This is a genomic window from Nocardia sp. NPDC004151, from assembly GCF_042874235.1.
Lineage (GTDB): Bacteria > Actinomycetota > Actinomycetes > Mycobacteriales > Mycobacteriaceae > Nocardia.
In genome coordinates, this window is sequence record NZ_JBIAMR010000001.1 from 461,374 (window position 1) to 575,267 (window position 113,894).

Sequence of the window (113,894 nt, forward strand, 5' to 3'; positions counted from 1 at the left end):
GGCCGGACTGGTCCGGGCCCTCGGGCACACCGAGGCCACCCTGGTCGGGCACGCCGAGGGCGGGCTGGTGTGCTGGGCCACCGCGGTCCTGCACCCACGGGTGGTGCGGTCCATCGCCCTGATCAGCTCCCCGCACCCGGTGGCGCTGAAGCGGGCCGTGCTGCGCGACGACGCGCAACGCTCGTCCTGGCTGCCCGGCTTCCTGCGCTACCAGCTGCCGCGCCTGCCCGAGCACCGGCTCACCCGCGACGACGGCATCGAGATCGAACTGCTGCTGCGCGACCGGGTCAGCGAACGGTTCTCGGCCACCGAGGAATTCGCCGACACCGCCCGCCGCATGCGCACCGCCATCCGGATCCCCGGCGCCGCGCATTGCGGGCTGGAATACCAGCGCTGGGCCTTCCGCAGCCAATGGCGGCCCGACGGACGGCGATTCATGGCCGCCATGAGCGAGCCCGTACGGGTGCCGACACTGGCGATGTACGGCGACCGCGACCCCTACATCCTGCCGAGCACCATCCACCGGGGACCGCAGCTGTCGCCGGAGCGGCGGCTGGTCGAGATTCCCGGCGCGGGTCACTATGCGCACCAGGAGAATCCGGAACCGGTGACCGCGGAGATCGCGAAAATGCTGGCCTGACCGGCCCGCCCACCGAAGCGGCCCCCAGCGAATCCTGTCGCCGGGGGCCGCTTTCGGTCTCGATCAGCTCAGCACGCAGCTGCCGGTGCCGACGGCCGTCGTCTGGCTCGACGCCGTATCCAGTTCCGGCTTCACCTCGTCGAGGGTCAGCACGTACCCGGTGTCGTCGTCGGTGACGGCCGCGCCGAACACCACGCCCAGGATCCGGCCGTCGGTGTCCACCAGCGGACCGCCCGAGTTACCGGCCCGGACCTGACCACGGATGGTGTACACCTCGCGCTTGACATCGGCGTCGCGGTAGATGTTGGGGCCCTTGAGGTTCAGCGTCTCGCGCACCCGGGCCGCGCTGGCCGTGTAGCGCCCGCCGCCCGGGTAGCCGAGCACGATGGAGCTCTCGCCCGTGCCGGCGTCCTTCGGGGCCAGCGCCAATGGCTGGGCATTGAGGCCCGGCACCGCGAGGATCGCGACGTCCTTCTGCGAATCGAAGAGCACCACGGTCGCCGGGAGCGGGCCGCGCGCGGTGTCCACGCTGACGCTGTTGGTGCCCGCCACCACGTGGGCGTTGGTCATGACCCGCTCGGGGGCCACCACGAAGCCCGAACCCTCCAGCTGCCGTTGGCAACTGGGCGCGATGCCGCGGATGCGCAGCACGCTGCCCTGCAACTGCTGGGCGATGGGCAGCTGCAGCACGCTGGCGTCGGGCGGCTCCACCGCGGTGATCGGGACATGCCCGAACGGGCCGATGACGTCGGGCAGCCCGGAGGTGTTGAGCAGGTTGGAGAAGTCGGTCGGCACCCGGCGCAGCCAGTCCGGCGCGACGTGGTCGACATTGCGCAGCACCTGGGAGTTGGTGACCGCGGCCGCGATGCCCGGCTGCGAGGAGTTGGTCAGCGGCAGCGCCAGCAGCCACGCGGTGGCCAGCACCGCCACCGCCTGCAGGCCCGCGCCCACCACGCTGTCCACGCTGCGGGTGAACGGATCCCGCATGCCGCCGCGCGCGGCCCGCCCGATCACCATGCCCGCGACCTCGCCGATGATCACCAGCGCCACGATGAGCAGCACGCCCACCAGCACCCGCGTCCGCCCCTCGCTGAGGTGCTTCAGAATGTGCGGCGCGATCAGGATTCCGGCCACCGCGCCCAGGATGACGCCCAGGAAGGCGAGCGCCGAGGCGACCGCGCCCTGCCGCCACCCGGAGGTGGCCGCGAGCAACGCCAGAATGATGATGCCGAGGTCGAGCCAGCCAGAGGCGCTCATAATGTCATCCCTACCGCGGCCAGCGAGGCCTGCAGATCACGTACATCGTGATGGTCCCATTCGTGTTCCCACCCGGATACCGCCAGCAGTCCGGCGAGCACGCCGGCGGTGAACCCCCACACCAGCATTCCGTCCACGGTGAACGCCGGGCCCATATAGCCCAGCGGATGCCGCACCACGAAACGATTGGCCGGGTCGATGAGCTCCCTCACCGGCACCCGCGCCACACGGGCCGCCTCGGTCTCGCTCACCACGCCTACCGCGCCGGGCGTGCGCCAATAGGCGACCACCGGCGTCACATCGAACCGCGACGGCGGCACGAAGATCTTGGGCAGCACCGCGAGCGGCTCCACGCTCGCCGGATCCAGGCCGGTCTCCTCGTTGGCCTCGCGCAGGGCGGTGCTGATCGGGCCGTCGTCCTGCGGCTCCACCCCGCCGCCGGGGAACGCCACCTGGCCGCTGTGCTGTCGCAGGGTGGCGGCACGCTGGGTGAGCAGTACGTCGGCGTCGGCCGGAAGCCCGCCCGGCGCATCGGGATCCGCCTCCGGGGAACCGCCGAACAGCACCAGCACGGCCGCGTCCCGGGGCCGGGTCGCGGCCGCGGCGAACCGCCGCATGGCACTGCGGCGCAGGACCGGGTTCACGCCGGTGGGGTCGGCCGGATCGTGCTCGGCCACCCCGCGCAGCCAGGCCGGAATCCCATTGCTGGACGCCTCGAGTCTCATCACCACACCCTCACCGAAAACCACCGCGGACCGGCCGCGCTCACGCCCGGACTCCCAATTCGGCCGCGACGGTATCGGAAATGTCCTCGACGCTGCGGAACGGGCGCACCACGACTTTGGCAACGGTGCCGTCCGCGCGCAACAGCACCGAGATCGGCAGCACGGCGGGCGCGCCGACCGCGGCGCGGACCTTGGAGTTCGGATCCACCACACCCGGCAGGTGGATGCCCAGCCCGCTCAGCCGCGACAGCGCCTTGCCGGTGCCGGGATCGCTGTGCACGGTCAGCACCGTGAGAGCGGTCCCCGCCTGCTGCGAGAACTGTTGCAGCAGCGGCAGTTCCTCCGCGCACGGGCCGCACCAGTAGGCCCACAGGTTGATCAGCGCGGGCTTGCCCGCCAGCGCCGTGACCAGGTCCACGGGCTTGCCGTCGGCCAGGCAGTCCAGGGTGATGCCGCGCAGCGGGGTGTCACCGACGGCCGCGCCGGTGGGCTGTGGGCAGGAAGCCAGCGCGGCCGCGGCCCGATCGGCCTCGGCGACCGCCGGTTCGGCGGGGGCGGTGGTCGACCCGGTGGCGGTGCTCTTGCCATCGGTGCGGGTGAGCTGCGGCCACAGCGCGACGACGGCCGCCACGGCGACGATCACCGCCACCAGGACCCAGCGCCACCAGGTGTTGCCCCGCGTCGCCTCGGCGCTCACAGGCCGACCAGTTCGAGAAGGTGCTCGGTCTCCGGGCCCTTCACGAGTTTGGCGGCCTCGCCCGGATCGGTCGGGCCGGTCCCGAAGGAGGGGCAGTCGTTGGCCAGCAGGCAGGCGCCGCACGCGGGCTTGCGGGCATGGCAGACGCGGCGGCCGTGGAAGATCACCCGGTGCGAGAGCATGGTCCAGTCGCGGCGCTCGATCAGCGCGCCGACGGCGTGCTCTACCTTGACCGGATCCTCCTCGGCGGTCCAGCCCCAGCGCCGCACCAGCCGCCCGAAGTGGGTGTCGACGGTGATGCCGGGGACCCCGAAGGCATTGCCGAGGACGACATTCGCGGTCTTGCGCCCGATCCCCGGCAGGGTGACCAGTTCGTCCAGGGTGCTCGGCAGTTCCCCGTCGAATCGCTCGACCAGTTCTTGCCCGAGCCCGATCAGCGAATTGGCCTTGTTCCGATAGAAGCCGGTGGGCCGGATGTACTCCTCCAGCTCGGCGCGATTGGCCTCGGCGTAATCGCGTGCGCTGCGGTACTTCACGAACAATGCCGGTGTGGTCTGGTTCACCCGCACATCGGTGCACTGCGCGGAAAGAATTGTGGCGACCGCCAATTCGAGCGGCGTAGTGAAATCAAGCTCACAGTGCGCGTCGGGGAACTCCCGTGTCATTTCCCGATACATCCGCCGCGCGCGCCTGACCAGGCCGGTCCGAGTCTCTTTGTCGCGCTTGCGCGCTTTGGCCGGGCGCGTGAACGATGGCGCATCCGCGACACCGACCGCGGCCTCGGCAGGAACCGCGGCAGCGTCCGATTTCGCTGTCGCGAGGCCCGAATTATCCGGGTCTGCCCCGCTCAGGGCCGCGTTGGATTCAGTGACACGCACGCGTCCACCTTACGGAACCAGCACTACGTCACAACCGGCCAGCGGACCTGCCGTGTTCCATCTGAGACCTTTGGCGTGTTTACTGCTGCCTATGCAAGGACTCGCTGTGGTGCTGTTTCCGATAGCGCTGATGCTGTTCGCGTTGGTGATGGAACGGGTCGAGAATCGACTGCGCAAGTTGCTCGAACCCGACCCGGAGGTTCAGCAGTACCTCGATCGAGCCACGAATGCCGAGGTCAGCGATCTGACCAAGTTGGGATTGCCGGCCGCCGCCGCGCGGCCCCGACGGGCCCGGCCCGCGGCCAAGGGAATGGACGTCGCACAGGCCAGCTGACCCGGGCGGGTCGGCGGTCGAGTGGTCCGGTGGCTTCGAGCCCCGGACCACTTTTTACGATCTTCATGACGCCGGTCTCACGGCGTGTCGTAGATTCGTGTGAAGCGTGTCGCACGTTGCGTTGTGTGTCGCGTACTGGGCTCCGCGTATCCGAGTATCAGCTCGGCGCGTGGTGTCTATCACTACCCGGCGGTAATGCAAAGTAGACTGCACTGTCGGCCGAGTCGTTTCGGTCCAGGACAGAGCCATTTCCCATAAGGAGCACATTCGTGGACGAGGCCCTCGCCAGAGCAGGCATCTTCCAAGGCGTCGAGCCCACCGCGGTGGCCGCTCTCGCCAAACAACTACAGCCCGTTGATTTTCCGCGCGGCCACGTCATCTTCAACGAGGGTGAGCCCGGCGACCGGCTGTACATCATCACCTCGGGCAAGGTGAAGATCGGCCGCCGCTCCCCCGACGGCCGGGAGAACCTGCTGACGATCATGGGCCCGTCCGACATGTTCGGCGAGCTCTCGATCTTCGACCCGGGCCCGCGCACCTCGACGGCCACCACCGTCACCGAGGTCAGAGCCGTCACCATGGACCGGGACGCGCTCAAGGCGTGGATCGACCAGCGTCCGGAGATCGCCGAGCAGCTGCTGCGGGTGCTCGCCCGCCGCCTGCGGCGCACCAACAACAACCTGGCCGACCTGATCTTCACCGACGTGCCGGGTCGTGTCGCCAAGGCGCTGCTGCAGCTCGCCCAGCGCTTCGGCACCCAGGAAGCGGGCGCCCTGCGCGTGACCCACGACCTGACCCAGGAAGAGATCGCCCAGCTGGTCGGCGCCTCCCGCGAAACCGTGAACAAGGCCCTGGCCGACTTCGCGCACCGCGGCTGGCTGCGGCTCGAGGGCAAGAGCGTGCTGATCTCCGACTCGGAGCGGCTGGCGCGCCGCGCTCGCTGACGCGAGACGGACAAACGAATACGCCGAAAGGATCGGGCATCACCTCCGTAGCGGTGCCCGATCCTTTCGCGTTTCCGTGCGCCCAGCCCTGCGACCCGTGCGCCCAGCCGTGCGACCTGTGTGCCTAGCCCTGCGAACGCAGGTAGGCCAGCTGGGCTTTCACCGAACTGTGCGCCGCGGGCCAGAGCCGCTTGTCGACATCGGCGTAGACCTCGGCGACGATCTGCAGGGCTTTGACATTGGGGCCCAGCTTCTCCAGCGCCGCACGCACCTGGTTGAGGCGCTCCTCGCGGTGCGCGATGTAGTAGCGAATGACCGGTTCGGCATCCGGGTGGTCCGGGCCGTGCGCCGGGAGCAGGGTGCGGCCGGGGGCCACCGACACCAGGCAATTCAGCGAATCCAGATACGCGGCCAGCGCGCCGTCGGAGGATTCGAGGACCGTGGTCCCACTCCCCAGGACGGTGTCACCGGTGAGCAGGACCCGCTCGCCGTCCGGGCCGTCGACCAGAAAACTCAGCGAATCCCCGGTGTGACCGGGGGTGGCGAGCACGGTGATGCGCACCCCGGCCGCCTCGATGACCTCCCCGTCGGCCAGGACCGTGCCCGAGCCGCGCAGGAATTCGGAGCCCTTGGCGCGCACCGGGGTTCCGGTGGCCTTCACCAGGTGGTCGATGCCGCCGGTGTGATCCGCGTGCTCGTGGGTGATCAGCGTCAGCGCGATCTCACCGCCGGTCGCGCGGACCAGCGCCTCGGTGTGCTTGCGATCCTTCGGACCCGGGTCCACCACAACGTATTCCGTGGCGCCGGGGGCGCGGAGCAGCCAGGTGTTGGTGCCCTGCAACGTCATTCCGCTGGGGTTGTCGGCCAGGACGACGGCGGCGGACGGAGTCACTTGCCGCAGTTGTTCGTACGCGGGGTGGGTGAGCGTCATACTGTTCCGTCCTAATGCACCGCGCGTGATGCGTCCAGTGTTGGACGCATCACGCTTTCTACTGTGCCCCAAAGGATTTCAGTGGGGGTTATCGCACTTCGGCGATGAGCTCCACCTCGACCGGGGTGTCGAGCGGCAGCTCGTTGACGCCGACCGCCGAGCGGGCGTGCACCCCGGCCTCGCCGAGGACCGCGCCCAGCAGCTCGGACGCGCCGTTGATGACCAGCGGCTGGCTGTTGAAACCGGCTGCCGAGGCCACGAACCCGACCACCTTGACGATGCGCACGACATTGTCGAGGCCGACCAGGTCGTGCACCACCGCGAGCGCGTTGAGCGCGGCCAGCTTGGCCAGCTCCGCGCCCTGCTCGATGGTGATCTCGGCACCGAGCTTGCCGGTCAGCGGCAGTTCGCCGTTGACGAACGGCAGCTGGCCGGAGGTGTAGACGTAATTGCCGGTCCGGACACCCGGCACGTACACCGCGACCGGCTTCGGCGCGACCGGCAGTTCGAGCCCGAGCTCCTTCAGGTTCTCGGCCCAGGTCATCAGCTCTTCGCCCGCTTCAGGTAGGCGACGTGCTGTTCACCGGTCGGTCCGGGCAGCACGGTGACGAGTTCCCAGCCGTCGGAACCCCACTGGTCGAGGATGGCCTTGGTGGCATGGGTCAACAGGGGCACCGTCGCGTACTCCCACACGGTCACTTCACTCATGGGCTGAGAGTAGCCCCGGCGGGGTTCCCGCAGTGCCGCACCCCATCTGCCTCCGTGTCGCCCCGGATGTTCACGGCCCTCGTAACCTCGGCCTCACCCTCCTCCGCTCGTCCGCTTCGCTCCCCGCTCCGAGGCGGAGGTCTATGAAGACGCGGTCCAGGCCGAGGCGGTCCGGGAACCAGAAGTGGTGTATCAGACAGTTTGTCGTGCCTGTGGGCAGGAACTCGGAACGGGTTATAGGCTCGCGAGCGTGGGAGTACCGATAGCAGTGCCCGTTTCGGTTGAGCCGGGGGTCGAAGCAGGTTGGCCGGAGCGGGCAGACAAGGCCCGCCTGCATTACGTATCCGGGAAGGGGGGCACCGGGAAGTCGACAGTCGCCGCGGCGCTCGCGCTGGCACTGGCCGCCGGGGGGCGCCGGGTGCTGCTGGTCGAGGTCGAGGGCAGACAGTCCATCGCGCAGCTGTTCGATCTGCCGCCCTTGCCGCCCACCGAGACTCGCATCGCCACCGCGGACGGCGGCGGCGAGGTGATGGCGCTGGCCCTCGACGTCGAGCACGCCTTCCTGGAATACCTCGACATGTTCTACAACCTCGGCTTCGCCGGCCGGGCCATGCGCCGGGTCGGGGCCATCGAGTTCGTCACCACCATCGCGCCGGGCCTGCGGGACGTCATCCTCACCGGCAAGATCAAGGAATGCGCGGTGCGGGCCGACAAGTCCGGCAAGCCCGCCTACGACGAGATCGTCATCGACGCGCCCCCGACCGGCCGGATCGCCAGCTTCCTGGACGTCACCCAGGCCATGGCCGACATCGCCGGCGGCGGACCGATCGCCGCGCAGGCCGAGGGCGTGTCCAAGCTGCTGCACTCCGAGCAGACCATGATCCACCTGGTCACGCTGCTGGAGGCGCTGCCGGTGCAGGAGACCGCCGACGCCGTCGCCGAACTCACCGCCAACGACCTGAACATCGGCACGGTCATCGTGAACCGGGCCGGCGAGGGCTACCTGCCGCGCACCGTGCGCGAACGCGCCGCCCTCGGCGAGGTCGACGTCGACGCCCTGAAGGCCGGGCTCGCCGAGGCCGGAGTCACCTTGTCCGAGGCCGATTTCCAGGGCCTGGTCGCCGAGACCGTCGAGCACTCCGCGCGCCTGGCCGCCCAGGACGAGAGCGCCGCCGAGCTGTCCCAGCTCGACATCTCGCGGCTGTACCTGCCGTCGCTCACCGACGGCATGGATCTGGGCGGGCTCTACGAGCTCGCCGAAGTCTTGAGCGCGCAGGGGGTTCGCTAGTCATGGTCGTTCCGGCAGGCACTGTGCCCCTGGATGTCTCGAAGATCATCGCCGACCCGTCGGCACGGATCGTGGTGTGCTGCGGTTCCGGCGGCGTCGGCAAGACCACCACGGCCGCGGCCATCGCGCTGCGCGCGGCCGAGACCGGCCGCAAGGTCGTGGTGCTGACCATCGACCCGGCCCGCCGCCTGGCCCAGTCACTGGGCGTCAGCGATCTGGGCAATGTGCCGCAGAAGGTCGAGCTCGGGCCCGAGGCCAAGGGCGAACTGTTCGCCATGATGCTGAACATGCGCCGCACCTTCGACGACATGGTGCTCGAGCACACCACCCCGGACAAGGCCGAGCAGATCTTCGCCAATCCGATCTATCAGACCGTCGCGTCCTCCTTCGGTGGCACGCAGGAGTACATGGCGATGGAGAAGCTGGGCCAGCTCGCGGCCAAGCGGGAGTGGGACCTGATCGTGGTCGACACCCCGCCCTCGCGGAACGCCCTGGACTTCCTGGACGCGCCGAAGCGGCTGGGCAACTTCCTCAACGGCAAGATGATCCGGGTCATCATGGCCCCGGGCCGCGGCGTCGGGAAGTTCGTCGCGGGCGCGATGAGCCTGGCGCTGCGCGGGGTCTCGACCATCGTCGGGGGCCAGCTTCTCAAAGACGCCAGTGTCTTCTTGCAGTCACTGGAATCCATGTTCGGCGGCTTCCAGGATCGGGCCGACCGCACCTACGCGATGCTGTCCCGCCCGGGCACCCACTTCCTGGTGGTGGCCGCGGCCGAACCGGACGCGCTGCGCGAGGCCAGCTTCTTCGTGGACCGGCTCTCGACCGACAAGATGCCGATGGCCGGACTGGTGCTCAACCGCACCCACCCGGTCCTGAGCTCGCTGTCCGGCGAGCAGGCGCAGGTCGCGGCGGATCGCCTGGTCCCGGAGCCCGAGAACAGCGCGACGCCGGAACCCGAGGCGGAGACGCCGGAGGCGCTCGCGGCCGCGGTGCTGCGCATCCACGCCCATCGGGCCGCCACCGCCAAGCGGGAACAGCATCTGCTGCACCGGTTCACGGGCGCCCACCCGAGCGTGCCCATCGTGGCCGTCACCGCGCTGCCCTTCGAGGTGGCCGATCTGGAGGCGCTGCGCGCCGTCGGTGACCAGCTCGTCGAGGCCGGCGCCAAGCCCGCCTGACGCGGACCCGCCGAGCCCTCGGCTCGATTCCGGATTTCGACCCTTTGGTTTGAAATGCCCGATCCGACCCCGGACACGGATCGAGCCCGCTCCCGCGGGCTCGATCCGTTCTGCTTATAGGGGGGATCTAGGTAAGGGATACTCGCTTACATCGCTACCTTCTGTGATCGCTGGACGCGGAAGAAGTCCGCCCAGCTCGTCACCTCCGGGTGCTGCTTCAGCAGCGCACGGCGCTGCCGCTCGGTCATACCGCCCCACACACCGAACTCGACTCGGTTGTCGAGGGCGTCAGCGCCGCACTCCATCAGCACCGGGCAGTGCCGGCAGATGGTTGCGGCCTTGCGCTGTGCCGCGCCACGCACGAACAGCTGGTCGGGATCCACTTCCTTGCATCGGGCCTGGGAAACCCAGGCGATTCTCGCTTCGGCCTGCTCCACGTCCAATCGAGCGATCGGGGTAGTCATGTGCATTTGGTGTGCCCCTTTGCAGTCCGAACACCGGGTCACGGCGCTCCAGAATCGCGAGTGCAGCGCGCAGTTACCCAACCCCACTGCGTTCTGCACCACATTCCACTTTGAGTGTTAGCTCTATCACACTGGGTTCTCAATCTAGATAGTCGTGTATCGGCTGCGCAAGACCGTCCCGAGATTTTCTGGTACGTCCGTCCACGCATTCGTTGCCAAGAACCGGTCAGTCCGTACCTTTGAGGACGAAAGGACACCCGTGGCGGGCGAACACCGAGTGTCCGGAAGGCCAATTAGGCTAGGGCCCGTGCCGATCACACGAACGCTCTGGAGACTGGCAGGCGCGTGCGTCTTGGCCGCCGTGCTGCTGGCCGGATTGCTGTTCCCGTTGGCCGGTGGCTTCGGGTTCATCTCCAACCGGGCAGCCGACGCCGTCGACAACGTCTCCGCCGAACTGGTCGAGGGCAGCGTGCCCGCGGTCTCGACCATGGTGGACACCAATGGGACGCCTTTCGCCTGGCTGTACGAGCAGCGCCGCTTCGAGGTCCCCAGCGACAAGATCTCCAACAACATGAAGCTGGCGCTGGTCTCGGTCGAGGACAAGCGCTTCGCCGATCACCACGGTGTGGACTGGCAGGGCACCTTCCGGGCCTTCCTGACCAACACCTCCGGCGGCCAGGTCTCCCAGGGTGGTTCCACCCTCGACCAGCAGTACGTGAAGAACTACCTGCTGCTGGTGGTGGCCAAGACCGACGCCGAGCGCCGGGCAGCCACCGAGACCACCCCCGCCCGCAAGATCCGTGAGATCCGCATGGCGCTGACGCTGGACAAGCGGCTCACCAAGGACGAGATCCTCACCCGGTATCTCAACCTGGTGCCCTTCGGCAACGGCTCCTACGGCATCCAGGACGCCGCGCAGACGTACTTCGGCGTGGACGCCAAGGACCTGACCATGACGCAGTCGGCCATGCTGGCCGGCATGGTGCAGTCCAGCTCCAAGCTGAACCCGTACACCAACCCCACGGGCGTGCTGGAGCGCCGCAACACCGTGCTCGACACCTTGATCCAGAACGTGCCCAGCCGGGCGGAGGAGTTCCGTAAGGCCAAGGACACGGGACTGGGCGTGCTGCCCGAGCCCAAGGGCCTCTCGCGCGGCTGCATCGCGGCCAACGACCGCGGCTTCTTCTGCGATTACGCGATGCAGTACCTGACCAACGCCGGCATCAGCCGCGATCAGCTGGAAAAGGGCGGCTACCTGATCAAGACCACCCTGGACCCGGCCGTGCAGGACCAGGTGCGGGACTCGCTGGCCGCCAACACCAACCCGAACCTCGACGACATCGCCGAGGTCATGAACATCATCGCGCCCGGCCAGGATTCGCATCCGCTGCTGGCCATGGGCTCGAGCCGGGTCTACGGCCTGGACGCCAACGCGCACCAGACCGTGCAGCCGCAGCCGTACTCGATGGTCGGCGACGGCGCGGGCTCGATCTTCAAGATCTTCACCACGGCCGCGGCCATGGAGAAGGGCCTGGGCATCAACGCCACCCTCGATGTTCCGGCGTTCTTCTCCGCCAAGGGCATGGGTAACTCCGGCACGCCCGGCTGTCCGCCCGAGACGTACTGCGTGAAGAACGCGGGCGCCTACAAGGGTTCGATGTCGGTGACCGAGGCGCTGGCCACCTCGCCGAACACGGCCTTCGTCAAGCTGATCCAGGCCGTCGGCGTGGCCCCGACCGTGGACATGGCCGTCCGGCTCGGCATGCGCTCGTACACCCTGCCCGGCACCTCCGGCCACGGGAACCAGAGCCTCTCGGACATGATCAAGGACCAGAACCTGGGCTCGTTCACCCTGGGACCGGTCGCGATCAACCCGGTGGAGCTGTCGAATGTGGCCGCCACCCTGGCCTCCGGCGGCAAGTGGTGCCCGCCCACCCCGATCCGCGAGGTGATCGACCGCAGCGGCAAGCAGGTACCGCTGACCCAGCAGGCGTGTGAGCAGGTGGTCGACCCGGGTCTGGCCAATACCCTCGCGGTGGCGCTGGGCCAGGACGTGGTGAGCGGCACCGGTGCCGGTTCCGCGCATTCCGTCGGCTGGAACATTCCGACCTCGGCGAAGACCGGCACCACCGAGAGTCACCGGTCCTCGGCCTTCCTGGCCTTCACCAACGGTTTCGCCGGCGCCTCCTACGTCTACGGCGACAGCCCGACGCCCGGTGAGATCTGCTCGTTCCCGCTGCGCAGCTGCGGCAGCGGAAACCTGTACGGCGGTAATGAGCCGGCCCGCACCTACCTGGGCGCGATGAAGAACGTGCTCGACCGGTTCCCGCCGGCCGTGCTGCCGCCGGTCGACGACAAGTACGTGCGCGGATCGAACAACTCGCAGATCCCGGACGTGATCGGCATGCAGCAGGCCGAGGCCAACGCGGCGCTGGTCGGCGCGGGCTTCCAGGTGTCGGTGGTGACCCAGCCGGGCGCGGGCAAGGGCACGGTCATGAACGTGTCGCCCAACGGGTCGGCGATTCCCGGCTCGGTGATCACCATGTACGTCAGCGACGGCAGTCAGCTGCCGGTCACGGCGCCGCCGAACGCGCCGCCGTCGGTGCCGGGGTTGCCGGGCATCACGATCCCGGCGCTGCCGCCGATCCCGATCCCGATTCCCATCCCGCGCTAGCCGCGAACGAAAGGCCCGGAGCGAGTCATTCGCTCCGGGCCTTTCGTATTAATAGCGGCACCGCATGAACCGCCGTCCGGACCGTCTCAGAGGCGGGCCTTCACGGCGGCGGAGATCCGGGTGCCGTCGGCGCGCCCGGCGGCCAGCGCGGTCGCGGCCTTCATGACCTGACCCATCTGCCGCATGCCCGGCCGCTCGCCCAGCTGCTCGGCGACCTGCGCGATGGCGGTGTCGGCGATATCGCCGACCTCGGCCTCGGTGAGCTGGGTGGGCAGGTACTCGTCGATGATCGATTCCTCGGCGCGCTCATTGGCGGCGAGCTCGCCACGCCCGGCCTGCTCGTAGACCACGGCGGCCTCGTTGCGCTTCTTCGCCTCCTTCTGCAGGACGGCGATGATCTCGGGGTCGGAAAGCTCACGCGCCTCGGGTCCGGCGACCTCGGCGTTCTGGATCGCCGACAGCAGCATCCGCAGGGTGCCGAGGCGCAGCGCGTCCTTGCTCTTCATCGCGGCGGTCATATCCGTGCGCAGCGTGGTTTTGAGTTCCGACATGAGCGACACGGTACGAGGGACTTCTATCGTGGTCCAGCTCATTTGACTCGATGTTTCTCCGCCGGGTCGCCTATTCTGGGCAAATGCCCGTCTTCTCGACCACCGCCCTCAGCCGTGCCGCCCTGGGAGCCGCCGGGGCCGCGGTCGCCGGAATCGGATACGCGACGCTCATCGAGCGCAACGCCTTCACCCTGCGGGAGGCGACGCTGCCCGTGCTGGAACCGGGCAAGCCGTCGCTGCGGGTGCTGCACATCAGCGACCTGCACATGATGCCCGGCCAGCAGCTGAAACAGGCGTGGCTACGTGAGCTGGATCGGCTGGAGCCGGACCTGGTGGTGAACACCGGGGACAACCTCTCGCACATGAAGTCGGTGCCCGCCGTGGTGCAGTCGCTGGGCGGATTGCTCGCGCGCCCCGGCATTTTCGTGTTCGGCTCGAACGACTACTTCGCGCCGGTGCCGAAGAACCCGCTCAAGTACTTCAAGAAGGACCACAAGCGCGTCTACGGCGAGCCGCTGCCCTGGCAGGACATGCGGGCCGCGTTCACCGAGCGCGGCTGGCTGGACCTGACCCACGTGCGCCGCGATATCGAGGTCGCGGGCGTGAAGATCTCCACCGCGGGCGTGGACGACCCGCACCTGAAGCGGGATCGCTACGAGACCGTCGCGGGCGCGCCGAATCCGCTGGCGGACTTGAGCATCGGGCTCACCCACTCGCCGGAGCCGCGGGTGCTGGACCGGTTCGCGGCCGACGGCTACGACCTGGTGATGGCGGGCCACACCCACGGCGGGCAGCTGTGCGTGCCCGGTTTCGGCGCGCTGGTGACCAACTGCGGGATCGACCGGGCCCGGGTGAAGGGCGCGTCGCGCTGGGGCGCCCACACGCGGCTGCACGTGTCGGCCGGTCTGGGCACCTCGCCGTGGGCTCCGTACCGGTTCTGCTGCCGTCCGGAGGCGACGCTGCTGACGCTGGTCGGCGCGCCGCCGAAGAAGCCGGTGGCCGAGTCGGGGCGCGGCCGGGCCGCGTCCTCGGAGGCCGTCGCACGCTGATCGTCCCGCGGCGATATTGCCCCGGGCTCCCGCCGCGATATACAGCGCGGTATGTAGTCGTTCAGTAGGGGGCCATCGTGACCAGTGGAGACAACCACCGCAACGAGGCCGGCGGTTCGGAGCCCAATCCGGACTGGTGGCAGGGCACGCCGCCCGCGCAGGAGCAGGGTTGGCAGCCGGATTATCCGGCGCCGCAGCAGAATCAACCGCCGGGTCAGCCGTGGCCGCAGCCCGGGTATCAGCCGACCACGCCGATGCCCGGGCAGTACGTTCCGCCGCCGCAGTATCCGCCGACGCAGGCGTTCACCCGGCCGCCGGAATTCGGTCAGCAGCCGGGTTACGGGCGACAGCCGGCGTATCCCCCGCCTCCGGGCGCCGGCAGGGGCCGCGGCTGGCTGTTCGGCGGTCTCGCCGCGTTGCTGGTGGCGATCGTCGCGGTGGTGGGGATCGTCGCGCTGGTGAACAAGGGCTCGAATTCGCCGTCGGCCCAGTCGAATACGACGCCGTCGCTGATCAGCGCGCTCACCTCGACCACCGCCAAGCCGTCGCCCTCGGGCAAGCCGACGCCCGGCAAGACCACGGCGCCGAAGGCGACCGGTACGCCGGGCGCGGTGATTCCCGGCTATCAGGTCGTGACGATCCCGAACAACGGTGCGGCCTATGACATTCCGCAGGGCTGGAAGCTGGACCACACCGGTCAGGACTCGTTCAGCAAGGGCTCGGACTCCGTGCCGGTGGCCGGGCTGGCGCAGGACGGCGTCGACTACTGCCCGGAGAACGTGCGCACCAACGTCTTCCTGACCCAGTCCGACGAAACCGATCCGGGCAAGGCCGCCACCGACATCGGGACCCGCCTGGGCCGCATCGGCTGGTCCACCTCCACCGGCACCACGCCGGGCGCGCCGGAGTCGTTCCAGTCCTCGGACGGACAGTTGCAGGGCGTCTACCTGGAGACCAAGGGGACAGCCATCCCGTCGACCGCCGGTTGCGCGTCGACCTACTCGATCTACACCTTCGCGTTTCCCGGTGACAGCGGCGCTTTCGTGTTCACGATCGCGGCCGATACCGGTGTGGCGCAGGCGGTGGACGCGACCTTGGCGAAGAAGATCCTCGCCAGCATCCGCCCGATCCAGTAGGCGGCACGACTCGTCGGACAGGGGGTCGCGGTGCGCGGAGAACGCGACGACCAGGGCGACGATCCGGATCGAACGACGTCCAGCGGTGATTGGTGGCAGGGCCCGGTCCACGACCGCCCCGCCGACCCGCCGCGGCCGCCGTATCGCCCGACTCCGAATCCCCCTGTCCCCGAACCGAACCCGCACTCCTCCGGCGCGGGCTCCCAGCTTTCCGAATCGAATCCGTACGCCCCCGGACCGAGCTCCCGAGCGTCCGGGCCGAACCGGCACCTTTCCGGGCCGAGACCCCAGGTGTCCGGGAGAAGTCCGCACGCCTCCGGACCGAATCCCCAAGCGTCCGGCCGCAACCCGTACGCGTCCGGACCCAATCCCTACGCCTCGGGCCCGAATCCGGTGCCCCCGGGCGCGAATTCGTACGGCACCGGCCCTGCCGCCGTCGCCCTCGGCTCGCCTCTTCCCGGCACCTATCCACCCCCGCGCGGTGATCGTGGCCGCCTGTGGCTGCTGGCGGCCATCGGCGCGGTCGTGGTGGCGATCGTCGCCATCGCCGCGATCGTGTTCGTCCTGCGCGATTCCGGCTCCACCCCCCGCTCCCGCCACTCCGCCGTCGTCGGCCGCACCGACCACCACCGCTCCGCGCAGCTCCACGACCGCCCCGGCCTCCACCCTGACCCCACGCATCCCCGGCTACCATGTGGTGGTCCCCAAGGACCTGAAGGCCGCCTGGGACGTCCCCCGAGAGGTGAGCGCCGGTTCCGCCAGCGGCTCCCTGGTCCTCGTCATAGTCGCCGACACCGGCGTGGACCGCTCCGTCTCCCCCGATCCGGCCCGCGGAATCTTCGCAACCTTCCGCCTCCTTTAGCCCCCTGACCAGCCGATTTAACACCTGGACAACGGGTGCGCTAAGCTACTGCAGGTTCACTTCACGGGGTGTGGCGCAGCTTGGTAGCGCGCTTCGTTCGGGACGAAGAGGTCGCAGGTTCAAATCCTGTCACCCCGACTGTGTGGTTGAGACACAGCAGAAGGCCCTGACCAGTTTCGACTGGTCAGGGCCTTCCTCGTATCCAAGGCTATTCACGATCCTGACTATCGGTGCCCGTCCGCAGTCCGTCCGCAGTCTGCGAGTTCGCCGCCCGCGCGGCCCTGTCGAGAGCGTCCGCGACGGCCTCGAGATCGTCCGGAAATAGGTCGGCGTAGGTGTCGAGCGTCATGGCTGCCGACTTGTGCCCGAGCATGATCTGTACGGCTTTCGGGTTCGCACCGGCACTGATCGCCAGCGAGGCAGCGGTGTGCCGTAGGTCGTGCGGCGTGACCGTCGGGAAGTCCGGCGTGATCGTTTCACCTCCCTTCGCGATCTCCTCGGCGCGAGCCTTCCTGGCTGCCTTCTTCTGCCGTGTAACGGCCGGGGCGAAGACGCGCGGCCGATAGGTGGACACCCGCAGCACCTCCCCCTCTGTCGAGGTGAAGACCAGGGCATCACGATCCTTGCCCCGCATGAGCGCCGCCAGCTCATCGGCCAGAAGCTTCGGGAAGGGGACCGAGCGGCGCTGATAGGTCTTGGTGTCCGACCACACCAGGCGGCCCTCAACCTCGGCGACCGCCTCCACGATGTTGACCCGGCGCCGGAGCATGTCGAAGCTGCCGACTTTGAGCGCCGCCATTTCACCCCACCGCAGGCCGGTGTAGGCGAGAAGTCTTATCGCCGTGCTGTTTTCGGTGACCTCTCGCGCCAGCTGCGCCACCTGCCGATGTGTGAGGTAGCCGCGTCGCTTCTGCCGACGCTTTGGCAGCTTCACCTTGGCGCAGGGATTCCGCGAAATCTGGCGTTCCTCGACCGCGGTCTCGCAGATGCCCCGCAGGATGCCCACGGCGGTCTCGATGGTTGGCACCCCTATCTTCGCGGTCACCATGTCCGCGACCCACTCCCGCACAGCCGGAGACCGCACGTCTCGCACCGCAGTAGTACTCCAGCGCGGCCGGACGTGCGCCTGCCAGGTGTATCGCCTGGAGGAGCCCGTCGTCTCCTTCAGGTGGGCCTGAGCCTTCAGCCAGCGCGGCCCGAGCTTGCCGATGAACTCGCGGCCGGCCGAAGGCGCGACGTGGGTTCCGATGACCAACGAGCTGGTCACTTCATCGAGCCAGGCATTGGCATCGGCCTTGCGGGCGAAGGCTTTCGAATGCTCTTGGCTCTCATCATCGACATAGCGGGCGCGCCACCGTTTGCCCGTGCCGTGAGAGGCAGAGGGCACCCGTTCTCGCTTCTGGGTGCTGTCTGCCTCGGTCACGGTGACGGTCTTGTACCAGCGGTCCTCTACGCCCGCTCGGCGGTTCCGTCGTCCGGTCATGGCGGTGGCTACGCAGCCCCGCCACGTTTGGTGGCGGCTTCCTGCTCGGCGATCCAGGCACGGATGACGCTCTCCCTCCAGACGCGGCGGTTGCCGAGCTTGAAGTTCTCCGGGCCGCTGCCAGCCCATGCCCAGTACCGCCAAGTGGCAGCGGGGATGCCGGTGAGTGCTTCGCAGTCTTTTGCCTGGAGGTAGCGGTCGTCGTTCATGAGATGTCCTCGGGGAGAGTCGGTCTGGGGTGCCGGGTAGCGCGTGGTGCGCAGGCTGTCGCGTGGTGCGCACGGCTTGTCGCGCGCGGTGCGCTGGCTGTCGCGGTGCGCACCATCGGTGCGCTGCGTGTCGCGTTGGGTGTCGCGGTGCTGTCGCATCAGTGCGCACCGCCTGTCGCGCGGTGTCGCAGGGAGTGGACGACCGCGCCGCCGGAGCTTTTGGGCGCCTGGTTTTTCGCGATCAGCGCTTGCAGGTCCACAACGGAGAAGTCCAGGTCGGGGCCGTAGGGAAGGACCTGTCGCGCGAGGGCGACAGCCGCGTCGGGGCGCAGGTAGCCGCCGCACACGTACAGGACTTCTATGCACTGATCGCGGTGCGCTTGGTCGGTCACCAGGCGCAGGCGGTGGGAGAAGTCTTCCGGTTTCAGATACCGGCTGGTATCGACCTTGACCGCTGCGCACTTCCAGTCCGGGCGCATCAATCGCCCGTCGTAGGCGTACGCGCCAGGAGCGGCTGTTTCGTGTCGCATGATGCGTTCGGACATCCACGCGTGCGACGCTGTCGCGTCCAATGCGACACGGGTTTGAGCAACCGCGCGGTAATGCGATGCCCACATCGGTGAGGGCCGCCAGTCGGTGGCGCGCCAGCCCAGCGCCCACGTGACCGCGGCTGGTTTCGGGACGACCCATTTGGGTCCGGGCTCGACCTCGATCAGCGGATGGATCATTCCGGCGTCGAGGAGGCGGGCGGCCAGGTCGTAGGTTTGGGTACGGCCCATGTCGAGGAACTGGCCCAGGACATCGAGTTGCATGCCGCGCATCTCGGCCAGGCCGATCACGGCGCGGACCTCGCGGTGGGTGAGGGTTTCGGTGTTGATCATGAGGCGTCCTTAGTGGAGCGAATTTTGGTGCGGCGCTTGCGTTTGGCCGCGCGGTCGATGAGGAAGTCGTGCCAGGCATCGTCGAAGTCGCGTGCATCGAAGACGATGTCGATGGCCGCGGCATCGGGCGGGAGCCGGTCGAGCGCGGCGTAGACGCCGTCCTTGACGCCGGCGGAGCGGCACAGATACAGCAGGCCGACAACTTTCTCCGGGCCCGCGTCACCGGCGGCGCGTACCGCGCCCCGCAGCGCGGTATCCATGTCCTTGGCGGACTTTCGGGTCAACTCGACTTCCAGCGCCCACCAGCCGCGCACGCCGTTCAGCGTGGCCAGGAAGCGCCCGTCGTGGATGTGGGTGACTCCGCCGCGGGGGTTGCGGCCGGTGCTGAATTCCCTGTACTTGGACTTGGATTCGGCGGCCGCGACATCAGCGCGATGCCACAGAACCCGCTCGGAGATCCACCCCTCCAGATCGTCGCCGACCAGCATGATCCGGGCCTGAGCGACCGCGCGATGATGCTCGGCTTGTTTGGGAGAGGGCCGAAACTCCCGCACCCCGAACCCGAGGATGCGGGAGTCGGTGCCGCGGGTCAGCATCACCCACTTCTCCCCAGCCCGGATCTTCTCCAGCTCGCGGACGAGCTTCTCCTCCCGGAGCTGTTTGACCAGCGCGTAGGTGTGGTTGCGGTCCAGGTCCAGGAACCAACCCAACATGTCGAGTTGCATGCCGCCCTGTTCGGCCAGCGCCGTCAGTGCCGCCGACTTGCGCAGAGTCGATCGTGGAGATCGATTGTCCCGCAACAGATCCTGCACGGTGGTGCGAGCCAGGCCCACCCGTCGGCCGATCTCGCGGTGGGAGTGGCCCGCCGCGTGCAGGGCCGCGACCTCACCGAGGACGGCGTCGACCTGCCGGGCGGTCAGACCCAACGCGTCGGCGATCTCCCGGTAGCCGCGCCCATCCGAACGCAGGCCCAGCACGATCGCGTCATCCGGCAGCTCCTGGGCGTGATGGTTCTTGCCGTTGCCCGCCATCAGGCACCACCCCGGCGCGCTGGGGCAGGTGATTCATTTGAATCACGTGAGCCAGTTGACTCAGGTGGTTCATTTTGGACCACCTGCGGCACCCGGCCAAGGCGACTCTTGCCGTGGTTCACCGGGATCGCCTCCGATCCACACTCTGGCGAACCGGCTGGTCACCGTGGAGATCGCGTTCCTTGATCGGGGCGGAATCTCCGATCCAGGACATCAAGGACCGCACCCGCGCATCGATCACGGCCGTCACTTCTCGCTGATCCCGTACCGGGGTGACCGCGGCCGCCGAGTCAGGTGTCGAAAATTCACCACCTGCCTGCAGCGGTGCCGCCCGCAGCTGCTCACGATCGATCGGTCGGGGCCGTGGGGCGGCGGGCCCGAACAAGGTCTCGACGTTGTAGCCGGGCAGCATCGCTTCCAGGACCCGGCAGTGATCCGGGTAGGGGTGGGTTTTGATCTCGCCGCCGAGCCACCGGTAGAACTGCGCCTTGAGCGGGCCGGTGCCGACGAGCTTCTCATCGATCTGGGCGGCGGCCTTGTCGTATTCGCGCAGGAACGTGCCGTGGGTCTGCCAATGCCGTTGCCGCAGTTGTGCTTTCAGCTCATTGTCCGGCCGCAGGTGGCGGGTACGTGGCGTACCGCTCATCGCGACCGCCTCCGATCCCGACGCGAGTTGCCGGCCGACCGGACCCCTCCTCGTTGTGGTCGGAGTTCCGACCGTCCCGCCGACCCCGACTGGGCGAACTGGGGCGAACCGCGGTGGATGTATCGGGGATGGCTGTTCTTAACGATCTCGCGACCGGTCTCATCAGCGACGACATATTCGTCACCACCGAGGCCGGTGCCAGCCCATCGACTTACACTGGACATGCTTCAGGGACCTTTCGTCCTGGAAGTAGGTGAATTGCTGAAGCGGCTGGAACCGCTTTGGTGCTGACTCCCCGGTAGCTCGAACTGCCGGGGAGTTCTTTGTGCCGCAACGCCTCTCAACGCCACTCAACTAGTCAATCACAGATCAATCAGTTATGTGCACGAATGGTGGATCGAGTCACTCAGGAGTCACCTCCTATCATTGACACATGAGCGAGTCGGCCAGCCCGCGGAAGTACCAGGCGATTGCAGACGATCTTCGCGACAAGATCGTTGCTGGCACCTACGCCGTCGGGAGCCAGCTGCCGACAAAAGCCGAGCTGATGACTCAGTACGACGTTGCCCTCAACACTGTGGACCGAGCCCTCGATGTTCTTCGAGACCTCGGCCTGATCGAGTCGCAGCAAGGTGTCGGAACCTTCGTGCGCACCGCGAATGCGGGTCAAAAAGCGGACCTCACAGCCCGGGTCGCGCACCTCGAGGCCCAGGTTTCCGAGCTGTACGAGCTGATCAAGGGGATGGCAGCGAAAGGTCCCCGGCAGCAATAGATTCGCCGCCCCAACCGACCCAATCGGTTTCCAACTCATACATCTAGGAAAACGCCGCCACGGCTACGCGCGCACCATGTGAAAGACCATGTGCGACAGCACCATCCAGTGCATTGTGCGCGGCCACAGCACTGTCAAACAGTCTCGATCAGTTTCAGCTGTCGCCAGAGCCGCGGGCGTATCATCAGCCGAGGATCTGAGATTCGGTTGGAAGAGGGTGGGCCGAATGACCGAACGGAACTCCGCTCTGGCGGAGCTGATCACAGAAGCGAGAATCTCCTGGGCCGGGCTCGCGAAGCGTATCAACGACCTGGGCGCCGACGAGGGCCAAGCCCTACGGTACGACTACACCGCAATCCATCGCTGGGTGAACAAGGGGCAGAAACCTCGCGGGATCACGCCTACGCTGATCTGTCGAGTGCTCTCCGAGCAACTCAGTCGGCGCGTCCGCCCGGCTGATATCGGGATGGAAGGATTCGAGTCCGTGGCATCGCGTGGCCTTCAATATCCCCATGACCCGGAGTCCTCGGTCGAGACGATCCGCGACCTGGGCACCGCCTACACGAGCGGACAGTTCAGCGCCCCTTTTATCCTCGCCGCCCTGGCAGCCCCGAGCCGTGACTGGCTGCTGGCCACCTTCGAGGAGATCAGCACCGACCGCGGCCCCCGCGCGATCGGCATGAACCAAGTCGCTGGCATCCGCAACATGTTCAGCCTCTTCCAGGAGATGGACGTCATGCGCGGCGGCGGCCACGCCCGCACGGCCCTGATCAGCTACATGAACTCCACCGTGATCCCGCTGATTCGGCGCGACCACGAGCCCGACGTTCAGAAAGCCTTGTACGACGCCGCCGCCGAGCAGGCGTACCTCATCGGCTGGATGGCCTATGACGATGGAGAGCACGGCCTCGCTCAGCGGTATCTGATTCAGGCGCTCCGCCTTTCGCAGGCCGCCGAGAACCCGGTACTCGGCGCGCACGTGCTCGCAGGCATGGCAGACCAGGCCAACCTCCTGGGTTACTCGTATGAGGCCGTCGCGCTTGCCCGAGCTGGACTGCACGGGATTGGCCCGGAGGCTTCGCCCGCTTGCTATGCCGACCTCGGCATCTTGGAGGCCCGCGCCTTGGCCAAGCTCGGCGACTCCGCCGCGGCCAGCAGGGCGATCGGTAGGGCCGAGAGGATCTTCGAGGGCGTCGACCATGATGCAGAGCCCGAGTGGGCCCGCTTCATTGACCGCGCCTACTTCTTCGGCGAAGCGGCCAATGTCTTCAGAGATCTGAACCAACCCAACGAGATCGATCGCTTCGCCGGGCTCTCGATCGAGGAATGTCTCGGGCAGCGTCGCGCACGACGAGGCGGCCTCAGTCAGGCCGCAGTGGCGGCCGCCCATATTCAACGAAACGAGATCGAAGCAGCTGCGGAACGTGCCCGGATCGTGGTCCGTCTGACCACCACCGTGAACTCCTCCCGATGCCTTGAGGCCGTGACGGATCTCCAGCGAAAGCTGAAGCCCTTCGCGACCGTTCCGCAGGTTCAACAGTTCAACCAGGATGCGAGCAACATGCTCGGTCTCGTAGCCTGAGCATCGGCAACAGCCGCCGGCGAGTTCCACCAGGAGCTCCGACCGGCGGCCTTTCCCCTGCCCAAACCGCCGGAAGAGTGCCGGGACAGTGCCGGGACAAAGCCGGGATAGTGCCGGGACCAAACCATCCGGGATGAATCCGGCTGATCGCTCCCGTCCATGCCCTCTGATCTGCGCCTTCGGCGCAGGGCTCTTGTCTCTCGTGCTCCTGATTACCTCCCGCTTCGCTGAAGGTAATCAGGAGCACGAGAGACAAGAGCCAGGTTTGGGTTCAGAGGGCATGGACGGGAGCGATTGGGTAAGTGAGAGTTTCAAGAGGGGGACCACAAGGCGAGGCGGTTGGGTGCGAATGTTGCGTTGGCATATCGGGTGCGTTGGGAGAAGACCACAAGGGGAAGGGTTTCGAGCGAGCATCACGATGCAGTGTGCGGCGCGAACCGAAGAGGACCACAACGAAGGGATCACCTCGTACGAGGGAACACCGATCCCCTCCTATGCGGGGAGCAGGTTCACCTCTTACGCGGTGACCCGAAGAGTTGACCTACCCGCATAAGAGGGGAGTCGAGGTCGCCTCTTATGCGGGTAGGGCTGGGGGCCCGGATGTCCGGCGTGCGAGAGCTTGAACGGAGGCCCTCTTGACGTATCAGCGTCCAGTTTTCTGGACACTCAAGAGGGGGGACCGCACAGGAAGAACCTCCTCGCCGTGACCATCGAAGGCATCCTGTAATGCCGAGATGAGTGTGGTGGGCCTTTCCATGCATTCGTCCGCGCTCTGTGGCAGCTTCCGGCCAGAATCCTTGCAGTAGTGCACGATTAGGCCCATGCCCGACCAGTCCATCCAGGCCGTCCTCAAGGACGGGCTGATCAATCACGGCCGCATCATCGAAACAACCTACTCGACACTGGAAGCGGACCCGCTGCTCGCGGAGTTGGCCACGCTGATCGAGGACGCCGACGAGGCCGACGTGCGGGAGGCGGTGCTGTGGGCGCTGAACTCTCCCGAGTGTGCGTACGTCGGCCAAGCACTGCAGTACTTCGGGCACGCATTCCGGTGGGAGTGGCTGCGAACCGAGATCCAGCAGCGTTTCGACGAGGCGACATCCAGGGACGACCTGCGCGCGATGCGCCACTGGGAACAGATTCTCGAAGCCTTCGAAGACGATTGGGAAGACCTCGACCTGTATCCCTCCCTCGAAGCCCGCGCCACAGCTCATCTCGTGTTGGTGCCCAGAGAAAACGCTCGGTTCTTCACTGGCGCAACACCGGTACTGGTGGTTGGCGGAGCACCCATACACGAGACACTGCCTGTGCTCACCATGTCGGACGGTGTGACCTCGCGATGCGACGGATGGACCCTGCGGCCATGGATGACCGTGTGCGTGGTGAACGGACCGGGCGATCTCGGCTGTGCGATTCAAACTGCGATCGACCCCCAAGGTATAGACGATGAGGGCGTGCTCGAGGCGTTGACGTGGTATGACGACGTCAATCGCGCCGGTGGTGCCGTCGTCATATCGCTGCCGGATCTGCCCGCATCGTTTGACTGGGACTGGATCTACTCAGCAGGATTCGCGCGGGGCGGCACGATTCGAAGTGCTATCCGAGCGTAGAAGAGCCCAGCGAACCGCACCGCAAACGTCCTGTCTTGCCGCATACCGCGCTGACCGAACCGGCCAGCGCGGGAGCGCCGGCGGCCGGAACCTGGTGCGGTGCAGAACGTCCGCCGTCCGCGACTGCTGAACATCGTGCGTCGATAGGTCAGGCAGCCGCTTGCCTTCTGATTGCCGGTTCCGGTCGTCACGGGCCCGGAAACTCGAATCCCCTCGCGACAGAACTACCCTGCCCAAGCCGCAGCGACTGTCTGGTAACGCGAATGAAGTGCTCTCGAGCGCGGTGTTGCTCGTCCCGAGCGGCGATCCATGCGTCATCGTCGGTTGGTGGCTGCTGGCGGTCGAAGGTGGCGTGCATGACACCGTAGTCGGCAAGGTGGAGTGCCTCAGCAGCCGACACGACACTCCTCGGTGCTATGAGACGAAGCCGAGTAAGCACGACCGCTTGGGCGTCGTACGCGTCGTTCGTTCGCGTTCGCATCTCCGTGAACATGCTGGCGTCGTGGCCCTCGACGCGAGCAATTCGTGCGTACGCGCCGCCGCTACCGAAGCTGGCATCCAAGTAGCCCACGTAGGCATCAATCAGAGACTCGCGCAGCCACTTTCGGTTCTCGCGACGACCCGAGATATACAGGGTAATACCTGCCAACACAGCCGCAATCGATGCCGCAACCGCGCTGATTACCGAAGGTACAACGGACATGCGAACCTCCGACAAGCAGGGATGGCCCCCTACAGGTTCGCACGTTCATGCCGCATACCGCTCGCTCGAACTGGCCAAGCTGGTAGCCGGAAGTTGAACGGCCCGTGACTATCTCGGCCGCGTGCGCGCACATGTAGACTCGCCGACGGCCATGGAGTAGATCAGCGGTAGATCACCGACACGACACGTGGGAGGGCGCGGGTTCGAATCCCGCCTCCATGGCCCCGGAACTCCCAACGCGCTGTCCTGCCGCATACCGCGCTGTTCGGAGCGGCCACGGTCCGCAGCGCGTCCGCAGCAACAGCAAGCGCCGCCCCCTTGGATCAACCTCACCAACACTGAAAATTACTGGTAGAGACGGAGTCACAACACCGTCGACAGTCGCCAACATCGGACAAACCGGACCGTTTGGTGGTTCGGGACGAAGAGGTCGCAGGTTCAAATCCTGTCACCCCGACTGTGTGGTTGAGACACAACTCGGCCCCCGGCTCTTTCGAGAGCCGGGGGTTTTGTGTTTTCCGGGGTTGATCAGCGGCGGAGGTGGCGGCTGAGGTCGCCGGTCAAGTGCATGGTGACGTGGCGCTCCGCGAATCTCCATTGTCCGTCGCGCAGGTGGAAACGGTCGCGGTAGCGGCCCGTGGCGATGGCCTGGAGGGGCAGGTCCGGGAGGGCTTGGAAGACCGTGAAGTAGGCGCGCGAGGTCGCCGTATCCGCGGGGTCGCCGAATTCGATGGCGATGTTGGTTGTGACGTGGTGCGTGCGCGGGGTGCCGTCGTCGTAGCGGATCACCATGCGCTGGAACATCCGCTCCACGTCCGCGCTGCCTCGGATCGAGCCACCGCCGCCGATGAACTCACCCTCCGCGAACAAGGCGCCGACTCCGGCGAAATCTCCGGCATCGACCAGTTCTGCGTACTGCGCGATCAGGTTTGTCACGGCGGTCGTGTCAGCGGCTGTGCTCATGGGTCCGGACGATACGCGTTCGAGGGCCTACGCCGGGCGAGGTGACGTGTCGGCGTGCTGCGCTAGGCTGCGCCAGTCCCCTTGACACAGGGGGATTTTCGACAAATGGGGAGTGCGGAAATGAATATGGCGATGCTTGCCCGGCCGCGGCTCGGCTTTGTCGCGGCAGCGGGTGCGGTGGCGGTGGCCACGATTGCTGCGACGGCGGCGCCCGCGGCCGCCGAGGGGGTGACCATCTCGGCGTCGACGGCCTATTGCGTCGGATCGACCTACACGTTGACGCTGCCGGCCGCCGATGCCACGGTCCTGATCGGCAATGTCCCCTGGCAGAACGCTTTCGCGTTCCAGACGCGGGCGACCGGCGATGCGACGTTCAATATCGTCGCGACGGCTCCGTATGTGGCGGGCAAGGATGTCGTGGCGACGTGGACGCCGACCGCTCCGGGAGAGTTCATGACCAGCGCGTGGCCGTACAGCACCGATCGGGGGCTCTCCAATTTCGGCGAGAACGGCCCGACCGTGACTGTTGTCCAGACCGCTCCTGCTGGAACGACCTGCGCGCCGCCGACCGCCGGAAATGGCGGAACGGGCAGCGCCAGTTCGATTCCGGTGATCGGTGGACTGCTGAGCAGCCTGTCGGCGCAGAAGTAGCGTGACCGCGACGCGGCCCCGGCTCCCTCACGGAGCCGGGGGCCGTGCGTCATCCGGCGACGGGGCGAAGCCGGGTGGTGCCCAGACGATTCGCGTGGGTGGCGAGCAAGGTGTCGAGGGCCGCGGTGGTGGCGGGATCGGCGGGGGTGAGGATCGTGAGGGTGTGGTCGGGGTCGTTGGGGCTGGTGAGGCTGTCATAGGCGACGGTGAGGTCGCCGGCTTCGGGGTGGCGGATGCGTTTGGTGCCGTGGCTGCGGTCCTGGACGGTGTGGTCGTCCCACCAGTCGGCGAATTCGGGACTGTCCGTGCGTAATTCGTCGATGAGGGTGCGCAGGCCGGGGTCGGCGGGATGGCGGGCCTGGTTGCGGCGGAGGATGCCGACGGTTTCGCGGGCGATGCGGGCCCAGTCGAGTTGACCGGCGCGGATGCCGGGGTCGAGGAGGGTCAGGCGGGCGGTGTTGGTGCCGGAGTCGAATCCGGGGCCGAAGAGGGCCACGGCGGCGGTGTTGCGGGCGAGGACGTCCAGGCGGAAGTCGGTCAGGTAGGCGGGGAGGGCGGGCATGCCGTCGAGGATCGCCAGTAGCGAGGCGGGCGGGGCGGCGATGGGGGCGCGGGGCGGGGGTGTGGCGCCGCGGGCGATGAGGTGGAGGTGGGCGCGTTCGGTGTCGGTGAGGTGCAGCGCCTCGGAGAGGGCGTCGAGGACCGCGGCGCCGGGGGTGCCGACGCGGCCCTGTTCGAGGCGGATGTACCAGTCGATGCTGACGGCGGCGAGCTGCGCCACTTCCTGCCTGCGCAGGCCGGGGGTGCGGCGTTGGCCGACGGCCGGGAGGCCCGCTTGCTCGGGTGTCAGTCGCTCACGCATGGCGCGTAGGAAAGCGCCGAGCTCCTGGCCGGATGTCGTCGTGTCCACGCTCGCTCCTTCATTCGTGCGTGTCCAGCGTAGGAGCGGCCGGGTGGTACGCGGAATACCAGGGTGCGGAGGCTCTCCCCGGGGGTTGCGGATTTCGGGATGCTCGTCCTGTCATTCGAATCCGAGGAGAACCGCCATGACTCGCATCGCACGCATTGTTTCCGCGACCTTCGCCGTGGCGGCCCTGCTGTCCGCCGCCGCCTGCGGCGACAGCGGGGATTCGACGCCCACTCCCGCCGCGAATCCGGCTGCGTCCGTTCAGGTTCGGCCCGTGGTCCCGGCCTCGGCCGCCCAGTTCACGGTCACCACCCCGGACGCCACCGGCGATCACGCCTTCCCCGCCGACTTCTACGCGGGTGCGTTCGGGTGCACCGCCGCCAATCACGCACCGCGGCTGCGGTGGTCGGGGGCTCCGGCGGGGGCGAAGAGCTTCGCGGTCACCATGTTCGATCCGGATGCCCCGACCGGCGCCGGCTTCTGGCATTGGGTGAACTGGGATATCCCCGCCACCGCCACCGATTTCACGGCGGGTGCGGCCGGTGTCGCCGGAACCAACGACGCGGGCGCGGCGGGCTACCTGGGTCCGTGCCCGCCCAACGGGGACCGCCCGCACAACTATCAGATCTCGGTGCTGGCACTGGACACGCCGAGCCTGGGGCTGGCCGCGACCACGACCCCCACGGTGGTGTCGTTCTCGATGGGATCGCACATCGTCGGCGTCGCGCACCTGACGCTGACCGCGCAGCGTCCCTGACCCGGAACAGCGTCACAGGGTCCCGGCCAGGTGGCCGGGACCCTGTGACGTGGAACCCTTTTCCGCGCGAAGGCGGTCAGCCCAGGTGCAGGCGGCGCATCAGGCGCAGGGTGACCAGGGTGGACTTGAGCTGCTTCTCGTAGGGCATGGAGGAGCGGGAGGCCATGATCTGCTTCTTCTGCACGCCGACATTGATGGTGTCGGTGTACTTCAGCAGCCCGGCCGCGCCGTGGCGAGTGCCGACGCCGGACTGCTTGACGCCGCCCGACGGCGTGCCCTTGGCGGCATAGCTGGTAATGAAGCCGTCGTTGATGTTGATCGAGCCGGATTCGATGCGCTCGGCGAGTTTCGTTGCGCGGTCGAAGTTTCCGGTCCAGATGGCGGCGTTCAACCCGTAGGGGGTGTCGTTCGCGAGGGCCACGGCCTCGTCGTCGGTCTTGTACTTGTAGATGCTGACGACCGGTCCGAAGGTTTCCATGGTGGCCAGCGCCATGTCCTTGGTGACATCGGTGAGGACGGTCGGCTCGAAGAAGGCCGGCCCGAGGTCCGGACGCGGGTTGCCACCGGTGACGATGGTCGCGCCCTTCTCCCGCGCCTCGTCGACGTGCGCCGCGACCCGCTTCATGTGGTCGACGGAGACCAGCGACCCCATCTCGGGTGCGAAGTCGTAGGACGCGCCCATCTTCCCGGCGAGTTCGTCCGCGGCCGCGGTGAACCGGCGGAGGAACTCGTCGTAGATGCGTTCCTGCACGTAGATGCGCTCGATGTGCATGCAGATCTGGCCGGCGTTGCCGAAGGCCGCGAACAGGATCGACGGGATGGCCTCGTCGAAGTTGACGTCATCGAGCACGATCATCGGGTTCTTGCCGCCGAGCTCGAGGCTGCACCCGATCAGGTTTCGCCCCGACTGCTCGCCGATGGTGCGGCCGGTGGCGGTGGAGCCGGTGAACATGACGAACTCGACATTGTCGATCAGGGTCGGCCCGACATCGGGGCCGACGCCGCAGACCACCTGGATGAGCCCGCGCGGCAGGCCCGCCTTGTGGAGCAGTTCGATGCCGTACAGGGTGCACAGCGCGGTCTTGTTGTCCGGCTTCATGATCACGCCGTTGCCCGCGATCAACGCCGGGGTGGAGTCGGACATGGAGATGGCGAACGGGAAGTTCCACGGCGCGATGACCGCGACGACGCCCTTCGGCCGGTGCTCCTCGGTGGAGGAGGTGATGACCGGCATGGGCCCGGAGCGCTTCTTGGGCTTGAGCGTCTTCTCGGCGGTCTTGAGATACTGCGCGATCACCAGCGGGGTGTCGCACACTTCCTCGATGGCCATGCGCCGGGCCTTGCCGCAGCCGATCTGGATCAGGTCGGCGAGCGTCTCGATCTCGGTGAGCAGCAGCTCGTGCGCGCGCTCGAAGACCGCGAGCCGGTCCTTGAGCGGGCGGGCGGCCCATTCCTTCTGCGCGGCGCGAGCCATTTCGGCCGCGGCCACCACATCCTCGGGGGAGGATTGGGGCAGGTAGCCGACGACGTCGCCGGTGTAGACCTCGGTCATCTCGAAGGGCTCGCGGGCCTCGCCGGCCTTGCCCGCGGTCACCATCGCGGTCAGCCGGTTGATGAGGGATTCCGTGACGCGCGGCGGAAGCTTCGCCTTACTCGTTGTGCTCATGGGACTCTCTCCACTACTTGCCGCCCGTGACGGCGGTCACCATGGTTCAAACTAGAACACGTTATTGTTTAGGACAACGGCGCGGGGTACTTTCGTGCCGGAATCTTGGTTCGTCCATATCGAAAGAAGGGTCGGCGATGACCGCAGCGACTGCTGAAACCCCCGCCAACACCGAGCCGCACGCGCTGGTCGAGAAGCGTGGCGCGACGCTCATCGTCACCATGAACCGCCCGAAGTCCAAGAACGCGCTGACCGGCGAGATGCTGGCCATCATGACCGAGGCGTGGGACACGGTCGACAACGATCCGGAGATCCGCTCCTGCATCCTCACCGGTGCCGGCGGCGCGTTCTGCGCGGGCGCGGATCTGAAGAACATGAACAAGAACAAGCCCGAGGACGGCATGAAGGAGGGTTCGGCCTTCGACCCGTCCCGCATGCCGGGTCTGCTCAAGGGCCGCCGTCTGACCAAGCCGCTGATCGCCGCGGTCGAGGGCGCGGCCATCGCGGGCGGCACCGAGATCCTGCAGGGCACCGACATCCGCATCGCCGGTGAGAGCGCCAAGTTCGGTGTGTCCGAGGCGAAGTGGAGCCTGTTCCCGATGGGCGGCTCGGCGGTGCGCCTGCCGCGCCAGATCCCGTACACCGTGGCCGCGGAGCTGCTGCTGACCGGCCGCCACATCACCGCCGCGGAGGCGCTGAACTTCGGTCTGATCGGCCACGTGGTGCCGGACGGCACCGCGCTGGACAAGGCCCTCGAGATCGCCGAGCTGATCAACAACAACGGCCCGCTGGCCGTGCAGGCGATCCTGAAGGTCATCCGCGACACCGAGGGCCTGCACGAGGAAGAGGCGTTCAAGATCGACGCCAAGGTCGGCCTGCCGGTCTTCCGCAGCAATGACGCCAAGGAAGGCCCGCGCGCGTTCGCCGAGAAGCGTAAGCCGAACTTCCAGGGCAACTGAGGAATTCGAGGTGGTGACGGAACCTCTCCCGTCACCACCTCGAACCATCAGCGGGCGGCCACTTCCTCGGCCAGGAATCCGCCGGACTGGTGCCGCCACAGTTGCGCGTAGGTGCCTTCTCCGCGCAGCAGTTCCTCGTGGCTGCCCTGTTCGACGATCCGCCCGCGATCGAGCACGATGAGCCGGTCCATCCCGGCCACGGTGCTCAACCGGTGCGCGACCACCAGCGCCGTACGCCCTTCCATCAACTCCCAGAGCGCCTGTTGCACCAGGATCTCGCTCTCGGAGTCGAGGGCGCTGGTGGCCTCGTCCAGCAGCAGGATCGGGGCGTCGCGCAGGATGGCCCGCGCGAGCGCGACCCGCTGGCGTTGTCCGCCGGACAGTTTCACGCCGCGCTCGCCGATGAGCGTCTCCATGCCGTCGGGCAGCCCGTCCGCGAACTCGGTGACGTGGGCGGCCTTGGCGGCGCGCCGCACCTCCTCGTCGGTGGCCTCGGGCCGGGCGAAGCGGATGTTGTCGCTCAGCGATCGGTGGAACATGGCCGGGTCCTGCGGCACGTAGGACAGCAGACTGCGCAGATCGTTCTGGCGCAGTCGTGAGATGTCCTGTCCGCCGATGCGGATCACGCCGCCGTCGATGTCCATCATGCGCAGCAGCAACTGGGTGAGCGTGCTCTTGCCGCCGCCGGACCGGCCGACCAGGCCGATGCGCGCGCCGCCGGGCACGTGCAGATCCAGGCCGCGGAACAGCGGCTGCGCCCCCGCGTGCGCGAAGTTCACCTTCTCGAACCGGATGTCGGATCCCTTGGGCCGCAAGGGTTCCGGTTCGGCGATGTCGAGCACGGTCGGCGATTCCAGCAGCAGCTCGGTGAACTGCGCGGCCTCGGTGGTGGTGCTCTCCAGCCGCCGGTAGATCTGGTTGAACCGGAACATGATCCCGGTGGCGTTCCAGTAGTAGGTGAAGGCCACCATGATCACCTCGACCGACGCGTGCCCGCCGCCCATGCCGAGGGCGATGAGCAGCCCGGCCACGTTCACGATCACCATCAGCGGGGTGATGGCGGTGTCGATGTAGAGATTGTTGTAATCCCACGACAGCAACGACTTTCGCCGTTGCACCGCGACCCGCCGCCGGTGTTCGGCGATCTCCTCGGGTTCGGCCGCGAAGGCCCGCACCGCCTGCATGTTCGACAGGGTGTCGGAGACGTGCCCGGACACCAGGGCGATGGCCGCCTCGCGGTCGTCGACCAGATGCTGGCGGCGCCGGATGAGCGGGGTGACGACCACGCCGCTGACGGCGATGAGGCCGAGCAGCACGATGACCAGCATCGGGTCGTAGCGCCACAGCACCACCGACGCGAAGGTCAGCGGCACGAAGGCGGCGACGATCTCGAAGGCGAAGGTGTCGGCGAAGTCCTCGAACCGGGTGGCGAAACTCAGCGCGCGCTTGGTCAGCGAGCCCGCGAAGTTGTTGTGGAAGAACGCGGAGTCCTTGGCGAGGAGTTCGTCCATCGCGGTGTTGTAGAGGTTCTCGATCCCGTTGGCGTCCAGGCGGTTCAGGAAGTGGATGCCGACGCGCCAGCACACCTCGGAGATGAACAGCAGCGCGCCGAACCCCACCACATAGGGTGCGAGCGCGCCGATGGACGAGTCACCGGTGGCGGCGACCTTGCCGACGACGATCGCGACCAGCAGCGGCGCGATGTAGAGCTGGCAGATATTGCCGAGGGCGGGCCCCAGCATGGCCGTGATCGTGATGGCTTTGCGCCGGGCCATTTCCTGGCCGTAATAGCGCAGAACCAGCCGTACCGCGGACGTGCGCGTACTCATTCATCCCCCTCTCGGCTAGTGCTTGCAGAGAGCCCAGAGTGCCCGGAGGGGAGTGATAGCGCTACTGAATTATTGCTGGATGGTTGCGGGATACGGGTGCTGGGCGGCCGCAGAGCCCGGCCGCCCAGCACCGGAGCGGATGCCGATCGGAGCACGTGCCGGCATCCACGTTCGGGGGTGCTACTCGATCGGACGGATCGTGCGCCGGATGATGGCGCGCGCTACGCCGGGCAGGAATCGCCGCATGTAGTAGGCGGGCCGAGCCTCTCCGGGGAATACGTAGAGCGGCGTCTTCGATGCGGCCAACGCCTTTTCCAGGGTGTCGACGACGAATTCCGGGGTGACGGGGACCGCGTTGCCGAGCACGCTGGCGTTCTCCTCGCGGACCACGTCCAGGAACGGGGTCTCGACGCCGGGCGGGCACAGGACGAGCAGGCGCACGCCGGTGCCGTGCAGTTCATAGGAGAGGCTGTCGGCGAAGCCGATGACGGCGTGCTTGGACGCGGTGTATCCGGCCATGCCGGGTGAGGGCAGCCAGCCGACGAGTGAGGCGAACAGCACCACGGTCCCCGCGCCCGCGTCGCGCATGGCGGGCACGACCGCCTGCACCAGGTTGACGGTCCCGATGTAGTTGACGTCCATCATCTTCCGGATCAGGGCCACGTCGTGGTCCAGCACCGAGGCGTGCACATGGCCGATGCCGGCCGCGTGCACCAGCCGGTCGATGGTCCCCAGTTCCGAGCGCACCTTGTCGACGACGGCCCGGACCTGCGCGGCATCGGAGACGTCGCATTCGTAGGTGTGGGTGTTGGGTGAGCGGGCGGCGGTGACGGCCAGCCCGTCGGCGTTCACGTCGACGGCGGCCACCTGCCAGCCCGCGGCGGCGAGGCGTTGCGCGACGACGCGGCCCTGGCCGCTGGCCGCTCCGGTGACCAGTGCAGTGCGGGTCATCGGACCTCCTGGGTCTGCAAGACCGTGGCGGCGTCCTCGAAAGTCATGCGGAGCGCGCCGATCCGGCTGGAGAACAGTGCGCGCCCGGGCAGCCCGAGGGCGCGCAGTTGATCGGAGACGGGGTGGTCTCCGAGGTGGATGCGGGCGCCGCCCGGCCGTCCCCGGACCTGGCCGGGGTTCATGATCCAGGGTGTGCGGCGCAGGATTCCGTTGCGCGAGGTGTAGGCGTCGATGGAGGCCCCGCCCGCGCCGGCGGGCATCGGGACACCGTCGGCGACTCGCAGCGCGAGCACGAACTGCCCGTCGACGCGGACCTCGCACCGGTGCCCGCGCCCGTCGGGCGTGATGTCGATGTCGGCCATGAGCTTGGGGAATCCCCAGATCGACTGTCCCGCTTCGCAGGTGAAGCTCTGGTTCACCGGCAGCCAGTGGATGTAGGCCCCGGTGCTGTCCTTGCGCCCGGGCTGTTTCGCCATGATCGAGAACGCGAATTCGTGGTACGGCCCGAGGTCGCCGTCGACGTAGCGCACGAAGGCCAGCGAGAGCACGGCCTTGCCGAGCACGGTGAGCGGCTCCAGCCCGGTGCCGGTGAGCAGTTCGGCGGCGGCGCGGGCGTCGACGAGGAACAGCGCCGAACTCGCGTCCGCGTGCCGGATCCGCACCGGCATGCTGACCCGCTCCCCGAGCACGGTGTGGGCATCTACCATGTTCGAATTAGAACAGGTTTCACCTAGGCGCGCCGGTTGTTTCACGCAGTTCGTCCGCTCACCGGTCACCTACTTTCATGGTCTGGCGCCCGCTCGGCGACATATGCCTTCGCCCACCGGTAGTCGGGCTTCCCGCTCGGGGTCCGGGCGACGGTCGCGGCCACCCAAATCCGCCGCGCCAGTTTGTATCCGGCGAGGCGATCGCGCACATGAGCCTCCAGGGCGGCGAGGTCGATGTCGCCGTCCGCCGGGGAGACCACGGCCGCGACCAGCTGTCCCCAGCGCTCGTGCGGGACCCCCACCACCACCGCGTCGTAGACCGCCGGATGGGCCTTGAGGGTGGCCTCGACCTCCTCGGGGAAGACCTTCTCCCCGCCGGTGTTGATGACCATGTTGCCGCGCCCGATCAACGTGACCGACCCGTCGGATTCGACGCGCGCGCGATCGTCGGTGATCACCATTCGCACGCCGTCCACGACGCGAAACAGCTTGCCGGTCTTGACCGGATCCTTGTAGTACCCGATCGGCACATTGCCGGTCTTGGCCACCCATCCCTCCCCGCCGGGTGCGACGGGCCGCCCGTCATCGTCGACCACCAGCGCGCCTCGGCCGGTGCTCACTCGCGGCGCGCGGGCCGGGTCGTCGTCCTTCTGCGCGAATCCGATTCCGCCGAAACCGGTTTCGGACGAACCGATGGACTCGGTGACCAGGGTGCTCGGGAACAGTTCCAGCAGTGCGTTCTTCACCGGCTGGGTCAGTTGCGCCGCCCCTGACCCGATGGAGATGAGCGAGGAGGCGTCCACGGGCGCGGCCCGATACGAGTCGACCAGCGGCCGGGCGATGGCGTCGCCGGTGACGACCAGGACGTGCGGCCGTTCGCGCGCCACCACCCGCCACACCTCGTCGGGATCGAAGCGCGGCTGGAACAGCACCGCGTTGCCCGACCACAGCGCGGTGAAGGCGGGCATCATGGCGGCGGCGTGGATGAGCGGCGGCAGCACGAACCAGGTCATGGGGAACTCGTTCTGCGCGGCCACCCGGGACTGCTGGTATTCGTCGGCGACGGGTTCACCGGTGTAGAAGTCGATGCCGCCGCCGAGCACCCGCCACATGTCCTCCTGGCGCCAGATGACGCCCTTGGGCAGACCGGTGGTGCCGCCGGTGTACATGATGAAGTGGTCGTCGGCGCTGCGCGGCCCGAAATCCCGGATGCCGGAGGCCGATTCGAGCGCCTCCTCGTAGGGCAGCGAACGGCTCGGCAGTCCCGCTCCCCCCTGGTCGTCCTCCACGACCAGGGTGTGCCGCAGCTTCGGCAGCTGATCGCGGATCTCCTCGATGAGCGGCGCGTAGCAGCGGTGGTGCACCGCCATCTCGAGGTCGGCGTTGTCGTAGACGTAGCGCAGTTCCTCGGCCCGGTACCGGTAGTTGATATTGACCGGCACCGCGCGAATCTTGTAGCAGCCCAGCAGGGTTTCGAGGCTCTCGATGCTGTTGTGCATGTGGAACCCGATGTGGGTGCCGGGCCCGGCCCCGGCCGCCGCCAGGTGGTGGGCGAGCCGGTTGGCGCGGGCGTCGAGCTGGGCGAAGGTGAGCCGCCGTGTCCCCTCGATCACGGCGGTCCGGTCCGGCACGGCGTCGGCCGAGTGTTCGTAGAGGTCGGCGAAGTTGCACGCCATGGCCGTTTCTCCTGGTGTGTTCCGGCTACAGGACGGTGAGCGGCAGCGGTGTGCCCCGGTCGGTGAAGGTGAAGGCCGCCCCGGAGCTGAACCGGGTGATGGCGACCTCGTCGGCCTCCCGGAACGGCAGGTCGGCGCAACCGATTTCGAGGGTGAGCCCGCAGTCGGCGGCCTCGCGGACCCGGGCGTGGAAACGCGGGTTCACCCCGCGCACCAGGGCGTCGAGCGGCTGAAGATGGCCGGGGTCGAGCAGGGCGGGCCAGGCGCCGTCGTCGACCGCGCCGCAGCCGCGGCCGATGCGCAGTTCGACCAGCTGCTCCCCACCGGCGGTCTCGGCCGTCACGCCGACGTCGACATAGGCGGCCGGGTTCAGCGCCGGGTGCAGGCGCAGCACCTTGGCCAACGCCGCCATATCGTCGCCGAGCCCGAGCGCGATGCGGATGCGTTCGGCGGTGAGGCCCGCGATGCCGGTGAACTGTTTGCGCAGGATGTCCAGCGCCACTTCCGGTTTCGCGCGCTTCTCCACCGCGGTCCGGTAGCCGAGGGTGAGCAGGTGGTGCTGCAGGCACACCTCGTCGGCGATCCGGATGAGCGCCGAGCGCGAGAAGTCCTCGAACCGCAGGTCACTCAGCAGCGGCCCCGTATAGTCCGCCTGCCCGGGATCTTCCGGGTCGATGGGGTCGAGCACGGTGGCGGCGGCCTCGGATCCGGCCACCACCTGCGCGTCCTCGTGCGGGATCGGCGGTTCGTGCGCGGGATCGATCGTGACGGTCCACGCGCACACCGGTTTCCGGTCCGCCGGTTCGCGGGGCGGCCGATGCACGGGTCGCACCTGGGCGTGCGGATTGGTGGCGAGCGCGGTCGCGTCGAAGGTGGGGTCCTCGATGTCGTGGCACATGGCCACCACGAATTCGGTGCCCATCGGCTCGACGTCGGCGAGCGCGCCGCAGTGGTCGAGATGGAATTCCCCGTGATCGTGGTCGATCACCGTGTAGCGGAAGTCCATGAACTGCGGTGGCGCGCCGATATCCAGCTGGAAGCCCTTGAAGATGGCGTCCACCCCGTCACCGGTGATGCCGAGCGCCCGCCGCATGCGCCGGGTGTAGACCGGGCTGGCCAGCTGCCATTCGTCGATGGCGACCGCGGTCATGCCCTCCCGGCCGAGCGCGCCGAGCACGTGCGCCATCCCGGACCGGTCGATGAGGTGCCCGCACAGCAGCAGTTCCGGAACCAGCAGGGCCAGTTCGGATCTGGTGAGTGACGCGTATCTGCTGGTCACCACAGGGGCACCGGCCCCTTCCCGACCGGGTACCAGCCGGGCAACGGTTCGCCCGACATGGACCGTTCCATGCGCTTGCGCATGCCGGACGAGAGCGCGTTGTTCGAAATCATCTCCACGAACAGCGCGGTCACATTGCCGAAGTCGAAGAAGTCGCGCTGCCAGCTCCACTGGTAGTTCCCGGCGTAGCGGAACCAGCTGCCGCCGAGCCCTTCCGGGCTGTAGGGCCGTCCGTCGGCCCGCTGCTGATCGTTGACCTGTTTCCAGAATCCGATGACGCTGCCGGTGCGCTCGTCGACCACGAATTCCTGGTACGGGTACGTCCAGCCCTCGAGCCCGAACATCTCCTGGCCGAGCGCGATATCGCGGATCTCGTCGCGTCCGACGGCCATGAATTCCTGCTGCGGACCGTAGTTCCAGCCATAGGTGGCGTCGTCGGTGTAGAAGTGCTCGAGGGGTTTCCAGTCCCCGGCCGCCTCACACTGTTTGTTCTCGTCCACCCAGCGGCGGATCATCTCGTCGAGTTCGTCGCGGGACCAGCTCACGGCTGTCTCCTTCATTCGACAGCGCTGTCGTCTACGAGCGACAGGGCCTGGGTCGGGCAGTAGCGGACGGCGGCGCGGGCCGCGTCCAGGTCGGTGCCGGGGTCGGCGCGCAGGATCCGCACCTGTCCCTGTTTGGGCACCTCGAAGAGGTCGGGGGCCTCGTCCTGGCAGACGGCGTGGCCCTGGCAGAGGTCGAGATCGACGACCAGGCGCATGATCAGGGTCCTTCCGGATTCGGCTCGCGCAGTGGCGCTTCGGGCTGGACCTCCACCAGCACCAGGTGCGCGCCGCGCGGGGTGGACACGACCGAGGACACGGCCGCCGCGAGATCGGCGGGCCGCAGGAACTGCGGGTGCCGGGCGAATCCCCACTTCACCCAGTTCTCCAGCAGCGGACCCACCACTTCCGGGGTGGCCTGCATGCCCATGCCGGTGAGGGTCTGGCCCGGCCGCACGATGGACGAGCGCACGCCGGTGCCCTCCAGTTCCATGCGCAGCTGGGTGGCGAACGCCTCGACGCCGGTCTTGGCGGCGTTGTACGCGCCCGCGCCGGGCCGGGCCCGCACGGCGCAGTCGGAGCCGATGACCACGAAGTCGCCGCGCTGCCGCTCGATCATGCCGGGCAGCACCCGGTGCGCGAGGCGTTGCGCGCCGACCAGGTGCACCCGCACCTGGGATTCGAACAGGTCGGGATCCATCTCCCAGCCCTGCCCGAATTCGAGGTCGCCCGCGCCGGAGACCAGGACCTCGGTGGGCCCGAGCGCCGCCTCGGCGGCGGTGACGAATTCGTTCACCGAGGCGGTATCGCAGACGTCGAGCCGTCCGGCGAAGGCTTCCCCGCCCTCGGCGCGGATCTTCTCGGCGAGGGTTTCGCAGATCTCCACCCGGCGCGCACCCAGCGCGACCGGGTGTCCCAGCGCGGCAAGGGCTTCCGCGGTGGCGGCCCCGATTCCGGAGGACGCGCCCGCCACGATGGCGGGGCGGCGGGCGGGATGCGGTGCGAAGCGGGCCATTCAGCGAACCTCCACGGAGACGGGCAAGTGGGCGAAGCCGCGCACATTCACCGAATGCACGCGCTGGATACCGGTGTCGGCGATGCCGTACGAGCGGACGCGAGCGGCGAACTCGCGCAACACGATCGACGCCTCCAGTCGCGCCAGGTGCGCGCCGAGGCAGAAGTGCACGCCGCGGCCGAAGCTGATCAGCCCGCCCTTGTCGCCGCGTTCGAGGTCGTAGCGATCCGGGTCGTGGAAGACGGCGTCGTCGCGATTGGCGGATCCGATGAGCAGCAGCACTTTCGAGCCCGCGGGAATGGTCTGCCCATAGTACTCGAGGTCCTCGGCGGCGGTGCGCGCCAGGATCTGGCTGGAGGCGTCGTAGCGCAGGGTCTCCTCGACCCAGTCCTCCACGAGTTCGGGGTGGGCGGCGGCCTTGGCGTACTGCTCGGGATTGCGGCCCGCCCAGTACAGCGCGTTGCCGAGCAGTTTGGTGGTGGTCTCGTTGCCCGCGACCACCATGAGGAACATGAAGCCGAGGATCTCCTCCTCGGTCAGCCGGTCCCCGTCGGCCTCGGCGTCGAGCAGGGCCGAGGTGAGGTCGTCGGCGCGTTTGCGCTTCCGTTCGGCGAGGATCTCGTTGTAGTAGCCCGCGAGTTTCATGGCCGCCTCCATGGCCGCGATCGGCACGTCCAGCACGCCCTCCTCACGATGCACCAGGAGGTCGGCCAGCCGCCGGAGTTCGGCGCGATCGGCTTCGGGCACGCCGAGCAGTTCGGAGATGACGTCCATCGGGACCTGGCCCGCGACCGCGTCGATCCAGTCGAAATCGCCGCCGGCCAGGGCGGGTTCGAGGTAGCGCAGGGTGATCTCGCGGATCCGCGCGCCCATCTCGGTCACCCGCCGGGGTGTGAATCCCTGGTAGACGAGCTTGCGCAGACGCAGGTGCCGGGGGTCGTCCATGGCCAGGAAGGACATGGTTCGCCAGGCGTGCGGCCCCCAGGCGGCGGGGTCGAGCGAGACCCCGTTGGCACTGGACAGGCGCACGTTGTCCCGGAAGCCGGCCGCCACGTCCCCGTGCCGCGAGAGCGCCCAGAAGTCCAGCTCGGGGTGGTGGTACACCGGGGCCTCGGTGCGCAACCGCTGGTACACGGGGTAGGGGTCCTCGTGGATGCGGTAGTCGTAGGGGTCGAACAGCAGCGGCTCCAGCGAGGCTGCGGTCATGGTGGGTCCACCTCGTATTCGATAACTCGTTCATCGGCTCTGATGAACGTTTTCCAGCAACGGAGACACGTAGCTGGACATGTGTCTGTACGGTACTAGCGACGGGATCACCTCACAACGGAATCCCGCGAAGAAAATCGGCCGGACCGCAGAAACTGAAACCTGTTCTTGCGCGTTTCCGAGCCGCGAACCTATAGTCCGTACACGTGTCCGGACAGCATGGGAGCTACCTATGAGCCCGAGCGATCTCGTCCCCGACGGCGGTTCGCACCTGCTGATCGGCGGCAAGTTGACGCCCGGCGGCGGCGGTGTGTTCACCACCGTCGACCCGGCCACCGGGGAACCCCTCGGCTATGCCGCCAATGCCGACTCCGCCGATATGGACGCGGCCATCGCCGCGGCCCGCACCGCCTTCGACACCACCGACTGGTCCCGCGATCCGGCATTCCGCGCGGCCTGCCTCCGGCAGCTGCGCGACGCCCTGCGCGGGCACATCGAGGAACTGCGCGAGATCACCATCGCCGAGGCGGGCGCACCCCGCATGCTCACCAGCGGTCCGCAGCTGGAGGGACCGGTCGGGGATCTCGGCTACTTCGCCGATCTGGCCGAGAACTACGCGTGGGAAACCGATCTCGGGGTCGCCGCGCCCATGGGGATCAAGAGCTCGCGCCGGCTGCGGCGCGAACCCATCGGCGTGGTCGGGGCGATCACGCCCTGGAACTTCCCGCACCAGATCAACTTCGCCAAACTGGGTCCGGCGCTCGCGGCCGGAAACACCGTGGTGCTCAAGCCCGCGCCCGACACCCCGTGGTGCGCGGCGGCCGTGGGCCGGATCATCGCCGAGGAGACCGACATTCCGGCCGGGGTGGTCAATATCGTCACCTCCGACGATCACGGCCTCGGCACGCAGCTGGTCACCGATCCGCGGGTGGACATGATCTCGTTCACCGGGTCCACCCAGACCGGCAAGGCGGTGATGACCGCCGCGGCGGCGTCGCTGAAGAAGGTGTTCCTGGAGCTGGGCGGCAAGTCGGCGTTCATCGTGCTCGACGACGCGGACATCGCGGCCGCCGCGAGCTATGCCGCGTTCGGCGTGTGCGTGCACGCGGGCCAGGGCTGTGCGATCAGCACCCGCCTGCTGGTGCCGCGCGAACTGCACGATCAGGCCGTCGAAGCCGCCGCGCGCACCATGGCGGGCATCCGTCCCGGGGATCCGGCGAAACCCGGAACCGTGTGCGGCCCGGTCATCTCCGAACGCCAGCGGGCGCGGATCGAGCGCTATCTCGACATCGCGCGCGCCGAGGGCGGCACCATCGTCACCGGCGGCAAGCGGCCCGACCGTGAGAACGGCTGGTTCGTCGAGCCGACGCTGATCACGGGCCTGCCCAACAGTTCCACCGTGGCCCAGGAGGAGATCTTCGGGCCGGTCCTCACCGTCATCCCGCACGACGGTGACGCCGATGCCGTCCGCATCGCCAACGACTCCCCTTACGGCCTGTCCGGCACGGTGTGGGGCAGCGACCCTGAGCGGCTGCGCGAGGTCGTGAACGGCGTGCGCACCGGGACGCTCAGCGTCAACGGCGGCATCTGGTATTCGGCCGACGCGCCCTTCGGCGGCTACAAGCAGTCCGGCGTGGGCCGGGAAATGGGCGTCCTCGGATTCGAGGAATACACCGAGACCAAACTCATCGCGACCGGCGTCTGAGGAGTACCGACATGAGCCGATTCACCGACAGGTCGATCATCGTCACCGGCGCCGCGCGCGGCATCGGGGCGGCCTACGCGAAAGCGCTGGCCGCCGAGGGCGCGAAAGTCGTTGTCGCCGACCTGAACAGCGAACTGGGCGAGGCGACCGCCAAGGAGATCACCGCCGACGGCGGCGTCGCGGTCTTCGCGCCGGTCGACGTCGCCGATCCGGAATCCGCCAAGGCCCTGGCCGATTTCACCGTCGCCGAGTTCGGCGGCATCAACCACCTGGTCAACAATGCCGCCATCTACGGCGATATGAAGCTGGACCTGCTGGTGTCCGTGCCGTGGGACTACTACAAGAAGTTCATGGCCGTGAACCTCGACGGCGCGCTGAACGTCACGCGCGCGGTCTACAAGCACATCGCCAAGGCGGGCGGCGGGTCCATCGTGAACCAGTCCTCCACCGCCGCCTGGACCTACTCCGGCTTCTACGGGCTGGCCAAGGCCGGGATCAACAGCCTCACCCAGCAGCTGGCACACGAGTTGGGGCACTCCAGGATTCGGGTGAACGCCATCGCACCGGGACCCACCGACACCGAGGCCACCCGCAGCATCGTGCCCGAGCAGTTCGTGGATCAGCTGGTGAAGCAGATGGCGCTCAAGCGGCTCGGCACCACCGAGGACATGGTCGGGGCCTGCCTGTACCTGCTGTCCGACGACGCGGGCTGGGTCACCGGTCAGGTGCTGAATGTCGATGGCGGGCAGGTGTTCCGGCCATGAGCGAGGATATCGCGATCGGGTTCATCGGACTCGGCAATATGGGTGCGCCGATGGCGCAGCGGCTGGTCGAATGGCCGGGCGGGCTCGTGGTCTGCGATATGCGGGCCGACGCGCTGCGGCCGTTCACCGACGCGGGGGCGACCGCCGCCGCGACCGCCGCGGACGTGGCCGAGCGGTGCCGGGTCATCTCGGTGGTCGTCCTCGACGACGCGCAGGTGCGCACGGTGGTGACCGGCCCGGACGGTCTGCTCCGGACCGCGAAGCCCGGCACCGTGATCGCGGTGCACTCCACCATCTCCGATCGGACCGCCGTGGAACTCGGTGCCGAATGCGCTTCGCACGGTGTCGAATTCGTGGACGCGCCGATCAGCGGCGGGACGCCCGCCGCGCAGCAGGGCGCGCTCGCGGTCATGGTGGGCGGCAGTCCCGCCGCCTTCGAGGCGGTGCGCGAGCCGTTCGGGCGGTTCGGATCGCTGGTCATCCACGCCGGCGACGTCGGCGCGGGCACGCGGATGAAACTGGCGCGCAACCTGCTCCACTTCGTCGCCTTCACCGCGGCGTCGGAGGCGCAGCGGCTGGCCGAGGCCGCGGGACTGGATATCGCCGCCCTCGGCAAGGTGGTCCGGCATTCCGACTCGCACACCGGCGGGCCCGGCGCGATCATGCTGCGCAAGACCACCGCACCGGTCGAGGCGGACGATTTCTGGTTCCCCATCCTCGGTCATGTGCGCGATCTCGGTGAGAAGGACCTGTCCTTGGCCTTGGATCTGGCGGGCCGGTTGGATCTCGACCTACCGCTGGCGCAGCAGGCCTTGCACAACTTGGGAGACGGACTCGGCGTGGGGCCCGGATCCATTGCGAAGGAGCAGAAATGAGCGACGAGCAGATGTCCGAACAGCGGCAGCAGGGCCTGAAGACGATGTCGGAGGTGTACGGCTTCGACCTGCCGAACTTCTCCGGCGACCCGTTCTTCGAGGTCACCGCGGATCATCTCTTCGCGGATATCTGGAACCGGCCCGGCCTCTCCATGCGGGACCGGCGCATGTTGCTGCTCGGCGCGATCACCGCGCAGGGGCACGCCGACATCCTCGAGATCCAGGTGGGCGCGGCCCTGCGCAACGGCGAGCTCGACGCCGATCAGCTGCGCGAGATCACGGTGTTCCTGGCCCACTATGTGGGCTGGCCCAGCGCGACCAAGCTCGACGGCGCCGTACGCAAGACGCTCGCCAAAGACCAGAAGAAGTAGTAATCCCGACCCGCAGTGAGGAATACAGAGACAATGGCGGAAACCGCAAGCGTCAGCCCGCTTCTGGCCGATGAGGTCGAGACCTGGGACTACCAGGCCGACGTCGTGGTCGTCGGCTTCGGCATCGCCGGGGTGTGCGCGTCCCTCGAGGCCGCCCGCTCCGGGGCCGATGTCCTGGTGCTGGAACGCACCGGCGGCTGGGGCGGCGCGGCCGCCATGTCCGGCGGCTTCATCTATCTCGGCGGTGGCACGGCGCTCCAGCGGAAGCTGGGCTTCGAGGACACCGCCGAGAACATGGAGGCGTTCCTCACCGCGGCCCTGGGCCCCGGCGTCGACAAGGCCAAGATCCACGACTACTGCCAGGGCAGTGTCGAGCACTTCGATTGGCTTGTCGCGCAGGGTGTCCCGTTCAACGAGGTGTTCTGGGGCGAACCCGGCTACGAGCCGCCCGCCGACGAGGGCCTGATGTTCTCCGGCGGCGAGAACGCCGCCCCCTTCAAGGACAAGATCCCGCCCGCCCCGCGCGGTCACCTGGCCTGGACCAAGGACAAGAAGCTGGGCGAGAGGGGCGGCGGCTACATGCTGATGGAGCCGCTCGCCCAGAAGGCCGACGAGCTGGGCGTGCGGCACGAGTACGACGTGCGGATGCGGCGGCTCATCGTGGACGAGACCGGCCGCGTGGTCGGCGTGGCCGCCACCCGCTACGGCAAGCCCGTGCACGTGCGTGCCGAGCACGGCGTGGTGCTGGCCACCGGCAGCTTCGCCTACAACCACGAGATGGTGGAACAGTTCGCGCCCAAGATCGCCGGCCGCCCGGCCGCCACGGTCGAGGAGCACGACGGCATCGGCATCCGGGTGGCGCAGGCGCTCGGCGCGGACCTCGCCCACATGGACGCCACCGAGGTGGCCCTGGTGGTGGACCCGCAGCTGGTGGCCCGCGGCATCCTGGTGAACGGGCACGGGCAGCGGTTCATCACCGAGGACACCTACCCCGGGCGCATGGGTCAGGCCGTGCTGCAGGATCAGGACAACAAGGCGTACCTGGTGATCGACGAGCTCGCGCTGGAGGAGGCCATGGAGACCAAGTCGTCCATGTCGTTCCTGCGCATCGCGCCGACCTGGGTCGCCGAGACCGTCGCGGAGCTGGAAGGCGAGATGGGGCTGCCGGAGCACACCCTCCAGTCGACCATCGACCTCTACAACCACCACGCGGCGCAGGGCAACGACCCGTTCCTGAACAAGAAGACCGAATGGGTCAAGCCCATCCGGACCCCGCTGGGCGCCTACGACCTGCGCGGCTACACCGGCGGCTTCACACTCGGCGGCCTGCGCACCGATCTGGACTCGCGGGTCCTGCACGTCTCCGGCGAACCGATCCCCGGCCTGTACGCCGCGGGTCGCGTCACCTCCGGCATCTGCGCCGGCGGATACGCCTCCGGTTGTTCCCTCGGCGACGGCAGCTTCTTCGGCCGCCGCGCCGGCGTCTCCGCCGCCAAGCAGCTCTGAAAGGACTTCTCCCCCATGCGTTTCGGCATCGTTCTCTTCACCAGCGACCGCGGTATCACGCCCGCGGCCGCCGCCAAGGCGGCCGAGGACCGCGGTTTCGACTCGTTCTACGTGCCCGAGCACACTCACATCCCGATCCGGCGCGACGCCGCCCACCCGCACACGGGCACCAGCGAACTGCCCGACGACCGCTACACCCGCACCCTCGACCCGTGGGTCGCGCTGGGCACCGCGGCCGCCGTCACCTCCCGCATCGAGTTGTCCACCGCGGTGGCGCTGCCCACCGAGAGCGACCCGATCACCCTCGCCAAGACCATCGCCACCCTGGACCACCTCTCCGGCGGCCGGGTCACCATCGGCGCCGGATTCGGCTGGAACACCGACGAACTCACCGACCACGGCGTCCCGGGCAACAAGCGCCGCACCGTGCTGCGCGAGTACATGGAGGCGATGCGGACCCTCTGGACCGAGGAAGAAGCCTCCTACAGCGGCGATTTCATCTCCTTCGGGCCCAGCTGGGCCTGGCCCAAGCCGGTCCAGTCGCACATTCCGCTGCTGATCGGCGCGGGCGGCACCGAGAAGACCTTCAAGTGGATCGCTCGTTCCGGCGACGGCTGGATCACCACGCCGTACGAGTCCGACATCTCCGCCTCCACCGCCCTGCTGCTGAAGCACTGGCAGGAGGCGGGCCGCCAGGGCGCCCCGCGCGTGGTGGCGCTGGCCGGTAAGCCGGACGCCGACCAGCTCGCGGCCTGGGCCGAAGCCGGGGTCACCGACGCCGTCTACGGTCTGCCCGACAAGTCCGAGGACGAGGTCCTCGCCTACCTGGACCGGCTGGCCGCCAAGCTCGCCCCGTTGGGTCTGAACACCCCGTCCGCCTGATCGGATCGGCCGCCATGGCCGATTCACCTGCGGATTCGGTACGGCGGCAAGAATCGTACGCTCGAGCCGTGTTCGAACCCTTGCCTCCGATGCCCGGCCTGCCCGACCCGACCGCGGTGTTCATCACGCACGAGGACACCGCGCGGGCGCTGGCCGAGTCGGCGCTGGCCTGGGTGCGACGGCACTCCCGGCGACGACGCCGCAACGCGCTGCGCTGGGTGATCACGGCGATCGTGCTGTACTCGCTGTGGTCGGTCAGCGGCCTGCTGATCGGGCTGGCGATCTGCGCGGCGCTGGTCGGAATGTACCGGCGGCGCTGGAATTCCGATCCCGCACGGACATTGGCCCTGTTCTCGGCCATGGCCGCGCCGGGCACGGTGATGGCGACCCGGTTCGGGCCCGCCGCGTTCGACGTCCAGGTGGGCGCGGACACCCACCGCCGGGTCCGCTACGACGGCATCCGCGACCTGGAGGTCACGCCCGCGGCGGTCGCCTTCGGCGAGGGTCAGCAGTACCACACCTATCCGCGAGAACTGTTCCCCGACAGCGCACTCCAACTCATGACGGCGGATGCCCACCCGGCCGATCCGCCGAGTCCGATTCCGCCGCTGGCCGATCCGTCGGCCGTCTACGTCGTGCGGCCCGGAGACACGAGCCGGCTGGTCCGGGTTCCGGCGCACAGATTCCGGGTGCGACGGGCGATCATCTTCGCCGCGCTCTCGTCGATCTACCTGAGCACGCTGTATCTGATCCGCGGGTCGGGGCCGATTCCGCTCGCGGCCGCGGGCATCCTGCTGCTGGCCGTCGCGTTCTCCCTGACCTACACCGCGAACCGGAATCGGCGGGAAAGGGAAATGGCGCACCAGTTCCCGCCGGGCACGGGCTTCGCGGCACGCTTCGGGCCGGACGCGGCGGATATTCACCTGGGCAGCCGGCGAACCCGCATCCGGTACGAATGGATCAGCGATATCCGCATGCAGGACGGGGTGATCGAACTGCGGGGCCTGGACGGCGGCGCGTACCCGCGGGAATTGTTCCCGGACTTCGCGATCGCCTACATTCGCGCGCTGAATGCCGAAATGGCAGCGAGCCGCTAGTTGCAGGCGGCGATGCGCTGCAGGATGCGCAGGGTTCCGGTGGCGGCGAGGGTGCGGAACTTGCCGGTGGCCTCGGCGCGGCGGTAGAGCTCGTCCGCGGCGCGCAGTGCCAGCAGGCCGCCGCCGGCCACCCAGTGGGACCAGTCGTCGTAGGCGCGTTCGGCGGCGGCGGAGTCGGAGCCGGTGATCAGCAGCAGGCGCAGCGGAGCGCGCCATTCCCGGACGGCGGCGGCGTAGGTATCGGCGGCATCGCCAGGGCCCGCGGTGATCTCCAGGATCGCGCCCTCGCCCGCATAGGTGCGGGCGGCCTCGGACAATGCGGCGGCCTCGTCCGGGGGCAGCGTGGCGGTGATTTGCTCGATGAGTGCGGGCAATTCGCGCGGGGTGGCGGAGAGCGCGGCGGGGAGCATTCGAAAGCCTTTCCGGTGCGGTCTCATTCATACCGATCGCGCATACCGCGAGTTGCCCGGCGGGCCGAGTCATAGTAGCATCCGGACACGTGTCTGATCCCCTTTCCGACCGCTCAGCGGTGAGCATGGAGGCCACCCGCCGGCGGCTCACCGAGAAGCAGGCCGACACCGTGGACAAGCTCACCCGGGCGGCCATGGACGTGCTGTCCCAGGAGGGGTTCGCGGGGCTGACCGTGCGCATGGTCGCGGCCCGGGCCGGGGTCGGCACGGCGACCGCGTACACGTATTTCTCTTCGAAGGAACACCTGGTCGCGGAGATGTTCTGGCGGCGGCTCGCCGCCACGGACGCACCCGCCGGGGAGGGCATCGACTCCACCGCCCGGGTGCTGGCGGTGCTGCGGCAGATCGCGATGCTGATGGCCGACGAGCCCACGCTCGCGGGCGCCGTGACGGCCGCGCTACTGGGTGTCGACCCCGATGTGGCGCATCTGCGGCTGCGGATCGGCGGCGAGATCCGGCGGCGGTTGATCGACGCGCTGGGCTCCGACTCCGATCCCGAACTCATCGAGACGCTCGAAATGATCTACGCGGGCGCGCTGGTGCGCGCGGGCATGGGTTACGCGTCCTACGCCGAAATTGCCGAGCGCATGGAGAAATCCGCGCTGCGCATCCTGCGGCCCTGAAATAACCATTCCGATTTCGCGCGGGAATCCGTGGGATACCTTGCCGTGCATTCCCTTCCGTAGTACCGTCTGGACAGGTGTCTACCCGGGAGGTCACAGATGACCCTGGTCAAACCGCGCGCGGTATCCGGTGGCGAGCACGAGCACGGCCACTTGGAGGAATTCCGCACCGATCCCATCGCCCTCATGGCCCGGGTTCGGAGCGAATGCGGTGATATCGGCTCGTTCCGATTGGCGGATCGCGATGTCATCCTGCTGACCGGTGCGCAGGCCAACGAGTTCTTCTTCCGCGCCGGCGACGATGAACTCGATCAAGCCGCGGCGTATCCGTTCATGAAGCCGATCTTCGGCGAGGGCGTGGTCTTCGACGCCCCGCCCGAACGGCGCAAGGAAATGCTGCACAACACCGCCCTGCGCGCCGAGCAGATGCGCGGGCACGCCACCACCATCGCCCGCGAGGTGGAATGCATGCTGGCCCGCTGGGGCGACGAGGGCGAGATCGACCTGCTCGAATTCTTCGCCGAACTCACCATCTACACGTCCTCGGCCTGCCTGATCGGGACCAAGTTCCGCGAGGAGCTCGACGACCGCTTCGCGCACCTCTACCACGAGCTCGAGCGCGGTACCGACGCCTACTGCTACGTCGACCCGTACGCCGATATCGAGAGCTTCCGCCGCCGCGACGAGGCCCGCCACCAGCTGGTGAAGCTGGTGCGCCACATCATGGCCGGGCGGATGGCGAATCCGCCGACCGGCAAGGACGATCGGGACATGCTCGACGTGCTGGTGTCGGTGCGCGACGAGCAGGGCCAGCCCCGGTTCTCGGCCAGCGAGGTCACCGGCATCTTCATCTCCATGATGTTCGCCGGTCACCACACCACCTCGGGGACGGCCGCCTGGACCATCATCGAACTGCTCCGGCACCCGGAGGTGCTCGGTCAGGTGGTCGCCGAACTGGACACCCTCTACGCCGACGGCGCGGATGTGAGTTTCCATGCGCTGCGCCAGATTCCGAATCTGGAGGCGGTGCTGAAGGAAGCGCTGCGCCTGCACCCGCCGCTCATCATCCTGATGCGGGTGGCGCGCGAGGAGTTCGAGGTGTGCGGCCACCGCATCGATCCGGGCGACCTGGTGGCGGCGAGTCCCGCTGTCTCCAACCGGATTCCGGAGGCGTTCCCGGATCCGGAGCATTTCGATCCGGGCCGCTACCTGGACCCGAATCAGGAGGATCTGGCCAACCGCTGGAACTGGATCCCGTTCGGCGCGGGCCGGCACCGCTGTGTGGGCGCGGCGTTCGCGCTCATGCAGCTGAAGGCGATCTTCTCGATCCTGTTGCGGGACTGGGAGTTCGAACTGGCGCAGCCGTCCGACAGCTACCGCAACGACCACTCCAAGATGGTGGTCCAGCTGGAACAGCCGTGCGCGGTCCGTTATCGCCGCCGCGCCCGGCCGTCCCAGGACTGACTAGAGCGCGGCCTCGATCGCGGCGACGATCGCCGCGTCCTTGGGCTCGGTGCGCGGGCGGAAACGGCCCAGCACCGAGCCGTCCCGGCCGATCAGGAACTTCTCGAAGTTCCACTGGATGTCCCCGGCCGCGCCGTCGGCGTCGGCCACCTGGGTCAGCTCCTGGTACAGCGGGATGCGGCCATCGCCGTTCACGTCGCTCTTCTCCAGCAACGGGAAGTCCACGCCGTAGGTCGCCGAGCAGAACTCGGCGATCTCCTCGGCGGTGCCCGGCTCCTGGCCCATGAACTGGTTGCACGGCACGCCGACCACGGTGAACCCGCGCGACCCGTAGGTCTGCTGGAGTTCGACCAGGCCCGAGTACTGCGGGGTGAGCCCGCACTTGGAGGCGACATTGACCAGCAGCACGACCTGGTCGTCGGCCAGCTCGGCCAGCGAGGTGGGCTTGTCGGTCAGGGTGCGCAGCGGAATTTCGCGAAGATTGGTCACAAGGCCGAATTCTAGAACGGGTTCGACGGGGTCACCGGCTCAGGAGTAGCGGACCTGCCAATGCTTGATCCCATTGATCCAGCCCGAACGCAGCCGCTGCGGCGGTTCGACCTCGCGGATTTCCGGCATGGCGTCGGCGATGGCATTGAACATCAGGTCGATCTCCAGCCGCGCCAGATTCGCGCCGACACAGAAATGCGTGCCGGTGCCGCCGAACCCGACGTGCGGATTGGGATCGCGCAGCACATCGAATTCGAAGGGGCGGTCGAAGACCTCCTCGTCGAAGTTGGCGGAACTGTAGAACAATCCGACGCGCTGGCCTTCGCGGATCTTCTGCCCGCCGAGTTCGGTGTCCTGGGTGGCGGTCCGCTGGAACGCCGTCACCGGCGTCGCCCAGCGCACGATCTCGTCGGGCGCGGTGTGCGGGCGGCGCTGCCGGTACAGCTCCCACTGATCGGGGTTGTCGACGAAGGCCTTCATGCCGTGCGCGATGGCATTGCGGGTGGTCTCGTTACCCGCCACCGACAGCAGGATGACGAAGAATCCGAATTCGTCGGAGCCCAGCGCCTCGCCGTCGACATCGGCTGTCACCAACTGGCTGACGATGTCGCCGACCGGGCAGGCCCGGCGCTGTTCGGCCATGTTGTAGGCGTAGCCCAGCAATTCGGCATTGGCGGCCATGTTCTGGCCCGCGAATTCCGGATCGTCGTAGTTCATCAGCTGGTTGGACCAGTGGAACAGCTTGTATCGATCGTCCTGCGGCACCCCGAGCAGTTCGGCGATGGCCTGCAGCGGGAGTTCACACGCCACCTGCTCGATGAAATCGCCGCCGCCGGTCGATTTCGCCTCCCGCACAATCTTTTCCGCGCGTTCGGTGAGCGCGGCCCGCAAGCCCTCGACAGCGCGCGGGGTGAAGCCCTTGGACACGATGCGCCGAATCTTGGTGTGTTTCGGCGGATCCATGTTCACCAGCAACGCTTCGCGGCCGAGTTCGAGCTGTTCGGGTTCGGAATCGGCGGGCATCCGGATGATCGAGCCCTTGCGATGGGAGGACCAGAGTTCGGGCCGCCGGGAGATCTCCTTGACGTCCTCGTGGCGGGTGATCACCCAGTACCCGTCGTCGTCCATGGGGGCGGCCTGCTCGGGTGTCTGCGCGTTCCACCAGACGGGTGCGGTACGCCGCAGCAGAGCGAACTCCTCGACCGGACTACGGTCGGCCCAGAGCGCGGGATCGGTGAAGTCGAAGCCGGCGGGCAGTGACGGAACAGACACTGTTCCTCCTCGGGCAAGGTGCCGCTAAGATCACGAAATTGGAACGTGTTTCACAGGAATTCAACCATGCCGACCGGCCATAGGGCAGCGTTTCCAGCCTCCAACCCGAAGTCGATCTTGGGACTGGACAGCCCATCCGGGGTGTCGGCAGACTAGAACCTGTTCTACAGTGATGCCAGGCACACTCGAAGATGAGGTAACTGATATGACCCCTTCCCCGGGCTCCACGTCCGAAGCCGATTACGTCGTCGTTGGCGCGGGTAGCGCCGGCGCCGTGCTGGCGGGGCGCCTCGCGCAGGCCGGCGCGAGCGTGATCCTGTTGGAGGCCGGGCGCAAGGACAACACCCAGCTGGTCACCCGCCCCGGCATGATCTCGATGGTCCACACGGTCCCGCAGCTGAAGAAGCTGGTGACCTGGAAGCAGTACTCGGTCCCGCAGAAGCACGCCAACGACCGCAAGATCCCGATGACCCGCGGCAAGGTGCTCGGCGGCTCGTCCTCGGTCAACGGCATGCTCTACGTGCGCGGCAACAAGGCCAACTTCGACTCCTGGGCCGCCGAGGGCAACAAGGGCTGGTCCTACGACGAGGTCCTGCCCGCCTACAAGCGCCTGGAGAACTGGGTCGACGGCGCCGACGACTACCGCGCCACCGGCGGCCCCATCGAGGTGACCCGCCCCCGCGAGATCACCCCGATCGCCGAGCAGTTCATGACCGCCGCCTCCGAGTCCCTCGGCGCGCCGATCATCAAGGACTACAACGGCGAGTCGCAGGAAGGCCTCTCGATCTTCCAGCAGTCCGTCAAGGACGGCATCCGCTACAGCTCCTCGCGTGGCTTCATCACCAACATGCCGAACTCGCACATGACCGTGCTCACGCACGTGCACGCCACCCGCGTGGTCATCGAGAACGGCCGCGCCACCGGCGTCGAGATCGCCGAGAAGAACGGCACCCGCCGGATCGTGAAGGCCGCCAAGGAGGTCATCGTCTCCGGTGGTGTGATCGGCTCCCCGCAGCTGCTCATGCTCTCGGGCATCGGCCCGGCCGCGCAGCTGCGCGAGCACGGCATCGAGGTCGTCGCGGACCTGCCGGTCGGCCAGAACCTGCACGACCACCTGTTCGTGCCCATGACCTTCGTATCCAAGAAGGCCATCCACCGCGGCATCCCGACCTACTTCGCGCGCGGCATCCTCAAGGAGATGCGCAACCCGGGCAGCTCCTTCATGGGCCGCACGGTCTTCGAGGCCGCCGGCTTCGTCAAGACCAAGTTCGCCGAGGGCGACCACCCGGACATGCAGATCCACACCCTGCCGTGGAGCTACCCGACGCCCAACCAGGACGCCGACAAGCTGCACCTGGTGGACCGCCGCCCGGCCTTCACCATCATGCCATCGCTCATCTACCCGAAGAGCCGCGGCGAGATGAAGCTGGCCTCGGCGGACCCGTTCGCCTCGCCGCTCATCGACCCGGGCTACCTGACCGACCCGTGGGACACCGAGTTCCTGGTCGAGGGCATCAAGATGATCCAGGAGATCATGTCGCACAAGAGCATCGCGGGCGACTGGACCGAGAACTTCTTCCCGGGCCAGCAGTGGGCGGACGAGACCGCGCTGCGCCGCGAGCTCCCCAACCGCGTGCACTCGATCTACCACCCGGTCGGCACCTGCCGCATGGGCGTGGACGAGCGCGCGGTCGTCGACCCGACCCTGAAGGTGCACGGCATCGAGGGCCTGCGCGTCGCCGACGCCTCGATCATGCCCAGCATCACCGGCGGCAACACCAACGCGCCGAGCTACATGATCGGCGAGAAGGCCGCCGAGTTCATCAACGGCGGACAGTAATCCCACCGAGCCGCTCCGGAGACTGCTACTTCCCTGGTAGCTCCGGCGCGCGGGTCAGCGGCCACGACCATCGCTGACCTGCAACAGCCCCGGGCCTCCTACCTCTCGGCCCGGGGCTGTTGTCCTTTCTTCCGAGGAGTCAGCGGTGACCCTGCCCGTCGATCTGTGGCTCAACGCGCCACTGGCCGAATCCGCCTCGCGCGCAGCGCGATTGCGCGAACTCGGGGTGGACGGCGTGTTCACCTTCGAGGGCGCGCACGACGTGTTCGCGCCGCTCACCCTGGCCGCCACCGCCGGAACCGACATCATGACCAATGTGGCCATGGCGTTCCCGCGCAGCCCGATGCATCTGGCGCACACCGCGTGGGATCTGCAGGCGCTCTCGGGCGGGCGGTTCCGGCTCGGGCTCGGCAGCCAGATCCGCCCGCACATCGAGAAGCGGTACGGCAGCGTCTGGTCGGAGCCGGTGGAGCGGATGCGCGACACGGTGCTCGCGGTGCAGGCGATTCTGCGGGCCTGGCAGACCGGCGAGCGCCTCGACTACCGCGGGCGGTTCTGGCAGCACACGCTCATGACGCCGCAATTCGATCCGGGTCCGAATCCGTCCGGGCCGCCACCGGTTCTGGTCGGCGCGCTGGGTCCGCGCATGACCGCCATGGCCGCCGAGGTCGCGGACGGGCTGCTGGTCATGCCGTTCACCACCGAGCGCCACTACCGGGAGCGGACCCTCGCCGCGGTGGGCAAGGGCCGCGGCGACTCCACCCGGCCGTTCGAGATCATCGTGGAAGCCATTGTGGCCATGGGCGATACGGAAGAAGAGCTGGCCACGGCGCGCAAGGCGGTGCGAAACCTGCTGGCGTTCTACGGTTCCACGCCCGCCTACCGCCCGGTGCTGGAGGTCGAGGGCTGGGCGGATCTGCAGCCCGAGCTCAATCTGCTGTCCAAACAGGGTCGCTGGCGGGAGATGGCCGGACTGATCGACGACACCATGGTCGACGCGCTCACGGTCAGTGGCACGCCCGCTCAGTGCGCCGCGCAGATCCGGAACCGCTTCGGGGACACCGCCGCTCGCGTCTGCTGCTACTTCCCCGGCTACCAGGTCCGCGACGAGGCCATCGCCGACCTGGTAGCCGCACTGCACGCCTGATCGAGACCCGCACGCCTGATCAGCCCACGGTGATGGGCTCGGCCAGCTCGTACAGGCTTCGGCGGCCGGTCATATCGGTGACCACCAGCCGCGGCAGGTTCGGACCGAGCCCGTTGTAGACGTGCGAGGCCGCCGGATCGGTGGTGGTCTCGTGCGAGCCGTCGCCGAAGTACCAGTCGTACCGGCGAATGGCGCCGCCCGCCCGCTCCGCGTCGAAACTGACCGCGTTGCCGGACCGGGCGGTCACCTTCGACGCCGTGAACCCGATACCGAACGGCTCACCGCCACCGAACCATTCGCTGATCCGGGGATTCATCAGGAAGGCGTCGGCGTGCTTGCGCGCGACCTCGAGGTCGGGCGGGGACACGGCCGGGATGGCCCGGCACTGCGGCAGGTCGTTGACCTGGGGGCAGACCAGCAGGCGCAGCGAGGCCGCCTCGTCGCCGAGCGGGTTCAGGGCCGGCGTGCGCTCGGCGGGCTGTGCGATGTCCCGGGGCGTCGTCTGCGCGGGCTCCTTCACGACCTGCGCCGGATCCTGACCGCCGACGGCATCCTCGGTGAACAACCCGTCGGCGGCGGTGGCGTACCCCTCGCCCGCGGCGGCATTGGCGTCGGCGACGGCCTGCCGGAACAACTCCGAGGACACCCGCACGAACTCCGACCAGCGCTGGGTCAACGACTCCGGCACCCGATCCCCGTCGTAGCCGTGGAAGTAGTTGCCCACCAGTACCTTCGGTGTGCCGGGCAGTTGGTGCGCGGCCTGCACCGCCTCCCGCATGCCACGTCCGCCGTAGCCGAGGGCGGCTCCGCTGTAATAGGGCACGGCGGCGGCCGGGTTCACCGCGTCCGCGCCCACGCCACCGCATTCTCGGTGCACGGCGGCCGTCAGATCCTGAGTGCCGGGCGTGACCCCCACCGGAATGCCGAAGACCGGGTCCAGATCGTTGAGGCAGCCGTCGATCAGCACCAGATCGACCGGGTAGCCGTTCGCGGTGGCCTCGCCGGTGGCCTTGGCGAGCTGGCAGAACACATCGAGGGTGGCGTCCCCGCCGGGGCATTTGCCGGTCGGGTGCTCGCCGGGCGCGTCCAGGGCGGCGCCGGAGGCGGTGTAGTCGTGCAGGGTGGCGCCGCGGCCGGTCCTGGATCCGAGGGCATCGGCCACCACGTTGGCGAAGCTGTGCTTGCGCGGGGCGCTCACGCCGCCGAGCACCGACTGGCCCCACAACACCGAGTCGCCGACCGAGACCACGTGCAGCGGGCGGCAATCCCGGTTCACCCGGAAGTTCCACGGCTTGCCGTAGCCGCTGACGTCGCCGCCCGGGATCCGAGCGCGCGCGTCCACGCGGAGCAGGCCGTCGCTGGGTAGCTCGTCGTGTCGGAGGTCGAACCCGACCGCCATCACGTCGTTCTCCACCACGGTGATGCCGCTGCGAATCGGCTGGCCGCCACCGAGAATCCGCCACTCCACCTCCGCGTGCGAGTCGACTCCCGGCGGGAAGTAGACGGCGGCGGTGCCGTGCAGCGGGCCGGCGCACGGCCCGTCGGGGGGTGCGCTGACGTCGATGATGAGGGGAAGGTCGCTCGCGGGTTCGGCGACGGCGGGTAGCGGCCGACCAGCCTGCGCCACGATTCCGGCCACCGCGATCGCACCCGCCAGGGCCGGCAGCAGGGCCGCGCGACACCGGCGAGATCGCCACACTTTCATTGCTCCTCCTGGGAGATGCGCAATCCGACAGCAGACCATAGTGCGGATGCGGCGGCACGGCACTCGGAGGCGCGCCGAAATGGCCCAATTTAGCCCGTTCTACCTGCGAATCTGTTAGACAAAAGGGATGAACGCGAGAAATCTGACACTCGCTACAGCCGCCTTCGCATTCACCTTCTTGGCATGGAATCTGATTGGTCCGCTATCGAGCAGCTATACCAAGCGGCTGGACCTCTCCCCCGGCCGGCAATCGCTGTTGGTCGCCACCCCGGTCCTGGTCGGATCGCTGGGCCGGATTCCGGTCGGCGTGCTGACCGACAAATTCGGCGGGCGGTGGATGTTCACCGCCATCTGCTTCATCTCGATCATCCCGGTGCTGCTCGTCGGATGGTCGAATTCCTTTGCGGCGCTGCTCACCCCGCGCCTGGTCGACCACCTCGGCCGCACCCAGACCCACGTGCTGATGGCCGTCGCGCTGGCCGTGATGGGCGCGATCATGTGGCTGTTCGCCCGCAACGCCCCGCAGTGGCAACCGGCCACCGAAGTCCGCCAAAGCGTTTGACCACTACGGAAGGGACCGTATGCGTATCGCTCTCTTCGTCACCTGCATCAACGATGTGCTCTACCCCGGCACCGGACAGGCCACGGTGAAACTGCTGCGGCGGCTCGGCGTCGAGGTGGAATTCCCGACGGCACAGAGCTGCTGCGGGCAGATGCACTGCAATACCGGGTACCGCGCCGACACCGCGAAACTGGCGCGGCACTTCGTCAAGGTGCTCGGGGGCTACGACCGCATCATCGTGCCGTCGGCCTCGTGCGGGCAGGCGCCGCGCGAGTTCTACATGACAGTCGCCGAGGCCACCGGTGATTCGAGGCTCGCCCTCGACACCCAGGCCATTCTGCCCAGAATCCGCGAGGTCACCGAATTCATTACCGACGACCTCGGAATCCACGATGTGGGCGCGTATTTCCCGCACCGGGTCACCTATCACCCGACCTGCCATTCCCTGCGCGTCCAGCACATCGGCGACCGGCCGCTGACACTGCTGCGCGCGGTGGCGGGCATCGACCTGGTGGAACTGCCCGCCGCCGAGGAATGCTGTGGGTTCGGCGGCACCTTTGCGGTCAAGAACGGGGCGGTGTCGGGCGCGATGAACGGCGACAAGGCTCGGCATGTCCGCGAGACCGGCGCGAATGTGCTGACAGCCGTGGACAATTCGTGCCTGATGAACATCGGCGGGCGGCTCGCCAAGGACGGGACCGACGTCCGCAGCCTGCACCTGGTGGAGATCCTGGCCCGCACCACCGCCGACGGGCCGATGCCCGGGCTGCCGCTCGCCGCCGCGGAAGTGGTGTCATGAGCAAGAGTTTCGTGGGCTGGCCGCCGTTCCCGAAGGCTGCCGAACGATCCACCCGCGATCCGCAACTGCGTGCCAATGTGCACCGGGCCACCCACACCATCCGCGCGAAACGCGACGGGCTGGTCGGCGAACGGCCCGACTGGGAGCAGCTGCGCGACAGCGCCGCCGCCATCAAAGACACCGCGCTGCACCATCTCGACTCCTATCTGGTGCGGCTGGAGGCCGCGGTGGAGGCGGCGGGCGGGGTGGTGCACTGGGCGCGCGACGCCGCCGAAGCCTGCCTGATCGTCACCGAGCTGGTGCGCCGCACCGGGGAGACCCGGATCGTCAAGGCCAAATCCATGCTCACCGAGGAGATCGGGCTCGACGACGCGCTGCGCGCCGCCGGGATCGACGCCCGCGAAACCGATCTCGCCGAGATCATCCTGCAGCTCGGCGACGACCTGCCCTCCCACATCGTGGTGCCCTCGATGCACCTGAACCGCGGGCAGATTCGCGACATCTTCACCGCGGAGATGGGGAAGCACGGGCGGCCCGCCCCGGCCGGGCTCACCGACGATCCGAACGAACTGGCGGACGCCGCGCGACTGCACCTGCGCGAGAAGTTCCTGGCCGCCAAGGTCGGCGTCACCGGCGGCAACTTCCTGGTCGCCGAGACCGGCACCGTGGTGATGGTGGAATCGGAGGGCAACGGCCGCATGTGCCTGACCCTGCCCGAGACCCTCATCTCGGTGGTCGGCATCGAGAAGGTGGTGCCGACCTGGCGCGACCTCGAGGTGTTCCTGCAACTGCTGGCCCGCAGCTCCACCGGCGAACGCATGTCGCCCTACGTGTCCACCTGGACAGGCGTCACCGACCGCGACGGGCCACGCGAATTCCACCTGGTCCTGGTCGACAACGGCCGCACCCGCGCCCTGACCGACCCGCTCGGGCGACAAGCACTGCGCTGCATCAGATGTGGCGCGTGCATGAACATCTGCCCGGTCTACGAACGCACCGGCGGGCAGACCTACGGCTCGGTGTACCCGGGACCGATCGGGGCCATCTTGAACCCGCTGCTCAAAGGCGCGGACGATCCGCAGACCGCGTCACTGCCGTACGCGTCCTCATTGTGCGGCGCGTGCAACGATGTGTGTCCCGTACGCATCGACATCACGGGCAACCTTCTCGAACTGCGCAACGATATCGCCGAGGGACCGGCCCAGGTGAAGCATCGCGCCGAACGCGCGGCACTCGACGTGGTCGAGCGCATGATGTACCACCCGCACCTCTGGGCCGCGGCGGTGAAGACAGCGGGGATCGCGGGCGTGGTCGCACCGAAAAAGCGTCTGCCGCCGCCGCTTTCGGGATGGACGCGGAGCCGGTTGGTGCCCGCCGTGCCCAGGGAGTCCTTCCGGACCTGGTGGGCGCGAACCAATGGCGGGCGCGATGGCAATGGGCAGGTCGACGTGATGGGCAACGGACACGGAGGGCCGCGATGAGCGCGCGCGAGGTCGTACTCACCCGCATTCGGGAGGCGCTGTCGGACCTGCCCGCCGCGCAACGCACCACCACCGTGCCGCGCGACTACCTCGGGCAGGCACCGGGAATCGACGAACGGGACCCGGCCGCGGTCACGGCACTGTTCCTCGAACGGCTGAAGCACTATGGCGCGCAATCGCATCGGGTGCGCGCCGCGGAGCTGTCCGCCGCCATCGCGGCGGCACTGCGCGAGCACGGGGCATCGAGCGTGCTCGCTCCGGCCGGGCTGCCCGCGTCCTGGCTGACGGACTGGGCGCGCGGGTCCGGGAATCGCGTCGTCTCCGATGATCCACAGTTGTCCCCAGCCGAACTCGACGCTGTGGATGCCGTGGTCACCGGTTGCGCCGCGGCGATCGCCGATTCGGGCACCGTGGTGCTCGACGGCGGCCCCGGTCAGGGCCGGCGCGCGCCGACGCTGGTGCCCGACTGCCATGTCTGCGTGGTGGGGGCCGAGCAGATCGCCTCGTCGATCCCGGAGGTGATCGGCGTGCTGGACCCGCACCGGCCGCTGACCTGGTTCAGCGGGCCGTCCGCGACGGTGGACATCGAGATGATCCGGGTGCAGGGCGTGCACGGCCCCCGGCAGCTGGTGGTCATCGTGGTCGACTAGCCCCGAAAAGGGGTAATTAGCAGGACTTTTCACTGTTACAAGATCTTGTTAAGGCCGTGCCAAGCACGGCTGGGCATCGTTGTGTCCAACGCCGGAACGCACCGGCGGACCCACCGAGCCACCTTTCCTGGGGCGGGAATGCTGGGGCCGGCCCGTCCACGAGGGGTGACGGGCCGCCCACAGCACACCGATCGACTGGCGTCTCGCTGGGGTATCCGGCCTGCCGCGAAGGGGGTGGCAGGCAGGCGCAGAACCCGCGAGTCCGTCCACGAGGGGTGACGGACACGCGGGTCTGTGTTCTTTCTGCCCTCCGCTTCGCTCCGGGTGGGTTCGCGGCCCTGGAGGTCTCGTCCCTCCCTCCCTCCGCTCCGCCTGCCCCGCTCCAGCGCGGGGAGGCGGAGCGCAGTCCAGAACTAGACGCGCCACGAACCACCTCGCACTTCAATCGCCCGGTGGACCCAGGTCGAATGATCTTGTTATCCGCGAATGTGGCCTTCACGACTCGAGAGACGGCATCATGGAAGGCAAGAGCGCCAAGCAGATTGGGATGGACGATGGAAACCTTGGTCGTACTGGCTCTGGCCTGCCTGATCTACTGGTGGGGCCTACTCTGATCGGGGAGTTTGCGCGACCGCGTAGAGGGCGTCGGCGATCCGGCGGCTGAAGTGGTCGGCATCCTCGGTCCCGTGGGTGAGCGCGCGCATCAGAGTCGCGCCCCGCAGGAATTCGAAGACCGCCTCGGTGTCGCATGTCCGGGCCGCCTGGCCGGAGTCGGCGGCCGCCGTCAGCAGCTCGCCCAGCGCCTGAATCGTGGGGCGCTCGCCGCCGTCGAGCAGGCGGCGGTAGCTCTCCCGATCGTCGTGATACTCCGACAGCAGGCCGGGGATGGCCGAGCGGGCGGCGGGATGCGCGGCCGCGTTCAGGAACAGGCGCGTCCACGCCAATAGGTCGGCGCGCAGGTCGCCGGTGGGGGCCGGATGGTTCTCGGTGTCCAGCGCGAAGATCGCGTCCTCGACCAGCGCCCGCTTCCCCGGCCAGCGGCGGTAGATCGAGGTGGTGACCACCCCGGCCCGGCGGGCCACGGCCGCGATGGTGGTGGCCTGGTAGCCGTCCCGCACCAGGAGTTCCTGGGTGGCGGTCAGCACCTGCGCGTCCAGCTGCGGATCCCGGGGACGGCCGGGGCCGGTGCGGGCGGTCCCTGTCGCTGCGGTCACTTGGTCTCCCTGTGGTCGGCCGGGGCGAATCTTCTGGAACAGGTTACATTCCAGCCTTATTTGGAATACGCTGCGCCTCGTATTCTAATTGAGAGTGGCGCAGGCCACACCGCTGAGAGGCAGCCGTCGATGCTGACGCCCCAGGACGAACTACTCGCCCACCAGCTCCCCACCACCTTCGACCACGTGCAGCAGAGCGATCTGCGCTGGACCGAACGCGTCGTCCTGTACGGCTTCGACACCACCGGCGAGATCAGCGTCATGACCGGCATGGCGCGCTACCCCAATCGCAATGTGCTCGACGCCTACGCCATGGTCACCATCGGCAACAAGACCGCCCACGTGGTCCGGCTCTCCCGCGAGATCGGCGACCGCTACGACGGCATCGCCGACTGGACCGTCGGGCCGTTCAAGTACGAGATCGTGGAGCCGCTGCGCACGGTCCGCGCCACTCTCGGCGACAACGACCACGGCATCCGGCTGGAGCTCGAACTCGCGGGCGAATTCCCGGCCTACGAGCAGGAACCTGCCTTCTTCCGCAGCCGCGGCCGGGTCCGCGAGGACGCGCGCCGCTACTACCAGAACGGGCGCGTCTCGGGCTGGATCGAGGTCGAGGGCGCCCGCTTCGAGATCGACCCCGACACCTGGTGGTTCGGACGCGACCACTCCTGGGGCACCCGCCACGGGGGTGGCGGCGGCAGCCTCGGCGAGGGCGAGGGCCTGCAGCCCGGCGACGTCCCCGACGGCGTCCTCTATTACATGGGCATCTTCCAGTTCGATGACGAACTCGTGCACTTCGCGCAGCGCGAGACCGCAGACGGGCAGCGCTGGCACTTCGAGGGCACCGTGCTGTCGCCGCTGGACTCCGGCAGGCAGCCCATCCCCATCGCCACCACCGACCACGCGCTCACCTTCCGCGACGACTTCCGCATCGTCAGCGGCGGCAGCTTCACGGTGCGCTCCGCCGACGGGCGCGATCGCGAATTCACCATCACCCCCGTCTCCGACTTCTGGCCCGGCCTGGCCGGATACGACCACTACCGCGGCTACGCCTCCGGACTGTGGAAGGGCCCGAACTGGAGCGACGGCTTCACCGCCGACCTGACCGACACCGCCGACCTGAAGCAGGTCAGCATGCTCAGCGAGACCTTCTGCCGGGTCGAGACCGAGGGCAAGGTCGGCTACGGACTGGTCGAAATGGTCTGCATGGGCCGCAACGCGCGGTACGGGTACCAAGGGTACTGACCGTGACCGCCATCAGAATTCCCGCCGAGCACCTCGGGGCGGCACTGGAACCGCGGGTGCGCGAGCATCTTTCGGCCTCCGGCGCGGCTCGCGTCCGCGATCTCGCGCGTACCGAGCGCGGATTCGCCACCGAGACCTACCTTTTCACCGTCGAGGACGAATCCGGCAGCACTCCCCTGGTACTGCGCCGCCCACCGGACCTGTCGTTGTTCCCCGACTATGACCTGCTGCGACAGGTACTGGTCATGCGACGACTGGCCGGCACCGGGCTACCCGTCCCCGAGGTGGCCTGGCTCGAGCGCGGGGACAATCCGCTCGGCAGCCCGTACTTCGTCATGCACCGGCTGGACGGGCAGGCCCCCAGCGACTATCCGTCGTATCACGCCGCCGGGAACTACTTCGAGGCCACGCCCGAACAACGGGCCCGCATGTGGTGGGGGTGCGTGGACACTATCGCCACCGTCAACCAACTGGATTGGCGGGCACTGGGATTGGACTTCCTCGCCTTCCCGCGACACGGGACCGGGGTGGTCGAACAAGGGGTGAACTATCTCGAAGGAGCGCTGCGCTGGGCCTGCGAAGGGGATCCGCCCGAGACGTACCGGCGGGCGGTCGCCTACCTTCGCGACAACCTCTACGAGCCGGAGCGGCCCTGCCTGTGCTGGGGCGACGCCCGCATGTCGAACATCCTCTACGACAAGGACTTCCAGGTCCGTGGCGTCCTCGACTGGGAGATCGCCCATCTCGGTGCGCCCGAATCGGATCTGGCCTGGTTGTTGTTCCTGGACTGGGCCTGCAGCGAATACGAGGGCCATCCGCCGCTACCGGGCACCCCGACCCGCGAGGAGACCATCGCCCACTACGAGAAGAGCACCGGGTACCAGGTCCGCGATCTCGAATACCAGGAGATCTTCTCCGCCGCCCTGCTGTCGATTCCGCTGCTGCGCATGACCCATCGCGTGCAACTGCCCCCGGAAATGAATATCACCGGCTTCTGCACCGCCCGCATCGAGCAATTACTGAACTGACAGTGTCGCCGTCCACCGATACGCTGTCGCGGCACGTTTCATTTCGATCGGGGGGGTTCCCTAATGCTGCGTCTGGGTATCTGGATGGCGATTCTCGGCTTCGGCTCGCTGTTCCTGGAGAAGGCCGATATGCACTTCATCATCCTGGCCTGGGCTGACGATATGCAGCCCGGCTTCGGCATCGTGCTCGGGGCGATCGGGGTACTGGTGGCACTGGTCTCGTTCGGCATGCAGGCCAAGGACGAGTCGGCCTGAGCCATCAGGAAATAGACGATTCCGCCCCCGGCAGTACGCCGGGGGCGGAATCGTTTTCAGGGGTCGGCTAGCGGGCCTGCGCCAGCTCCGGCTCGGCCGTCTCCTCCGGAAGTCCTTCCGGTGCCGCCGCCTTCGCGCCCTTCATCAGGAAGAAGGCGATCACCGTGGCCGCCAGGACCGCCGCGCCACCCGCCAGGAAGGTGGTCGACATGGCGTGGGTGAAGGCGTCGCGAGCCGCGTTCAGCAGGGCGGCGTCGCCGGTGGCGAAGGCTCCGGCGATGCTGTCGCGGGCCGCCGCCGGGGCGTCGGAAGGCATTCCGTCGGTGTAGGTTCCGGCCAGGATCGCACCCAGCACGGCCACGCCCAGCGCGCCACCGGTCTGCTGGATGGTGTCGTTCAGGGCCGAACCGACGCCGGCCTGCTCCGGCGGGATGGCCCCCATCAGCGCGCCGATCGCGGCGGGCATGGCCAGACCGGCGCCCGCGCCGACCAGCGCCATGGCGAGGGCCGCGACCCAGAAGCCCGAGTCGGTGTCGAGCGCGGCCAGGGCGCCCGAACCGGCGGCCAGCACCAGCATGCCGAGCAGGGTCAGCGGGCGGACGCCCAGCTTCTGCACCAGACCCGCGCCCACACCCTGCGCCACCAGGGCGGCGAAGGCCAGCGGGGTGAAGGCCAGCGCGGTCTTCATCGGCGTGTAGCCGAGCACGAACTGCAGGTACTGGGTCAGCAGCAGGAGCAGACCGGCATTGGCGAAGGTGACCAGTACCAGCGAGAAGCTGGATCCGGTGAAGACGCGGTTGCGGAACAGCTGCAGCGGCACCATCGGGTGTTCGGCCTTCAGTTCACGAATCAGGAAGGCCACCAGGAAGAGCGCGGCGACCACCAGCGAAACCCAGGTTCCGGCAAGGCCCTTGGTCGGGAACTCGATGATGCCCCACACCAGCGCCACGGTGCCGACGATGGACAGCGCCATGCCCGGCAGATCGGTCGGGCGGGCCGGGCCCTTGGACTCCGGCATCAGGGTCATGGCCGCCACGATGGCCACCGCCGCGATCGGCACGTTCAGCAGGAAGACCGCGCCCCACCACACGTGTTCGAGCATGAGGCCGCCCAGCACCGGGCCGCCGACCATGCCGATCATGGCGACACTGCTCCAGGCGGCGATCGCCCTGGGGCGCTCCTGCTCGTCGAACACGGTGATCAGGATGGACAGGGTGCTCGGCATGATGAGCGCGCCGCCGATACCCATGATCACGCGGCCGCCGATCAGCATCTCGGGGCTGGTGGCGTAGGCGGCCAGCAGTGAGGCCGCGCCGAAGAGCACCAGGCCCAAGACCATCACCAGCCGGCGGCCGAAGCGGTCGGAGAGACTGCCCGTGGTGAGCAGCAGGCCCGCGAAGACCAGGATGTAGGAGTCGATCACCCACTGCAGCGCCTGCGGGCCGGCGTGCAGGTCGGTGGCGATCTGGGGCAGGGCGACGGTGAGCACCATATTGTCGATCACCAGCACCAGGGAGCTCAGGCAGAGCACCACCAGGATCAGCCAGCGCCGCGGGTCGCGCTGGGCGACCGGCGCTGTCAGCGCCTCGGCCATGTCTTTCGCAGTCATTGTTGTCCCCTTCGAGAAGCGGTTCCGCACACTGTGCGGCATTGTCGAACACTGTACGGCCTCCGTACACTGTTCGCAACAAGGAACGGTGTACGGCAGGGCGAACGACGTTCTAGCTGGGGTTATGCTGTTCCGCAGACAAAGGAGGAAGAGCCATGGCGGCCAAGGCCCAGGAGTTCTCGTCGGTGTGGACCCGACCGGAACGACAGCGCAAGGATCAGCCCGCACTGAGCCGGGAACAGATCGTCACCGAGGCGCTCGCCCTGCTCGATACCGAGGGCTACGACGCGCTCAGCATGCGCCGCCTCGGCAGCCGCCTGAACGCGGGCGCGACCTCGCTCTACACCCACGTCACCAATAAGGACGAGATCCTCGAACTCGCCATCGACGAGGCCTTCGGCGACGTCCCCGCACCCCCCGGCGTCGCCGAGAACTGGCGCGCCGAACTACTCACCCTGGGCCGCGACATCCGCGCCGCCATCCTGCGACACCCGTGGATCAGCACCGCCATGACCGGCGCCGGACTCGCCTACCTCGGCCCGAACCTGCTGCGCCTGTCCGAGACCATGCTCGCCCTGCTCGAGGCGGTCGGCTTCGACGACTACTCCGCCGACCGCGCCGCCAATGCCGTCTGGTCCTACGTGCTCGGCACCACCAGCGGCGAGACCGCCATGGTCACCACCATCGCCCGCAGCGGCCAGAGCCAGCAGGAGTGGTTCACCAACTTCATGACCCTGGCCGAGCGAGCGACACACAGCTATCCGCACATCAGCAAACGCCATCGGACCATGAGCGACATCAACGTCGCCCAGTCCCGCGAGGACTTCTTCGACGACGAACTCGGCCTCATCCTCGACGGGCTGGAAGTGCGGCGCACCCGGACGGCCGGGAAATAGGCTGCCGCGCGGGCGGATTCAGCGACCGGACGCCAGGCTGGTCCCGCCGTTGACATCGAGGACGACGCCGGTGGTGAAGCCGTTCACGGCCAGCAGGTGAATGGCGGCCGCGACATCCTCCGGGCGGCCGACCCGGCCGACCGGGGTGGTGGCGACCAGACCGTCGAACAGGGCGGTGCGCTGCGCCTCGGGAACCCGTTCCCACCACGGGGTATCGATGACTCCCGGGGCGACCGCGTTGATCCGCAGCGGGGCGAGCTCGACCGCCAGCGGCGCGACCATGGCATTGAGCGCGCCGTTGATGGCGGCCAGACCCGCGGTGCCGGGGAAGGCCGAACGGGCCGAGGCGGCGGTCACCAGGGTCACCGAACCGTGCGAATCCAGATGTGGCAGTGCGGCTTTCAGAATGCGGACCTGCGGCCAGAACTTGCCGTCGAAACCGGCGGCCAGCTGATCCAGGCCGAGTTCGGCGAACGGGCCGCTACCGGCCGAACCGCTCACCGAGATGACCAGGTGGTCCAGGGTTCCCAGCCCGGCGAAGAAGGCGTCGACCTCGGCCTGGTCGGCGGCGTCCACGGCGTGACCGGTGGTGTCGCCGCCGATGCGGGCCACGGCCGCGTCCAGCTTGGCCCGGTCGCGACCGGTGATGACGACCTCGGCGCCCGCGGCCGCGAAGACGGCGGCGGTGGCCTCACCGATGCCGGAACTGCCGCCCATGATGACGACGCGCTGTGTTGTGGTCATTGCCGGAACCTCCAGTTTGTTGGAACTGATAGTCTCGACAACAGCGGAACCGAGACTTTTAGTCTCGACAGAACGGTGAGCTGCGCCACAGGAGGACATCGATGAAAACCGCAGGGCCGCAGTCCGATCCCGAGCGACCCCACACCGGCCGCCGCCGCAACGAGGCCACCCACCAGGCCATCCTCGACACCTCGCTACGGCTGCTCGGCGAATCCGGGGGCGCGCCGGTCACCATCGACGCCATCGCACGGGCGGCCGGAGTCGGGAAACAGACCGTCTACCGCTGGTGGCCGTCCAAAGGCGCCTTGCTGCTGGACGCGCTCACCGAACGATCCACCCTGCACGTGCCGACGCCCGACACCGGTTCGGTGCGCGCCGACCTGCTCGCGATCATCGACTCGACCTTCCGTGGCGCGCAGAGCGATTCGACCGCGCCCGCCCTGCGCACCCTGGTTCGCGAGGCGGCGCAGGACCCGCACCTGGCCGAATTGCTGGAAACCTTCACAGCGCAACGGCGTCAGGCTGTCCTGGAGGTCCTGGAGCGGGGTCGCGCACGCGGCGAACTGTCCGATGACGCCGACCTCGATCTCATGGTCGACCAGTTCTACGGCGTGTTCTGGTACCGCTTCCTGATCGGCCACGCGCCCCTCGATACCGCCGTGGCCGAACGGCTCACCGATTCGATTCTGGCAGGGAACACAGAAGGCCCGCGTCGCCGAAGCGACGCGGGCCCCAATCGGGTCCGGGGGTAAAACCCGCGAGAGACCCGAGAGTTGGTCAGAGCTGTTCGCGGACAGCCACTTCGATGCGCTTGCCGAGGTCGGCGTCCACGCTCTTCCAGTAGTCGAACACGCGGCCCAGGATCGGCTCGCGAACACCGCCCAGGATGTGCCCGGCCACATTGCTCACCAGGCGATCCCGTTGCGCGTCGTCCATGACCTCACGCACCAGGGTGCCCGCCTGCGCGAAGTCGTTGTCCTCGCGGTGGGTGACGTACCCGGCGCGGATCATGGTCGGGTCGAACGCCCACGCGCCGTCATCGATGGCGCGGGCCGGGTCGGCGTGCGCGCCGCCGAAGGAGTTGGGCGCGTACACCGGAACGGTCGGCGCGTTGTGGCCGGAACGCATGGCGCCGTCCTGCGAGTAGGAGTTCACCGGGGCGGCCTTGGCGCGGTTCGGCGGCAGCTGCGCGTGATTGGCGCCGATCCGGTAACGGTGCGCGTCGGCGTAGGCGAAGACGCGGCCCAGCAGCATCTTGTCGGGCGAGAAGGCGATGCCGGGCACCACGTTCGAGGGCGCGAAGGCGGCCTGCTCGATGTCCACGAAGTAGTTCGCGGGGTTGCGGTTCAGGGTCCAGCGGCCGACCTCGATGAGCGGGTAGTCCTGCTGCGACCAGACCTTGGTCAGGTCGAAGGGGTTGAAGCGGTAGTTCTCCGCCTCGGCGACCGGCATGATCTGGACCTTCAGCGTCCAGCTCGGGTGGTCGCCGCGCTCGATGGCCTCGTACAGGTCGCGCCGGTGGTAGTCGGCGTCCTTGCCGGCCAGCTCGTCGGCCTCGGCCTGGGTGAGGGTCTTGATGCCCTGGTCGGTCTTGAAGTGGTACTTCACCCAGAAGCGTTCGCCCGCCTCGTTGATCCACTGGTAGGTGTGCGAGCCGAAGCCGTCCATGTGGCGCAGGGTGGCGGGGATGCCGCGGTCGCCCATGAGCCAGGTGACCTGGTGGGCGGTCTCCGGGCGCAGGGTCCAGAAGTCCCACTGCATGTTCGCGTCGCGCAGGCCGGAACCGGGCAGGCGCTTCTGCGAGTGGATGAAGTCGGGGAACTTGATCGGGTCCTTGATGAAGAAGACCGGGGTGTTGTTGCCGACGATGTCGTAGTTGCCCTCGGTGGTGTAGAACTTCACCGCGAAACCGCGCGGGTCGCGCCAGGTGTCGGGGCTGCCCTGCTCACCGGCGACGGTGGAGAACCGCACCAGCGATTCGGTGCGGGTGCCCGGCTGGAACAGCGCGGCCTTGGTGTAGCGGCTGACGTCGCCGGTGACCACCAGTTCGCCGAACGCGCCCGCGCCCTTGGCGTGCACCACGCGCTCCGGGACGCGCTCCCGGTTGAAGTGCGCGAGCTTCTCGATCAGGTAGTGATCGTGCAGCAGGATCGGGCCCTGGGCGCCCGCGGTGAGCGATTCGTTGTCGCTGGGCACCGGGGCGCCGGAGTTGGTGGTGGTCGCCTTGGTCATGAAACCGAGCCTGCTCCGCTTTCTTGAACTAGTCAAGAAAAGCGGGCAGGCTCGTCGGTAAACAAAGCTGTATACAGTCCGGGCGCTACCGCGGAGCCGGCGGGCGATAGGTCGGGAAGTTCGGTGGCGGGATGTAGGTGGGCGGGCGATCGAGCCAGGTGGGCATCGGCGGCACCGTGAGCGGGTACTGCCGCAGGTACGACGGGAACGTCGGCGGCGCCGTGTAGCGCGGCGGCGTGTAGTGGGTCGTGGTCGGCGCGGAATCGTGATCCGAGCCCAGGGCGGCGATCACCACCCGGATCACCAGCAGCACCCCGACCGCCGCCGCCCAGCGCCCGAACCGGCTGCCATCGGACTTCGGCCGCGGAACCGGCGCCCGGACAACGGCTTTCCGCTCGCGGTACGGACCACGGGACGCGCCCCCGGCCGCGGCGTCCCGGGCCGCCCGCGCCCGCAGTTCGTCCTGCGCGGCCAGCCACGCCAGCTGCTCCCGCACCACATCGCCGTACGCGGGATCCAACTGCGCGACCCGCCGCAATTGCTCCGCGCCCGCCTGGTTGTCCCCCCGATCCACCGCGAGCAGCGCGAGCTCGTACAGCGCTTCCGCATGGTCCGGCTCCAGCCGCAGCACCTCCCGGAACGCGGCCTCCGCCTGCGCCTGCGCATCGGGCCCGTGCACGTTCCGCCGCAGGGTCAGCCCGCGCAGCAGATGCGTGTGCGGGTCGTCCGGTTCCAGCTCGAGCGCCAGCTCCAGATTCTCGAGCGCCGCCGCCGGATCGGTATCCCGTTGCGTGGCGGCCAGGATCCGGAAATTCACCGCCTCGTCCGGCTCGAGTTCGACAGCCCGCCGAGCCGCCGCCAGCGCCCGCTCCCGCCGCTGCGCCCCCTCGTCCCCGGCCGCGCTTCGACTCGACTGCAATTCCGCCAGCGCCCGCACCCGCCACACGAACGGCTCGTCCGGCGCCACCCGCATCGCGGCCCCCGCGAACTCCAGCGCTCGCTCGTACTCCCCCTCCCGATAGGCCAGATTGGCCATGTCCGCCAACGCCTCGGGATCCTCCGGATCCCCCGCCAGCACCTCCCCCAACATCTCCCGGGCCGCATCGAACCGCCCGAGATCCGCCAGCACCCTGGCCTTCTCGATCTTCTCGCTCATCCGGTCAGCGATCCGGGATCAGCGGTTGTCGCGGGTGCGCATATACGCGGCGAGCTCGTCGTAGCTGCCGTCGTTGTTGGCGAATTCGACGACGTTGCGCGCGGATTCGAACCAGGCGCCGGTGCTGGGCCGGGTCTGGGCGAGGGCGGCGGCGATGTCATCCATGCGGACGGGGCGGACGGCGCCGGTGCGGATGGAGTCGGCCATGGCGAGTTGGGTTGCGGACTTGCAGATTTGGGCCAAATCGGCGCCGGAGTAGCTCTCGGTGCGGGCGGCGACGGCGTTGAGGTCGATGCCCTCGACGGGGCGGTCCTTCAGGTGGTGGCGCAGGATCGAGACTCGGGCCTCCGGATCGGGGAGGGCGACCAGGACCATGCGGTCGAAGCGGCCGGGGCGGCGCAGGGCCACGTCGACGTCCCAGGGGTGGTTGGTGGCGCCGATGATGTAGACGCCCTCGTTGTCGCTGGTCATCGAATCCATCTCGGTGAGCAGCTGATTGACGGTGGAGCGCAGCGAACTGGAGCCGGACAGGTGGCTGCGCTTGTGGCCGAGGGCGTCGATCTCGTCGAAGAACAGGACGCAGGGGGCCTTGCGGCGCGCGGTGCGGAAGACCTGTTTGAGGTTGTACTCACTGCGGCCGGTGTACCAGTTCAGGATGTCGGCGATCTCGATGGCGTAGAAGTTCGCGCCCAGCTCACCCGCCACCGCCGACGCCACGAACGTCTTGCCGCAACCGGGCGGGCCGTAGAGCAGCAGGCCGCCGCGGGCGCTGGTGCCGAAGGCCTTGGCCAGTTCCGGGTTTCGGACCGGGCCCAGCAGCGACAACTCCAGCTGCTGCTTGACGTGCTCCATGCCACCGACATCGGCGAGGGTCAGCTTGGGGCGCTCGAACAGGCCGACATCGCCCTCGGCGTACGGCTCGGACCGCTCGTTCACGAAGGCGGGCTGGATGATGTCGCCCACCTGCTCCTCGGCGGCCTCCCAGTCGTAGCCGGAGTCGGCCGCCTCGGGCTCGACCGCGGCCGACGTCGTGGAAGCCAGTGCGGCCGCGGCCGATTCACCGGCCGCGCCCGCCAGCGCCGCGGTACAGCGTTGCAGCAGCGCCGTCACCTGCGCGTTGACCGGATCCTGGGCCAGCGCCGTGGCGCACTGCGACAGCGCCTCCGCGTGGCGTCCGCGAGCGGCCAGCAGTTCGATCACGCTGATCCGCACCGGCAGCAGCTCGGGATTGGCGTCGAGCACGGTCAGCAGATTGGCGATCACCGGATCGTCGGTCACAGCTCCCCCAAGAGAAGTACAGATTGTTCTTCGCCGAATGCTAAACGCTCCCGGTGACACCGGTCACCACCGCGACGACGTCACCCGGATCATGCCGGCGTGCCACCCCGCGGTTTTGAACCCGGACTCTCCATAGGCGTTTCGAGGCATAGCCCAGATCACAGTGTCGCACCTGGAATAGATCGGCACGAAGCCCGGTTGATGCACAGTGCCGGCGTCGGAACAGCCCCGGGCCGCACCCTTCGTCGCTACGAGCGACCACTCGCCGAGAGGCGCTTGTTGGGCGTCGGCTTCAACTTTCCGGGTTAGCCTGAACTCCATGCGGCGCATGCGCAGGGGGATGGCCGGCGCGTTGGCGACGGTAGTGATGGCGGGCAGCGTGATCCTCGGCGGAGGGGCCGCGACAGCGGTGACCGACCCGGCGCACTGCGCGCAACCCACAGGGCGCGACTTCGTGCGTGCCGCACCCGAGGACGCCGGGGTCGACCCCGGCCCACTCGCCGACGCCCTTGCCTTCGCAGCCACCCGAAACCGCTTGAACGTCCAGGTCTTTCGGCACAACTGCCTGATCGGCGCCGGCCCCTCGAACGCCGAGACCGATACCGTCCCGTGGAACGTCTGGAGCGTCACCAAGAGCATCGTCTCCCTGCTCGCCGGAATCGCCTGGGACCGTGGAAAACTCGATATCGACGCGACCCTGGACAACTATCTGCCGCCGGGCATCGGCGACGCCGGGCACCGCGCCATCACCGTGGAGAACCTGCTGCAGGAGACCTCGGGCCTGCGGATCGGCGCGGCCACCGAGGGCATCACCGGTGTCGTCCCCCTCGACCCGTTCAGCGCGGTCCAGGCACTGGGCGTGCCCTTCGACACCCCACCGGGCAGCGCCTTCCAATACAGCCAGCGCAATGTGGACCTGCTGTCGTATGTGATCGAACTGGCCACCGGCGAACCGCTCCAGGACTTCGCGCAGCGGGAACTGTTCGGCCCCTTGGGCATCGAGCGCGGCGACTACTACTGGGCGCGGGACCGTTCGGGCCACACCTACGGGTACGCGCACCTGTTCATCCCGCCCGCCGATCTGGCGCGGCTCGGTATGCTGGTCGCCGCGCACGGCCGCTGGAACGGTCGCGCGGTCGTCTCCGAGGCCTATCTGGATCGGGCCGTCACGCCGTCGGGCACCAACCGCTGCTACGGCTACCTGTTCTGGCTCGGCCCGGGCTGCGCGGAGAATCCCGAATTCCTGCCCGCCGACACCTATTCCATGTCCGGACTCGGCCTGCAGAACGTCTTCGTGGTGCCCGACCTGGACCTGATGGTGGTGTGGACCGGCGTGTTCGGCGTGCACAACGGCCAAGGCCCCGGCGGCCTCCTGCAATACGGCGACGAGCCGTCGCACGAGTTCTTCCGCCGCCTGCTGTCCGGGTTCCGCGACCATCCGATGCCGGATCCGGGCCCGTACGTGGAGACGCCGCTGCGGGTGGACTACCGTGCCTACTTCGACACCGATATCGCGCTGGCGGTCTTCGGCGTCGGCGCGGACGCCTATCCCGGCTGTACCGTGTTGTCCTGCTTGAACCTTCCGCTCGCCCCGCCGTTCAGTGACGCGCCCCCGGGCTGCCTGCTGCTGGCGTGCGTCGGCCCCGACCCGCGCACCCCGGGGGTGCGCTGACTCCGACGACAGCGTCTAGGGCGTGACCGCGGCGCGCCCCGCCAACTCCCGTAATTCCTCGGCCGGCCGGCGGCCGGCGAACTGCAGCAGATCGCGCACCACCTCGCGGGCGCGATGATCGGTGTGGACCAGTTCGGGCGTTAGTCGCTCGGCATTGAGCAACGCCTCCAACGCTTCCGCCGCCTGCCGCCGTTGCGCGTGCGCGCGAGCCACGTCGACCAGGAAGCGAGCTTGCCGTTCCGGCGACAGGATCGACGCGTCGACGGTGCGCGCGGTGTCGAGCGCCTCGCCGGCGTCACCCAGTTCGACGGCCACGGCCACCGCGTGCACGGCGACCCCGGTCGGACCGAACTCGGTGTCGAAGTCGTTGCGGCCCTCGCCCAGTCGATCGGCGGCGGTGCGCGCCGCCGCCAGCCCGGCCCGGGCCGCGGTGCGATTCCCGTCCGTCGCCGCGATCACCGCCAGCATGAGCTGCAGGGATCCGTAGAGCGACAGCACTTCCGGCCGCGGGTGGTCGGCCGCCGCGCGGGCGGTCAGCGCCGCCACCGACACCCGTGCCGCCTGTTCGGCCTGTTCCAGTCGTTGCAGGCGCAGGAAGGCCTGTGCCATGCGGTAGGTTCCGGCCACGACGCTGAGCGCGTCACCGGATTCCTCGGCCGCGGACAAGGCGCGATCGGCCGCGACCCACGCCGCGTCGACCTCCTCCTGACGGGTGAACGCGGTCGCGGCCACCTGATAGGCGCGCGAGAGCTGGGTCAGCACTTCCGGCCGCCGCGGGGTGTTCGCCCGCGCGGCGTGCTCCAGGTCCGGGATCAGCTCCAGCAGGCTGCCGCCCACCTCGACCAAACGGGATTCGTGTGCCAGCTGCCAGGCCAGGTCCACGCGCTGTTGCAGCTCGGGGAGTTTCGCGTCCGCCGCGTTCGGCTCGGGAACGCGGTCGGCCTCGTCTCCGAGAAGCTGGTCCAGTGCGGGATGTCCGGTGAGCAACAGCCGCAGCTGCTCGAAGACCGCCGAGCCGGGCCGGTGCCCGTCGCCGCGGTCGGCGGCCACCGGTTCGGCCGCTTCCGGACGCAGATCGCGTACCGCCACGCCGAGCACGTCCGCCAGTCTTTGCAGAACGGACAGTCGCTCAACAGGCAGGACGTCTCGCTCGACCTGCGACACCCAGCTTTCCGAGCGCCGAATCGCCGCGCCCAACTCTTTCTGCGATAGTCCCCGCCGCCGGCGCAACTCCGCTACCCGTGCCCCAAGGGTACTTTCGGCCACCGGGTCAAACTCCTTCTGCCTGATCGGCTTTCCCGGCCGTCACCGCCCGCTTGTTTCGCCGATGTCTACCATGCCCTTCTCCCTCCGCCCATTCCTTCCAAGGGGGGATCTGCCGACAAGGATTCCAGACCGGGCGAGCTTACGGCGCACAGTATGGAACATGGATTTTTCTTATTGCACCGCAATTTTTCTGTGTTTAACGTTTGAAGAGGACCCGTCGAACCAAACGGACGACAAGAGGTGGTCATGCCCGGCGAACTTCTCTTCTTCCTACTCGGAGCCGGAATCGGCGGCGCGGCAATGTGGTTCGCGGCGTGCGCCCTAGCGGCCACCAAGTATTCCTCCGCTGCCGACGGGGCGACGGGGCAAACGATCACCGCTCGCCTCGAACGCGAGGGTAACCGGAACTCCCGCGCGGCGAAAGGCCAACCAGTCACCCACCGGGCGCCCACACGATGACGGCCGCCCCCAAAACCGACGAAGTCCATGTGCGCCTGCGGTTTCCCGGCGGAATGATCTTGGATTACCGCGCCGAGCGAGCAATTGCGGAACGTCTCGCAGCACATATGAGACCGCATGGCATTGAAGTCACCATCGACGGCATGCCCATCGATCGGCTCGCGCCACTACCGTGCGCGGAACTTTGGGCCGATTGACCATATCCGAAAACGGACCGCGCACTTTACGTGCACGGTCCGTAACGGTTAGTTCCGATCAGAGAAAACTGATCAGTTGTTCAAAAGGACTTCCGCGATCTGAATGGTGTTCAGCGCGGCGCCCTTACGCAGATTGTCGCCCGAGATGAACAGCGCCAGACCGCGACCGTCCGGCGCGCCCGGATCCTGGCGGATACGACCCACCAGCGACTCGTCCTGGCCGGCGGCGGCCAGCGGCGTCGGCACATCGGTCAGCCGCACGCCGGGCGCCTTGGCCAGCAATTCCTCAGCACGCTCCACCGAGATCGGCCGGGCGAACTCGGCATTGATCGACAGCGAGTGCCCGGTGAACACCGGCACGCGCACGCAGGTGCCGCTCACCAGCAGGTCCGGCAGACCCAGGATCTTGCGGGACTCATTGCGCAGCTTCTGATCCTCGTCGGTCTCACCGCTGCCGTCGTCCACCAGTGAGCCCGCGAGCGGAATCACATCGAAGGCGATGGGGGCCACGTACTTGTTCGGCGCCGGGAAGTCCACGGCCGACCCGTCGTGCACCAGCTTCTCGGCGTCGCCGATCACCGCGCGCACCTGCGAGGCCAGCTCCTCCACGCCGGCCAGGCCGGAGCCCGAGACCGCCTGGTAGCTGGACACGATCAGCCGCTGCAGACCGGCCTCGTCGTGCAGCACCTTGAGCACCGGCATGGCGGCCATGGTGGTGCAGTTCGGGTTGGCGATGATGCCCTTGACCAGGTTGCGGGTCGCCTCCGGGTTCACCTCGGAGACCACCAGCGGCACCTCGGGATCCTTGCGCCAGGCCGAGGAGTTGTCGATGACGGTGACACCGGCGGCCGCGAAGCGCGGCGCCTGCACCCGGGACATGGTGGCGCCGGCCGAGAACAGCGCGATGTCCAGTCCGGTCGGGTCCGCGGTCTCGGTGTCCTCGACCACGATGTCCTTGCCGCGGAACGGCAGCGTCTTGCCCGCCGAGCGCGAGGACGCGAAGAAGCGCACCTCGTCGGCCGGGAAGTTGCGCTCCTCCAGCAGCTTTCGCATGACCGCGCCGACCTGACCGGTCGCGCCGACGACGCCTACACGCACACCCATGGCTCTACCGTCCCGTTCCGCCGTGCACCACGGCGACCTCGTCGCCGCCCAGATCGAACGCCGAGTGCAGCACCTTCACGGCCTCGTCCAGGTCGGTGTCCTTGACCAGCACCGAGATCCGGATCTCCGAGGTGGAGATCAGGTCGATATTGATGCCCGCGTCCGCGAGCGACTCGCAGAAGGTGGCGGTCACGCCCGGGTGCGACTTCATGCCCGCGCCGACCAGCGACACCTTGCCGATGTGGTCGTCGTACACGACCTGGGAGAAGCCGATCTCGCCCTGCCGCTTGGTGAGCAGCTCGACGGCGCGCGGGCCCTCCAGCTTGGGCAGGGTGAAGGTGATGTCGGTCTTACCCGTCTCCACCTTGGAGATGTTCTGCAGCACCATGTCGATATTGATCTCGGCATCGGCGACCGCGCGGAACACCTTGGCGGCGTAGCCCGGCTCGTCCGGAATGCCGACCACGGTCACCTTGGCCTCGCTGCGGTCGTGCGCGACGCCCGTGAGGATTGCTTGCTCCAAGGGGATGTCCTCCATCGATCCGGTAATCATGGTGCCCGTCTTGTCCGTGTACGAGGACCGCACATGGACGGGCACGTTGTAGCGGCGCGCGTACTCGACGCAACGCAGCATCAGAACTTTCGAGCCGCAGGCCGCCATCTCCAGCATCTCCTCGTAGGAGACGGAGTCCAGCTTCTGGGCGTCGGTGACGATGCGCGGGTCGGCGGAGAAGACGCCGTCCACATCGGTGTAGATCTCACACACATCGGCATTGAGCGCGGCGGCCAGCGCGACCGCGGTGGTGTCGGAACCACCGCGACCCAGCGTGGTCACGTCCTTGCTGTCCTGGGACACGCCCTGGAAACCGGCGACCAGCACGATGGTGCCCTCGCCGAGCGCCTGCTGCACCCGGCCCGGGGCCACATCGATGATCTTGGCGTTGCCGTGCGTGCCGGTGGTGATGACGCCGGCCTGGGAGCCGGTGAAGGACCGAGCCTCGGCGCCGAGGGAGTGAATGGCCATGGCCACCAACGCGTTGGAGATGCGCTCACCGGAAGTGAGGAGCATGTCCATCTCGCGGGCAGGCGCGGCGGGCGCGACCTGCTGGGCCAGATCCAGGAGTTCATCGGTGGTGTCGCCCATGGCCGAGCACACCACGACCACATCGTGGCCGAGCTTCTTGGTCTCGACGATCCGCTCGGCGACCCTCCGGATGCGCTCGGCGGTGGCGACCGAGGATCCTCCGTATTTCTGGACGACGAGAGCCACGGCGGAAATCCTCCAAGATCGACAAACTGCTGCTACCGAGCCCCAAGACTACCGGCCGAGGTCCACGAGATTTCGCCCCACCTCTCGTCGGCCGACTTCAGCCATCCGCCAGCTATTCCGGACGCACCCGGTCCAGCCAGGTGACCTGCGTGCCATTGCCGAATTCCCGGCGATCGGTGACGGCGAACCGGGTGGGACGGAACCCGCCGGCGAAGAGCGGGATGCCCGCGCCCGCGATCACCGGGTAGCTCTTGATGATCATCCGGTCGATTTCACCGATCAGCTGCCCGGCCAGGTTCGCCCCGCCGCAGAGCCAGATGTCGCGGCCCTCCTGCTGCTTCAGTCGGCGCACCAGCTCGACCGGATCGCCCGCGACCACCTCCACCTGCGGATTGTCGACCGGTGCGAGCGTCGTGGAGAAGACGTACTGCTTCATATGGTCGTACGGGCTGGCGATGCCCGCGGCCAGGGCGGGCTCGTAGGTGGCCCGGCCCATGAGGACCGTGTCCCACTGCCGGTTCGGGGTATCGGCCGGCAGCCCCACGTGTTCACGGATATGGGTCGGGACGACCTCCGGGACCCGCTCGTTGAACCAGGCCGACAACTCGTCGCTGACCGGATAGAAGTCGACTTCGTTCTCCGGACCCGCGATGTAGCCGTCGAGGCTGACGCCGACGTAGTAGACGAGGTTTCGCATGATTTACCGCCTCATTTGTAGTACTGTGTCCGTAGTGGTTACGAACATAGTACTACGAATGGAGTGGTGTCAATGGTTCGGACGAATCCGGAACGACGCAATGCCCTGATCGACGCGGCCATCGAGGCCCTGGCCCGCGACGGCGCCCGCGGACTGACCTTCCGCGCGGTCGACAAAGAGGCCGGTGTACCAGCGGGAACGGCCTCGAACTACTTCCCGAATCGGGACGAACTCTTCGTCCAGGCGGGGCACCGCTTCTACGAACGGCTGCAACCCAGCGCCGAGACGATGGACCACCTCGCCACCGGACCACGCACCCGCCAGACCATCGCCGAGCTGATGACCGAGACCGTCGCGCGGATCACCGGATTCCGGACCGGCTACCTCGCCCTGCTGGAACTACGCCTGGAAGCCACCCGCCGTCCGGAGTTGCAGGCGATCCTCACCGAGCGGGTGCGCGCCGACATCGAGTTCAATGTCCGCAACCATCTGGACTCCGGGCTGCCCGGCGATGCCGACTCCGTATTGCTGCTGTACCTGGCCCTGAACTGGCTCATCGTCGAAAGGCTCACGCTGCCCGAGATCTTCGACGACGCGGAGGCCGCGCGGCTGATCGAGGCGGCGGTGGACCGGGCCATACCGGCCGTGTGACCGCCGTCACTTCGCGCCGCCCGAATGCCGGCTTTGCCCAAGATTTCCGGTTTATCTACAGCCCTGGCGGATTTCTACGCCGAGCTGGGACATTGCACCCAATCAGACCGACCAGTCGGTCAGAAGTAGTGGGATGCACAGTTGACTCTGGCAGCGACCCTGGTCACAATCGGTCCCCGAGTGGAGGGTAGATATGCGCACGAAAACTGACCACCGGTTCGTGATCGACCTCGATCCCGACCAGGTGATGGACGCGTTGCTCATGGTCGAGCAGATGCCCGACTGGTCGCCCTCGCACCAGGACGTCCGGGTCGCCAGCCGCGACCAATTCGGCCGTCCGAAGCGGGTCTACGTCTCGGCCAACCTGATGGGCCGGCCGGACCGGCAGGTCGTCGAGTTCAGCTGCACCGACACCCGCGTCGAATGGCGGGTCACCGAGTCCAGCGCCGGCGCCGGCGGCACCAGCTGGTTCGACCTCGCCGAAATCGAGGACGGCGCAACCGAAGTCTGGTACCACTCCGAGCTCTACCTGCCGATCCCGGTGCCCGGCATGGTCCTCAAGCGCAGCGCGCGCCGCGAGGGCGAGGCGTTGATCAGCAACTTCATTGCCTTCGTCGAATCCGTGACCGGCCTGCAGGGCCTCGGCGAGGTCGAGGCCGCCCCGGCCGAGGCCGCCGAACCCGCGCCCTACGCCGAGGGTTACGAGCAGGGCGGCTACGCCCAGCCCGGTTACCCGCAGCCCGGCTACGCGCAGCGCCTGGACTACGGCCGCGGCTTCGAGCCCGGCTTCGGCACCGCCTGAGGCCGGTGGCGGGAACCCGCTTGATGCCGACGGCGAACACTGGCGACTGACACTGCCGTTCGCCCGCACGAACCGGCAGTATGTCTGCCATGCCCGGTTCGGTTCGCACCCGCATGACCCCGGTCGCCGAGGACGCCTCGGTGACCCAGCTGGAACTGTTCTTCGACCTGGTGATCGTCTTCGCCTTCACCATGGTCACCGATTTCGCCGCGCACGAGACCACCGCCGTGAATCTGCTGCGCGCCCTGCTGATCCTGGCAATGCTGTGGTGGGCGTGGATCGGCTACTCCTGGCTCGGCAATGTGATCAAGGCCGACGAGGGCATCGCCCGGGTGGCCATGTTCGTGGCCATGGGCGGGGCGTTCATCATCGCGCTCACCATTCCCGAGTCCTTCGACGATCTGCCGGGTGGCTGGTACGGGCCGCTGGTCTTCGTCATCGCGTATCTGGCCGTGCGGCTCATCCACCTGGCCGTGTTCTGGATGGCGAGTACGCACGACGCCCAATTGCGACGACAGGTGATCCGCTGGGCGGCAGGCTCACTCAGCGTGCCCGCCGTACTGCTCGTCGCGGGCGCCCTCACCACGGGCGCCGCCCAGCTGGGGCTGTGGCTGGCCGCTCTGGTGTGCGATATGGGCTGGACGTTCTTCGCGGGCAACGAATGGCGGCTCTACTCGGCCTCGCACTTCGCCGAGCGGTACGGCCTGATCGTCATCATCGCGCTGGGCGAGTCCATCGTGTCCATCGGCGTCGGCGTGGCCGGACTGCCGATCTCGTGGCCCATCGCGGTCGGCTCGATGCTCGGGCTCGGTGTGGCCGGGCTGCTGTGGTGGGCCTACTTCGACGTGGCCGCGCTGGTGGTGGAACGCGCCATGCATCACGCTCATGGCGCGCGCCGCGTCCAGATCGCCCGCAACTGCTACACCTTCTGGCACTTCCCGATGATCGCCGGAATCGTGGCCATGGCACTGGGTTTGAAGAAGGTGCTCAACTACGTGGGTGGGGCCCAAGGGCATTCGCTCAGTGACCAGCTGCACGGGATCCCGCTGTTCGCGCTGTACGGCGGCGTGGCGGCATATCTGCTGGCGCTGGTCGGTTTCCGGCACTACGCGACCGGCAAGGTGCTGGTGCCGCGACTGGTCACCGCCGGGGTCCTGCCGGCGCTCATCCCGCTCGCTTCGGCGCTGCCCGCGCTGGCCGCGCTGGGCATCCTGTGCTCGGTGCTGCTGGCGCTGATCGTGTTCGAGGTGGTGCGCTACGCCCAGCCGCGCGATCTCATCCGGCACGGGACGAACTGAGCGGTCATACGGGCGATCCGGCGCCCGGGGCGATCCGGTGGTTGATCGACTCCGGCACCCGGGTGCCCGCGTGCACGGCGTCGCGGAGCTGATTGATGTTCTCGCGCAGGGCGTCCGCGACCAGTTCGTCGGTGCGCGGATCGGCCAGCACCTGGAAGATGACCCGGAAACTGGCGTCCGCGATGCCGCGGATCATCTCCTCGTGGAACGGGATGTAGCGCACCTTGCCCAGCTGCGGATCGCTCCGGATCACCTCGACGATCATCTGATCGATCTCGGAGCGGTTCTCCTCCAGCGCGTTCGCGATATTGCGGGTGTAGTGGCCGGCACGCATCACCTCGCCGACCTCGTCGAGCACCCGGATGGTGAGCGGGCGTTCGATGGCCTCGACGATGGCCCCGATCGAGCGGCTCACCACGGCCGCGGTGATCCGGTCGCCGAAGGCGCGGTCGGCCACCCGGCCCAGCCGCACCACGATCACCACGATCCGCAGCAGCCGGAACCCGCGGAAGAACGGGCTGGTCACCGGAATCATGCCGAGGACCTCGTACCAGTAGATGAACGGGAACGTCCAGCTCCAGCCCTCCCGCCGCCAGCGCCACAGGAATTCGGCCAGGAAGACCGCGCAGATGCTGTAATCCGCGATCCGGATCAACTGGTAGGTGTGGTCGGACACCGGGAAGAAGGTGATCCACGCGACCAGCACGACGGACACCACCGCGAGCGCGAGCATGAGGAAATCGCTCCACAGGGCCGGGGGCTTGTGCGGAAACTGATCGGCCTCCGGTGCGCCGAGCTCGGTCACGACGTCCCCTTCCTCCTCGAACGGTCGCCGCCAGCGTAGTCGGCGCAAACCCCCGGTGAGGCGGTGTTCCGCACAGCAGATTTCCCGCCGACCGGTCTTTCCCTATCGCAGCATTCCGCGCCGCAAGTTTGTTCACAGCCCCCTGGGGGAACTGTGGACAACGGCGAAAAGCCCTCCGCCCGGCTACTTTCCGGCGCGGATGATCGCCTCGATATTGCGTTCGGCGATCGCGGTGATGGTGAGCGACGGGTTCACCGTGGCGGTGCTGCCCGGGATGGCCGCGCCGTCCATGACGTACAGACCGGGATGGCCGACAACCCGCCCGTAGCCGTCGGTCGCCCGCCCGAGCACCGCGCCGCCCAGCGGGTGCGCGGTGAAGAAGCCCTGCGCGTCGAATCCGATGGCGGTGTAGTCCACCATCGCGCCGCTGGCCTGTCCCACCTTGTGATCCACCGCGCGGCAGGCGTCCACGATCCGACCCTGCGCCTCGTGCGGCCAGGCCAGTCCCACGGCATTGCGGCCGCGGTCGTAGCCGAAGCGGGCGCGGGTCGGGTCCAGCACGATGCCCAGCGAGGCGATGGCGCCGGTGTCGATGGGAATGCCCGGCACGTACCAGTTCTCGAGGTGCAGCGGCATGCCCGCGTCGTCGAAGATGCGGCTGGCGCTGGGGACGCCGCCGCCGTTCATGGACGGGTAGCTGAAGCTGCGGGCCAGCACCACATCGCCGTTGGTGCCCCAGCCGTCGCCGACATGCTCGTTGAGGTTGGGCAGCGTGCCGGTGGCCTGCGCCCGCACCAGCAGTTCGGAGGTGCCGACCGAGCCCGCGCCCAGGAACAGCTTGTCGCAGGTGAGGGTGCGGGTGCGCAGCACCTGACCGGTCGGGGCCAGCTTGCTCACGGTGACAACGTATTTGCCGTTCGCATCCTGGCCGATGGTGTCGACCCGGTGGCCCGGGAAGATGCCGGTGCGGCCGGTGCCCTCGGCGTAGCGCAGGTAGTTCTGGTTGAGATCGAACTTCGCGCCGTTGGAGTTGCCGAGATTGCTGTGCGCCGCGGTGGCCGAGGCGCGGCTGTTGCCCGCCAGCTCGGCGCGCACCACGTCCCAGTTGAAGATCGAGTCGTTGGCCTGCGGCGTGTACCCCGCGGCCCGCACCTGCTGGTCCCACACCCGCGAGTGCGCGAACGGCGCGGAGTCGTAGACGTCCTGGGGCATCGGGGACAGCCGCAGCATCTGCCGGACCCGGGGGTAGTACACCGAGTCCAGTTCGTCGAAGTTCACGACGCCGCCGAAGACGTGGTCGAACAGGTGCTTCGGCGGCGCGACCATGGCGCCGGTGAACACGATCGACCCGCCGCCCACCGCGGAGGCGCGCCACACGTCGATGCCGGGGTACTCGGTGACGTCCAGGACGCCGCCGAAGTCCGCGCACGGCACCGGGACCTTGGTGATGCCGGTGAAGCTGGTGCGATGCCAGAAGCCGCGACCGTCGGGCAGCTCGTCGCCGGTGAAGATCTCCCGCCACGGGTCGTTGGGCCAGCGGGAACCGCGTTCCAGCACGGTGTTCTGGATACCGGCCTCGGCCAGTCGCAGCGCGGTCACCGCGGCGCCGAAACCGGAGCCGATGACGATGGCCTCGGTGTGCTCGGGCGGATCCGGCAGTGGCGCAAAGATTTCCGGGACCCACGCCTCGAACAGCGCGTTCCACAACGGATTCGCGGACGCGGATCCGGCGCCGCGCGTAGCGGCACCCGTTCCGACGCCCGCCAACAGAGCCGCCAATCCGGCAGCCTTCAACATGGTGCGCCTACGCAACCGGTCACCTCCCTAATCACGCGTGACCGCGCGCGAGATTACCGGCCGTTCGCCATCGCCTCAACACCTTGGTGAGAGATCACCAACCGGACATTCAGGGCGGCTGTGCCGCGGCACAAGCCCCCGATCCCGTGGGCAGCGCCGAAATCAGCCCGCCATCAGGCCCGGAGGCGTTCCCGGCGGAGCTGATCGACCTCCGGAAGCTCCAGCGGCGGAAGCGAATCCACACCCAGCGCGCGGCCGAGCAGATAGTCGGCGAGCTCGGGATTGCGGGCCAGGGCGGGGCCGTGCATGTAGGTGCCGAGCACCGAACCTTGGATGACGCCCTCGAGCCCGTCCCCGACGCCGTTGCCGACGCCCTTGGTGACCCGGGCCAGCGGTTTGGCGTCGCCGCCGAGTTTGGTTCCGCCGCGATGGTTCTCGAAGCCGGTGAGCGGCTGGGACAGGCCGGGCACCAGCGGCTGGGTCGCGACCTCGCCGATGGCCCGCTTGTCCTGGGGTGCGGTGGTGACGTCGAACAGGCCCACGCCGTCGACACGTTCGCCCGACGACGTCTCGTACCAGTGGCCCAGGACCTGGATGGCCGCGCAGATGGCCAGCACCGGCGCACCCCGCCCAGCGGCCTCCTGGAGGCCCGGATAGCGCTGCAGATGGCGGGTGGCCAGCCGCTGGGCCGAGTCCTCCGCGCCACCGAGGGTGTAGAGGTCCAGGGAGTTGGGAACCGGCTCGGTGAGCGGGATCTCGACGATCTCGGCGTCATAGCCGCGCATGCGCAGCCGCTGGCGCAGCACCACGGCATTGCCGCCGTCGCCGTAGGTGCCCATCACGTCCGGGAGCACGAGCCCGATGCGGACGGTCGATTCTCGTGTCATGCTCTATCCTCTCGCGCCTTCGCGGGGCCCTCCATGGTTACACTGCGCTGCCGCCGCCGGGCCTGCCCGCTCATGCGCGGACGCCCGTCTTCTCTTCGAGGTCGCGATTCAGATCGCGGAACGCCGTGTAGTTGGCCAGCACCTCGACCCGCCCGGGCGGGCAGGAAGCGATGGCGCGCAAGGGATCCGCCACCGTGATGTGTTCGACGCCGGCGTAGGTGAGGCGCACCGCGAGGTCGGTGGCGCGCTCGCCGGCGGCCACCACCTGGGTGCCCTCGAAGTGCTCGAAGCGCACGTCCCACAGCCAGGACAGGTCCTCGCCGTCGGGCACCTGGCCGTTGACCGCGATCACCAGACCCGTTGCGGCCGGGTCGATCATGGACAGTGCTTCCTGCCAGCCCGCCGGGTTCTTGGCCAGCAGCATGCGGGTGCTGCGGCCGTCCACGTCGACGCTGCGGTAGCGGCCCGCGATCTCCTTCACGGTGCCGGTGGCCGCGGCGGCCACGGCCGGATCCGCGCCCAGCGCGACCGCGGCGGCCACCGCCTGGGCGGCATTGCCGCGGTTGGCGCGGCCCGGAAGGGCAAGGGAGAGGGGCAGTTCCAGGCCGTCGGGGCCGTGCAGGCCCGCTTCGTCGACCCGCCACCGCGGCTCCGGGCGCTGGAAGTCCGCGCCCGTGCTGTACCAGTGCTCGCCCTCCCACACGATGGGCTCGCCGCTGCGCGGGCAGCTGGTGGCGTCCACGGCCCAGCCGCTGCCGGCCGAGACCCACACCACGTTCGGGTGGTCGTAGGCGATGGAGGTGACCAGTACGTCGTCGCAGTTGGCGACCAGTACGGCCGCGGGATGCCGGGCCATGCCCTCACGCAGGCGGCGCTCGATCATATTGATCTCGCCGACCCGGTCGAGCTGGTCGCGGGACAGGTTCAGGAGCACCACCACCGACGGGTTCAGGGCGTCGGCGACATGCGGCAGGTGCAGTTCGTCCACCTCGATGGCCGCGAGCGGGGCGGTGCGGTGCGCGGTGAGCGCGGCCACGATCCCGGCGTCCATGTTCGCGCCGTCGGCCTGAGTGGCGACCCGGCCCAGCGACTGCAGCGCGGCGGTGGTCATGCGGGTGGTGGTGGACTTGCCGTTGGTCCCGGTCACCAGCACCGTGCGCTTGCCGCGGCCGAGCTGCGTCATGAGCGAGGGATCGATCTTCAGCGCGATCAACCCGCCGATCATCGAGCCGTTGCCCCGCCCGGCCCGCCGCGAGGCCCACGACGCCGCCGTCGCCGCCCGCAGCGCCAGCTGTCCGCGCATCGAGATGTCTGCCACGACCGCGAGTTTATGGGGAACGGGGAAACGGCGTGCACGCGGTGTGGGGGGCCGCGCCGTGATCCGCGCCGCACTCAGCCGTTGTAGAGCTTCTTCTGGTAGCTGTCGACGCTGTAGTACTCCTCGAGCTGTTCGACGGTCTCGGGTGTGGTCGGCTGCACATCCTTGACCAGGCGCGCCGTGCCCGGCAGCGTGTCGGCCGCCCACCGCTCCGGCCGCCAGAGGTCACTGCGCATGAACGCTTTGGCGCAGTGGAAGAAGATCTGCTCGATCGCGATCTCGATGGCGAGGATCGGGCGATGGCCTTTGACGATCATGTCGTCGAAATACGGTGCGTCCCGGAGCAATCGGGCGCGGCCGTTGATCCGCAGGGTGTCGTTGCGGCCCGGAATCATGAAGAGCACGCCCACATGCGGATTGCTCAGGATATTGAGGTATCCGTCGGCGCGCCGGTTGCCGGGCCGCTCCGGGATCGCGATGGTCTTGTCGTCGAGCACCTGCACGAATCCGACCGGATCGCCCTTCGGCGAGGCGTCGCAGGTGCCGTCCGCGGCGCTGGTGGCCAGCACCACGAACGGCGAGCGCGCGATCCACTCCCGGTCCCGCTCGTGCAGGGCGTGGCGGTCCTTGTTCCGCGGCCGCGGGGCGACCTCCCCGAGTAGTTCACGCAGTTCGACCGGGTCCGTGATCTCGCTCATGTCCCCGATTCAACGCCCGCCCGAGGCCCTCACACCAGCTCTTTTCCGCCGGTGTGAGGAATTCCCCTAGGCGTCGAACAGATTCGGCTGCCCGGCCGCGTACCGCTGCGTGTCCAGCTGCCGGAACGGCTCCAGTTCGGGGGCGCGGTAGAGCGTGAACAGCTTGCAGCGCGGCGCGTCCGAACCGGTCACGTCGAGCAGCTTGTTGACCGCGGCGCGGGCCGATTCCGAAGCACCCTCCATGGTGGCGAGGTCCACGTTGGTGCGTACGTAATCACCCGCCAGATACAGGTTCTGGAGGCTGTCGGAATGCGAATCCGGGCGCAACGCCAGCGAACCCGCGGTATTGATAAGCAGCGGGTCGGCATTGGTGTTGCGCTTCTGCGCGGCGTCCCACGCGATGCCGGTGTCGAGGAACCAGGAGTGCAGGTCATCCTTGCGCAGCAGCTCGCCGCGGTCGTTGAGGTGCGCGTCGAGCTGCGCCCAGGTCTCGCGCGCGATCTCCTCGTGCGTGCACTCCTTGGCCGGTTTGCCGTAGAGGATGCCCGGGGTGTTCCAGTCGGAGATGTCGACCGACAGGCAGTCCTGCACGGTGCCGTCACCGAGACCGGTGACCGGGGTGCGATTCCAGAACTGGCCCTGTGCGATCGAGGTGAGCGACCACGGCGAGTCCACGTAGGCGACGTGGCCGCGCGCGATATCGGCGCGGCGGCGCAGGAAGAATTGGATACCGCTCATCCAGTCCACCGTGAGCTGGCTCATGCCCGCCAATTCCGGTCGCAGCGACAGGATCTCGGGCGTCCACAGGGTGCGGGCCACCTCGACCGGCAGCGCGCTCACGAAATGGTCGGCCTCGATTGTCTGGGCCGCTCCCGACGAATCCACCATCCGCGCACCGGAAACGCGCGCCCCGTCCAGTTCCAGACCACGGATCTCGGCGTTGACGAAGGTGACGCCGAGTTCGCGCAGCCGGTTGACCCAGGGGTCGATCCAGGCCTCGTTGGTGGAGCCGTTCAGCAGCCGGTCGAGCGGGCCGTCATTGCCGGTCTCGAGCGGGTTGCCCAGGAACTGCTCGCCCATATTGCCGATGGTGCGGGTGCTGGCCTTGTCGTCCTTGGCGGCCACCAGCAGGGTGGTGAGCGTTCTGGACAGCAGCATGCGGAATTCGTTGGAGCGCTTGCCCGCACCGACGTAGTCCCGCCACGCCACGCTGTCCCACTGCCCATTGCGGCGCGCGTCGCAGCTGGTGTTGAAGACCAGCAGGCGGTTGGCGAAGTAGAGGGCGTCGGCGGTGCCCATATTGGTGGAGGTGGTGATCGCGGACCCGACTGTTTCGCGGAAGTTGTCGGGGGTGGACCACGGTTTCCCGGCCTTGCCCATCGGAATGATGGTGTCGTCGGTGCCCTTGCGCGAGAAGCGCGCCTCCGACGCCGCGACCAGGTTGTCCCATACACCATTGACATTGCCCGCGAACGGGATTCGCCGCATGGTGTCTGGAATGTGACGGTAGAAGCCGGGGAAGAAACGGAATCCGTGCTCACCCCACAGTTCCGGCTTCCCGTCCTTGCCGCTGCCCGGGACGGGGATGCTGCGCGCCTTGCCGCCCAGCGCCCGCCGTTCGTACAGGGTCACCTCGAAACCGCGTTCGGCCAGTTCGTGCGCCGCGGTCAGACCCGCGACACCGCCGCCCAGCACGGCTACCCGACGTCCTGCGGCCGCGTGGGCGGCGGCGGGACGGGCGGCCCCCGCCGCCACCGCTCCCGCCATCGCCCCGGCCGCCATTGCTCCACGCAGCACTGATCGCCGCGTGACGGACAAACGCTGTCCTGCCATACCCGTTACCTCCCACGCCTGGTCAGCATCCTATGGAGCTGTCGCAGACAGATGGTCGGTTGGGGTGGAAATTTTCATCCCGAAGGTACGGAATTTGGTCGAACAACAATTAACAAGACTGCTCAGCTAGGCCTCGACGAGCGCAGGGTCCTGAATTTGGCGGTGTGTCGGCTGGGCGTGTCGAATTGTCCCGGGCGTGGCGGCTTCCACCCCGACCGCCGGGACCCGGCGGCCCGCCGAGGTCGCGGTGAACGCGCCGGCGATCACGATCACCGCCCCGACCAGCGACAATGCCGACGGCGCCTCGTGCAGGAAGGCCCACGAGGCGGCGATCCCCACCACCGGTACGGCCAGCGACAGCGGCGCCACCGTGCTCGCCGGGTAGCGGCTCATCAGATACGTCCACAGACCCGAACCCGCGATGGTGCCCAGCGCCACGATGTAGGCCAGGGCCGCGAACGCGGGCCACCCGGTCGCCGAGAACGACGCGATCAGGTCGTTCCAGCCGGTGGTCGGCCCCTCGGTGAGCGCGGACAGCGCGAACATGGGGATCGGCGGCACCACGGCCATCCACAGCGTGAGGTGCAGCGGATTCACGTCCTCCGACGAGGCCGCGGCCAGCCGGGACCCGATATTGCCGAAGGCCCAGCCCAATCCGCCCAGCAGCGTCAGCAGCAGGGGCAACAGGGCCGCGTGGTGCGCCCGATCCCAGCCGATCACCGCCATTCCCGCCATGGCCACCGCGATCCCCGCCAACTGGACCCCCCGCAGCCGTTCCCGCAGGAACACCGCGCCCAGCAGCACCGTGAACGGCGCGGACGACTGCAGCACCAGCGAGGACAGCCCGGTCGGCATCCCCGTCCGCAGGGCCGTGAACAGGAAGGCGAACTGCAGGATCCCGAACCCGATCCCGTAGAGCAGCAACCACTTCCACGCCACCCGGGGCCGCGGCACGAACAGCAGCACCGGAATCGCGATGACGGCGAACCGCAGTCCCGCGAAGAAGAACGGCGGGAAGTGCTCCAGCCCGACGTGGATGGCGAGGAAGTTCAGGCCCCACAGCACCACGACGGCGAGTCCGAGCAGTCGATCGCGATTGGTCATGCCGAGAATATTGCTGGGGCTAATAAGTAAGGACAATCGAATAATTCTGTACTCACGATGTAGTAAAACTTAACTGTGCCGCCCCCCGAACCACCCCGCCCCGACGGGCCCTTGATGTCGCTCGAACGGCTGCGGGTGCTGCGGGAACTGGCCGATCGCGGAACGGTTGCCGCGGTCGCCGAAGCCCTGTCCATGACCCCGTCCGCGGTCTCCCAGCAACTGAAGGTGCTGGCACGCGAGGCCGGGGTGCCGTTGCTCGAGCCGGACGGCCGGCGGGTGCGGCTCACCGATGCCGGTCGAGCACTGGTCGTGCGCGCGGACGAGGTGCTCGCGGCCATGGAACGCGCGGTCACCGAGATGGCCGAGTACCGCGGATCGCCGCGCGGGCGGGTCCGGGTGGCGCTCTTCCCGTCCGGGGCCGCACTGTTGCTGCCGCACGTGCTGGCCGAACTGGCGGGCGGCGGCGTGGACGTGGTGGCCAGCGACGAGGACGTGCCGCCCAGCGAGGTGCCGGGATTGCTGGCCGATTACGACGTGGTGCTGACCCACCGTGACGAGCGCGCGCCGTCGCTCGCCGGGCCGCGGGTGGCGTCGCGGGTCTTGATGCGCGAGCCCATCGACGTGGTGGTCGCGCCCGACCACCGGCTGGCCCGGCAGGGCGCGGTGGTGCCCGCGGAACTCGCCGACGAGACCTGGATCAGCGTGCGCACCGGCTTCCCGGTCGACGACGTGCTGCGCTCCATCGCCACCGTGACCGGCGTGCAACCGCGGATCGCACAGCGGCTCAACGAGTTCAGCGTGATCGAGGCGCTGGTGGCCACCGGGTACGGCGTCGCCCTCATGCCCCGCTACGCGGTCCGCCACCCGCACCTGGTGATGCTGCGCCTGGCCGGGGTGCGCGCCGCCCGCGTCTACGATCTGGCCACCCGCCCGCACGCCGAGCAGCGGCCCGCCGTCGCCATGGTGATCGCCGCCTTCCAGGCCGCCGCCCGGCACGCCACCACCTGACCCGCGCCGGGCGGCCGGATGGAATGTCAGCAGTTGACTTGGAGTGCGCTCCAAGTCCTACCGTGGCGCTCATGAGCATTCGACTCGGGTATCAGATGCCGAACTTCAGCTACGGGGTCGCGCCCCGGGACCTCTTCCCGGCGGTGGTGGCGCAGGCGCGCGAGGCCGAGGCGGCGGGCTTCGACGCGGCCTTCGTGATGGACCACTTCTACCAGTTGCCGCTCCTCGGAGCGCCCGAGGAACCGATGCTGGAGGCGTACGCCGCGCTGTCCGGTCTCGCGGCCTCGACTGAGCGAATCCAGTTGTCCGCCTTGGTGACCGGCAACACCTACCGCAACCCGGCGCTCACCGCCAAGACCGTCACCACCCTGGACGTGGTGAGCCGGGGGCGGGCCGTGCTCGGCATCGGCGCGGGCTGGTTCGAGCTCGAACACCAGGCCTACGGCTTCGATTTCGGCACCTTCACCGAGCGCTTCGAGAAGCTCGAGGAGGCCCTGGAGATCATCACGCCGATGCTGCGCGGCGAGCACTCCACCTTCGACGGCAAGTGGTACCGGACCAACAACGCCATGAACGAGCCGCGGGTGCGCGACGACCTGCCGATCCTGCTGGGCGGCGGCGGCGAGAAGAAGACCTTCGGGCTGGCGGCCCGGTTCGCCGACCACCTCAACATCATCTGCAATGCCTCCGAGCTGCCCCGCAAGCTGGACGCCCTGCACGCCCGCCTGGACGAGGCGGGCCGCGACCCGAAGACCCTGGAGACCAGCTTCCTGGCCTTCGTCATCGTCGACGAGGACGGCGATCGCGCCCGCAAGACCCAGGCCGAGATGCTGGCCCGCATCGGCATCACCGACCTGGGCGCGCTGCCCAACGAGGCGCTGCGCAACTCCCCGGCCGATCGCCAATTCGTCGGCACCCCCGACGAAGTGGCCGAGCAGATCCAGTCGCGGGTCCTCGATCACGGCATCGACGGCATCATCGTCAACCTGGTCACCAACGGGCACGAGGCGGGCACGGTCGAACTGGCCGGGCGCGCGCTCTCCCCCCTGGTCCAGGGCTGAATCACCACACGGCACCGGACGGACGAAACCCCGCGGTTCTGTTGAACCGCAGGGTTTTTCGTTCGTCGAATCCCGCCGGAGCTCAGCCCTGTGGCGGGAAGCCGCCCGGCTGGAAACCACCCTGCGGCGGCATCCCACCCTGCTGCGGGGGCATACCGCCCTGCGGCGGCAGGAATCCACCCTGCGGCGGGAATCCACCCGGCTGGGGCGGGAAGCCTTGCGCGGCAGCCTGATAGCCGAAGTCGTCGGCCACCATGGCGGCCAGTTCCAGCAGCGCCCGGCGGGTGGGCTTGCCGACCAGTTCGAGGTCGATCTCCGCGCCCTCGGCCAGGTGGTCGTCGAACGGGACGACCTGCACGGCCCGGGTGCGATCCAGGAACAGCTTGCGCAGCTGGTCCAGGTCCACGGTCGAGGAGCCCTTGCGAGAGGCGTTGACCACCACCACGGTTCGCTCCACCAGCTTGTGGTAGCCGTGGTGGTCGAGCCAGTCCAGGGTGGCCGAGGCGCTGCGCGCGCCGTCGATGGCCGGGGAGGTGACCAGCACCAGCGAGCTCGCCATATCCAGTACGCCGGACATGGCCGAGTGCATCAGACCGGTGCCGCAGTCGGTCAGGATGATGTTGTAGAACTGCTGCAGGATGCCGATGGCCTTGCGGTAGTCCGCCTCCGAGAACGCCTCCGACACGGCCGGATCCTGTTCGGAGGCCAGCACTTCCAGTCGGCTCGGGGCCTGCGAGGTGTGCGCCCGCACATCGGAGTACCGGCTGATGTGCCCATCCTCCAGCAGGTTTCGCACCGTGGATCGGGTCTGCCGCGGCACCCGGTGCGCGAGCGTCCCGAGGTCGGGGTTGGCGTCGATGGCGATCACCCGGTCACCGCGCAGCGACGCGAAGGTGGAGCCCAAACCGACAGTGGTGGTGGTCTTTCCGACGCCGCCCTTGAGCGACAGGATGGCGATCCGGTAGTCCCCGCGCACCGGCTGGTTGACCCGGTCCACCAGCTGCCGGTACACCACGTCCGCGGCCGACTCGCCCGGATTGATGACGCCGCCGGAAGCCTTGTGCACGGCGCGCCGCCAGCCGCTGCCCGGCGCGCGGCGGGCGCGCTTCAAGAGATTGAGGTCATTGACCGAATGTCCGGGCGGCGGCGGCTGCTGACCGTACTGCTGCCCGAACGAGCCCTGCTGCGGCGGAATCCCCTGCTGCTGCTGGGCGTTCCAGCCCGGCTGGAAACCGACCTGCGGCTGCGGCTGCTGCGGCGGCGCGGCCGGGGGCGGCGACCAGCTGTAGATCGGCCCGCCCGGCTGATCGTTGGAGGGCGCGAACTGCCCCGGGTGGCCGGGACCGCCGAAGTGCCCCGGCTCCCCCGGTTCACCCGGCTGCTGCTCGGGGAACACTCGGCGCACCATGCCGTCGCTGCCGATCTCCTGCCGGACCTCACCGTAGGGCGTCTGCTCACGCACTTCGCCGATCGGCGGAAAACCGCCCGGCACAACGGGATTCGGCGGCGGGGCGAACTGCCCGGCATCGGGCGGCGGGAAGCCACCGGCGGGCGGGAATCCCGGCGGGCCGTACGGTCCGGGCCCACCCGGAGGGAACGGATTGTGGCCGTCGGCCGCGAAGGGATTGTGGCCGCCCGGCCCCTGGGGTCCCGGGAAGGGTCCGCCATTGCCGGGATACACCACGGTCTGGTCGATCGAATCCGGTACCGGCGGAAAGAATCCGGCCGCCTGCTCCTCGGAATCGGATTCCTTCGCCTCGGCGGGCCCACCCGCTTCCACCTCGTCGAGGATGTCTTCGACGTCCTCCGCCACGATCGGCTTCGAGGTCGAATTCTGATCTTTCGTAGTCACGTGTCCCCCATCTGCTCGACAGCTCGAACAGAGAGCTCGGCGCTATTGCGACCCAACGCTAGCATTGTTGACCCCCCCGGACGCGGCGAGCCCGCCTCGACGAAGTCGAGACGGGCTCTCCTACCTGCGTTTTCTCTCAGCCTCAAGGCTCAGGCCACTCAGGCCTTCCGGGCAGCGCGGTTGACCGCGGAGACCACCGCGCGCAGCGAGGCGGTCGTGATCGAGGTGGCGATGCCGACGCCCCAGGTGACCTGATCGCCGATGGCGCATTCGACGTAGGCCGCGGCCTGGGCGTCGTCGCCGGAGGACATGGCGTGCTCGCTGTAGTCCAGCACCCGCACGTCGTAGTCGATGGTGGCCAGCGCGTCGACGAAGGCGGCCAGCGGGCCGTTGCCCTCACCGGTGATGGCGTGCTCGACACCGTCGATCTTGACCACGGCCTCGATGTGGTCGACGCCGCCGTCGGTCTCGGACGCGGTCACCTTCTGGCGCATGCGCTCCAGCGGCAGGATCGGGGTCAGGTACTCCTCGGAGAAGACGTCCCACATCTCCTTCGGGGTGACCTCGCCGCCCTCGCCGTCGGTGATCCGCTGCACGGCCTGCGAGAACTCGATCTGCAGACGGCGCGGCAGCACCAGCCCGTGATCGGTCTTCATGATGTAGGCGACGCCGCCCTTGCCGGACTGCGAGTTCACCCGGATCACGGCCTCGTAGGTGCGGCCGACGTCCTTCGGGTCGATGGGCAGGTACGGAACCTCCCACACGATGTCGTCGACGTCCGCGCCCTGCGCGTCGGCGGCGGCCTTCATGGCGTCCAGGCCCTTGTTGATGGCGTCCTGGTGCGAACCGGAGAAAGCGGTGTAGACCAGGTCACCGCCGTAGGGGTGGCGCTCGGCGACGGGCAGCTGGTTGCAGTATTCGACCGTGCGGCGGATCTCGTCGATGTTCGAGAAGTCGATCTGCGGGTCCACGCCGCGGGAGAACATGTTCATGCCCAGCGTGACCAGGCAGACATTGCCGGTGCGCTCGCCATTGCCGAACAGGCAGCCCTCGATGCGGTCCGCGCCGGCCTGGTAGCCCAGTTCGGCGGCGGCCACGGCGGTGCCGCGGTCGTTGTGCGGGTGCAGCGACAGCAGAATGGAGTCGCGGCGAGCCAGGTTGCGGTGCATCCACTCGATGGAGTCGGCGTAGACGTTGGGCGTCGCCATCTCCACCGTCGCGGGCAGGTTGATGATCAGCGGCTTCTCGGGAGTCGGCGCGATGATCTCGGAGACCGCGTCGCAGACCTCACGGGCGTAGTCCAGCTCGGTGCCGGTGTAGGACTCGGGGCTGTACTCGTAGCGCCAGTTGGTGTCCGGGTACCGCTTCTCCACCTCCAGGCACAGCGCGGCCGCGTCGGTGGCGATCTTCTTGACCGTGTCGCGGTCCGCGCGGAAGACCACACGGCGCTGCAGGATCGAGGTCGAGTTGTAGAAGTGGACGATCACGTTCGGGGCGCCGGCGCAGGCCTCGAAGGTGCGCTCGATCAGTTCCGGGCGGGACTGGGTCAGCACCTGGATGGTGACGTCGTCCGGTACCGCGCCGTCCTCGATGATCTCGCGGACGAAGTCGAAGTCGGTCTGCGAGGCGGACGGGAAGCCGACCTCGATCTCCTTGTAACCCATGCGCACCAGCAGGTCGAACATGCGGCGCTTGCGGGCGGGGCTCATCGGGTCGATCAGGGCCTGGTTGCCGTCGCGCAGGTCGACGGCACACCAGCCGGGCGCGCGGTCGATGATCTTGTCCGGCCAGGTGCGGTCGGGCAGCTCGACGGGCTCGACCTCCTCGGCGAAGGGCCGGTACCGGAATACCGGCATGGAGGAGTTCTTCTGCTTGTTCCAGGCCGGCTGGTCAGCGGGCGCGGGCTTGGACGGCGCGGTGATGATGCGCGTACCGGAAACGAAAGCATCAGCGGGTGACATGGCGATTTATCTCCGAGGTGTGGCTGGATCCCAGTTATTGGGTAGACCGGCACGGCAAATCCCCGCGGCGGGAGCCGGTCCGAATCAGACCCCGTCGCGGCGGCTGAGGAGAAGTGCCCGCTGCATGATGATCACGAGTTTACAGGGGTGCGATAGACGCCTGGAAGCAGGGGAGGCGGGGGCCACATCATCGAGTGTGTCACTCCGGGGCCGGGGGCGGGCCGACATCGGGCGAGATGGGGGCGACATCCGGCGTGACCGGGGCGACGTCGACCGAGACGGTAATGGTGGATTCGCGGGCGTCGGTATAGATGATGCCGCGCAGCGGGGGGACGTCGGCGTAGTCGCGGCCCCAGGCCACGGTGACATAGCGGTCGTCGGCGAATTGGTCGTTGGTCGGGTCGAAGCCGATCCACTGACCCGCGCCGCCCGGCAGCCAGACGTCGGCCCAGGCGTGGGTGGCGTCCGCGCCGACCATCCGTTCCTTGCCCGGGGGCGGGTCGGTGGAGAGGTAGCCGGAGACGTAGCGGGCGGCCAGGCCCTGGGAGCGCAGGCAGGCGATGCCGAGGCGGGCGAAGTCCTGGCAGACGCCGTGGCGTTCGGCGAAGACGTCGGCGACGCTGGTGCTGACCGTGGTGGAGCCGGATTGGTAGGCGAAGTCGGTGTGGATGCGGGTGGTCAGTTCTCGGACCGCGTCCAGCAGGGGACGGCCGGGCGGGAACGACTCGGCGGCGTAGGCGGCCACCTCGGGGGTGATCTCGGGCGGGGTCAGGTCCAGGGTGAATTCGACCGCGAGCGGGCCGTTTCCGGCGCCGGGGCGGGCTTGCTCCCAGGGTGGTTGCGCGGCGGGGACGGCGGGCGCGGCGACCTCGACCAGGGATTCGCCGGTGACCTCGAGGCGGCGGTGCCCGGCGGTGACGTGGAAATAGAGGGTGGTGTTGCCGTACACGTCCGCGCCGACCGACCGGTCCGACGGCACCGGATCCACCCGCGTGTCATGGGCGAGCAGGCGCTGACCCGGGAACTCGCGCGGGGTGAGATACGCGCGGCCGTAGGAACTGCTGACCACGTCGGAGTACTCGTAGACGGTGCGGTGCAGCACCCGGTAGCGGCGCATCAGCCCACCACCTGGGCGGTGCCCCACAGCGGCTGGATCTCCGAGGGCACCGACAGCCGGGTGGCCTCGAAGGATTCGGAGAGCTTGCGCAGCCGCAGGTGGACGCCGTCGAGCAGCTCGGCCAGCTCGGCGCGACGCCCTTCGGCGTCGACCGCCTCCAGGTCGGCCGGATCGACGCGGCGCAGCATGCGCCGGGCGTCGGCCAGGAGTCGTTGCGGGCGAGCGGATCCGGAGGCGCCGGGTAGCGCCTGGAAATCGTCGTCCAGGCGTTGCAGCTGGTAGGCCAGCGAGCGCGGATTGTGCTCGTCGAACAGCAGCAGGCCCGCGACGGCGGCGATGCGGACCGAATCGCGATGGCGGCGGCGGTAACTCACCGCGGAGACGGTGGCCTGGAGAACGGCGTCGGTGACCACTCGCCCGGCCTCGGGCGGATGGTCGCCGGTGAGCGCGGAGCTCATCAGCGCCGCCAGCGCGAGAGCGCGTTCCAGGCGGCGGCCGATGTCCATGACGCGCCAGCCGGTGTCACGCACCGTGGACTCGGCATCGATGCCGGTCAGCGACAGCAGCGCGGACAGGACGCGGGAGTGCACGGTGGACAGGGCCGCGCCCCGATCACCCAGTGCGTCACGGTATTCCGACAGGGCGCGGTCCAGGGAGCCCAGCACCATCCAGGTGTCGGGCGAGAGTTGATCGCGGACGGCGCGGGCGGCCTTGGCGTAGCGCTCCACGGAGAAGGCCACCGAACCGGTGACATCACGGCCGACGGTGAGCGAGACCAGGTAGTCGTGATCGCGGCGGGACGCGCCGGGCAGAGCGATCGGGACGGTCGGTTCGTCGGAGTACTCGCGGCGACCGGAGATCTGCGCTGCGCCCACGGGCGCGGGCAGGGACTGCGACTGTCCGGGAGATTCCGGTCCGGGCTGCCCGGCGGATCGCGGTGACGCCCCCGGACGCGCTCGCGACTTCGACGCCCCGGGACGCCGCCTGCCGGAGCGATCGGTCGAATCCTCGTGCACCGGCACCGGTTTGACGACGACTCGGGTTGGCGCGGGCAGCGCGGTACCGGTCATGCGGGCCAGCGCCGCCATCAGGATCGGCATGGCCTCCGCGCCTTGCATCCAGGGACGATAGCGGTAGTCCTGGTGCCGGTCGTGAATGGCGGCGAGCAGGCGCACGGTGACCTCGGCGCGTTCGCGGTAGCGGCCCAGCCAGAACAAATCGTCGAGGACGCGCGGCGAGCTGACCACATCGACGGGGGCGACGGCCACCACCGGGCGTTCACGCTCCTCCGGCACCTCGACCGCGGGCACGGCCGGGACCTCCGCGGGCGTGGCCCGCACCCAGACGTCCTTGGCGGCGGCCTCCCCCACCATGCCGCCGGGACCCCCGCGCTGATGCAGCTGCCCCAATCCGCCTTGCATGACGCGGTATCCGACCCGTCCGGCCAGCGAGAACAACCGGACCGCGACGGGTGCGGCGACCAGTCCGCCCGAGCCATCCACCGCCGGGGCGACGGAGAACCGGGCGGGTTCCTGCCCCACCCATTTCCAGCCCTCGGCCTCCACCCGGGCCCGCCACTGCGCGCGCTGGGCGGCGGTGAGGACAGGCCCGAAAACGGTGGCGTCGTCGACGGTGGAGCGCAGGATCAGCCGGTGCAGGTTGGCGGTCAGGTGGGAGCGTTCGGAATCATCACCACCCCAATAGGATTCGACACCCGGAAGGGTAAGTTCCTCGTCCAGGAGTCGTCGCGACAGCCGGGGCAGGAAGGGGGCCAGTCCCGGATTCTCCAGCAGTCCGCTGCCCAGGGTGTTGACGACCGTGACCGCCCCGCGGCGCAGCACTTCCACCAGCCCGACCACGCCCAGCCGCGAATCCGCGCGCAGGTCCAGCGGATCGGAGAATTCTGCGTCCACCCGGCGCAGCACCACGTCGACCCGTTTCAGGGTGCCCAGTGATCGCATCCACAGGCGGCCCTCGCGGACCACCAGGTCGGCGCTCTCGACCAGCGGGAAGCCCAGCACCGACGCCAGATACGCCTGATCGAAGGCGGTTTCGGAGTGCACGCCGGGGCTCAGCACCACAACCACGGGGTCCTCGTCGGCGGCACGGGGCGCGGCCTCGATGAGCATCAGCCGCATGGCCCGCACGAACGGGGTGAGCGGGCGCGGGCCGGCCAGTTCGAACGCCTCGGGGATGGCGGCGGACACGACGCGGCGGTCGGCCAGCGCGTAGCCCGCGCCGGACGGGGCCTGCGCCCAGTCGGCCAGCGCCCGGAAGCCGCCGTCGCTCCAGCGGCTGACATCGCAGGCGTGCAGGAACAGTTGATGCCGTCCCGGCAGCGAGATGCCGTGCGCGGCACGGACATACCCCCGGTTCGCGAAGACCAGCTGCGGCGGCAGCAGGCCCTCGATGAGGGTGCGGCGCGGGCCGTAGACGTCGGCGAGCACGGCATCCAGCAGTCGGGAGCGTTGCACCACGCCGGATTCCAGGGCCGCCCATTCGGTGTCGGAGAGCAGCAGCGGGATCGGGTCCAGCCGCCACAGCGAGGGGGTGGCGGGTTCGGCGGAGGCGGTCAGTTCGGTGTAGGTGATGCCGTCGTCCTCGACCAGCCGCCGGACCCGGGTGTCGATGCGGCGCAGCCCCTCCCGGCCCTGGTCCAGGACATCCGCGGACAGGTCGGCCCACATCCCGCGCAGACGGCCGTCCCGGTCGGCGAGTTCGTCGTAGTAACCGCCGGTGGCGAGGCCGAAGGCGTCGCGCGCGCCGGTGTCGGCCGCGGCGGCGCGGTACTTCGCGAATTCCTCGAGCACTTCCCGGCGCGCGGACAGGGCGGTCCACCGGTCGGGTTCTCCCGGCGTGGCATCTCCGGGCGGCACCGCGTCGAGCACTGTCACCGCAACCACTTCCCCGGGTATGCCTATCGATCGCCGACGTTCGGGTGGGCCCGCGGACCGCCGGCCGTGCCCCACACGGTCCGCGCCCGGCGCAGATCGAGTATTCCGGGCGCGCCCACGTCCGTCGCCTGTATGGCCATTTTGGCACGCACGTCGGCCAGATCGACCGGACCCGGAGTGTGCCCGGTGGATTCGAAGCGCCGGTTGCGCCGCGATTGCGCCACCACCGCGTTCACCGGCGGCCCGGCGTAGAACATGCCGCCGGGATGGCTCACGTGATAGGTGCAGCCGCCGCGCGACAGTCCCGTCTCCAGGTCGAGCACGTCGAAAACCAGGGGCGCGTCCACGGTGAGGGTGGGGTGCAGGGATTCCGGCGGCTGCCAGGCCCGATACCGCACGCCCGCCACCTGCACGTCCGCCCGTCCGGCCGGGACCAGCGGCAGCGGGAAGCCATTGCAGGTCACCACGTATCGGTCCCGGTCGGCGCCGGTGACCCGCACCTGCAGCCGCTCCACCGACGAGTCCACGTACCGGGCGGTCCCGGACGCGGTGGTCTGTTCACCCAGGGTGTTCCACGGTTCGATCGCCCCGCGCAGTTCCACTTCCATATCCCCGAGTACCACCGTGCCGAAGCGGGGAAAACGAAACTCCGAGAACGGATCGAGCCAACTGGTCTCGAATTCGATACCGCGCGCCCGCAGATCGGCCGCCACATCAGCGATATCGGCCTGCAGGAAATGCGGCAGCAGATAGCGTCCGTGCAGATTCGCTCCGTGCCGGATGAGCGGGGCCGTGTACGGATGCTCCCAGAACCGCAGTACCAGCGCCCGCACCAGCAGCGACTGCACCATGGCCAGCGTGCAGGTCGGTGAAGTCGGCGGGCGGGCCCGAGGGGCCGTCCAGAGACGGGACGTCCTGGGCCAATTCGAAAACGACGCGGGGCCAGGCGGTCTCGCGCACGAACGCGTCCTGCTGCCAGTTCACCCAGTGGTTTCCCGGCGTCACCCGCATCGAGTACGCCTCGATGGCGGTGCGGGTGTGCGGGGCGGGGCGTAGCCGGACCACGTGCGGGTGGACGCGCACGGGGCGGTCGAAGGAATAGGTGGTGCGGTGTTCGAGGGAAACCTTGATCCCCATCCGTCCAGTTCACCACGGCGGACCCCCGGCACGCGGGAGTTCTTCCGACAGTTCGGACGACACGCGGTGTCCTCCCGCGCTTGTCGGTGGCGAGTGTTATCACCATAGGAACGGCTGAAGGAGGTTGCGGTGCATCCTGCGGGTTGCTCACTATGCGAATCGGCCCTCGATCACTGTCACGGGACATTGATCGTGCACGCCGCGGGTCCGGTGGAATGCACCGAATCCGAATGCTTCGACACCGATCGGGCCCGGCACCTGTTCGTGGCCGACTGCGGCGACGCGGCGGGCGGCTGCGCCTGCGCGGAGACCGGGCGGCGGACTCGCGCGGGCTAGCCACTAGCCTGGCCGGGTGAGCTACGACCTCGTTCTGCTGCCCTCCGGCGTCGCGTCCTCCCCCGCCGAGGTGGACGACCACCTGACCGGCCAGGAGGGCCGCCCGGCCGGTGAGGCGATCACCGAGATCGCGGCCGAGCTGGACAAACGCAATGCGGAGCTGCCCGAGGTCGACAGCTTCCTGGGCGCGCCCGCCGCCGACGGCGTGCTCGGCGACGCGCTGTTCGTGTCCACCCAGTACGACGCCATCGGGCACACCCGCTCGCTGCTGTTCGAGCTGGGCACGCCGCGCGGGTACGCGGTGTGGGATCCGCAGCTGTCGTGGCTGGCGGATCCGGCCGGATCAGTGGCCGCCGCGGTCACCCACGGCGGAGCCGGCGAATTTCCTTACCTGACAAAACAACTGGTGGACCTGTGGATTCCGGAGCTGGGCCAGCCCGGTCCCTATCTGATCGCGGAAACCGCCGATCAGGTCTATATCCAGACCTATCGCCACCCGGACGGGCATTACGACCTCGAATACCGCGACGGCTCGCCGGACAAGCATTTCGCCGCCACCGCGAACGACCCGCGAATTGTCGCCGACCTGATCTGGAGCTGGGCGACCGGAGATCGTTCGGGATTCGATGCCCTGGACTGGCAGCGTCTAACGTTCTGACCAGAAATAACGGGAAGATTTCAATTTCCGGTTCCAACCCCCCAGAATGTGCTGCGGGGGGCGGACGGAAAGCTAGCATTTCGCTAATTGCACGCGGTGTTCCAGATCGGCGCATTATCACCGAGGCGAGGAGCGAAAGATGAAGCTACGCCCGTCCCTGAAAACCGGGACCTTGCGTAAGGGCCTGGCACTTGTGGCGGGTTTGGCGGCCACCTTCGCCATTGCCGTGGCTTTACACGCCAGCGGCGCCGGCGCCGATATCCCCCGCAACGTGCAGCACATTCCGTGCCCGCAGCCGGCGGCGCTGCCCGCACCGCCGACCTGGACCTGATCGACTCTCGGGGGTTCCCCCCGAAACCCCGGACCGTCTATAGCGCGCGGCGGCCGGAAAGGGCGCGGCCCAGGGTCAATTCATCGGCGAATTCGAGATCGCCGCCCATGGGCAGCCCCGAGGCCAGACGCGTCACGCTCAGCCCCGGGAAGTCGCGCAGCATACGGACCAGATAGGTGGCCGTCGCCTCACCCTCGGTATTCGGGTCGGTGGCGATGATGACCTCCGACACGTCCACCCCGTCATCCTGATTTCCGATGCGGGTCAGCAATTCCCGGATACGCAACTGATCGGGGCCGACGCCCGAGAGCGGATCGAGTGCGCCGCCGAGCACGTGATAGCGGCCCCGGAATTCGCGGGTGCGCTCGATGGCCTGCACATCCTTGGGCTCCTCGACCACGCAGATCATGGTGCGATCGCGGCGCGGATCGGCGCAGATACGGCACAGTTCGCCGTCGGAGACGGTGCCGCAAACGTTGCAGAACCGCACCCCGTCGCGCACCTTCTGCAGGGCGGCTTGCAGCCGGTCGATCTCCGGCGGCTCCACCGACAGCAGATGGAAGGCGATGCGCTGCGCGCTCTTCGGGCCGACACCGGGCAGTTTGCCCAGTTCGTCGATGAGATCCTGAACCGGACCCTCGTACACCTACCCAGCCCCGCTCAGAGTCCGGGCAGCGCGCCGCCGAGACCGCCCGCGAGCGGGCCCAGCCGCTCGGCGGCCAGGTTCTGCGCGGTGTCCATGGCGTTGTTGAGCGCGCCGATGATCAGGTCCTGCAGGGTCTCCACATCCGAGGGGTCGACCACCTTGGGATCGATGGTCAGCGACAGCACCTCGCCGGTGGCGCGGATCTTGGCGCGCACCAGGCCGCCGCCGGCCTCGCCCTCGACCTCGGACTCCGCGATCTCCTGCTGCGCGGCCATCACCGCCTGCTGCATCTGCTGGGCCTGGGCCATCAACTGCTGGAAATCGAAACCTTCACCGGGCTGCACGGCGCGTCCTTCCTGGGGGATGGTGATCGCACCCCAGCCTAGTCGCCGACACGCGACGGTTCGCTTGACTCTCCCCTCGCTGGAGGGTGTTCGCTGAAAGCATGACGGCAACGGTTCCGATCGGTGAGTTCTCCCGGCTCACCTACCTGACCATCAAGACGCTGCGGTACTACCACGAGATCGAGCTGCTGGAGCCGGTCGCGGTGGACCCCGGCTCGGGCTACCGCTTCTACTCGACCGCCCAGGTGGATCAGGCGCACCTGATCAAGCGGCTGCGCGAGCTGAACATGCCGCTGCCGGAGATCAAGGCGGTGATGGCCGCCCCGGATCAGGTAGCGCGGGACGCGGCGATCCGCGCGCACCTCGAGCGGATGGAGGCCGAGCTGGTGCGCACCCGCGACGTGGTGGCCTCGCTCAAGGCGCTACTGCTGCCGTCGGACCGGATCAGCGTCGAATACCGTTCCATCACAAGCCATCCCGTGATCGCCATGTCCGCCGAGGTGGCGCGCGAGGACTGCGACCAGTGGTGCGACCACAGCTTCGGGACGCTCTACGGCAGCCTGGCCGCGGCCGATCTCGCACCCGCCGGGCCGGGTGGCGCCACCTACGCGCCCGCCTTCTTCGAGCACGACCGCGGCGAGGTGGTCACCTTCGTGCCCATCGAACCCCGGCACCGGGACCGCTTCGACCCCGGAACCGTCCTGGACCTGCCCGCCCGCCGCTTCGCCATCGCGGTGCACGCGGGCCCCTTCACCGAATTCGACCGCACCTACGGCGCGCTGGGCAGCCACGTCGCCGAACACGACACCGCGCTCGCCGAACCCGTGCGCGAGCTCTACCTGGTGGGTCCCGGCGACGCCGAACCCGCCGACTACCGCACCGAAGTCTGCTGGCCGATCGGCCGGCTCTGAAAAGGAGAGAAAACCATGGCACTGTCCCTCGGGAACATCACCTTCGACTGCGACAACGCCGCCGAGCTGGCGGGGTTCTACGCGCAGCTGTTCGAACGTCCCGTCGACGACGGCGCGACCGAGTTCTTCGCCACCATCGACAATGGCGCCGCCACCCCGACGCTCATGTTCATCAAGGTGCCCGACAAGAACCCGGGCAAGAACGTGGTGCACCTGGACCTGCACTCACCCGACCAGCAGGCCGAGATCGCGAAGGCGGTCGCGCTCGGGGCCAAGCATCTCGCCGACTTCGACGAATACGGCGTGAAGTGGGCGACGCTGTCCGACCCCGAGGGCAACCTCTTCGATATCGCGCAGGATCAGCCGAACTAGGCCAGTTCCTTCTTCAGGTTCTCGAGCACCTCGGCCTGGATCTTCTTCAGGCCGAGGGGCGCGAAGATGCCCTCGAAGATCCCGCCGATGCCGCCCGCACCCTTCCAGGTGGTGCGCACGGTGACCAGCGAGCCGGAGCCCGAGGGGGTGACGGTCCAGGCGGTGACCATGGAGGAGTTCGAATCCCGTTCGGTCACCATGGAATCGGAGACCGAGACGGCCGCGCGCACATTGCGGGACCGCTTCTCGGTGGCCTGCAGCGTCCACTCCGCGACGGTGCCCGCGCCCTGGCCGCCCTCGACCACCTTGTAGTCGCGGTAGTGCGAGGAGAGGATCTTCGGCCGGACCGTTTCGTAGTCGGCGATCGCGTCGAGGGTGCGCTTCGGATCCGCCGCGACGACGATCGAACTGGAGGCGCTGACCTGTCCCACCATGTGCTCCTTAGTGATTGCGGGCTGACCGGCACTCTGCCCTGTTACCGCTCGGTCATGCTACGCGGCACCTATCCTGGGTGACATCTCTCGGGGGAGGACGCCGCCCATGACACGCTTCGCTACCTGGCTCCGGCTCAATATCGACGCGGTGGTCGCCATCGTGATCGCGATCACCGCGGTGATCGTCGAGTTCATCGACAAGAACACCAAGCTCGATCCGGTGAGCAATGCCATCCTGCTGGTGCTGAGCCTGCTCGCGGTGACGCTGCTGCGGGACCGCAACCGGATCGCCCGGCTGGTCGGCGAGACGGCCGCGGTGCGCCTGCTCTACGGCGCGGAGGTGGATCAGGCGCACGCGCTGGCCCGACGCGACACCGACAACTGGATCTACAAGGGCGGCACCGGAACCTATCTGCGGGCCACCACGCTGCCGTTCTTCCTGGGCCGGGTACGCGCCGAACAGCACCTGCTGAATCTGCGGGTCGAGATCCTGGACCCCAGCGACGAGCAGCTGTGCCAGGTCGAGGCGCAGCATCGCAATTCCCTGCAGCCGGGCGGCGACGCGACCGGGCGACCGTGGACCACCGACCGGATCCGCAAGCAGTCCTTCGCCACCGTGGTGGCCTGCTCCTGGTACCGGGCCCAGTCCGAGCTGCTGACCATCGAGCTGGCGCTGTCCTCGGTGGTGTCGACCTACCGCTGGGACATGTCCGACAGCGTGGTCATCACCAATCAGCGCGGCTCGAACACCCCGGCGCTGCTCTTCGAACGAGGCAAGACCCAATACTCCGATCTCACCCGCGAATTGGCTTTGAGTTTCAAGCAGGCCCGCCACGTTCCGCTGGGCCGCGACAGCGAGCTGCGGCCACCCGCCGAACCGAGCATCGCGCAGGTGCGGCGGCTGCTGGAGCGGCTGACGCTACCGCTGCCCGCCGTGTACACCGACGACGATGTCACCGAGATCGTGGAATACGCACTGCGACCGGCCAATACGTTCTAGCCGGTGAGCAGCAGCCCCGCCGTCGCGGCGGTGGTCGCGGCCACGGCCAGCACCAGGCCGGTCAGCACGAAGCGCCGCATGGGCACCCGCACCTCGTGGGTGCGGCAGAACTCCAGGCAGAGCAGGGTGGCCAGGGAGGCCCACGGCGTCACCACCGGACCCACATTCGCGCCGATCAGCAACGCCAGCAACTGATCCCGGCCGCCGTGCACGACGGCCTCCCCCGCGGTGTAGGCGGGCAGATTGTTCACGATGTTCGACAGCGCGGCGCCCGCCCCGGCGGCCCGGAACACGCCCGGCCCGCTGGTGTCCTGCCCGATCAGGTGCTCCATCAGCGTCGAGAGCCCGTACCGCGACAGCGTCGGCACCACCAGGAACAGGCCCGCCACGAAAACCAGCAGCTGCCACGGCAACAGGGACGGCCGCAGCGCTGATCGATCACAGATCGCGAAGGCCAGCACCGCGAGGGCCGCCGCCACCGTGGCCGCGATCCCGATCCGGTCCCCCACGAACGGAATCGCCAGCACGAACAGCGCGCACGCGCCCCCGGACGCGTACAGCAGCACTCGTTCCCGCAGGTCCGCGGGCCGGATCGGTTCCGGCACCACATACCGTTCGGCCCCGCGCTGCGACCGCCGCCAGTACCACCACCACAGGCACACCATGGTCACCGCGATCGACAGCAACTGCGGCAGCCACATGCGGGCCGCGAACCCGGTGGCGTCCAGGGCCACCCGATCCGCGGCCAGCAGATTGGTCAGATTCGACACCGGCAGCAGCAGACTCGCCGTGTTCGCCAGCCACAGGGTGGTCATGGCCAGCGGCAGCGGCGGAATCCGCGCGGGGACGGCCAGCGCGATCATCACCGGTGTCAGCAGCACCGCGGTCGTGTCCAGGTTCAGCACCGTCGTCGTCACCGACGCGAACAGCACGCACAGCAGGAACAACCCGGCATAGTTCCCGCCCGCGATGATCGCCAGCCGGTGCGCGATCACATCGAACACCTTGGCCCGCCGCGCCAGATTCGCCAGCACGATCACGCTGCCCAGGAACAACAGCAGCGGCGCGATCCGCCGCATATTGTCCGCCGCCTCGGCCCGCGGCAACAGACCGGTCGCGACGCACAGCAGTCCGACCAGCAGCAATCCGATCCGGACGGAGTCCAGGACGCCGGGTCGCCACCGCACGACCGAGTCTGCCCGGGCGGGAGGTGAACCGGAGTCCTCTTCGAGCATCGGTCAATTCTCGCAGGGCGGGGTGCATCGCATGATCTGAGAATTGGGAAAGAGGTCAATTCGATTGGCCGCAGGGTGCTTTCGGGGGCGCGATACTGGGCGGTGTGACGGCGTGGGGCGGGCGGTTACTGTTCACGAGCTATTCGGCGGCCGACGAGCGTTGGGCCATCTGGCTGGGATGGCTGCTCGAACACGCCGAGGGGCGGTATCGAACCCTGGTGTCGTCGTGGGACTTCGATCCGGCGGCGAATTATGGGGAGTTCGTGCAGCGAGGGGTGCGCGAGGCGGATCTGGTGATCGCGGTGCTGACCCGCGACTATGTGTCCTCGCGACACGCGAACCGGGAGTGGCAGGCCGCGCTGGACGTGGATCCGGGGAAGCTGCTGGCCATCCGGGTCAGCGACTGCTCGCTGGAATGGCTGCCGACCGGGGTCGCCTGCCTGGACCTGTTCGGGGTGACCGATGAGGCCGAGATGCGGCGGGAGGTGCTGGACCGGGTCGAGCGGATGCTGTCGGAGCGGTGGATGCCGCGGCGGCGGCCGGACATGCGTTCGGACGACTTGTGGTCCGCGGCACCGGAACCCCGGCCGCCGGGCCGCCGACCGCTGTCGCCGCCGGCGTTCCCGGGGGACATGGCCGCGGCCCGCACCCATGCGGGCCTGTCCATCCTGCATATCGGCGGTCCTCGGTTCGGGCGGGCGTCGGCCGACATCCCCACCGATCCGGAGGGTTTGCAGTCCCACATCTGGGGCGCGGTCACCGAGCTGGTGGATCGTCAGGCCCCGCCGCCGGATCTGATCGTGGTCAGCGGCGATCTCACCGAATCGGCGCATCCGACCGAATTCCGCAAGGCCACGGCGTTTCTCACCGGCCTGCGCGTGCTGCTCAAACTCGAACCCGACCGGCTGATCGTGGTCCCCGGCAACCACGACATCTCGAAACTGGCCTGCCGCGCCCACTTCCTGGACTGCGAGGCCAACGACCGCCTGCCCCGCGCGCCCTACTTCGCGAAACTGCGCCTGTTCGAGCAGATGTTCAACACCCTCTACCGCGGCCTCGACCACCTGGTCTTCGATGTCGGCCAGCCCTGGACGCTGTTCCCGATCCCCGGATTACGGCTGGTCGTGGCCGGTTTGAACTCGACCATGGCCGCCACCCACCGCCCCGAGGACGACTACGGCGCCATCGGTGACGAACAGAAGGACTGGTTCGCCGAGCAGCTGCGCGCCCAGGAGGCGCAGGGCTGGTTCCGGCTGGGCGTGCTGCGCCACGATCCGGCCCCCGGCCCGAACACCTCGCCCTACGACGCGGGCGTGCTGCGCGACGCCGAACGCGCCTTCCGCCGCCTGGGTCCGCGCCTGAACCTGCTGCTGCGCGGCCCCGGCCGGGCCGGACGCTCGCTCGCGCACCCGGGCGGCACGCTGCCCGTCCTGTCCGCCCCCGCACCGGGTCAGGCCGAACTGGTCCACATCACCGATGCCGGACTCACCCGCTATCGCTACGACGAACCGCTGGAGCCTCCGGTCCCGCAGGCCCTCACCTGGACGAATGCCGTGGTGGCACTGGAGAGCCGGGCCGCCCGGGAACTGCCCGCTCCCCCACCCGCGCCCCGCCCGGAACCGCGCACGAATGAGACCGCCCGCCCACACGACATGCTGCTGGAGCAGGTCGCCGAGGTGTGCGAGGTGCGCTATCCGGGCGCACGCATCCGCCGCATCACCGCCGACCCGCACTACCTGCTGGTCACCGTGAATTCCGAGCCGGTCATCGAACAGCTCATCATCGGCGCGCACGTGGGCGAAGTGACCGGCCAGGTCCTCGACGCCTTCCTCGGCCCCGAACCGCGACCCGGCTCCCAGCTCATCTACCTCGGTCCCGCCCCGAGCCGCGAGCTCTCCGACCGGGCGGCCGCCGAGGGCGTGCGGATCCGCAGCTTCACCGACTTCCAGGGCATGGTCGAACTCGGCGACTACCTGCGCAAACAGTCGGCCCGCCTGCGCGACGACCCGGCCTATCCCCCGGAACTGTATGTGCCGCAGCGCTTCCGCATGCTGGCCCCGCGCGGGCGCGAGGTGCAGCACGATCTGGTCGCCGAACTCATGAACCTGGTGACCGCCGCGGACGGCCGATTCGTGCTGCTGCTCGGGGATTTCGGACTCGGCAAGACCTTCGCGCTGCGTGAGCTGACCCGCCGGATCGCCGAGACCACCATCGGACTGGTGCCCATCCACATCGAGCTGCGCGAACTGGATCGCACCAGCTCCCTGGACACCCTGCTGGCCGCGCACCTGGCCAACAACGGCGAATCCCGCATCGACCTGCGCGCCCTGCGGTACATGCTGGAACAGGGCCGAGTGGTGCTGCTGTTCGACGGCTTCGACGAACTGCTCACCCGCCTCAACTACGACAGCGCCGCCGAGCACATGGCCACCCTGCTGCAGGCCGCGGTGGGGCGGGCCAAGGTCGTGGTGGCCGGGCGCACACAGCATTTCAAGTCCTACGACCAGATCGCGGCGGCCCTCGACACCCGCGAGGACCCGCACCCGGACCGCTACATCCTGAGCGTGGAGAACTTCACCGACGAGCAGATGCACGCCTTCCTGGTCAACCGCTACGGCCCCAGCGGGCCTTCGGCCGACGCCCGCATGCGGCTGCTTCGCGGCATTCCCGGCCTGCTGAAACTCGCCTGCAATCCGCGCATGCTGAGCTTCATCGCCGACCTGGACGAACAGCGGCTGCGCACCGCGGCCGGGGCCCGCCGGATCATCGGCCCGACGCGGCTGTACGAGGAGATCCTGACCAGCTGGCTCACCTACGAGATCGAGCGGTCCCCGGAACGCGCCAGCTCGCAGCCCACCCTGGGCCTCACCGAACTGTGGCTCGCCGTCACGTATTTCGCGCTGCGGGTGTGGGAGAACGGGCGGCCCTACCTGAATCTCACGGAACTGACCGAGGTCGCGCAGGCCGCCGTGCAGGAGATCGACGCGAGCCGGCTCAATGTGGCGCAGTTCGTGCATGCCCTCGGCTCCCGCAGCCTCATCGTGCGCAGCGACGACAACCGCTTCGGCTTCATCCACTCGTCAGTGCGGGACTGGCTGGTGGCCAAGGCCATCGCCACCCAGCTCAGCGCGGGGGTCGCCGAACCCGCGCCGCCGGCGCAGGCGCAGCTGGAACCTCTCGCCGTCGAATTCCTCTGCGATCTGGCCGAAGTCGAGCTACTACAGGCCTGGGTCGAACGCGTCCAGGCCGATCCGGACGAACACGAGATCACCCGCACCAATGCCGCCCGGGTCGCGGCCCGGCTGCGCATCAGCCCCGACAAGGACCTGCGCGGCCTCGACCTGTCGCGCGAGGACCTTTCCTTCCGCAATCTGCGGCAGCTCGATTTCACCGGCGCGAACATGACCGGCACCCGGCTCACCGGCGCGGTGCTGGACCAGGCGGTCCTGCGGGGCGTCCGGCTGGTGGGCGCGCAACTCGACCAGGCCTCCCTGGTCGGCACCGACCTCCGCGGAGCGGATATGACCGAAGTCCAGCTGACCAGCGCCAATCTCCAGAACGCCGACCTGCGCGGAGCCCGTCTGCACCGGGCGCACCTGGATCAGGCCTCGCTGGTGCGCGCCGATCTGGGCCGCGCCGACCTGACCGGCGCCCGCCTGGCCCGCACCGACCTCACCGGCGTGCGCGGCGAGGGCAGCCGCTGGACCCGGGCCGCGCTGCTCGACGTCATCGGCCGACCCGCCAGGACCGACCTGGCCGGGTCCGGCCGCGTCCCCGGCACCCCGCCATTGACCGAATTCGCCCCCGCCGCCATCGGGGTCAAGCACGGCGTGGACGCGCAGAGCGGACGACTGCCGCGACCGCTGGCCTACAGTCCGGACGGTGGCACCATCGCGGTCGGCTGCGACTCCGGCAGCGTGGTCGTCTACGGCGCGGACACCGGGCGCACCCTGCGCACCCTGCACGGGCACCGCGACCGCACCTTCGCCCTCGCCTACACCGAACAGGTGCTGGTCACCGGCTCGGCCGACGGAACCGTGCGGATCTGGGACGCCGCCAGCGGCACGATCAGGGCGGTCCTGACCGGACACGAGAACTGGCCCTGGCCACTGGAAACCGATACCGCCGGAACCCTGCTCGCCACCGGCGACGCGGCCGGGACGCTGCGCGTCCGGCGACTCCCCGACGGTGAACTGCTGCACGAGTTCCCGCCGCCGGACGGCCGCCCGCAACGCATCTACAGCCTCGCCTTCCACCGCGACCGGCTCGCCGCCGCCTACCACGATGGGACTGTTCGACTTTGGCATCCGGGCACCGGGGCCGAGCTGGGCGGTTTCCGGGCCGCGCCGGGACCGGTCCGTCGCGTCTGCTGGGATCCGATGGGCACACTGCTGGCCGCCGGGGGCGCGGACGGCGTTCTCGGACTGTGGGATCCGGCCACCGGAACCCTGGTCCACGACCTGTCCGGGCACGAGCACATCGTCTACACGGTCGCGTTCCATCCGACCGAGCCCATCCTCGCCAGCGGCGATCTCGCGGGCGGAATCCGGCTGTGGGACACCGGCACCGGCGCGCGGCGGCACCATCGCACCGAACACGGCAGCGCCCGCATCCACTGGCTCGGCTTCGATCCGGGTGGTGACATGCTCGCCTCCGGCGACACCGCGGGCGCGGTCTACGTGCGTGACGGCCGCACCGGCGCGCCGCTGCACAAGCTGACCGGGCACACCGGTTCCATCTGGCCGTTCGCGTTCCGGCCCGACGGCACCCAGCTCGCCATCGCCGACGACCAATTCGCGCTGCGGGTCTGGGATCCCGCCACCGGCGAACGCCTGCACACCCTCAACGGACACGGGCGGCACGTGCGCGCGGTGTCGTTCAACGCGGACGGCACCGTGCTCGCAGGTTTCGGCAACGACGGCAGCGTCCGGCTCTGGGACGCCGCCACCGGGCGGCTCACCCACCGCCTGCAGGGCAGCGCGGACGGGCTGGTCACGGTGGAATCGGGGGTGTTCAGCCCGGCCCGGGCCACCCAGCTGGTGACGGTCGGCAATGCCGGGCGGCTGCGGGTGTCCGATATCGGCACCGGCGAGGCCGAACGGGAGATCACCGTCGACTCCGCGCCGGTGTGGGCCATCGCCTACGACCCGACCGCCCGCTTCATCGCGACCGCCAACGACGACGACACCGTGACGCTGTGGACCCGTGAGACCGGCGGCGAGCACGCGGTCTGCGCCGACCATCGCGGCCGGGTGCGCTCGATCGCCTTCGACGCCACCGGCGCGACCATGGCCACCGGCTGCGACGACGGGCAGATCCGGCTCTGGGCCGTGGAGTCCGGGGAACTGCTGGGCACGCTGTCGGATCCGACGCCGAGCGGCGCGGGCGGGCATCGCGTCTACGGGGTGGTCCTGCACGACGACCTGGTCGCGGGCATCTCCTGGGACGGCACGGTCCGGATCTGGAGCCGGGCCGGAGGCCCCCCGCTGCACCGGCTGGACCTGCATCGTGGGCGGCTGTGGTGCGTGGCGGTGGACGCGCGGTCGGGACTGCTGGCCACGGCGGGCGACGACCTGGTGATCCAGCTGTGGGACATCGCCACGGGCGAGCACCGGCACACCCTGCACGGCCATCGCAACCGGGTGCGGTCCTTGGCCTTCGATCCGTCCGGGCGGCTGCTGGCCAGCGGCGGCAATGACGGCTCGATCATGGTGTGGGCGCTGGACGAGTCCGCGCCGGAACCGCGGGCCACCCTGCTGGGCCTGCCGGAGGGCTGGGTGGCGTTCACGCCGGACGGCCGCTACAAGACCGAAGGTCTGACGGCGGGCCAGTTCTGGCACGTGATCGGCATGTGCCGGTTCGAAGCGGGCGAATTGGACCCGTATCTGCCGCAGATCCGGCAGATGGAACTCGACGACCCGCTGTAAACCGCTCCGGCACACCGTAAGCCAAATGTTAGCCAAAGTAAGAATCATCACGGTGTGACGGGGAATACTCTGACCACAGGGCAGGTCACGCCTGCCCGCGCACAGGGAAACTATGTGTGAAAACCCGCCCCGCCGGTGCTTTCTTGCTGGCCGTACCGGTCGGTGCACGCTAGGTTTTCGAGGGTGGCAGTGAGTCTGTTGGGTAAGGCCGGCCGCGCACCGGCCGCACAGGAATCAGGTTTCGCCGCGCATCAGGCTGGGGTCGATCGCCTCCTGGCCTCCTATCGCGCCATCCCGCCGGATGCCAATGTCCGGCTGGCCAAGAAGACGTCCAATCTCTTCCGGGCCCGCGCCCGCAGTACCGCACCCGGACTCGATGTGTCCGGATTGACGCAGGTCATCGCGGTCGATCCGGAAGCCCGCACGGCCGACGTGGCCGGGATGACCACCTACGAGGACCTGGTCGCCACCACACTGTCCTACGGACTGGCCCCGCTGGTGGTGCCGCAGCTCAAGACCATCACCCTCGGCGGCGCGGTCACCGGACTCGGCATCGAATCCACCTCGTTCCGCAACGGGCTACCGCACGAATCCGTGCTGGAGATGGACGTCCTCACCGGGGCGGGCGAGATCATCACCGCGACCCGGGACGGGGAGCACGCGGAGTTGTACCGCGGATTCCCCAATTCGTATGGAACGCTGGGTTATTCGACGCGGTTGAAGATCGAGCTGGAAACCGTGGAACCCTATGTCGAGGTGCGGCATGTTCGCTTCCACCGGCTGCGCGAACTCGAGGCCGCCATGGCGCGGATCATCGCCGACCGCGCCTGGGACGGCGAACCGGTCGACTACCTCGACGGCGTGGTCTTCACCGCCGACGAGAGTTACCTGATCCTGGGCCGCCAGACCGACGAACCAGGCCCGGTCAGCGACTACACCGGCATGGACATCTACTACCGGTCCATCCAGCACGACTCCCCGCGACCCATTCGCGACCGGCTCACCATCCACGACTACCTGTGGCGCTGGGACACCGACTGGTTCTGGTGCTCGCGGGCCTTCGGCGCGCAAAACCCGCGCGTCCGGCGCTTCTGGCCGCAGCGGTACCGGCG

105 protein-coding genes, 2 tRNA genes and 2 pseudogenes (2 of these 109 only partly in view) are annotated in these 113,894 nt (G+C 68.6%); 51 read left to right on the top strand and 58 right to left on the bottom strand.

Annotation, left to right across the window (positions count from 1 at the left end):
* Positions 1-640, top strand: partial view of an alpha/beta hydrolase gene (locus tag ACFYTS_RS02090; RefSeq protein WP_357275583.1) — the 3' portion only. Its footprint begins 308 nt before the window's first position; the window shows 640 of its 948 coding nt (coding positions 309-948); its start codon lies off the left edge, out of view; it ends in the stop codon at positions 638-640.
* Positions 641-703: 63 nt separating this feature from the next.
* On the opposite strand, the gene ACFYTS_RS02095 is transcribed toward ACFYTS_RS02090, so the two are convergent.
* The 4 genes from ACFYTS_RS02095 to nth are packed head-to-tail and all read right to left on the bottom strand — an operon-like array spanning position 704 to position 3,996.
* On the bottom strand, positions 704-1,897 hold the full coding sequence (locus ACFYTS_RS02095; protein WP_357275580.1) for a MarP family serine protease: 1,194 nt from the start codon (positions 1,895-1,897) through the stop codon (positions 704-706).
* Positions 1,894-2,622, bottom strand: a complete 729-nt coding sequence (locus tag ACFYTS_RS02100; protein ID WP_387300693.1) for an NUDIX hydrolase — start codon at positions 2,620-2,622, stop codon at positions 1,894-1,896. The genes ACFYTS_RS02095 and ACFYTS_RS02100 overlap by 4 nt, the downstream gene beginning before the upstream one ends.
* Before the next feature lie 40 nt (positions 2,623-2,662).
* Positions 2,663-3,319, bottom strand: a complete 657-nt coding sequence (locus ACFYTS_RS02105) for a TlpA family protein disulfide reductase (RefSeq protein WP_387300695.1) — start codon at positions 3,317-3,319, stop codon at positions 2,663-2,665.
* The gene (gene nth / locus ACFYTS_RS02110) at positions 3,316-3,996 is read right to left on the bottom strand and encodes an endonuclease III (protein WP_387301074.1); all 681 of its coding nucleotides are present in this window, start codon (positions 3,994-3,996) and stop codon (positions 3,316-3,318) included. The genes ACFYTS_RS02105 and nth overlap by 4 nt, the downstream gene beginning before the upstream one ends.
* Before the next feature lie 292 nt (positions 3,997-4,288).
* On the opposite strand from nth, the gene ACFYTS_RS02115 reads away from it, so the two are divergent.
* Both ACFYTS_RS02115 and ACFYTS_RS02120 read left to right on the top strand, forming a co-directional pair.
* Positions 4,289-4,531: a hypothetical protein gene (locus tag ACFYTS_RS02115; RefSeq protein WP_033089361.1), complete on the top strand. Its 243-nt coding sequence runs from the start codon at positions 4,289-4,291 to the stop codon at positions 4,529-4,531.
* A 269-nt stretch (positions 4,532-4,800) separates the two neighbouring features.
* Positions 4,801-5,475 carry a Crp/Fnr family transcriptional regulator gene (locus tag ACFYTS_RS02120; protein WP_019044571.1) on the top strand — a complete coding sequence of 225 codons (675 nt, stop codon included), beginning with the start codon at positions 4,801-4,803 and terminating at the stop codon, positions 5,473-5,475.
* Positions 5,476-5,599: 124 nt separating this feature from the next.
* On the opposite strand, the gene ACFYTS_RS02125 is transcribed toward ACFYTS_RS02120, so the two are convergent.
* The 3 genes from ACFYTS_RS02125 to ACFYTS_RS02135 all read right to left on the bottom strand — a co-directional run bounded on the left by ACFYTS_RS02125 (position 5,600) and on the right by ACFYTS_RS02135 (position 7,114).
* Complete coding sequence (locus ACFYTS_RS02125) at positions 5,600-6,406, bottom strand: MBL fold metallo-hydrolase (RefSeq protein ID WP_387300697.1); 807 nt, start codon at positions 6,404-6,406, stop codon at positions 5,600-5,602.
* A gap of 88 nt (positions 6,407-6,494) precedes the next feature.
* On the bottom strand, positions 6,495-6,950 hold the full coding sequence (locus tag ACFYTS_RS02130) for a RidA family protein (RefSeq protein WP_357275570.1): 456 nt from the start codon (positions 6,948-6,950) through the stop codon (positions 6,495-6,497).
* Positions 6,950-7,114 carry a DUF4177 domain-containing protein gene (locus ACFYTS_RS02135; RefSeq protein WP_213558954.1) on the bottom strand — a complete coding sequence of 55 codons (165 nt, stop codon included), beginning with the start codon at positions 7,112-7,114 and terminating at the stop codon, positions 6,950-6,952. Before ACFYTS_RS02135 ends, ACFYTS_RS02130 begins: the two co-directional genes overlap by 1 nt.
* A 268-nt stretch (positions 7,115-7,382) precedes the next feature.
* On the opposite strand from ACFYTS_RS02135, the gene ACFYTS_RS02140 reads away from it, so the two are divergent.
* Entirely contained in the window at positions 7,383-8,402 is a 1,020-nt protein-coding gene (locus ACFYTS_RS02140) for an ArsA-related P-loop ATPase (protein WP_357275568.1), read from the top strand.
* Between the two features lie 2 nt (positions 8,403-8,404).
* Positions 8,405-9,580, top strand: a complete 1,176-nt coding sequence (locus ACFYTS_RS02145) for an ArsA family ATPase (RefSeq protein WP_387300700.1) — start codon at positions 8,405-8,407, stop codon at positions 9,578-9,580.
* 146 nt (positions 9,581-9,726) lie between these two features.
* Here ACFYTS_RS02145 and ACFYTS_RS02150 read toward each other — a convergent pair whose 3' ends face one another.
* Positions 9,727-10,050 (bottom strand): WhiB family transcriptional regulator, encoded by a 324-nt coding sequence (locus ACFYTS_RS02150; RefSeq protein ID WP_033089817.1) that lies wholly within the window; start codon positions 10,048-10,050, stop codon positions 9,727-9,729.
* Between the two features lie 301 nt (positions 10,051-10,351).
* Between ACFYTS_RS02150 and ACFYTS_RS02155 the strand changes: the two genes are divergently transcribed.
* A complete protein-coding gene (locus ACFYTS_RS02155; RefSeq protein WP_357275563.1) occupies positions 10,352-12,718 on the top strand; it encodes a penicillin-binding protein in 2,367 nt (788 codons plus the stop codon).
* An 86-nt stretch (positions 12,719-12,804) separates the two neighbouring features.
* Here ACFYTS_RS02155 and ACFYTS_RS02160 read toward each other — a convergent pair whose 3' ends face one another.
* Complete coding sequence (locus ACFYTS_RS02160; protein ID WP_357087687.1) at positions 12,805-13,269, bottom strand: GatB/YqeY domain-containing protein; 465 nt, start codon at positions 13,267-13,269, stop codon at positions 12,805-12,807.
* An 83-nt stretch (positions 13,270-13,352) separates the two neighbouring features.
* On the opposite strand from ACFYTS_RS02160, the gene ACFYTS_RS02165 reads away from it, so the two are divergent.
* The 4 genes from ACFYTS_RS02165 (at position 13,353) to ACFYTS_RS02180 (ending at position 16,454) form a co-directional block, all read left to right on the top strand.
* The gene (locus tag ACFYTS_RS02165; RefSeq protein ID WP_357275560.1) at positions 13,353-14,318 is read left to right on the top strand and encodes a metallophosphoesterase; all 966 of its coding nucleotides are present in this window, start codon (positions 13,353-13,355) and stop codon (positions 14,316-14,318) included.
* 77 nt (positions 14,319-14,395) lie between these two features.
* Positions 14,396-15,454 carry a hypothetical protein gene (locus ACFYTS_RS02170; protein ID WP_387300703.1) on the top strand — a complete coding sequence of 353 codons (1,059 nt, stop codon included), beginning with the start codon at positions 14,396-14,398 and terminating at the stop codon, positions 15,452-15,454.
* 697 nt (positions 15,455-16,151) lie between these two features.
* Positions 16,152-16,316 carry a hypothetical protein gene (locus tag ACFYTS_RS02175; RefSeq protein WP_387300704.1) on the top strand — a complete coding sequence of 55 codons (165 nt, stop codon included), beginning with the start codon at positions 16,152-16,154 and terminating at the stop codon, positions 16,314-16,316.
* 64 nt (positions 16,317-16,380) lie between these two features.
* Positions 16,381-16,454 (top strand) — tRNA-Pro (locus tag ACFYTS_RS02180).
* A gap of 70 nt (positions 16,455-16,524) precedes the next feature.
* Here ACFYTS_RS02180 and ACFYTS_RS02185 read toward each other — a convergent pair.
* The 5 genes from ACFYTS_RS02185 to ACFYTS_RS02205 all read right to left on the bottom strand — a co-directional run bounded on the left by ACFYTS_RS02185 (position 16,525) and on the right by ACFYTS_RS02205 (position 20,566).
* A complete protein-coding gene (locus tag ACFYTS_RS02185; protein ID WP_387300706.1) occupies positions 16,525-17,739 on the bottom strand; it encodes a tyrosine-type recombinase/integrase in 1,215 nt (404 codons plus the stop codon).
* A gap of 68 nt (positions 17,740-17,807) precedes the next feature.
* Entirely contained in the window at positions 17,808-18,167 is a 360-nt protein-coding gene (locus ACFYTS_RS02190; RefSeq protein WP_387300708.1) for a helix-turn-helix transcriptional regulator, read from the bottom strand.
* A complete protein-coding gene (locus tag ACFYTS_RS02195; protein WP_387300710.1) occupies positions 18,167-18,889 on the bottom strand; it encodes a hypothetical protein in 723 nt (240 codons plus the stop codon). The genes ACFYTS_RS02190 and ACFYTS_RS02195 overlap by 1 nt, the downstream gene beginning before the upstream one ends.
* Positions 18,886-19,920 (bottom strand): hypothetical protein, encoded by a 1,035-nt coding sequence (locus ACFYTS_RS02200; RefSeq protein ID WP_387300712.1) that lies wholly within the window; start codon positions 19,918-19,920, stop codon positions 18,886-18,888. The genes ACFYTS_RS02195 and ACFYTS_RS02200 overlap by 4 nt, the downstream gene beginning before the upstream one ends.
* Before the next feature lie 118 nt (positions 19,921-20,038).
* On the bottom strand, positions 20,039-20,566 hold the full coding sequence (locus tag ACFYTS_RS02205; protein WP_387300714.1) for a hypothetical protein: 528 nt from the start codon (positions 20,564-20,566) through the stop codon (positions 20,039-20,041).
* A 433-nt stretch (positions 20,567-20,999) separates the two neighbouring features.
* Here ACFYTS_RS02205 and ACFYTS_RS02210 point away from each other — a divergent pair, with 433 nt between their 5' ends.
* The 3 genes from ACFYTS_RS02210 (at position 21,000) to ACFYTS_RS02220 (ending at position 24,530) form a co-directional block, all read left to right on the top strand.
* Positions 21,000-21,338: a GntR family transcriptional regulator gene (locus ACFYTS_RS02210; protein WP_387300716.1), complete on the top strand. Its 339-nt coding sequence runs from the start codon at positions 21,000-21,002 to the stop codon at positions 21,336-21,338.
* A gap of 226 nt (positions 21,339-21,564) precedes the next feature.
* Positions 21,565-22,920, top strand: coding sequence for a hypothetical protein (locus ACFYTS_RS02215; protein ID WP_387300718.1), 1,356 nt, complete (start codon positions 21,565-21,567; stop codon positions 22,918-22,920).
* An 821-nt stretch (positions 22,921-23,741) separates the two neighbouring features.
* Positions 23,742-24,530, top strand: coding sequence for a hypothetical protein (locus ACFYTS_RS02220; protein WP_387300720.1), 789 nt, complete (start codon positions 23,742-23,744; stop codon positions 24,528-24,530).
* Between the two features lie 187 nt (positions 24,531-24,717).
* Here the strand turns inward: ACFYTS_RS02220 and ACFYTS_RS02225 are convergent, their stop codons facing one another.
* Positions 24,718-25,233, bottom strand: a complete 516-nt coding sequence (locus ACFYTS_RS02225) for a hypothetical protein (RefSeq protein ID WP_387300722.1) — start codon at positions 25,231-25,233, stop codon at positions 24,718-24,720.
* Positions 25,234-25,383: 150 nt separating this feature from the next.
* Between ACFYTS_RS02225 and ACFYTS_RS02230 the strand changes: the two genes are divergently transcribed.
* A tRNA-OTHER gene (locus ACFYTS_RS02230) sits at positions 25,384-25,455 on the top strand.
* A gap of 306 nt (positions 25,456-25,761) precedes the next feature.
* On the opposite strand, the gene ACFYTS_RS02235 is transcribed toward ACFYTS_RS02230, so the two are convergent.
* Entirely contained in the window at positions 25,762-26,196 is a 435-nt protein-coding gene (locus ACFYTS_RS02235; RefSeq protein WP_357275552.1) for a nuclear transport factor 2 family protein, read from the bottom strand.
* A gap of 120 nt (positions 26,197-26,316) precedes the next feature.
* Here ACFYTS_RS02235 and ACFYTS_RS02240 point away from each other — a divergent pair, with 120 nt between their 5' ends.
* Positions 26,317-26,847, top strand: a complete 531-nt coding sequence (locus ACFYTS_RS02240) for a hypothetical protein (RefSeq protein WP_357275550.1) — start codon at positions 26,317-26,319, stop codon at positions 26,845-26,847.
* A gap of 49 nt (positions 26,848-26,896) precedes the next feature.
* On the opposite strand, the gene ACFYTS_RS02245 is transcribed toward ACFYTS_RS02240, so the two are convergent.
* Positions 26,897-27,757, bottom strand: coding sequence for a helix-turn-helix transcriptional regulator (locus tag ACFYTS_RS02245; RefSeq protein WP_387300725.1), 861 nt, complete (start codon positions 27,755-27,757; stop codon positions 26,897-26,899).
* 136 nt (positions 27,758-27,893) lie between these two features.
* On the opposite strand from ACFYTS_RS02245, the gene ACFYTS_RS02250 reads away from it, so the two are divergent.
* Positions 27,894-28,511, top strand: coding sequence for a YbhB/YbcL family Raf kinase inhibitor-like protein (locus tag ACFYTS_RS02250; protein ID WP_387300727.1), 618 nt, complete (start codon positions 27,894-27,896; stop codon positions 28,509-28,511).
* Positions 28,512-28,587: 76 nt separating this feature from the next.
* Here ACFYTS_RS02250 and ACFYTS_RS02255 read toward each other — a convergent pair whose 3' ends face one another.
* Entirely contained in the window at positions 28,588-30,177 is a 1,590-nt protein-coding gene (locus tag ACFYTS_RS02255) for a succinic semialdehyde dehydrogenase (protein ID WP_387300729.1), read from the bottom strand.
* A gap of 137 nt (positions 30,178-30,314) precedes the next feature.
* Here ACFYTS_RS02255 and ACFYTS_RS02260 point away from each other — a divergent pair, with 137 nt between their 5' ends.
* A complete protein-coding gene (locus tag ACFYTS_RS02260; RefSeq protein WP_357087710.1) occupies positions 30,315-31,136 on the top strand; it encodes a crotonase/enoyl-CoA hydratase family protein in 822 nt (273 codons plus the stop codon).
* A gap of 47 nt (positions 31,137-31,183) precedes the next feature.
* On the opposite strand, the gene ACFYTS_RS02265 is transcribed toward ACFYTS_RS02260, so the two are convergent.
* The 9 genes from ACFYTS_RS02265 to ACFYTS_RS02305 form a co-directional block, all read right to left on the bottom strand.
* Complete coding sequence (locus tag ACFYTS_RS02265) at positions 31,184-32,965, bottom strand: ABC transporter ATP-binding protein (RefSeq protein WP_387300731.1); 1,782 nt, start codon at positions 32,963-32,965, stop codon at positions 31,184-31,186.
* Between the two features lie 180 nt (positions 32,966-33,145).
* On the bottom strand, positions 33,146-33,916 hold the full coding sequence (locus ACFYTS_RS02270; RefSeq protein ID WP_387300733.1) for an SDR family NAD(P)-dependent oxidoreductase: 771 nt from the start codon (positions 33,914-33,916) through the stop codon (positions 33,146-33,148).
* Positions 33,913-34,623, bottom strand: coding sequence for an acetoacetate decarboxylase family protein (locus ACFYTS_RS02275; RefSeq protein WP_387300735.1), 711 nt, complete (start codon positions 34,621-34,623; stop codon positions 33,913-33,915). Before ACFYTS_RS02275 ends, ACFYTS_RS02270 begins: the two co-directional genes overlap by 4 nt.
* Before the next feature lie 65 nt (positions 34,624-34,688).
* Positions 34,689-36,299, bottom strand: a complete 1,611-nt coding sequence (locus tag ACFYTS_RS02280) for an acyl-CoA synthetase (RefSeq protein WP_387300737.1) — start codon at positions 36,297-36,299, stop codon at positions 34,689-34,691.
* Positions 36,300-36,324: 25 nt separating this feature from the next.
* Positions 36,325-37,581: a hypothetical protein gene (locus ACFYTS_RS02285; RefSeq protein WP_387300739.1), complete on the bottom strand. Its 1,257-nt coding sequence runs from the start codon at positions 37,579-37,581 to the stop codon at positions 36,325-36,327.
* Positions 37,575-38,138 (bottom strand): nuclear transport factor 2 family protein, encoded by a 564-nt coding sequence (locus ACFYTS_RS02290; RefSeq protein WP_357275527.1) that lies wholly within the window; start codon positions 38,136-38,138, stop codon positions 37,575-37,577. Before ACFYTS_RS02290 ends, ACFYTS_RS02285 begins: the two co-directional genes overlap by 7 nt.
* Positions 38,135-38,338, bottom strand: a complete 204-nt coding sequence (locus ACFYTS_RS02295; protein WP_357275524.1) for a ferredoxin — start codon at positions 38,336-38,338, stop codon at positions 38,135-38,137. The genes ACFYTS_RS02290 and ACFYTS_RS02295 overlap by 4 nt, the downstream gene beginning before the upstream one ends.
* Positions 38,339-38,340: 2 nt before the next feature.
* A complete protein-coding gene (locus ACFYTS_RS02300; protein ID WP_387300742.1) occupies positions 38,341-39,135 on the bottom strand; it encodes an SDR family oxidoreductase in 795 nt (264 codons plus the stop codon).
* Positions 39,136-40,341: a cytochrome P450 gene (locus tag ACFYTS_RS02305; protein ID WP_357275521.1), complete on the bottom strand. Its 1,206-nt coding sequence runs from the start codon at positions 40,339-40,341 to the stop codon at positions 39,136-39,138. It lies immediately after the preceding gene.
* Between the two features lie 232 nt (positions 40,342-40,573).
* Between ACFYTS_RS02305 and ACFYTS_RS02310 the strand changes: the two genes are divergently transcribed.
* From ACFYTS_RS02310 to ACFYTS_RS02340, 7 genes are all read left to right on the top strand, one after another.
* Positions 40,574-42,046, top strand: a complete 1,473-nt coding sequence (locus tag ACFYTS_RS02310; protein ID WP_387300744.1) for an aldehyde dehydrogenase — start codon at positions 40,574-40,576, stop codon at positions 42,044-42,046.
* A gap of 11 nt (positions 42,047-42,057) precedes the next feature.
* Complete coding sequence (locus tag ACFYTS_RS02315; protein WP_357275517.1) at positions 42,058-42,810, top strand: SDR family oxidoreductase; 753 nt, start codon at positions 42,058-42,060, stop codon at positions 42,808-42,810.
* Positions 42,807-43,685: an NAD(P)-dependent oxidoreductase gene (locus ACFYTS_RS02320; RefSeq protein ID WP_387300746.1), complete on the top strand. Its 879-nt coding sequence runs from the start codon at positions 42,807-42,809 to the stop codon at positions 43,683-43,685. Before ACFYTS_RS02315 ends, ACFYTS_RS02320 begins: the two co-directional genes overlap by 4 nt.
* Positions 43,682-44,056, top strand: coding sequence for a carboxymuconolactone decarboxylase family protein (locus ACFYTS_RS02325; RefSeq protein WP_357275512.1), 375 nt, complete (start codon positions 43,682-43,684; stop codon positions 44,054-44,056). Before ACFYTS_RS02320 ends, ACFYTS_RS02325 begins: the two co-directional genes overlap by 4 nt.
* A 33-nt stretch (positions 44,057-44,089) precedes the next feature.
* Positions 44,090-45,562 (top strand): FAD-dependent oxidoreductase, encoded by a 1,473-nt coding sequence (locus tag ACFYTS_RS02330; protein ID WP_387300748.1) that lies wholly within the window; start codon positions 44,090-44,092, stop codon positions 45,560-45,562.
* Positions 45,563-45,577: 15 nt separating this feature from the next.
* A complete protein-coding gene (locus ACFYTS_RS02335) occupies positions 45,578-46,444 on the top strand; it encodes an LLM class F420-dependent oxidoreductase (RefSeq protein WP_387300750.1) in 867 nt (288 codons plus the stop codon).
* A gap of 68 nt (positions 46,445-46,512) precedes the next feature.
* Complete coding sequence (locus tag ACFYTS_RS02340; protein ID WP_387300752.1) at positions 46,513-47,541, top strand: hypothetical protein; 1,029 nt, start codon at positions 46,513-46,515, stop codon at positions 47,539-47,541.
* Here ACFYTS_RS02340 and ACFYTS_RS02345 read toward each other — a convergent pair.
* Positions 47,538-47,951, bottom strand: coding sequence for a hypothetical protein (locus ACFYTS_RS02345; RefSeq protein WP_387300754.1), 414 nt, complete (start codon positions 47,949-47,951; stop codon positions 47,538-47,540). The two genes, ACFYTS_RS02340 and ACFYTS_RS02345, sit on opposite strands and share 4 nt — an antisense overlap.
* 119 nt (positions 47,952-48,070) lie before the next feature.
* Here ACFYTS_RS02345 and ACFYTS_RS02350 point away from each other — a divergent pair, with 119 nt between their 5' ends.
* Positions 48,071-48,634, top strand: a complete 564-nt coding sequence (locus ACFYTS_RS02350; protein WP_357275948.1) for a helix-turn-helix domain-containing protein — start codon at positions 48,071-48,073, stop codon at positions 48,632-48,634.
* Positions 48,635-48,733: 99 nt separating this feature from the next.
* On the top strand, positions 48,734-50,098 hold the full coding sequence (locus ACFYTS_RS02355) for a cytochrome P450 (RefSeq protein WP_387300756.1): 1,365 nt from the start codon (positions 48,734-48,736) through the stop codon (positions 50,096-50,098).
* Here the strand turns inward: ACFYTS_RS02355 and ACFYTS_RS02360 are convergent, their stop codons facing one another.
* Together ACFYTS_RS02360 and ACFYTS_RS02365 are read right to left on the bottom strand one after the other, a co-directional pair.
* The gene (locus ACFYTS_RS02360) at positions 50,099-50,563 is read right to left on the bottom strand and encodes a glutathione peroxidase (RefSeq protein ID WP_357275946.1); all 465 of its coding nucleotides are present in this window, start codon (positions 50,561-50,563) and stop codon (positions 50,099-50,101) included.
* A 63-nt stretch (positions 50,564-50,626) separates the two neighbouring features.
* Positions 50,627-51,859, bottom strand: a complete 1,233-nt coding sequence (locus tag ACFYTS_RS02365; RefSeq protein WP_357275497.1) for a cytochrome P450 — start codon at positions 51,857-51,859, stop codon at positions 50,627-50,629.
* A 205-nt stretch (positions 51,860-52,064) separates the two neighbouring features.
* Here ACFYTS_RS02365 and ACFYTS_RS02370 point away from each other — a divergent pair, with 205 nt between their 5' ends.
* Both ACFYTS_RS02370 and ACFYTS_RS02375 read left to right on the top strand, forming a co-directional pair.
* Positions 52,065-53,699: a GMC family oxidoreductase gene (locus tag ACFYTS_RS02370; protein ID WP_387300758.1), complete on the top strand. Its 1,635-nt coding sequence runs from the start codon at positions 52,065-52,067 to the stop codon at positions 53,697-53,699.
* A gap of 151 nt (positions 53,700-53,850) precedes the next feature.
* Positions 53,851-54,846 carry a TIGR03617 family F420-dependent LLM class oxidoreductase gene (locus tag ACFYTS_RS02375; RefSeq protein ID WP_387301076.1) on the top strand — a complete coding sequence of 332 codons (996 nt, stop codon included), beginning with the start codon at positions 53,851-53,853 and terminating at the stop codon, positions 54,844-54,846.
* 19 nt (positions 54,847-54,865) lie between these two features.
* Here the strand turns inward: ACFYTS_RS02375 and ACFYTS_RS02380 are convergent, their stop codons facing one another.
* Positions 54,866-56,551, bottom strand: coding sequence for a PKD domain-containing protein (locus tag ACFYTS_RS02380; protein WP_387300760.1), 1,686 nt, complete (start codon positions 56,549-56,551; stop codon positions 54,866-54,868).
* Positions 56,552-56,729: 178 nt separating this feature from the next.
* On the opposite strand from ACFYTS_RS02380, the gene ACFYTS_RS02385 reads away from it, so the two are divergent.
* Genes ACFYTS_RS02385 through ACFYTS_RS02400 form a run of 4 tightly spaced genes read left to right on the top strand, consistent with a single transcriptional unit; the run spans position 56,730 to position 60,043 of the window.
* Positions 56,730-57,113 carry an MFS transporter gene (locus tag ACFYTS_RS02385; RefSeq protein ID WP_387300762.1) on the top strand — a complete coding sequence of 128 codons (384 nt, stop codon included), beginning with the start codon at positions 56,730-56,732 and terminating at the stop codon, positions 57,111-57,113.
* A gap of 19 nt (positions 57,114-57,132) precedes the next feature.
* Complete coding sequence (locus ACFYTS_RS02390) at positions 57,133-57,912, top strand: (Fe-S)-binding protein (RefSeq protein WP_357275488.1); 780 nt, start codon at positions 57,133-57,135, stop codon at positions 57,910-57,912.
* On the top strand, positions 57,909-59,393 hold the full coding sequence (locus ACFYTS_RS02395; RefSeq protein ID WP_387300765.1) for a lactate utilization protein B: 1,485 nt from the start codon (positions 57,909-57,911) through the stop codon (positions 59,391-59,393). Before ACFYTS_RS02390 ends, ACFYTS_RS02395 begins: the two co-directional genes overlap by 4 nt.
* Positions 59,390-60,043: a lactate utilization protein C gene (locus ACFYTS_RS02400; RefSeq protein ID WP_387300767.1), complete on the top strand. Its 654-nt coding sequence runs from the start codon at positions 59,390-59,392 to the stop codon at positions 60,041-60,043. Before ACFYTS_RS02395 ends, ACFYTS_RS02400 begins: the two co-directional genes overlap by 4 nt.
* Positions 60,044-60,648: 605 nt before the next feature.
* Here ACFYTS_RS02400 and ACFYTS_RS02405 read toward each other — a convergent pair.
* Complete coding sequence (locus ACFYTS_RS02405; RefSeq protein ID WP_357275478.1) at positions 60,649-61,257, bottom strand: TetR/AcrR family transcriptional regulator; 609 nt, start codon at positions 61,255-61,257, stop codon at positions 60,649-60,651.
* 129 nt (positions 61,258-61,386) lie between these two features.
* On the opposite strand from ACFYTS_RS02405, the gene ACFYTS_RS02410 reads away from it, so the two are divergent.
* From ACFYTS_RS02410 to ACFYTS_RS02420, 3 genes are all read left to right on the top strand, one after another.
* A complete protein-coding gene (locus ACFYTS_RS02410) occupies positions 61,387-62,502 on the top strand; it encodes a hypothetical protein (RefSeq protein ID WP_387300769.1) in 1,116 nt (371 codons plus the stop codon).
* A gap of 2 nt (positions 62,503-62,504) precedes the next feature.
* Positions 62,505-63,530, top strand: a complete 1,026-nt coding sequence (locus tag ACFYTS_RS02415; RefSeq protein ID WP_357275473.1) for a phosphotransferase family protein — start codon at positions 62,505-62,507, stop codon at positions 63,528-63,530.
* Between the two features lie 63 nt (positions 63,531-63,593).
* Positions 63,594-63,785 (top strand): hypothetical protein, encoded by a 192-nt coding sequence (locus ACFYTS_RS02420; RefSeq protein ID WP_357275472.1) that lies wholly within the window; start codon positions 63,594-63,596, stop codon positions 63,783-63,785.
* Between the two features lie 67 nt (positions 63,786-63,852).
* Here ACFYTS_RS02420 and ACFYTS_RS02425 read toward each other — a convergent pair whose 3' ends face one another.
* Positions 63,853-65,394: an MFS transporter gene (locus ACFYTS_RS02425; RefSeq protein WP_387300772.1), complete on the bottom strand. Its 1,542-nt coding sequence runs from the start codon at positions 65,392-65,394 to the stop codon at positions 63,853-63,855.
* A gap of 155 nt (positions 65,395-65,549) precedes the next feature.
* On the opposite strand from ACFYTS_RS02425, the gene ACFYTS_RS02430 reads away from it, so the two are divergent.
* Positions 65,550-66,290 carry a TetR/AcrR family transcriptional regulator gene (locus ACFYTS_RS02430; RefSeq protein WP_387300774.1) on the top strand — a complete coding sequence of 247 codons (741 nt, stop codon included), beginning with the start codon at positions 65,550-65,552 and terminating at the stop codon, positions 66,288-66,290.
* Between the two features lie 18 nt (positions 66,291-66,308).
* Here the strand turns inward: ACFYTS_RS02430 and ACFYTS_RS02435 are convergent, their stop codons facing one another.
* Positions 66,309-67,034: an SDR family oxidoreductase gene (locus tag ACFYTS_RS02435; RefSeq protein ID WP_357275466.1), complete on the bottom strand. Its 726-nt coding sequence runs from the start codon at positions 67,032-67,034 to the stop codon at positions 66,309-66,311.
* A 101-nt stretch (positions 67,035-67,135) separates the two neighbouring features.
* Here ACFYTS_RS02435 and ACFYTS_RS02440 point away from each other — a divergent pair, with 101 nt between their 5' ends.
* Positions 67,136-67,786 (top strand): TetR/AcrR family transcriptional regulator, encoded by a 651-nt coding sequence (locus ACFYTS_RS02440; protein WP_387300776.1) that lies wholly within the window; start codon positions 67,136-67,138, stop codon positions 67,784-67,786.
* A 25-nt stretch (positions 67,787-67,811) separates the two neighbouring features.
* Here the strand turns inward: ACFYTS_RS02440 and ACFYTS_RS02445 are convergent, their stop codons facing one another.
* The 3 genes from ACFYTS_RS02445 to ACFYTS_RS02455 all read right to left on the bottom strand — a co-directional run bounded on the left by ACFYTS_RS02445 (position 67,812) and on the right by ACFYTS_RS02455 (position 71,700).
* Positions 67,812-69,266 carry a catalase gene (locus ACFYTS_RS02445; RefSeq protein WP_357275461.1) on the bottom strand — a complete coding sequence of 485 codons (1,455 nt, stop codon included), beginning with the start codon at positions 69,264-69,266 and terminating at the stop codon, positions 67,812-67,814.
* Positions 69,267-69,351: 85 nt separating this feature from the next.
* On the bottom strand, positions 69,352-70,422 hold the full coding sequence (locus tag ACFYTS_RS02450; RefSeq protein ID WP_357275458.1) for a tetratricopeptide repeat protein: 1,071 nt from the start codon (positions 70,420-70,422) through the stop codon (positions 69,352-69,354).
* 18 nt (positions 70,423-70,440) lie between these two features.
* Positions 70,441-71,700, bottom strand: coding sequence for an AAA family ATPase (locus ACFYTS_RS02455; protein ID WP_387300779.1), 1,260 nt, complete (start codon positions 71,698-71,700; stop codon positions 70,441-70,443).
* Positions 71,701-72,019: 319 nt separating this feature from the next.
* Here ACFYTS_RS02455 and ACFYTS_RS02460 point away from each other — a divergent pair, with 319 nt between their 5' ends.
* Entirely contained in the window at positions 72,020-73,372 is a 1,353-nt protein-coding gene (locus ACFYTS_RS02460; RefSeq protein WP_387300781.1) for a serine hydrolase domain-containing protein, read from the top strand.
* Between the two features lie 15 nt (positions 73,373-73,387).
* Here ACFYTS_RS02460 and ACFYTS_RS02465 read toward each other — a convergent pair whose 3' ends face one another.
* From ACFYTS_RS02465 to ACFYTS_RS02480, 4 genes are all read right to left on the bottom strand, one after another.
* Positions 73,388-74,638 (bottom strand): helix-turn-helix domain-containing protein, encoded by a 1,251-nt coding sequence (locus ACFYTS_RS02465; RefSeq protein WP_387300783.1) that lies wholly within the window; start codon positions 74,636-74,638, stop codon positions 73,388-73,390.
* 728 nt (positions 74,639-75,366) lie between these two features.
* A complete protein-coding gene (locus tag ACFYTS_RS02470) occupies positions 75,367-76,398 on the bottom strand; it encodes an aspartate-semialdehyde dehydrogenase (RefSeq protein WP_387300785.1) in 1,032 nt (343 codons plus the stop codon).
* A 4-nt stretch (positions 76,399-76,402) separates the two neighbouring features.
* On the bottom strand, positions 76,403-77,668 hold the full coding sequence (locus ACFYTS_RS02475; RefSeq protein WP_357275449.1) for an aspartate kinase: 1,266 nt from the start codon (positions 77,666-77,668) through the stop codon (positions 76,403-76,405).
* Between the two features lie 112 nt (positions 77,669-77,780).
* The gene (locus tag ACFYTS_RS02480) at positions 77,781-78,365 is read right to left on the bottom strand and encodes a dihydrofolate reductase family protein (RefSeq protein ID WP_357275446.1); all 585 of its coding nucleotides are present in this window, start codon (positions 78,363-78,365) and stop codon (positions 77,781-77,783) included.
* A 72-nt stretch (positions 78,366-78,437) separates the two neighbouring features.
* Between ACFYTS_RS02480 and ACFYTS_RS02485 the strand changes: the two genes are divergently transcribed.
* From ACFYTS_RS02485 to ACFYTS_RS02495, 3 genes are all read left to right on the top strand, one after another.
* The gene (locus tag ACFYTS_RS02485; protein ID WP_387300787.1) at positions 78,438-79,016 is read left to right on the top strand and encodes a TetR/AcrR family transcriptional regulator; all 579 of its coding nucleotides are present in this window, start codon (positions 78,438-78,440) and stop codon (positions 79,014-79,016) included.
* 193 nt (positions 79,017-79,209) lie between these two features.
* A complete protein-coding gene (locus tag ACFYTS_RS02490; RefSeq protein WP_357275442.1) occupies positions 79,210-79,818 on the top strand; it encodes an SRPBCC family protein in 609 nt (202 codons plus the stop codon).
* A gap of 89 nt (positions 79,819-79,907) precedes the next feature.
* Entirely contained in the window at positions 79,908-81,116 is a 1,209-nt protein-coding gene (locus ACFYTS_RS02495; RefSeq protein WP_387300790.1) for a low temperature requirement protein A, read from the top strand.
* Between the two features lie 4 nt (positions 81,117-81,120).
* Here ACFYTS_RS02495 and ACFYTS_RS02500 read toward each other — a convergent pair whose 3' ends face one another.
* From ACFYTS_RS02500 to ACFYTS_RS02530, 7 genes are all read right to left on the bottom strand, one after another.
* Positions 81,121-81,921: an ion transporter gene (locus tag ACFYTS_RS02500; protein ID WP_387300792.1), complete on the bottom strand. Its 801-nt coding sequence runs from the start codon at positions 81,919-81,921 to the stop codon at positions 81,121-81,123.
* Between the two features lie 183 nt (positions 81,922-82,104).
* Positions 82,105-83,718 carry a GMC oxidoreductase gene (locus tag ACFYTS_RS02505; RefSeq protein WP_387301078.1) on the bottom strand — a complete coding sequence of 538 codons (1,614 nt, stop codon included), beginning with the start codon at positions 83,716-83,718 and terminating at the stop codon, positions 82,105-82,107.
* A gap of 173 nt (positions 83,719-83,891) precedes the next feature.
* Positions 83,892-84,605: a glutamine amidotransferase gene (locus ACFYTS_RS02510; protein ID WP_357275433.1), complete on the bottom strand. Its 714-nt coding sequence runs from the start codon at positions 84,603-84,605 to the stop codon at positions 83,892-83,894.
* Between the two features lie 70 nt (positions 84,606-84,675).
* Positions 84,676-85,908: a MurT ligase domain-containing protein gene (locus tag ACFYTS_RS02515; RefSeq protein WP_357275941.1), complete on the bottom strand. Its 1,233-nt coding sequence runs from the start codon at positions 85,906-85,908 to the stop codon at positions 84,676-84,678.
* A gap of 89 nt (positions 85,909-85,997) precedes the next feature.
* Positions 85,998-86,621, bottom strand: coding sequence for a pyridoxamine 5'-phosphate oxidase family protein (locus ACFYTS_RS02520; RefSeq protein ID WP_357275430.1), 624 nt, complete (start codon positions 86,619-86,621; stop codon positions 85,998-86,000).
* 66 nt (positions 86,622-86,687) lie between these two features.
* Positions 86,688-88,454, bottom strand: coding sequence for an FAD-dependent oxidoreductase (locus ACFYTS_RS02525; RefSeq protein WP_387300794.1), 1,767 nt, complete (start codon positions 88,452-88,454; stop codon positions 86,688-86,690).
* Positions 88,455-88,580: 126 nt separating this feature from the next.
* Positions 88,581-89,558 carry an EamA family transporter gene (locus ACFYTS_RS02530; RefSeq protein WP_357275426.1) on the bottom strand — a complete coding sequence of 326 codons (978 nt, stop codon included), beginning with the start codon at positions 89,556-89,558 and terminating at the stop codon, positions 88,581-88,583.
* A gap of 114 nt (positions 89,559-89,672) precedes the next feature.
* Here ACFYTS_RS02530 and ACFYTS_RS02535 point away from each other — a divergent pair, with 114 nt between their 5' ends.
* Together ACFYTS_RS02535 and ACFYTS_RS02540 are read left to right on the top strand one after the other, a co-directional pair.
* A complete protein-coding gene (locus ACFYTS_RS02535) occupies positions 89,673-90,566 on the top strand; it encodes a LysR family transcriptional regulator (RefSeq protein WP_387300797.1) in 894 nt (297 codons plus the stop codon).
* Between the two features lie 71 nt (positions 90,567-90,637).
* On the top strand, positions 90,638-91,627 hold the full coding sequence (locus tag ACFYTS_RS02540; RefSeq protein ID WP_387300799.1) for an LLM class F420-dependent oxidoreductase: 990 nt from the start codon (positions 90,638-90,640) through the stop codon (positions 91,625-91,627).
* An 82-nt stretch (positions 91,628-91,709) separates the two neighbouring features.
* On the opposite strand, the gene ACFYTS_RS02545 is transcribed toward ACFYTS_RS02540, so the two are convergent.
* The 6 genes and pseudogenes from ACFYTS_RS02545 to ACFYTS_RS02570 all read right to left on the bottom strand — a co-directional run.
* Positions 91,710-93,479, bottom strand: a complete 1,770-nt coding sequence (locus ACFYTS_RS02545) for a MinD/ParA family protein (protein WP_387300801.1) — start codon at positions 93,477-93,479, stop codon at positions 91,710-91,712.
* Positions 93,480-93,637: 158 nt separating this feature from the next.
* A complete protein-coding gene (gene leuA, locus ACFYTS_RS02550) occupies positions 93,638-95,440 on the bottom strand; it encodes a 2-isopropylmalate synthase (RefSeq protein ID WP_357275419.1) in 1,803 nt (600 codons plus the stop codon).
* A 199-nt stretch (positions 95,441-95,639) separates the two neighbouring features.
* Positions 95,640-96,557, bottom strand: a complete 918-nt coding sequence (locus tag ACFYTS_RS02555) for a transglutaminase N-terminal domain-containing protein (RefSeq protein WP_387300803.1) — start codon at positions 96,555-96,557, stop codon at positions 95,640-95,642.
* Positions 96,557-99,451 (bottom strand): circularly permuted type 2 ATP-grasp protein, encoded by a 2,895-nt coding sequence (locus tag ACFYTS_RS02560; RefSeq protein WP_387300805.1) that lies wholly within the window; start codon positions 99,449-99,451, stop codon positions 96,557-96,559. The genes ACFYTS_RS02555 and ACFYTS_RS02560 overlap by 1 nt, the downstream gene beginning before the upstream one ends.
* Positions 99,452-99,474: 23 nt before the next feature.
* Positions 99,475-100,320, bottom strand: a pseudogene (locus ACFYTS_RS02565) (transglutaminase family protein); the annotation flags it as partial.
* 94 nt (positions 100,321-100,414) lie between these two features.
* Positions 100,415-100,588, bottom strand: a pseudogene (locus ACFYTS_RS02570) (transglutaminase N-terminal domain-containing protein); the annotation flags it as partial.
* 192 nt (positions 100,589-100,780) lie between these two features.
* Here ACFYTS_RS02570 and ACFYTS_RS02575 point away from each other — a divergent pair.
* The 3 genes from ACFYTS_RS02575 to ACFYTS_RS02585 all read left to right on the top strand — a co-directional run bounded on the left by ACFYTS_RS02575 (position 100,781) and on the right by ACFYTS_RS02585 (position 101,913).
* Positions 100,781-100,924, top strand: a complete 144-nt coding sequence (locus tag ACFYTS_RS02575) for a hypothetical protein (protein WP_379103500.1) — start codon at positions 100,781-100,783, stop codon at positions 100,922-100,924.
* Between the two features lie 16 nt (positions 100,925-100,940).
* Positions 100,941-101,582: a hypothetical protein gene (locus tag ACFYTS_RS02580; RefSeq protein ID WP_387300807.1), complete on the top strand. Its 642-nt coding sequence runs from the start codon at positions 100,941-100,943 to the stop codon at positions 101,580-101,582.
* A 139-nt stretch (positions 101,583-101,721) separates the two neighbouring features.
* Positions 101,722-101,913: a hypothetical protein gene (locus tag ACFYTS_RS02585; RefSeq protein WP_357275408.1), complete on the top strand. Its 192-nt coding sequence runs from the start codon at positions 101,722-101,724 to the stop codon at positions 101,911-101,913.
* A gap of 37 nt (positions 101,914-101,950) precedes the next feature.
* On the opposite strand, the gene recR is transcribed toward ACFYTS_RS02585, so the two are convergent.
* Both recR and ACFYTS_RS02595 read right to left on the bottom strand, forming a co-directional pair.
* Complete coding sequence (gene recR, locus ACFYTS_RS02590; RefSeq protein ID WP_357275406.1) at positions 101,951-102,559, bottom strand: recombination mediator RecR; 609 nt, start codon at positions 102,557-102,559, stop codon at positions 101,951-101,953.
* A gap of 14 nt (positions 102,560-102,573) precedes the next feature.
* Entirely contained in the window at positions 102,574-102,903 is a 330-nt protein-coding gene (locus ACFYTS_RS02595) for a YbaB/EbfC family nucleoid-associated protein (RefSeq protein ID WP_357275404.1), read from the bottom strand.
* A 101-nt stretch (positions 102,904-103,004) separates the two neighbouring features.
* On the opposite strand from ACFYTS_RS02595, the gene ACFYTS_RS02600 reads away from it, so the two are divergent.
* Entirely contained in the window at positions 103,005-103,814 is an 810-nt protein-coding gene (locus tag ACFYTS_RS02600; RefSeq protein WP_387300810.1) for a MerR family transcriptional regulator, read from the top strand.
* A 15-nt stretch (positions 103,815-103,829) separates the two neighbouring features.
* Positions 103,830-104,186: a VOC family protein gene (locus tag ACFYTS_RS02605; protein ID WP_357275400.1), complete on the top strand. Its 357-nt coding sequence runs from the start codon at positions 103,830-103,832 to the stop codon at positions 104,184-104,186.
* On the opposite strand, the gene ACFYTS_RS02610 is transcribed toward ACFYTS_RS02605, so the two are convergent.
* Positions 104,183-104,617, bottom strand: coding sequence for an SRPBCC family protein (locus ACFYTS_RS02610; protein ID WP_357275397.1), 435 nt, complete (start codon positions 104,615-104,617; stop codon positions 104,183-104,185). The genes ACFYTS_RS02605 and ACFYTS_RS02610 overlap by 4 nt on opposite strands.
* Before the next feature lie 109 nt (positions 104,618-104,726).
* On the opposite strand from ACFYTS_RS02610, the gene ACFYTS_RS02615 reads away from it, so the two are divergent.
* Positions 104,727-105,620 (top strand): hypothetical protein, encoded by an 894-nt coding sequence (locus ACFYTS_RS02615; RefSeq protein ID WP_357275395.1) that lies wholly within the window; start codon positions 104,727-104,729, stop codon positions 105,618-105,620.
* Here the strand turns inward: ACFYTS_RS02615 and ACFYTS_RS02620 are convergent.
* Positions 105,617-106,855, bottom strand: coding sequence for an SLC13 family permease (locus ACFYTS_RS02620; RefSeq protein ID WP_387300813.1), 1,239 nt, complete (start codon positions 106,853-106,855; stop codon positions 105,617-105,619). The genes ACFYTS_RS02615 and ACFYTS_RS02620 overlap by 4 nt on opposite strands.
* A gap of 104 nt (positions 106,856-106,959) precedes the next feature.
* Here ACFYTS_RS02620 and ACFYTS_RS02625 point away from each other — a divergent pair, with 104 nt between their 5' ends.
* Positions 106,960-112,782, top strand: a complete 5,823-nt coding sequence (locus ACFYTS_RS02625) for a pentapeptide repeat-containing protein (protein ID WP_387300815.1) — start codon at positions 106,960-106,962, stop codon at positions 112,780-112,782.
* Positions 112,783-112,971: 189 nt separating this feature from the next.
* A protein-coding gene (locus ACFYTS_RS02630) for an FAD-binding oxidoreductase (protein ID WP_387301081.1) crosses the window boundary here: on the top strand, positions 112,972-113,894 show its 5' portion. The gene runs 508 nt beyond the window's last position; the window shows 923 of its 1,431 coding nt (coding positions 1-923); it begins with the start codon at positions 112,972-112,974; the stop codon falls past the right edge of the window.

Bases quoted from the DNA above. Each gene is read 5' to 3' on its own strand.
- ACFYTS_RS02585 (WP_357275408.1), top strand. From the start codon at position 101,722: ATGAAGCTACGCCCGTCCCTGAAAACCGGGACCTTGCGTAAGGGCCTG.
- ACFYTS_RS02380 (WP_387300760.1), bottom strand. From the start codon at position 56,551: ATGAAAGTGTGGCGATCTCGCCGGTGTCGCGCGGCCCTGCTGCCGGCC.
- ACFYTS_RS02535 (WP_387300797.1), top strand. From the start codon at position 89,673: ATGTCGCTCGAACGGCTGCGGGTGCTGCGGGAACTGGCCGATCGCGGA.
- ACFYTS_RS02160 (WP_357087687.1), bottom strand. From the start codon at position 13,269: ATGTCGGAACTCAAAACCACGCTGCGCACGGATATGACCGCCGCGATG.
- ACFYTS_RS02410 (WP_387300769.1), top strand. From the start codon at position 61,387: ATGCTGACGCCCCAGGACGAACTACTCGCCCACCAGCTCCCCACCACC.
- ACFYTS_RS02345 (WP_387300754.1), bottom strand. From the start codon at position 47,951: ATGCTCCCCGCCGCGCTCTCCGCCACCCCGCGCGAATTGCCCGCACTC.
- ACFYTS_RS02530 (WP_357275426.1), bottom strand. From the start codon at position 89,558: ATGACCAATCGCGATCGACTGCTCGGACTCGCCGTCGTGGTGCTGTGG.
- ACFYTS_RS02430 (WP_387300774.1), top strand. From the start codon at position 65,550: ATGGCGGCCAAGGCCCAGGAGTTCTCGTCGGTGTGGACCCGACCGGAA.
- ACFYTS_RS02145 (WP_387300700.1), top strand. From the start codon at position 8,405: ATGGTCGTTCCGGCAGGCACTGTGCCCCTGGATGTCTCGAAGATCATC.
- ACFYTS_RS02440 (WP_387300776.1), top strand. From the start codon at position 67,136: ATGAAAACCGCAGGGCCGCAGTCCGATCCCGAGCGACCCCACACCGGC.
- ACFYTS_RS02450 (WP_357275458.1), bottom strand. From the start codon at position 70,422: ATGAGCGAGAAGATCGAGAAGGCCAGGGTGCTGGCGGATCTCGGGCGG.
- ACFYTS_RS02295 (WP_357275524.1), bottom strand. From the start codon at position 38,338: ATGCGCCTGGTCGTCGATCTCGACCTCTGCCAGGGCCACGCCGTCTGC.
- ACFYTS_RS02600 (WP_387300810.1), top strand. From the start codon at position 103,005: ATGACGGCAACGGTTCCGATCGGTGAGTTCTCCCGGCTCACCTACCTG.
- ACFYTS_RS02490 (WP_357275442.1), top strand. From the start codon at position 79,210: ATGCGCACGAAAACTGACCACCGGTTCGTGATCGACCTCGATCCCGAC.
- ACFYTS_RS02420 (WP_357275472.1), top strand. From the start codon at position 63,594: ATGCTGCGTCTGGGTATCTGGATGGCGATTCTCGGCTTCGGCTCGCTG.
- ACFYTS_RS02325 (WP_357275512.1), top strand. From the start codon at position 43,682: ATGAGCGACGAGCAGATGTCCGAACAGCGGCAGCAGGGCCTGAAGACG.
- ACFYTS_RS02445 (WP_357275461.1), bottom strand. From the start codon at position 69,266: ATGACCAAGGCGACCACCACCAACTCCGGCGCCCCGGTGCCCAGCGAC.
- ACFYTS_RS02320 (WP_387300746.1), top strand. From the start codon at position 42,807: ATGAGCGAGGATATCGCGATCGGGTTCATCGGACTCGGCAATATGGGT.
- nth (WP_387301074.1), bottom strand. From the start codon at position 3,996: ATGTATCGGGAAATGACACGGGAGTTCCCCGACGCGCACTGTGAGCTT.
- ACFYTS_RS02460 (WP_387300781.1), top strand. From the start codon at position 72,020: ATGCGGCGCATGCGCAGGGGGATGGCCGGCGCGTTGGCGACGGTAGTG.
- ACFYTS_RS02290 (WP_357275527.1), bottom strand. From the start codon at position 38,138: ATGAAGGAGACAGCCGTGAGCTGGTCCCGCGACGAACTCGACGAGATG.
- ACFYTS_RS02310 (WP_387300744.1), top strand. From the start codon at position 40,574: ATGAGCCCGAGCGATCTCGTCCCCGACGGCGGTTCGCACCTGCTGATC.
- ACFYTS_RS02540 (WP_387300799.1), top strand. From the start codon at position 90,638: ATGAGCATTCGACTCGGGTATCAGATGCCGAACTTCAGCTACGGGGTC.
- ACFYTS_RS02305 (WP_357275521.1), bottom strand. From the start codon at position 40,341: ATGACCGCAGCCTCGCTGGAGCCGCTGCTGTTCGACCCCTACGACTAC.
- ACFYTS_RS02400 (WP_387300767.1), top strand. From the start codon at position 59,390: ATGAGCGCGCGCGAGGTCGTACTCACCCGCATTCGGGAGGCGCTGTCG.
- ACFYTS_RS02470 (WP_387300785.1), bottom strand. From the start codon at position 76,398: ATGGGTGTGCGTGTAGGCGTCGTCGGCGCGACCGGTCAGGTCGGCGCG.
- ACFYTS_RS02240 (WP_357275550.1), top strand. From the start codon at position 26,317: ATGAATATGGCGATGCTTGCCCGGCCGCGGCTCGGCTTTGTCGCGGCA.
- ACFYTS_RS02255 (WP_387300729.1), bottom strand. From the start codon at position 30,177: ATGAGCACAACGAGTAAGGCGAAGCTTCCGCCGCGCGTCACGGAATCC.
- ACFYTS_RS02165 (WP_357275560.1), top strand. From the start codon at position 13,353: ATGCCCGTCTTCTCGACCACCGCCCTCAGCCGTGCCGCCCTGGGAGCC.
- ACFYTS_RS02300 (WP_387300742.1), bottom strand. From the start codon at position 39,135: ATGGCCCGCTTCGCACCGCATCCCGCCCGCCGCCCCGCCATCGTGGCG.
- ACFYTS_RS02395 (WP_387300765.1), top strand. From the start codon at position 57,909: ATGAGCAAGAGTTTCGTGGGCTGGCCGCCGTTCCCGAAGGCTGCCGAA.
- ACFYTS_RS02520 (WP_357275430.1), bottom strand. From the start codon at position 86,621: ATGAGCGAGATCACGGACCCGGTCGAACTGCGTGAACTACTCGGGGAG.
- ACFYTS_RS02220 (WP_387300720.1), top strand. From the start codon at position 23,742: ATGCCCGACCAGTCCATCCAGGCCGTCCTCAAGGACGGGCTGATCAAT.
- ACFYTS_RS02225 (WP_387300722.1), bottom strand. From the start codon at position 25,233: ATGTCCGTTGTACCTTCGGTAATCAGCGCGGTTGCGGCATCGATTGCG.
- ACFYTS_RS02315 (WP_357275517.1), top strand. From the start codon at position 42,058: ATGAGCCGATTCACCGACAGGTCGATCATCGTCACCGGCGCCGCGCGC.
- ACFYTS_RS02150 (WP_033089817.1), bottom strand. From the start codon at position 10,050: ATGCACATGACTACCCCGATCGCTCGATTGGACGTGGAGCAGGCCGAA.
- ACFYTS_RS02515 (WP_357275941.1), bottom strand. From the start codon at position 85,908: ATGCGCGGACAGCTGGCGCTGCGGGCGGCGACGGCGGCGTCGTGGGCC.
- ACFYTS_RS02100 (WP_387300693.1), bottom strand. From the start codon at position 2,622: ATGAGACTCGAGGCGTCCAGCAATGGGATTCCGGCCTGGCTGCGCGGG.
- ACFYTS_RS02425 (WP_387300772.1), bottom strand. From the start codon at position 65,394: ATGACTGCGAAAGACATGGCCGAGGCGCTGACAGCGCCGGTCGCCCAG.
- ACFYTS_RS02115 (WP_033089361.1), top strand. From the start codon at position 4,289: ATGCAAGGACTCGCTGTGGTGCTGTTTCCGATAGCGCTGATGCTGTTC.
- ACFYTS_RS02125 (WP_387300697.1), bottom strand. From the start codon at position 6,406: ATGACGCTCACCCACCCCGCGTACGAACAACTGCGGCAAGTGACTCCG.
- ACFYTS_RS02485 (WP_387300787.1), top strand. From the start codon at position 78,438: ATGGTTCGGACGAATCCGGAACGACGCAATGCCCTGATCGACGCGGCC.
- ACFYTS_RS02510 (WP_357275433.1), bottom strand. From the start codon at position 84,605: ATGACACGAGAATCGACCGTCCGCATCGGGCTCGTGCTCCCGGACGTG.
- ACFYTS_RS02130 (WP_357275570.1), bottom strand. From the start codon at position 6,950: ATGACCTGGGCCGAGAACCTGAAGGAGCTCGGGCTCGAACTGCCGGTC.
- ACFYTS_RS02270 (WP_387300733.1), bottom strand. From the start codon at position 33,916: ATGACCCGCACTGCACTGGTCACCGGAGCGGCCAGCGGCCAGGGCCGC.
- ACFYTS_RS02135 (WP_213558954.1), bottom strand. From the start codon at position 7,114: ATGAGTGAAGTGACCGTGTGGGAGTACGCGACGGTGCCCCTGTTGACC.
- ACFYTS_RS02495 (WP_387300790.1), top strand. From the start codon at position 79,908: ATGCCCGGTTCGGTTCGCACCCGCATGACCCCGGTCGCCGAGGACGCC.
- ACFYTS_RS02095 (WP_357275580.1), bottom strand. From the start codon at position 1,897: ATGAGCGCCTCTGGCTGGCTCGACCTCGGCATCATCATTCTGGCGTTG.
- ACFYTS_RS02435 (WP_357275466.1), bottom strand. From the start codon at position 67,034: ATGACCACAACACAGCGCGTCGTCATCATGGGCGGCAGTTCCGGCATC.
- ACFYTS_RS02265 (WP_387300731.1), bottom strand. From the start codon at position 32,965: ATGAGTACGCGCACGTCCGCGGTACGGCTGGTTCTGCGCTATTACGGC.
- ACFYTS_RS02275 (WP_387300735.1), bottom strand. From the start codon at position 34,623: ATGGTAGATGCCCACACCGTGCTCGGGGAGCGGGTCAGCATGCCGGTG.
- ACFYTS_RS02620 (WP_387300813.1), bottom strand. From the start codon at position 106,855: ATGCTCGAAGAGGACTCCGGTTCACCTCCCGCCCGGGCAGACTCGGTC.
- ACFYTS_RS02525 (WP_387300794.1), bottom strand. From the start codon at position 88,454: ATGGCAGGACAGCGTTTGTCCGTCACGCGGCGATCAGTGCTGCGTGGA.
- ACFYTS_RS02480 (WP_357275446.1), bottom strand. From the start codon at position 78,365: ATGCGAAACCTCGTCTACTACGTCGGCGTCAGCCTCGACGGCTACATC.
- ACFYTS_RS02330 (WP_387300748.1), top strand. From the start codon at position 44,090: ATGGCGGAAACCGCAAGCGTCAGCCCGCTTCTGGCCGATGAGGTCGAG.
- ACFYTS_RS02205 (WP_387300714.1), bottom strand. From the start codon at position 20,566: ATGAGCGGTACGCCACGTACCCGCCACCTGCGGCCGGACAATGAGCTG.
- ACFYTS_RS02195 (WP_387300710.1), bottom strand. From the start codon at position 18,889: ATGATCAACACCGAAACCCTCACCCACCGCGAGGTCCGCGCCGTGATC.
- ACFYTS_RS02250 (WP_387300727.1), top strand. From the start codon at position 27,894: ATGACTCGCATCGCACGCATTGTTTCCGCGACCTTCGCCGTGGCGGCC.
- ACFYTS_RS02235 (WP_357275552.1), bottom strand. From the start codon at position 26,196: ATGAGCACAGCCGCTGACACGACCGCCGTGACAAACCTGATCGCGCAG.
- ACFYTS_RS02260 (WP_357087710.1), top strand. From the start codon at position 30,315: ATGACCGCAGCGACTGCTGAAACCCCCGCCAACACCGAGCCGCACGCG.
- ACFYTS_RS02335 (WP_387300750.1), top strand. From the start codon at position 45,578: ATGCGTTTCGGCATCGTTCTCTTCACCAGCGACCGCGGTATCACGCCC.
- ACFYTS_RS02370 (WP_387300758.1), top strand. From the start codon at position 52,065: ATGACCCCTTCCCCGGGCTCCACGTCCGAAGCCGATTACGTCGTCGTT.
- ACFYTS_RS02190 (WP_387300708.1), bottom strand. From the start codon at position 18,167: ATGCGACAGCACCGCGACACCCAACGCGACACGCAGCGCACCGATGGT.
- ACFYTS_RS02555 (WP_387300803.1), bottom strand. From the start codon at position 96,557: ATGCGCCGCTACCGGGTGCTGCACCGCACCGTCTACGAGTACTCCGAC.
- ACFYTS_RS02355 (WP_387300756.1), top strand. From the start codon at position 48,734: ATGACCCTGGTCAAACCGCGCGCGGTATCCGGTGGCGAGCACGAGCAC.
- ACFYTS_RS02505 (WP_387301078.1), bottom strand. From the start codon at position 83,718: ATGTTGAAGGCTGCCGGATTGGCGGCTCTGTTGGCGGGCGTCGGAACG.
- leuA (WP_357275419.1), bottom strand. From the start codon at position 95,440: ATGTCACCCGCTGATGCTTTCGTTTCCGGTACGCGCATCATCACCGCG.
- ACFYTS_RS02210 (WP_387300716.1), top strand. From the start codon at position 21,000: ATGAGCGAGTCGGCCAGCCCGCGGAAGTACCAGGCGATTGCAGACGAT.
- ACFYTS_RS02605 (WP_357275400.1), top strand. From the start codon at position 103,830: ATGGCACTGTCCCTCGGGAACATCACCTTCGACTGCGACAACGCCGCC.
- ACFYTS_RS02215 (WP_387300718.1), top strand. From the start codon at position 21,565: ATGACCGAACGGAACTCCGCTCTGGCGGAGCTGATCACAGAAGCGAGA.
- ACFYTS_RS02390 (WP_357275488.1), top strand. From the start codon at position 57,133: ATGCGTATCGCTCTCTTCGTCACCTGCATCAACGATGTGCTCTACCCC.
- ACFYTS_RS02200 (WP_387300712.1), bottom strand. From the start codon at position 19,920: ATGGCGGGCAACGGCAAGAACCATCACGCCCAGGAGCTGCCGGATGAC.
- ACFYTS_RS02615 (WP_357275395.1), top strand. From the start codon at position 104,727: ATGACACGCTTCGCTACCTGGCTCCGGCTCAATATCGACGCGGTGGTC.
- ACFYTS_RS02280 (WP_387300737.1), bottom strand. From the start codon at position 36,299: ATGGCGTGCAACTTCGCCGACCTCTACGAACACTCGGCCGACGCCGTG.